This window comes from Rhodobacter sp. P2_H5 (genome assembly GCF_056403335.1).
Map to the genome: position 1 here is coordinate 221,062 of NZ_JBFUFS010000004.1, position 108,503 is coordinate 329,564.

Genomic DNA, 108,503 nt, shown 5'->3' on the forward strand with positions numbered 1-108,503 from the left:
TGCCTGCCGCCTCGTCGCCGACCACGCCGCCCTCCAGCGTGCAGGTGGCGGCCTCGGCCAGGCATTTGTCAGCGCCGACGATCACCGAATAGAAACCGCCCGCCGTGGGGGAAGACACCTTGAAGATGCGCTGGAACGAGGCCACCACGTCCTTGACCGTCACCTCGGCCCCGTTGGAGAACTTGATCCCCTTGCGCAGCTTGAAGACATAGGTCTTGCCGTCGTTGGTCGGCTCGGGCAGCGCCTCGGCCAGGTCGGGAACCTTGGTGAAGCCATCGGATCCGGCCGCCTTCTTGAAGGCGACGAGCCCGTCATAAAGCCCCTGATAGATCTGCCAGTATTGCAGCGTGTAGTTGATCATCGGGTCCACGGTGCCGGCGGCAGAGCGCGCGACCAGCCGCATCGTGCCGCCCCGGTGCGCCGTCTGGTATTCGGCCTGCGCGGGGGCCACGGCCCCGAGCATCAGGCCGGCAGCGGCCGTGGCCAGAAGTAGCTTTCTCATTTCAGTCTCCCGGTTGGTTTTTTATGGCTTGGTGGTTCAGTCGTGCATGTTCAGAAAGCCGCCGACGACGCCCATGCAGAATTCCTTCTCTTCGACATGCGGCATGTGGCTGCTGTCCTCGAAGATCACCCAGGTGGCGCCCTTGATCAGGTCCTTGTAGGGCTGGACGGTGGCCGGGGTCGCCTCGTCATGGCGGCCCGAGAGGAGCAGCGTCGGCACAGTGATCTTCGGCAATTCCGGCGTGATGTCCCAGTGCTTCAGCGTGCCCACCACGAAGAACTCGTTCGGGCCGTTCATCGTGTGATAGACGGTCGGATCGGCGGCGGTCTGGGCGAAGCTTGCGGCCACCTCCGGCGGGTTCGGCACCACGCGGCAGACATGGCGGGCATAGACCCAGTCGGTGGCGGCCTTGTATTCCGGATTGTCATAATCCCCGGTCGCCTCGTATTTGTTCAAGGCGTCCTGAATTTCCTGCGGCATCTCGGACCGCTGGCGCATCGCCTCCGAGGTCCAGAGCGCCATCGACGCGGGGGAGTTCGCAATGGTCAGCGATTTCAACCCCTTGGGCCGCCGGACGCCATATTCCGCCCCGAGCATCCCGCCCCAGCTTTGCCCCAGAACGTGGAAACCGGCACGCTGGCCCAGATGGTCGATGAGGTTTTCCAGCTCGTCGACAAACAGCTGCGGCGTCCAGAAGTCGCCGCCCTTTTCCGGCAGGTGGGTGGAGTTGCCGCAGCCGATCTGGTCGTAGTGGATGACCGCCCGGCCATCGCGGGCCAGAAGCTTGTAGCTGTCGATGTAATTATGGGCCACCCCCGGCCCGCCGTGCAGCAGAAACACCGGCGGCTTGGCCGAATTGAGATCGCCGGTGATGCGATACCAGGTCTCATAAGGACCAAAGGGCGCGCGGCCCTCCACTTGTTGCAATGTCTGGTTCACCCTACCCCCTCGGGGCCCCTCCGGGCCCGGCGTGCCGCGCAGATTCTGACGCAGACTCTGCGGTCTTATCTGAGGCGTACGGTGGCGCAGGGATCGCGATAGTCAAGAAATTTCACGCAGAGTATACGCACGCATCCGATGAACTCCGCGTGCGCTGCCGCAACTTTGGTCATGCGCCACCGTGCGCCCGCCCTAAGTGGCACCCATCACGGCAAAATTCCGCACCCCTGCCCGCTTCATCCAGACCAAATATCCTCGGGGGAGGTCCGGAGGGGGCAGAAAGCCCCCTCCGGGCGCGGGGGTCCGGGGGGCGCGCAAGCCCCCCGGCTCCCCCGGCCAGATTTCAGTCGCTCCGCGACAGCTTGCGATGAAAGGTCGCCCGCGAAATCCCCAAAGCCCGCGCCGCGGCCGAGGCATTGCCTCCCGCCCGCGCCAGGGCCCGCGCCATCACCGCCCGCTCGCCGGCTTCCAGCGTCAAGGGCGAGTTCAGGCCCAGCAGGTCCGCCGCCGGCACCGGCTTGCGGGTGAGGTCGCCTTTCAGGCCGAAATGCAGCCGGGCGGCGCGCGTGGCGCCGATCACCAGCTCGTCGCCATCGACCGCCAGAATGGCGCCCTGCGTCCGGTCCATCCCCGGCGCCAGCATCAGGCGCGCCTTGGGGAAGGCGTTGCGGAAAAGGTCGCCCTCGATCCGCCGCGCCGCTTCGGTCACCGCATGGGCGATCAGGCCGGCCACGGCCTCGCCGGTCTCCAGCCCCGCGGTCGAGACATCCAGCACCGCCAGAAGCTGGCCCTCGGCGTCATGGACGGGAGCGGAGGCGCAGGAGAGGTCGATGTTGGCCGACAGGAAATGCTGGCCCCGGTGGATCACCACCGGACGCCCCTCGGCGAGGCAGGTGCCGATGCCATTGGTCCCCGCCGCAGCCTCGGACCAGAGCGTGCCGGTCCAGAGGCCGTTTTCCTGAAAATCACGATCATCGCCAGGCTTGCCGCGGCGGTCGACCGGGATGCCCTCGTCATTGGCGAGGATCACGCAGCCGCCCAAGGCCCCCACCGAAAGGAACAGCCGGTCCAGCGTCGGGCCTGCTGCCTCAAGCAGCGGACCCAGCTTTTCGCGCAGCGCGCGGAATTCGGCGCCGGTCAGCCGCTCGCGTCCGACGCGTTGCGCGGGGTCGAGCCCATGCACCCGCGCTGACCGCGTCCAGGAGGCCACGACCGAAGAGCGCGCCGCACCACCCTGGGCCAGCGCCGCCGCCACGGCGGCCTCATGTTCCTGGTTGGGCTTCGCAGCCATCAGAGCCTCCGCGCAGCGTTTCCATCCGGCCAGATTAGCCGCATTCGCCCAAGCGTCAAAGCCAATTCAGACCAGCCGCAGAGCGCCCAGCCGCAGGCGTTGCGCAGGCCCGGTGCCCGGATCGGGCACTGTCACCACACCGGGCCGGCCGGTCAGGGCCGCTGCGTAATTGTCGCCCGCAGGTCCCGGCGCGGGCGGGCTGGCGCGGAAGGCCGCCAGAAGCGCGCGGGCGATCTGCGGCGCAGCCGAGGAGGTGCCCTGCTGCGCCACGAAACTGCCCGTCCTTGTGCCGGCCGAGACGATGCCGGTCTGCGCCGGCGACCGGTCGGTCGGGGCTGCGGCATCCACCCCGCGCCCACCGACCGTCCCCGCGGAGGAATAGCGCGCCGCCTGGCCAAGGCTCGCGACATGGCCGCCGACGTTGAGCGAGACCGCGCTGGTCGCCAGCCCGTTCAGCCCGTCAAAGCGCCGGACCATCGGGTTGGCCGCGAGATCATCCTGTTGCGCCAGCGCCCCGTCGGCGCCAAAACGGTCATAGGCGGGGTCGACGAGCCAGGATTGCCGGGCGCCGGTATGGCCCTGTTCATGGTCGACATCGCGTTGAACGCGCAGGGAAATCAGGCCGGACTGGCTCGCCTTGCGCTGGACGCTGATCCGCCATTCGCCCGCCGGTGCCCCGGCATGGGGGGCGGGGGGCAGGGCCTTGGGATCGGTCGGCGCAAGGCAGATCACCACGCGCCAGCGGCTCTGGCGGTAATGCTCCAGCGTGATCTGGCCGACGATATGGCCGCCCACCACCACATCCTGACGCGGGTCCTGCGGTGTGACCGCGACGACCTCGCCCTGCGGCGCGGTCAGGCTGAAGACGTGGCCCGCGGGCGCAGCCCCCGGCTCCAGCCACAGTTCGGCGAAGGTAGAGGTCATGTCATGCGGCGGGGCGAACCAGCGCAGGCTCGCCAAGGCCTTGTTGCCCGCGACGGGGGCGAAATGGCCATCCTCGATCCGCGCCGAAAGCCGGTCCTGGAACATGTTGCCCGAGGGCAGGACCAGCGCCGTCGCGGCCAGCGCCCGGCGCGCGGTGATCAGTTCGGCCAGCGCCGCCTCAAGCGCCGAGGCGCCGTCATGCGGCCCGCCCGACCAGCCGAGCGAGATATTGACCACCACCGGCACCTCGCCCCGGCCATGGGCGGCGGCGATCGCGCTCGCCCGGTCAAAGATGTAATGCAGGCCCGCCAGCAGGAACATGTCGGTGCCAAAGCCCGAGGTGTCCCAGAGCGCTGTCGCCGGCAGGTCCACCGCGATGATCCGGGTCTGGACGGCATCCTCGGGGTCGCAGGCGGCGGCGGAGGCCAGCACATGGGTGCCATGCGAATGCGCCCGTGCCAGGGGCAGCGGCGGCAGGCCGGGGCGGCCGAGCAGGCCCGCCGCGCGGTAGATCGCCTCTTCATCGCCGTTGTGGGCGGCGCGCAGAGCCTCGATCTTCTCGCGCGTGAACTCGCGCCCGAAGAGAACCGCGCCCGCGCCGTCCGAGGGCGCGGTCTGCGACCAGCAATAGTCGATCCGCGTGGCCCCTGCGGCGCGCAAGCCCTGATGGGCAAAGGCGATGCCGTCGTCGATCACGGCGAGGATGACCAGCGGCTTGGCGGGATCGACGCCCGGGGCCGGGCCCTGCACGGGTTGCGGCGTGGGGAAATTGGCATCGATGGTCTCCGACCGCACCGGGAAGTTCAGCCGCAGATGCCGCGCGCCGCCACCCGCCAGACCGGCCAGCTGGGTCGCCAGCCGACCGGGGTCATGCGCCGCAATCGCCGTCGGACTTTCGGGCACCAGAAGAAGCGGCAGGAAATGCGGGTCCACGCCGGACCAGAGCGTGGGCAGGCGCGGCACCATCGTGATGCCATCGGCGGCCAGAAGGCCTGCGACGGCGGCAGCGGGATGGGCGACCGGGTTTGGAAACTCGGCCAGGCAAGACAGGCTCGGCGAGGTGTCGAGCTGCAATCCGGGCAGGTCGTAGAACTTGCCCGGCCCGAACATCCAGCGTTCATAGGGGCCAAGCGGATCGACCGGGGCCATGGCTCAGACCGCCTGATGCAGGGTGAATTCGTCCTTGGCCTGCGACCAGAGCCAGGCCAGCAGCGGATCGGCGGCCACGGGCACGGCGCCGCCGCCAGCCTCGGCCCGGATCGCCACTTGGTCGGCGTAAAGGAAATCGGCATCCGGCGCCGTATCGGGTTCATAGGCCGACAGGGCCTCAAACGTGCCGCCACCGGTCATCGCGGCGACCAGAATCCGGCCCATCTGCAGGCCAAGCCGGGTGCCCGCCGCCGAATCCATCGGGAAATGCACGCCCGCCACGGTGCGGTTGACCGCGATGCGGTGCGCCTGACGGTAGCAAAGGTCGATCCGTTTGGGCGCATCGCCGTAATGGTCGGGGGTCGACATCACCAAAGCCTCGATCACCCGCGCCATGGCCATTGTCTGGGTCGCATGGGCCGAGGGGAAGGAGCCGTGGCTTGGCGTCGTGATCAGGGGGGTGATGCGCACATCCAGCTCCGCCGGGCGGCGGCAGGCCAGAAGGTGCTTCGGCAGCATGGTGATCTGGCCCGCCAGGGTCTGCACCACGTCCAGAAGCTCCAGCGTCTTGGGGTTGCGCCCCTCGGTCAGGCCGAGGAACAGCGCGAAATAGGCGGAGAAGGCATCGGTCTGCGACAGGACCTCGGCCCCGCGATCGCCGCGCTGGTCGGCGTAATAGCGCACCCAGTCGCATTGCTTGGCCAGGGTGGCGGCGGTCGGCGGCTGCAGGGTGGCAAAGGTCGCCCCGCCCCAGCTGAGGCTGACCGAGGTGACCGCATCGTCCCAGGCGTAGCCGACATGCCGGCTGACCGAGGCCTGCAGCAACCGTTCGCGGATGTCGGGCGACCAGCGCCGCATGTTGGCGGCGGCGCCGGGCGTCAGGGGTTCGATCCCCGCGGCGGGCAAGGGGTCGAGGCCCGCCGCATGCAGCAGCGCCTCGGCCGAGGTTTGCAGGCCCGACACATCGCCGGACCCGGATCCGCCAATGCCATGAATGCCGTGGATACCATGGATGCCGTGAATTCCATGAATTCCGTGAATGCCATGGATCCCGTGGATGCCATGGATGCCGTGCATAGTTCCCAAAACAGACATGACGTCTCCTGTTATCCAACGCCCGCAGCGGTCAGGGCGGTGACCATATGTTGACCGATCTTGAAATTTGCCGCCGGATGGCTGCGGCGATAGGATGAAATGGTGAAATCAGGTTGCCGGCGCAGCAGGTCGGCGGCCACCGACCGCGCCTCCTCGCCCCGGCCAAGGAAATGCAGCGCGCAGAGCCGGGCGCGCAGGGTGGAGACATGGCGGTCGTTCCGGTTCAGGGACCGGTCGGCCAGGGTCAGGGCATGTTCCCATTGCTCGGCGGCCAGATAGGCGGTCGAGGCGAGGCTGTCGAAGAAATAGCCGAACGGGTCCACCGGTGAGAGGCGCAGCGCCTTTTCGGTGCGCGCCACCGCATCCACCCCGTCGTCGCGGTAGGCCGACAGCACGCCGGACAGAAGCCAGGCCATGCTTTCGTTGGGGTTGAGGTCGAGCGCCGCGTCGAACCGCTCCGCCGCCTTGTCGAGCCGCATCAGGAGGTTGTTGTTCACCACCCCGTCGATGGTCAGCGCGAAGGTGTTGCCGGGGTCCATGTCCAGGGCCCGCGCCGTGCAGTCGAGCGCCACCCCGGTGTCGCGCAGCGCGTTGTTCGACCAGCCGTTGAAGATCGACATCACATACCACTCGGCCAGCCAGGCATGGGCCTCAGGCACACGGGGGGCGCGGCGGATCACCTCTTCGATCAGATCGCGCGAACGGGCGAAGTTCGACAGTTTCAGCTGGTGCATCATGCCGATGCCGGCAATGAGAAGCTGATGATCGCCCAGCGCCGAAAGGCTGCGGCCCTGCGCATGGGCCAGGGCATCGGTGGCGATGGTGCGGCCGATGGTGCGCACGATCTCGGCCACTGCGGGGCTGTCGGCCATCAGGAACTCGGCCAGGTCGCCGGGGAACTGCCGCGTCCACAGGATGCGGCCGGAATGGGCATCAAGGCAATCGGCGTCCAGCACGACCTTGTTGCCCGCGACGCGCAGGCTGCCCGTGACGCAGTAATCCACGTTCAACAGCCGCCGCACCCGGCCAAGGTCGATCCGCTGGCCGCTGATCTCGCGCGCCGACAGATGCGAGATGACGTTGAGCAGATGGCTGCGCGACAGGGCACGGCAGACCTCTTCGGCCAGCCAGTCGCCAAGGACGGAATGCAGCTCCTCCCCCACGACCAGACGAAACGGCAGCACCGCAATGGCCGGCAGGACCGAGGGCGCCGCCGGGGGCACGGTCTGGCCCGACAACAGCGCGTAGAACTGCTCGGGCGCCTGGCGGATGCCCTGCAGCCAGTCGTTGAAGTCATCGTCGCGGATGTCGATGCCTTCAAGGAACTCGCCGCCGCCCGGGGTGCCCTGCAATTCGACCTGGGTCAGGTCAAGCGCGATGTCGGTGTTGTTGACCTTGAGCAGGCGTTCGAAATCCGGCCCCATGGTGGATTTGATCGCCGACAGCGCCGTCCGCAGGCTTTGCCGCCCGCCGTCATGGCAGGAGGTGCCCCAGAGCAGGTTTTGCAGGTAACTCCGCGTCCGCCGCCCCGAGGGCGCCGTGGCCAGAAGCGCCAGCATGGCCCGGTGCTTGGCGCCCTTGATCTCATACCCCTGCGGCTGTGCCGATCGTGCGACACAGGCGCCAAAGAGGTTGATTTGCAAAAGCTTGGTCACGTCTGTGCCTGGTCCGGTGAAATGTTGACGCAAGGTAACGGAACATCTCCGCCTGACAAAGCCCTTTGACACTTTTTTAACAAGGCCGTCAGACCATTCCACATTACCCATGGTTGCAGGATCAGGCGTCAGGCCCGGCCCTTTCGTGTTCAAACGGCTCTTTTGTGTTCAAGCAGTACAGGATCAAGGGATTTGCTATGATCGACAAGTCCAACGCCCCCCTCTCCGCCCCCCGCAATGCCACCGCCTGCGCCGATGTGCGCGATGTGGCCGATTTTCACCTGCGCTGGCCGGAGTTCCGTCCGATTGCCAAAAGCCTCAGCTGCAACCCCAGCCTGACGCCGAGCGAATCCGATACCTTGACCTGGATGATCGAACTCCTCAACCGGATCGGCCCCCAGGATCTGGAGGACGGCAATCTCTAGGCTCTTCCCGGCCTTCTGCAGGCCTTCTGCAGGCCTTCTGCGGCTGTTTTGCCGCGTCAGGGTACAAAACCACTCTTGATCACCGCCCCGCTTCGGGCCATGTCAGTCCTTGCATCAACCCTTTGCCTCTGGCCCTCGCCGGGGTTGGCTTTTTGACAGGAGTTTCCCATGCCCGTTTACCGCTCCCGCACGACGACCCATGGCCGCAACATGGCCGGTGCCCGTGGCCTTTGGCGCGCAACCGGCATGAAGGATGGCGACTTCGGCAAGCCGATCATTGCGATCGTGAACAGCTTTACCCAGTTCGTACCCGGCCACGTCCACCTGAAGGACCTCGGCCAGCTGGTCGCGCGGGAGGTCGAGGCGGCCGGCGGTGTGGCGAAAGAGTTCAACACCATCGCCGTCGATGATGGCATCGCGATGGGCCATGACGGGATGCTCTATTCCCTGCCCTCGCGCGAGCTGATCGCCGACTCGGTCGAATACATGGTCAACGCGCACTGCGCCGATGCGATGGTCTGCATTTCCAACTGCGACAAGATCACCCCCGGCATGCTGATGGCGGCGATGCGGCTGAACATCCCTTGCGTCTTCGTCTCCGGCGGCCCGATGGAGGCCGGCAAGGTGGTGATCCGCGGCAAGGAAGTGGCGCTGGATCTGGTCGATGCGATGGTCTCCGCCGCCGACGCCGCCTATACCGACGAGGAAGTCGAGGCGATCGAGAAGGCCTCCTGCCCGACCTGCGGCTCCTGCTCGGGCATGTTCACAGCCAATTCGATGAACTGCCTGACCGAGGCTCTGGGCCTGTCCCTGCCCGGCAACGGCTCCACCTTGGCCACCCACGCCGACCGCAAGCGGCTGTTCGTCGAGGCCGGTCACCTGATCGTCGACATCACCAAACGGCATTACGAGCAGGACGATTATTCGGTCCTGCCGCGCAATATCGCGACGAAACAGGCCTTTGAAAACGCCATGGCTCTGGACGTGGCGATGGGCGGTTCGACCAACACCGTGCTGCACATCCTGGCCATCGCCCATGAGGGCGAGGTGGATTTCAAGATGGCCGATATCGACGCGCTGAGCCGCAAGGTGCCGGTGCTCTGCAAGGTCGCCCCCGCCAAGCAGGATGTCCATATGGAGGACGTCCACCGCGCCGGCGGGATCATGGCGATCCTCGGCCAGCTCGATGCGGCGGGGCTTCTGAACCGCGAGGTGCCGACGATCCATTCCCGCTCGATCGGGGCGGCAGTGGATCAATGGGACATCAGCCGGACCAATCAGGAATCGGTGCGCGATTTCTTCCGCGCCGCCCCCGGTGGCGTGCGCACCACGATGGCCTTCACGGCCACGGGCCGCTATCCCTCGCTGGATCTGGACCGCGCGCATGGCGTGATCCGTTCCCCCGCGACGCCGTTTTCCAAGGATGGCGGGCTGGCGGTGCTGACCGGCAACCTCGCCGCCGATGGCTGCATCGTGAAGACGGCGGGTGTGGATGAGAGCATCCTGGTCTTCTCGGGCCCCGCGCGGGTGTTTGAAAGCCAGAACGCCGCGGTGAATGCGATCCTCGCCAAGAAGATCAACCCCGGTGACGTGCTGGTGATCCGCTACGAAGGGCCGAAGGGCGGGCCGGGGATGCAGGAGATGCTGTACCCGACCTCGTACCTGAAGAGCATGGGCCTCGGGAAGGCTTGCGCCCTCGTCACCGATGGCCGTTTCTCGGGCGGCACCTCGGGCCTGTCGATCGGGCATGTCAGCCCCGAAGCGGCGGCCGGTGGGGTGATCGGTCTGGTCCACGAAGGCGACATGGTCGATATCGACATCCCGAACCGCTCGATCTCGCTGCGGGTGTCGGAGGTGGAGCTGGCCGCCCGCTGGCAGGCGCAGGAGAAGGCGGGCTGGCGTCCGGCCGAGGTGCGCTCGCGCAAGGTGAGCCAAGCGCTGCGAGCCTATGCGCTGTTCGCCTCCTCCGCCGACAAGGGCGCCGTGCGGGTTCTGCCCGGCGAGGAATAAGGCCTGACGCCGGGGCGCGGCTGAGTGCCTGCGCCTCCGGCGGGGATATTTGCACAAGTATGAAAGCGTCAGGCGGCGGCGGATCGGAGGATCAGGCCGCCGTCTTTTTGCAGGAAATCGACGATGGCATCGACCCCATGGTTCTGGCGCAGGCGAGCCATGACATAGGGACGCGCGCCGCGAGCGGTTTTGGTATCGGCTTCGAGGAGCGTGATGTCGACGCCGACGTAAGGTGCGAGGTCGGTCTTGTTGACCACCAGAAGATCGGAGCGCGTGACGCCGGGGCCGCGTTTCCGCGGGATATCCTGACCGGCGGCGGTGTCGATGACATAGATCGAAAGGTCGGCGAGTTCGGGGGAGAAGGTGGCGGCGAGGTTATCGCCGCCTGACTCGATCAGGATCAGGTCGAGGTCGGGGAAGTTGGCGTTGAGATCGGCCACGGCGGCGAGGTTGATCGAGGCATCCTCGCGGATGGCGGTATGCGGGCAGCCGCCGGTTTCGACCCCGCGGATGCGGGCGGCGGGCAGGACCTGGGCACGGGTCAGGTAATCGGCATCTTCGCGGGTGTAGATGTCGTTGGTGATGACGGCCATCGAGCAGCGGTGGGCCAGGGCGCGGCAAAGCTGTTCGGTCAGCGTGGTCTTGCCGGCGCCGACGGGGCCGCCGATGCCGACGCGGAGGGGGCCATTGGGACTGGTCATGAGCGGAAGATCCTTACATCCATGGTTTCGTGGCGCATCGCGGCGAGGTCGGCGCCCATTGTGGCGCTGGAAAGGGCGGTGAGGGGCGCCTTGGCATATTCGGCGGCGAGCGCGGTGATGATCGGGGAGAGGCGGGTGAGCACCCTTTGGCCATCGGCAGCGCCCAGGGGGACAAAGCGGACGGCAGCGGAGATCAGTTGCGCGGCAAGGGCTTGCAGGAAGAGGGAGAGGACCTGTTCGGTCGTCAGATCGAGGCTGCGCGAGGCATGGGCCACGGCGAGCGCATAGGGCAAGGGCGGTTGCGGCTGGCCGGTGACCGAGGCCACGACCTGGCCGAAGGCGGCGCCCTGGTCGCGCATCTCGGCATGGCGTTCGGCGGAACTGGCGAAGGCATAGGCGAGGTCGGTGAGGTCCTCCCCTGCCCTGGCGTGGGCGAGGAGGATTGCATCCATCTTGCCCGCGCCATGGGTCAGGATGCCGGTGATCCAGTCGGTGAGGGATTCGGGATCGCTGACCTGGCCCTCGGTGATCGCCTGTTCCAGTCCCTGGCTATAGGCATAGGCGCCGACCGGAAAGGCGGGGGAGAGCCATTGGACGAGGGTGAGGAGATCGGCGCTCATCTGGGTTTGGCGGCGTGGAAATGCAGTTTGCCGTCGCCGTGGTCGTGCCAGCCGAAGGTTTCCTCATGTGCATGGGCCGGGGTTTCCGGGCCATGGCTGTGCCCCCCATGATCGTGGCCCATCGTGCGACCGGTGCCATAGGCGCCGCCTTCAGGGGTGAAGGGCTCGGTGACGAAGGCGGTCCTGGCGCCGAGCTGGGCCAGCATGGCTTCGAGCACATGGTCGCGGCGGATCAGGAGGCGGGTGGCTTCGATCTGGCAGGGCGTGTGGCGGTTGCCGATGTGCCAGGCGAGGCGGGGGAGGTCGGGGCCGGTCACCTCGACCAGCGCCTCTTCGGCGGCGACGACCTGGATGGCGCGGCCATCGTCGAGCTGGAAGCCCCAGAAGTCGTCGAGATTGGTGACCGAGGGGAGATCGACCAGAAAGCCCTCGTCATGCACGGTGACCAAGCGTTTGCGGCGCATCAGGCGTTCGTCGTAGCCGAGGACCACGAGGTCGTAGGTCGTGGCGGGGGCCTTTGTCAGTAGGGTGCGGGCGGCGGGAAGGTCGGGCATCTCGGTTCCGGTCTTGTGGCGGCGCAGCGGGGGTTTCACACCCCCGCACCCCCGTGGGATATTTATGGACCAATGAAGGGCAATTTTAGACGAATTGTCGCGATTTCAATAGAGGAAGTAGCGTTGCGCGAGGGGGAGTTCTTTCGCCGGTTCGCAGGTCAGCAGCTCGCCGTCGGCGCGGACCTCGTAGGTTTCGGGGTTCACCTCGATGAAGGGGGAAGGAGGTCATTTTCTGAACTTCTCCCTTTCCATGCCATGATGTGCCTCACGGTGACAATTCGGACAGAGTGCCACCGCGTTTTCAACGGTATCCGAGCCACCGTCAGCCAAGCGGTGCCGATGGTGAACCTCGAGATAAGGGGTTTGGGTCGACAAGCGCATGAAAGGGGCGGTCTTGCCACACGCCTCGCAAGTGTTCCCAGCGCGCAGGAGGACCGTAGTCACGACATCCGGATTGCGCAAGTAGACGGTCGTGGTAACGGTTGCGGTCTTTGGTATGGGGTCCGCACCTGCGAGACGGGCGGCGCGCTCTGCGGGCGTACTGTCTAAGGATTTGACAAGAGCCGCGGTTTCTTGGGCGAGAAGCGCAGCAAGGTCATGGGCGCCGAGGTTTGCCAGGAATTGTTCGGCCACGGCGCGGACAGCAAGTTGGGGGCCATTGTTCAGGGGGGGGCCGCTCGTATCTTTTATGTGCGCAAGAACGGTTTCGGCGGCACTCCAGCCCGCGTCAGCACCAAAATCCTGGGCTATCCAATTCAAGAACAGTTGGGTTTGTTCAACCGTCAAGGTGAGAGAGAATATTTTGCCAGCCAACAAGTGCCGCAAGATATCAATCGTGATTGCCGCGTTTCCCTCATTCATTTCGGCGTTAGCGGCGACCCTTCGGATTGCGTCGCTGCGTTTAAGCGCTCCCGAGTGAACGGCCAGCGAGGCATCATAGCAAGCGCGTGCCTGCGTTTTCGTCGTCTGTGCCATGTCTGAGGCTAGTACAGGAAGTAGCGTTGCGCGAGGGGGAGTTCGCGGGCGGGTTCGCAGGTCAGAAGCTCGCCATCGGCGCGGACCTCGTAGGTTTCGGGATTCACCTCGATGAAGGGGGTGGCGGAGTTGTGGACCATTTCGCTTTTGCCGATGGTCCTTGTGTTTTCGACGGCGAGGGTTTCCTTGGCCAGCCCGAGTTGGGCGCGCAACCCGTCGGCCTGGGCGGCCTGGGAGACGAAGAGGACGGCGTTGCGTTCCACGGCGCGGCCATAGGTGCCGAACATCGGGCGCGTGTAGGTCGGCTGCGGGGTCGGGATCGAGGCATTGGTGTCGCCCATCTGGGCGCAGGCGATCATGCCGCCGACCAGCACGATTTCCGGCTTGGCGGCGAAGAAGGCGGGGAACCAGAGGACCAGATCGGCGCGCTTGCCAACCTCGATGGAGCCGATGTGGCGGCTCATGCCCTGGGCTATGGCAGGGTTGATCGTGTATTTGGCGACATAGCGCTTGGCGCGGACATTGTCGTTCTGCCCCGTCTCGTCCGAGAGGCGGCCGCGTTGTTGCTTCATCTTGTGGGCGGTTTGCCAGGTGCGGGTGATGACCTCGCCGACGCGGCCCATGGCCTGGCTGTCGGAGGACATGATGGAAAACGCGCCGATGTCGTGCAGGATATCCTCGGCGGCGATGGTTTCGCGGCGGATGCGGCTTTCGGCGAAGGCCACGTCCTCGACGATGCTCTGGTCGAGGTGGTGGCAGACCATCAGCATGTCGAGATGCTCTTCCAGCGTGTTGACCGTGTAGGGCATCGTCGGGTTGGTCGAGGAGGGGATGACGTTCTGCGAAGTCACGATCTTGATGATGTCGGGGGCATGGCCGCCGCCGGCGCCTTCGGTGTGGAAGGCGTGGATGGTGCGGCCCCTGATCGCGGCCATGGTGTTTTCGACAAAACCTGACTCGTTGAGCGTGTCGGTGTGGATCATCACCTGCACATCCATGTCATCGGCCACCGACAGGCAGCAGTCGATGGCAGCGGGAGTGGTGCCCCAATCCTCGTGCAGTTTCAAGGCGCAGGCGCCGCCCTTGACCATCTCGATCAGCCCTTCGGGACGCGAGGCATTGCCCTTGCCGGAGAGGCCGAAATTGATCGGGAAAGCGTCGAGGGATTGCAGCATGCGCCCCAGATGCCAGGGGCCGGGGGTGCAGGTGGTGGCCAAGGTGCCATGCGCCGGGCCGGTGCCGCCGCCGAGCATGGTGGTGATGCCGGAGTGCATCGCATCCTCGATCTGGCCGGGGGCGATGAAGTGGATATGGGCGTCAAAGCCGCCGGCGGTGAGGATCTTGCCCTCGCCGGCGATGACCTCGGTCGAGGGGCCGATGATGATGGTCACACCGGACTGCGTGTCGGGGTTGCCGGCCTTGCCGATGGCATGGATGCGGCCGTCACGCAGGCCGACATCGGCCTTGTAGATGCCGGAATGGTCGAGGATCAGCGCATTGGTGATCACCGTATCGACCGCCCCGCCCGAGCGCGGGATCTGGCTTTGCCCCATGCCGTCGCGGATCACCTTGCCGCCGCCGAACTTGACCTCTTCGCCATAGGTGGTGAGATCCTTTTCCACCTCGATGATGATATCGGTGTCGCCGAGGCGCACCCGGTCGCCGGTCGTCGGGCCATACATGGCGGCATAATCGGGGCGGGAAATCCGGGTGGCCATCGGCGGCTCCTGTCAGAGTGGTGATTTGGGCCCGGCCTTGGTCAGCCGGGCGGCATTGGATTTGGCCTTGCGGTGCAACGGCCGCATCCCGGCCATCGCGATCTGGTCGGGCGTTTCGCCACGCGCCATGGCCCGCGCGCTGGCGATGGCCGAATGGGTGAAAGCCTCGGCCTTCTCGGCGACCATGCGTTCACTTTCGCCGGCGCCGGTGTTCCACAGGCCCAGCATGCCCAGGGTGCGCAGCGCGATCACGGTCTGCGCGTCGGCGGCGAGGCTCCAGAAGGTCTGGGCGGTGTGCAGAAAATCGAAGGGAGAGGGTTTGCGGGCCATTTTGGATCTTTCCGGGCTGGATCGGCGGCGTGCCGAAACAGGATTGCCCGGGTACCACTCAGAGAACGCCCGTTGCCGGGGCGCGGTTCCGCCACTTGGGCCCAGTCCGGTTGCCAAGGCAAGACCGGTCATGCCGAAAGCTCCTGCGACCTTGGTCCTACCCGCTGGCGCATCTTACAGATCCCCCATCACTGCGCCGTTGAAACCGTAGACCCTGCGCAACCCGCCATAGGGGATGAGGTGCACCTCGCGGCTCTGGCCCGGCTCGAACCGCACGGCGGTGCCGGCAGGGATGTCGAGCCGCATGCCACGGGCGGCGGCGCGGTCGAAGCTGAGGCCGGGGTTGGTTTCGGCAAAGTGGTAATGGCTGCCGACCTGCACCGGGCGGTCGCCGGTGTTGGCGACCAGAAGGGTGATGGCCGCGCGGTCGGCATTGAGCGCGATATCGCCCGCGGCGGTGAAAATCTCTCCCGGGATCATGGCGTCACCCTGCAAAGGCGAGGGTGACCCCCGCAAGCAGCGCCAAGGCGCCGGAGAGCCGGAGCGCCACCCGGTTCAGCGTCAGGCCAAGGCCGAGGCCGAGCCCGTGCAAGGCGGCGGTCGCGGCCAGCATGCCAAGACCGAAGCCCGCGCCCGAACCTTCCATCCCGTGGGCGGCGCCATGGGCCAGACCCATCAGCGCGACCAGCGGGAGCGCGAAAGCCAGCCGCATCCGCAGCGTCAGGGCCACGGCCGCGCCCAGAAGCATGACCGAGGCCAGCACCATCGGCTCCACCGCCGCGGTCAAGGCGCCGAGGCCCGGAACGAAGGCCGCCCCCGCTGCCATCGCGGCCAGAAAGGCCAAAGGCAGCGCATATTTCGCCCGACCGCCGAGCGTGGCCGCCCAAAGGCCGACGCCGGTCATCGCCAGCAGGTGGTCGGCGCCGGTGAAGGGGTGCAGGGCCCCGGCCTCGAAGCCAAAGCCGTGGCCGGGGTGGGCCGCAGCCACCGAAGGCAGAAGAAGAAGGGGAAGGACGGAGAGAATGCGCTTCATTTCAGCCTCTTATCGGATCGGGTGGTGGACGGTGACAAGCTTGGTGCCATCGGGGAAGGTCGCCTCGACCTGAACCGAATGGATCATCTCGGGCACGCCTTCCATGCATTGGTCGGCGGTGATCACATGGGCGCCGGCCTGCATCAGGTCGGACACCGCGCGGCCATCGCGGGCGCCTTCCACCACGAAATCGGTGATCAGCGCCACCGCCTCGGGGTGGTTCAGCTTGACGCCCCGGTGCAACCGGCCGCGCGCCACCATGGCGGCGAGGCTGACCAGCAGTTTTTCGCGTTCACGCGGTGTCAGGTTCATATTGTTCCTCCGCTGAGCCAGACGCGGGGCAAGGGCCGCGCCGACAGGGTCTTGATGATCTGAGCCATTTCCTTGCGCAGGGCGAGGCCGTCATGGGCCAGCACCCGCACCAGACAGCGCCCGTCCCAGCCCGAGACGGCGCGGCGCACCCCCGCAACTTCGGGGATGGTGCGCAGGGCCTCTACGGCATCTTCGGCCCCTCGCGCCACGAAAGCCACCACACCCAAGGCCCGCGCGCCATCGAGGAGCACCGGGCTTTCGCGCTTGGCCAGAACGGCGGGGTCAATGAGCAGCGTCTCGGCCCAGACCGGGCGGTTGTCGCGCAGGATGATCCGGTGGTCGTGCAGGCGGGCGGCATGCAGCACCTCGCCCATCGCGGTGCGGCCGAGGACAAGGCTTTCGCAGGTCAGGCAGCTGGCATCGCCTTCAAGGTCAATCCGGGTTTCGCGCGACAGGTTGGCGGATTCGAAAAGGATCGTCTCCTGCGGCAGCCAGTCGAGCCTGCCGCCCGCGCCGACCTGCGCATGAACCCGAACCTGCGCCTCGCCCTGATTGCTGGCATAGGCACGCTCGGCGGTCTGGGTGGTGGCGGCAAGGCGCACACCGGGGGCAAGGCGCAGGTTCAGCGACAGCCTGTCGCCGCCGGTCAACCCGCCGGAAGTGTTGAGAAAAACCACCTCGGGCACCGGCCCGGCCACCCGCGGCAGCATGACCTTGGCCGAGCCTTGCTGGGCCAGATCCTCCAGCCGCACTCGGCCATCGCGCAGGCCGAAAGCCGCAAGGGCACGGCCTTTGGCGCGCTGCATCACAGGCTGGGGCGGCAGGTCGAACATCGGATTCCGGTCGGGCTTTCTTGGAGAAACTTTGCCCGGACCTTGGCAGAGCAGAGGCCGCGCGCCACGCCCCTGCCCCGGCATCAGACCAGATCAGCCCGGAAATGCGGCAGCAATGGCGACCAACCGCACAGAATGAAGGCTTCATGGCGCGAAAACGGGCAAACTGAAAACCGCGCAGCCATTGCAGCTGCGCGGTCCGGTTCGCCTGTCTCAGGCCTCGCCCATCGTGGCGCCCGGGTAGAAGGGCAAGGTCCGCACCCGGGTCCCGGTCAGCTTGGCCCAGGCATTGGCCACGGCGGGGGCGACGCAGGGCACGCCGGTTTCCCCCACGCCGCCCGGCGCTTCGGTGCTGGGCACCACGGTGACGGCGACCTCGGGCATTTCGTGCAGTTTCAGCATCCGGTAGTGGTTGAAGTTCTGCACCTGCGGCTTGCCCTTGACGAAGGTCATGCCGCCCCAGAGCGTGGCCGAGATGCCGTGCACGATGCCGCCCTGGATCTGCGCCTCGATCGAGCCGGGGTTGACCGGCACGCCGCAGTCGATGGCGCAATAGACCTTCCTGACCGAGACCTGCCCGCCGACATTGGCCACATCGGCGGCCATCGCGATGAAGCTGCCGAAACCGGACAGGAAAGCCATGCCGCGCGCCTGCCCCGCGCCGGGGGGAACGGCCCAATTCGTCAAGCTCTCCAGCGCCTTGACTACCGCCAGGGGCCTTGGGCTATCGGCCAGAAGCGTCTTGCGGAAGGCCAAGGGATCCTTGCCGGCCAGAAGCGCCAGCTCGTCGATGGCACTTTCGACGGCAAAGGTGTTGTAGCTTTCCCCGACCGAGCGCCAGTAGCCGAGCCGCACATCGCAGGGCAGAAGGGGCACGAACTCGATCCGCCGGGCGCCGATCTTGTAGGGCATCCCCACGGCGCCCGCGACAGCTCCGGTATCCTCGGGGTTGTTGCCGGCCAGCGTGCCGCGCTGGATGTTGATCGAGGGCGAGACGTTGCGGTAGATCAGGTTGCTGATCCCGCCCGCCGCCCCCAGCGCGGCCCGCACCCGGATCAGGGCCGAGGGGCGGTAATAGTCGTTCCGGAAATCCTCCTCGCGCGACCAGATCAGCTTGACCGGGACACCGGCTTGCTTGGAGAGGCCGATGGCCTCGGCCACATAATCGGTCTCGAACTTGCGGCCCAGGCCACCGCCCATCAGCGTGCTGTGAAGCGTGACCGCCGAGGCCGGCACGCCGGCGATCTTGGCAGCCAGCGCCGGGATGAACTGCTGGCCCTGGGTCGGCGCCCAGATCTCGCAGGCGCTGGCGGTGACGCTGGCGGTGCAGCACATCACCTCCATCGTCGCATGGGCCATGAAGGGCAGGGAGTAGGTGACATCAATCTGCCGGGCCGCGGCGCCGATCTTCGGCGTGCCCACCACCTCGGCCACGAAGGCGGTGGCGGTTTTCGACCTCATCAACGCCTGCGCCGCTGCGGCCAGCGCCGTGCTGTCGGCGGCATCGGGGTCGGCGGGCAGGTCCCAGGTGATCTTGGGCGCCGCGCCGCGCGCCAGCTGGATCGCGGTCCAGGTGTCATCGGCCAAAACGCCGACCGCCGTGCCGAGGTTGTAGAGCCTGGCCCCGCCCGAGCTTGCGGGCATGGACTTGACCTTGCCGCCCTGCACCGGGGCATGGATGGTCGAGGCAAACCGCATCCCCGGCACTTTCACATCCATGCCGAAGACCGCAGACCCATCGGTCTTGGACGGCACATCCAGTCGCGGCATCGCCTTGCCGATGAAACGCCCGGTGGAATTGAGCGCCGCCGTGGTGGGGGGCGTCAGGCCCGAAGCGGTGACCACGACATCGGAAAACAGCACCCGCCGCGTGCCGTTGCGCAAGGCGCCGCCCTGCCCCAGCGTCCATGTCCCGCCATATTGCCTGGCCGCCGCCGCGATCAGCGTCTCGCGCACCACGGCCGCCGCCTGGCGCAAGGGCGCATACCAGCCCCTTGTCGAGGTGCTGCCCCCGGTCAGCTGCGCGCCGAACAAGGGGTTGCCATAGGGGTTGGGCCAGAGGGTCGAGGCCGGAGCATGTTCGGCCCGGACCTGCGGCCAGTTGAGGTTCAACTCCTCGGCCACCAGCTGCGCCAGCCCGGTCAGGATGCCCTGCCCCATCTCGGAGGAGCCGAGTACCACCGTCACCAGATTGCTGGCGTCGATCCTGATATAGGCGCCCAACTGGCCCGCACCGGGTGCATTGGCCGCCTCGGCCGCCCGGTCGCCCAGCGTCAGGGCAAAGGGCACCACAAGGGCAGCCCCTCCCGCGGCCAGAACGGCGCGGCGTGACAGGCCGGTATCGCCGGCGCCCGCGCCTTCGGTCGTCTCATGACTGTCTTTCATGTCGGTCATCCCTGTTGCTAAGGTCACAGCGTTTGGGTGGCGTCCTTGATGCGGGCATAGGTGCCGCAGACGCAGAGATTGCCAAGTTCGGGGGCGATTTGCGCACCATGGTGGCCCGCCTTCATCGCGCCCGTGGTAGCCATCAGCATGCCCGACTGGCAGAAGCCGCATTGCGGCACCTGATGCTCGACCCAGGCGGCCTGCGCCTTCATGCCCTGCGGGTCGGCCGAAAGCCCCTCCACCGTCATGATCTTGCGACCGGCGGCCTCTTGCACGCTCATGTCGCAGGACTTTTCCGGCTGGCCATTGACCAGCACGGTGCAGGCGCCGCAGACCTCGATGCCGCAGCCGTATTTGGTGCCGGTCAACCCCAGATGATCGCGCAGGACCCAAAGCAAGGGCATATCCGGGTTCGCGACGGTGACCGTCTGCACCTGCCCATTCACGTTCAAGTTAAAAGTGGCCATCCCATCCTCCAATTCGCTGAATGAGGCGCGGTGCATTGCGGCCGTGCCCTGACGATGTTTCCGGTGTTTCATGCCAAAATCGCCAAGCGGCCGCTGGAGCGGGCTTTGGCCATGACCCTGTCGCTGGATCCTTGATAGCATGGGGTTTTGCGCCGCGTCGCGGCCCTTGATCGGAAAAAGTCTAAGCTGGGTGTCTAGTTAGCCAGACCGGCCCGGCGTTAGTCCAAAAGTTTAGAGGCCGGAATCGGCGGTTTATCCCGCGCTTGCGGCGGAATACCGCGCCTTCTCCGCCGGTCGCCGCGGCCAATTTCCGCGCAAAGGCAGCCCGCGCCGGATTATCCGGGCGGAGGGCGAAGATTGCCGGATCAATGCCGGATCTTAAAATGCCGATAAAATCACGAAAAGCCCGAGCCAGGGCGCCAGATGCGCGCCAAAGGCCAGACGGCGGTCTTGATTCGCACCCTGCAGGCGGGCGCGGACCACGGCCTCGATCAGGGCCGAGGTCGAAGCCGCCAGCACATAGGGCGCCAATTGTTCGGCAGGCAGCCAGACCGCCGCCGCGAGGATCAGCTTGACATCGCCGCCCCCCAGACCCGCCTTGCCGCGCAGCCGCAGGAAGCCTTGCTGCAACAGCGTGAGCCCCGCCCAGACCGCCGCAAAGACAGCGGCCAGCACCAGAAGCCGTGGCCAGAGCCCCGCCATATCCGGCGCCAGCGCGCCCCTATGCAGCAGCCCCAGCGGGATCAGCGGCAGCGAGAGCCGGTCGGGAATGCGAAAATGGCGCAGATCAATCACCACGATCGCCACCACCAGCGCGCCCAGTGCCGCCACCGGCAAGGCCGCAAGCCAGCCCTGCCCCAGCGCCGCAGCAAAGGCCGCGCCCGCGCCAAGCGCCATCGCAACCCGGTCGCGCGGCCCAAGCCAGGCCGCGATCTGGGCCGAAGATATGCGCGCCGGAACCCGCCGCGCCGAAGCCTTGGCCGGAGCCTCCAGCGGGCCCATCGCCGGCCCCGTCATGGCGCGGGCATCGCGCCGCCGCCCGGACCGGCGGCATTCGGGCCCGCAGCACTTGCGTCGGCAGCATCCGGGGCGATCTGGCGCAGTTCCAGGGTCACTTCGCCCTCTGGTCCCATGAAAAGCGCGGAATGGGCATGGACTTCCTCCAGATGCAGGCCAAGCGCCGCCTGACCGGGGCGCAGAAAGATCACCGGCCCGCCCGCATCATCGCCCAGATAGGCCCCGCCTGGAAAGGGGCTGGTGACCGTGCCCATCAAGACCGGCTGCGCCGGGCCCTTGGGCGCTTCGGCGGGGGCGGGGTCGGGCACCTCGACCGGCGCCTCCACCGCAGGCGCATCCACCACGGGCCGCGCGCGGCTCGGGGTGAAAAGCGGATGGTCGAAAAGTGGCGCGAAATCAGCCGCTTGCCGTTCCGACATCGGGTTGAGGGTGATCAAGGCCTGCTTCGGCACGGGCGGAGCCATCCGGGGGGCCGGCGGCGCCTCGGGCCAATATTGCAGCGTCACCAGGGCGGCGAGGGTCAGGGCCACCACGCTCAGGATCAGGGGGCGCAGCTTGAGGACCCTCCGGATCATGGGGAGATCTTTCCGGCATAGGCCGACAGGTCCATTTCCACCGCCAGCGTTGTGCTCCCATCGCCCGAGCCGGTCACCCGCAGGGCATCGACAAAGATCAGCGGCGTCGCCGCCTCCAGCGCGATCAGCGCCTGCAGGACCGCGGCCTCCTCGCCGCTCAGCCGCAGGGTGACGCGGAGCCGGGTCAGATTGCCCGCCGGTTCGGTGCCGCGCGCCTCGATCTGCTGGACGCCGACGCCGGGGACCAGACCCAGGATCCGCGCCTGCAGGGCCGAGGCGGCCAGCCCCGCCGTCGCCCCCGGCACCAGAAGCGCCGCGGCTTGCACGACGGGCTCCTCCGGCCTGCGGGCCAGCGCCTGATCGAGCCGGGCCTGCGCCGCATCGGCCAGCGCGCCCTGGCGGACAGCATGGGCCAGGGCGGCCAGCCCCAGCAGCAGCGCCAGAACCGGCGGCGCCAGAACGATCAGCACGGCACGGATCAGGACGGGGCGGATCAGGGGGCGGTTCTGGTTCATGGCGCCACCAGCCTGCCACGGATGGTGAAGCTGTAGCGCCCCGTCTCGGCATCGCGTGCCGCAGGTCCGGCGAAATCGACGCCGGCAAAGCCCGGATCGGCGGCGAGGGCCGGGATGATCGCCTCGGGCCTCGCGGTCTGGCCCGAGATCTCGAAACCCTCCGCCGTCACCTGCAGCGTCGCAAGATAGCTGTCCTGCGGCAGCGCAGCTGCCAGACGGGCCAGCGCCAGCCCGACGCTGGCGGTCTTGCGCGGCAGGAGGGCAAGCGCCGCCTGCGCGGGTCCGSCCCCTGCGGCCAGCCGGGCGGCGCTGCGGGTCAGGGCGGCCTCGGCCAGCGCCTGCCGCTCCGCCGCCTGCCCGGCGAGCATGAGGCCGAGGCCGCCCAGCGCCAGCCCCAGCACCGTCACCAGACCGGCGGCCAGCAGCACCCGGTCGCGCCAGCGCCGCAGCTGCATGGCATCGCGGCGAAAAACGAAGGGCCCGGCCACCACCTCGGCCAGCCGCGCCCCCCGCGCCTCCAGCACCGCCTCGGCCTCCACCACCGGGCGCAAGGGGATCAGGCCCAGCCGCAAACCCTCCGGCGCGGGGTGCAACTGCCAGAGGCAAGCCCCGGCCTCCCAGGGCGAGAAAGCCTCGATCCGTGCCGCGGTCCAGGCTTGGGTCACGCCGCCGGGCGGCGGGTCAAGGGTCTGGGACAGCACGATATCCTCGGGCAGAACGAGCCGGACCGCCTGCCCCGGCCCCGCCAGCGCCAGATCCCGAGGCGCCAGCGCCGTCACCCCGCGCAGGCGGGGCGGCATGGCGCGCTGAAGGGCCAGCGCCACGATCTCGGCGGCCTGCAGGGGCGCGGACATTCAGCCGCCCTCCAGCGTCTGGGGCCAGAACAGCGCCAGGATGTGCAGCCGGTGATCGCGCCCCGCCAGGGCCGAGACCCGGGTCCAGAGCCGCCCTTCCGGGTCGCTGGCATCAAGGCCGGGCGCCTCGACATGCAGCCAGATCTCGTAAAACCCTTTCGCAGCCCCGCCGCCCGCGCCGGAGAAATCGACCTCTGCCGCACTCGCAGGGGCGACGACGGCGCGCAGGGCCAGCGGGGCATGCGATGCGTCCAGCGTCTCGGCCCGGCCCGAAAGGGTCAGGTAGGGCGCGACCCTTGCCCAAAGCCCGGCATCGCGGTTGAACAGGGCCGCGACCTCGCCCAAGCTGCGAAAGGCCATCCGGTTGCCCGCCTTGCGCGCGGCGACCATGGCCCGCGTCAGCCGCGCCGCCTGTTCGGGCGAGGCGCCCAGGGCCGCAAGCCCCGACGCCAGCACTGGCGCGCGGGTGGCATTGGGGTTCAACAGTCCCGAGGCCGCCCGGATCCGCAGCGCCACCCGCCCCCCCGGCACCGGCAGGGACAGCGGGCTGCCATCCTCGGCCAGATCGGCGGCAGGCAGCCGCGCGCCCAGAAGGGCTAAGGCCGAGTCCAGCATCCCCTCGCGCTGCAGAACGGCCCTTTCGGCGGCGAGGCTGGCGAGATCGCTGTCCGCGACGCGGATCACCAGCCCGGCAAGGGCGGCGAGCAGCGCCAACGCCACCAGAACCACCACAAGGACGGCGCCCTCCTCTCTCATGGGAAGACCCCCGCATCGAGGCTGCAGCCGGACCCCGGCCCGGTGGCGCAATCGGCCGCGATCAGGGCGGGAAAGCTGGCCGCAAGCTCCACCGTCTGTGGGGCGTTCAGCGCCACAAGGCCAAAGGCGCGCGGCAGATCCGGGCCCTGCCAGTCGCGGCGCCATTGGCGCTTGGCATCCAGATAGCGGAACTGCCATGCGCCGGGGGCGTGCCAGATCCCCTGCCCCGCCGCAAAGGGGCCGGGCGCGCCCGAGGCGAGAACCGGGGCTTCGGCCCGGATCAGATCGCTGCCATCGCCCCCCGGCACCAGGGTCAGGCGCACAACCACCGGCCCCAGGCCGCCGCGCGACAGGGCGGCAAAGCGCAGGTCCTGCGGTTGGCCGGCAAAGACCGGCTTGCCCTGCGCATCGCGCCAGGCGAGCGCATGGCGCGCCTCGCCTGCCAGAAGGGCGCCGGCGCGGGCAAAGCCATCGACCTCTGCCGCGCTGGCGACTGCACGCGCCGCCATCCCCGCCGCGATGCGCAGGGTCGAGAGCACCACCGCCACCACCGCCACGCCCAGCGCCAGGGCCACCAGCGCCTCGATCAGGGTGAAGCCCTCTTCGTCGGGTCTGGCCCTCATTCCGCCGCCTCGGCTTCCAGCCTTGTCACGGCGATCTGCGGACCGCCGGCCCAGGTGACCGCAACCTGATGCAGGACCAGGCCCTGATCGGGCGGGCTGATCGTGGCGGCCCAGCCCAAGGCCCCCGCCTGCCCGCGCCCGACCTCGCCCGAGGCCAGAAGCCGGCGCGCGAGGTCGCGGGCGGCGGTCTCCGTGACCATCCGGTCATTGACCCGCGCGCTTTGGGTGAAGAGAGCAAGGGCCGCGACCACGGTGAGGCTGGCGATCGTCATGGCGGCCAGCACTTCGACCAGCGAAAAGCCCGCCTCCGGCGGGGGGACCAGCGAGAAACCCGCCTCCGGCGAGGGGACCAGCGAGAAACCCTTCGGTTCAGGGTTGCGGGGTGCCGGTGAGGGGGGCCAGGAGCAGGTGATCCTCGCCCCCCGGCGCCAGAACCCGCAAGAGCCCGCCGGAACTGCTGCCATCGGGGTCGAAGGTGATGACCCCTCCCCCGGCCGAAGTGACCGAGGCCTGATGGTCCGGCGCCAGCTGCAGCACCCGCGCCCCGGCCATGAAGCTGTGGCCATCCGCCCCGGCCTGCAGGCTGAGGCGGCGGTCGTGCAGCATGGCCTCGGCTCGGACGGTGCGGACAAAGCTTTGCAGGGCGGCGTGGTCGATCCGCTTTTGTCCCGGCAGGCCCCGGCCCACCACCACCCCCGCAGCCAAAGCGGTGATCGCCACGACCAGCAGCATCTCGGCCAGGGTGAAGCCCGCCTCGCGCGGGTCATGGAGAGATGTCGGCATTGTCACCCGCACCGCCCTCCTTGCCATCGGCGCCGAGGCTGCGCAGCCGGTAGCTGCTGGCATCGGCGCTGGCGCTGTAATCGTAGGGTGTTCCCCAGGGGTCGCTGGCCAGGGCCTTGTCGAGGTAGGGCCCGGCCCAGCCGGTGGCGCCGGGGGGCGCCTTGGCCAGGGCGCCCAGCCCCTCGGCGGTTTGCGGATAGCGGCCAAGGTCGAGGTGATAAAGCTCCAGCGCGGTCTGATAGGCCGCGATCTGCACATGCGCCGTCTTGACCCGCGAGGCGCCCATGTAGCCCACCACCCTCGGCCCGACCAGGGCCGCGAGCAGGGCCAGGATCACCAGGACGACCAGAAGCTCGACCAGGGTGAAACCGTGTTCCGTGGAGTCATCCGTCATGGTTTTTCCTCAAACAAACAGGTCGTTGACCGACATCAGCGCACCGATGACGGTATAGATCATCCCGCCCACCCCGACCGAGATCAGAAGGATGATCGCGGGCTCCAGCAGCACCAGGGCGCGGTCCAGCGCCAGCCGTGTCTTCTCCTCGAAGACCTCGGCAGCCTGGGTCAGGCTGCGGGCCATGTTGCCGGTTTCCTGGCCGACGCGGATCAGGCTGGCCAGCAACGGCGGCAGGGCGCCTGTCTCGCGCAGGGGTTGGGTTACGTCCTGCCCGGCCCGGAGCGCGTTTTCCATCGCCTCGAGCAGGGCGGCCAGCCCCCCCGCGCCAAGGCTGCGCCGCGTCAGGCGCAGCGCCTCGGCCAGGGGCAGGCCGGCTTCGGTCAGCATGGCCAGGGCAGCGGTCATCTCGGCCAGCCTCGCGGTGCGGATCAAGGGACCCATGACCGGCAGGCGGGCGGCAAAGGCGGTCAGGGCGCGCTGCACCGGCGGTTGGCGCAGCGCCAGCCCCAGGGCGCCCAGCGCGAGGGCGGCCCCGGCGCCGGCCGTTGCGGCATGCGCGGTCAGCCAATCTGACAGGCCGATCAGCCGCCGGATCGCGCCATCCGCCCCATCGGCGCGGGGTTCGGCGGGCAGGACGGCGCGCATCTGCGGCACCACGGCCAAGGCGATTAGCGCCATGGCACCCATCGCCACCAGCATCAGGAACCCCGGATAGACCAGCGCAGAGCCGAGCCTGCGCTGCAGCGCCTGCGCCCTTGCCCGCCCGGCATGCAGGCGCTGCAGGACAAGGGGCAGCGTCCCCGTGCCCTCGGCCAGCGCCACAAGGCGCAGATAGGCCTCGGGGAAGACGCCCTCCTGCCGGGCGAGCGCATCGGCGAGCCCCAGACCGGCGCGCAATTCGCCCCGCACCGCCAGCAGGACGGGCTGCATCCGGCCCTGCCCCGCCTCGGCGGCCAGAAGGTCGATGGCGCGGCCCAAAGGCACGCCCGCGCCGACCATCCAGGACAATTCCTGGGTGAAGAGGGTGATGTCGTCGGCGGTGGGGCTGCGGGCGAAAAGGTCAGCCATCCTGCACCACCCGCAGTACCTCGGCCAGACTGGTGGCGCCCTCCAGCACCCGGCGCAGGCCGTCGGCCATCAGGGGCACCATCCCTTCGGCCAGAGCCGCGCGGTGCAGGGCCGTGGTGCCGTCGCCCGCCAGAACCCGGGCGCGCAAGGCCTCGGTCAGGGGCATCACTTCGAAGATCGCGCGGCGGCCGTAGTAGCCGCTGCGCCCGCACTGATCGCAGCCCTGCGCCAGAAAATGCGCGGCGGGTGTTCGGGGGTCATGTCCGCACAGCCGCTGGATCTCGGGCGGGAGGGGCAGAGGCCCATGCGCCGCCACCCGGCAATGCCGGCAGAGGAGGCGCACCAGCCTCTGGCCCAGCGAAAGGCGCAGGGTGGCGGCCAGAAGGTAAGGCTCCACCCCCATCTCGGCCAGCCGCACCACGGCGCCGGCGGCCGAATTGGTGTGCAGCGTCGTCAGCACCAGATGCCCGGTCAGCGCGGCCTGCACCGTCACCCCGGCGGTCTCGGCATCGCGCACCTCGCCGACCAGCAGCACATCGGGATCGGCCCGCATGAAGGCGCGCAGCCCCGCCGCAAAGCCAAGGCCGATGCCCTGGTTGACCTGCACCTGGCTGATGCCGGGGATATGGTATTCCACCGGGTCCTCGATCGAGATGATCTTGCGCGCAGGGTCGTTGAGCGCCGCCGTGCAGGCGGCCAGCGTCGTGGTCTTGCCAGAGCCGGTGGGGCCGGTGATCAGGATCAGCCCGTGGCTTTGCGCCAGCGCCGCCGTCAGCGCGGAAGCAGCCCCCGGCTCCAGCCCAAGCCCCGCGACCGAGGGCAGGCTCTGCCGCCCGGCGAGGATGCGCAGCGCCGCACCCTCGCCATCGACCATCGGCAGGGTGGCAAGGCGCAGATCCTGCGCCCGCCCGGCGATGGTGGCGCGGATCGGGCCGTCCTGCGCCAGGCGCCGCTCGGCGATGTTGAGGCCGGCCAGGATCTTCAGCCGCGCCACCACCGCGCGCCCGGTGGCGGCGGGCAGTTCCGCCACCCCGCGCAACATGCCATCGACGCGCTGGCGCACCACCATCCCCGCCGGCCCGGGCTCGAAATGCAGATCAGTGGCCCGCGCCTCGACCGCCTGGGCCAGAAGACGGTCGAGCAGGGCGATCACCGGGGCGTCGAGGGCGGAATCCGGGCTGTCCTCCTCGGCCTCGGCACGGCCGGCGGGCTGGGCGGGGCCGGGCTGCAGAGCCTCCAGCCGCGACAGGAGGGCGGGATGCGAGGCGACGCGCAGCGCCACCGGCCCCAGGGCCGCGCGCAAGGCGGGCAGGCCCGGCTCTTCCGGGTCGGCGATGGCCACGGTCCAGACCCCGTCCGTCCCCTGCCCCAGCGGCAGCATCAGGCTGCGGCGCAGGAAGGCGCGCGACAGGCCTTCGGGCAAGGTCGGAACCTCGGGCCAATCGGCCTCTGCCATCAGGGGCAGGCCATGCGCCGCGGCCCGTGCACGGGCCAGCGCCAGAGGATCTTCCGGCGCATGGCCCCGCGCCCCGCCCGCCACGCTTCCCGCCGAAGCGGCCCCGCTCGTCAAGGCTCCTTCCGGTGTGATCCCTTCGGGGGTGGCCCCTCCTGGTGCAGCCCCTCCCGGCAGGCGCCCGCCAGTCAGGGCGCCATCCAGGTCGATCCCTCCCCGTGCAGCACCTCCCGGCGCCGCCCGCGTCACGTCGCCTTCCGGTGTCACCGCTCCCGGTGTAGCACCTCTCGGCATGCTGCCTTCGGGAACGCGCCCTTCCGCCGTGGCCCAGCCCCCTGCGGCCCCGCGCCGATCCCCCGCCCCCTCAGTCATGGCGCAGCCATCTGCGGCATCCGGGCGCGCAGGTCGGCGGCGGCGGCGGCGGCATCGCGCGGGTTGCGCACCACGCGCGGCGTGATGAAGACGATGAGCTCGGTCCGCCCGGTCTGGTCGCTGGCATGGTTGGTCAGAAAGCCGAAAAGCTTGTTGCGCCCCTTGGAATCCTGGGTCGAGATCAGCCCGCCCAGCGCCACGGTCTGGCCATCATAAACCGCCACCCGCGTCGCGATCGACCTTTGCCGCAGCGTCGGCGTCAGGGTCGCGGCCCCGGTTCCGGTATTGACCACGGCCGACAATTCCTGCCCGACCTGCAGGTTCACCAGGTTGGTCTGGCTGACCCGTGGCGTCACCTTCAGGATCACCCCGGCATCGCGGTATTCGACCGAGTTCACCACCGGCGCATTGCCCGCCGTGGTCGAGACCACCTGCTGGGTGACGATCGGCACCTGCTCGACCACCTTGATCTCGGCCTCCTCGTTCTCGAAGGCCGAGACGGAGGGGGCGGAGACCACCTTGACCTTGGTCACCTGGGCCAGATCGTCGATGATGAGCTTGGGGTTGACCCCGGTGCCCAGCACCAGGTTGAAGCCGGGGGCCGAGGGGGCGATGGTGACCCGGTTGCCGTTGCTGGCGATCAGGCGGCCGGCATGGCTTTGCAGATAGGCCTGCACCCCCATGCTGGTGGCATCGTTGAGGGTGACCTCGATCAGAAGCACGTCGATCAGCACCTGCACCGGGGCCTTGTCGATGGCCGACAGGAGTTGCAGCGCCTGCTGGCGGACCGGGGTGGCGCCGCGGATGATGATCGTGTTGTTGCCGTCATCCGGGGTGAAGCGGGTGTCGCCGCCGAGGGGGGCTGCCACCGCCGTCACCTGCGCCGCCGCGGGCGTCGGCACCGCGATGCCATCGGCCGGCGCCGCGGCCGCCGGGGTGGCGGCGGGCGGTGGTGCGGCAGCACCGCCCTCGCCCAGGGTCGCCTGCAGGATGCCCGTCAGGTCCGAGGCCTTGGCATATTGCACCTGATAGACCGTGATATCGCCCCCCGCGGCCCCTCCGGTCCGGTCCAGCTGGCGGATCCACTGCATCGCCATCTGCAGATCGCCACGGTCATGCGCCTGCACAAGGATCGCGTTCGAGCGTTGCAGCACCTGCGTCGCCCAGGCCGCGGCGCGCGGGTCGTTGCTGGCCACGGTGGCAAGGTCGGCGGCCACCTGGCTCGCCGGGGCGTTCTGCAGAAAGGCGATGCCGGCATTGGGCTTGGCGAGCAGGTCCACATCCAGCGACTGCACGATGCCGAGGATATTGGCCCGATCCGCCGCCGAGCCGCGCAACAGGATCATGTCGTCATTCTCCGAGGCGCGGATGGCACCCTCCGGGGCGGCAAAACCGTCCAGCAGCGCCAGCATCCGCTTGGCACCCAGATGGCGCAGCGGCACGGCGGTGAAGCCGTAGCCCTCGGCGCCAAGGCCGGCGGTCTGGCCCGCCCCCTCCAGCGCCTTGATGCGGAAGCCGCGCCCCTCGCTGACCAGGATCAGGCCATTGGCCTGCAGCGCGCCTTCGAAGATCATCAGAAGATCGCTCCGCGGCACCGGCCCACCGGTCGCCATGGTCACCGTGCCGGTGACCGAAGGGTCGAGCGTATAGGGCACGCCGAGGATATCCCCCAAAAGCGACTTCGCCGCGACATCGACCGAAACGCCCTGCAGATTGACGGTATAGCCCTGCCCCGCCGCCTGAACGCCCGCCGGCACCTGGCGGGCATCGCCGGTGTCGTTGAAATAGACCACCTGCGTCGGCCGGTTGCCCGCCTGCACCACCGGGCTGACCGGCCGCCCGCTATGCGCCGAAAGGTCGAGCTGCGCGAGGGCCTCGCGGTCCCCGGTCAAACCGGCGCCCGCACCGCCCGGGCCCGCAACGCAGGCCGCCAGCAGATATGAAACCGCCAGCAGCGCCCCGGCTGCACGCGGCAAGGTCATTGGTATTCCTGACAAGGCCGGCCCCTCTGGCACCTCTGTTCCGGTGCTCCCTCCCGGGCGATCAGCCGGGGGCGGCGCGTTCAAGTCAATTCGCCAGTTTGCCAATTCCGCCGCATTATACTTGGCGTCCGAGGCCAATAAACCGCCAGTATAAGCCCCTACGCAAACTGCCCATCACGAAAAAGCGGCGGCCGGGCTGGAAAGCGCGGCTTCATCCGGCTAGACAAGGAGACATCGCCCGCGTCCCTGCCCCTGACATACCTTTCGTGAGGCCCCATGCCCGTGATCACCTGCATCGAAGACCTGCGCCGCCTGCACAAGGCCCGCGTGCCGAAGATGTTCTTCGACTATTGCGAAAGCGGGTCCTACACCGAGCAGACCTTCCAGGAAAACGTGAGCGACTTCAGCAAGCTGCGCCTGCGCCAGAAGGTGGCGGTGGATATGTCCAACCGCACCATCGCCAGCACGATGCTGGGTCAGAAGGTGACGATGCCGGTGGCTCTGGCCCCGGTCGGCTTCACCGGCATGCAATCCGCCGATGGCGAGATCAAGGCCGCCCTGGCCGCCAAGGCCTTCGGCCTGCCCTATACGCTGTCGACCATGTCGATCTGCTCGATCGAGGATGTGGCGGCGGCGACCAAGGCCCCGTTCTGGTTCCAGCTTTACGTGATGAAGGACTGGGATTTCGTCGGCTCCGCGCTGGACCGGGCGAAAAAGGCCGGCTGTTCGGCGCTGGTCCTGACGCTGGATCTGCAGATCCTCGGGCAGCGGCACAAGGATATGAAGAACGGCCTCTCGGCGCCGCCGAAACCCACACTGATGAACATCCTCGACATCGCCACCAAATGGCGCTGGGCGGCGGGCATGGCGCAGACCAGGCGGCATTCCTTCGGCAATATCGTCGGCCACGCCAAGGGGGTGAAGGATCTGTCCTCGCTCGGCTCCTGGACGGCCGAGCAGTTCGACCCGCAGCTCGACTGGGGCAAGATCGCCCGCATCCGCGACATGTGGGGCGGCAAGATCATCCTGAAAGGGATCCTGGACGAGGAAGACGCCCGCCGCGCCGCCGATTTCGGGGCGGATGCGATGATCGTCTCGAACCATGGCGGGCGGCAGCTGGATGGGGCGCTGTCGTCAATCCGCCGCCTGCCCGCGATCGCCCGCGCCGTGGGAGACCAGGCCGAGATCTGGATGGATGGCGGCATCCGCTCAGGCCAGGACGTGTTGAAGGCGCTCGCCCTCGGGGCCAAGGCCACGATGATCGGGCGCAGCTATATCTATGGCCTCGGCGCCATGGGCCAGGCCGGGGTGACCAAGGCGCTGGAGGTGATCGCCAAGGAGGTCGATGTCACCATGGCGCTGTGCGGCGAGCGCGACATCAAGAACTTCGGCGCACATAACCTCTTGATCCCGAAGGATTTCGAAGGCGACTGGAAAGACTGAGGCCGCAATTCTTCTGCGAAGAATTCGGCCCCCGATTTTTCGCCGAAAAATCGTCCCCTTCTGATTTTTCGCAGAAAAATCGGGGCCTTGGTTCAGGCCCGCACGTCCACCACGACCCGCCCCTTGACGTCGCCCTTTAGGATCGCCGGCCCCAGCGCTGGCAGGTCGGACAGGCTGGCCATCTCCACCATCGCCTCCAGCTTCTCCATCGGCATGTCGGTGACGATCCGCGCCCAGGCCCGCTTGCGGCCCTCAAAGGGTTTCATCACCGAATCGATGCCCAGCAGATTGACCCCGCGCAACAGGAACGGGATGACCGAGGCCGGAAGCCCCGCCCCGCCGGCAAGCCCGACTGCGGCGACCGAGGCGCCATATTTCATCTGTCCCAAAACCCGCGCCAGCATCGGCCCGCCCACGGCGTCGATGCAACCGGCCCAGGTCTCGGCCTCCAGCGGGCGCTTGACGGTTTCGGCCAGATCGGCGCGGGGAATGATCCGCGTGGCGCCAAGGTCACGCAAATAGGCCTCCGTCTCGGGCCGCCCGGTCACACCGGCCACCTGATAGCCCAGATGCGCCAGGATCGCGACCGCCGTCGATCCGACGCCCCCCGCAGCCCCGGTCACCAGAACCTCGCCCTTGTCTGGCGTCAGCCCGTGCTCCTCCAGCGCCATCACGGCCAGCATCGAGGTCAGGCCCGCGGTCCCCACCGCCATGACCTGCCGCGCGGTCAGACCGTCAGGGATCGGCACCAGCCAATCGGCCTTGACCCGCGCCTTGGTGGCGAAGCCGCCCCACCAGATCTCGCCCACGCGCCAGCCGCCGAGCAGAACCCGGTCACCGGGCTTGTAGCGGGCATCGTCGCTGGCCTCGACCGTCCCCGCCAGATCCACCCCCGGCACATGCGGCCAGACCTTGACCAGCCCGCCACCGTTTGGCGCCATGCAAAGCCCGTCCTTGTAGTTGAGCGTCGAATATTCCACCGCAACCGTGACAGTGCCGCCCTCTGGCAAGGCGCTGTCGTCCAACTCGCGCAGATGCGCCTCCGCCAGACCCTCGGCGTTCTTTTCCATCACCAATGCGCGAAACATGCCCGTCCCCCTGCTGTGCCTAGCCCCACCATGCCATCGCCCCCCGCAGATGCAAGCCTCGGCGCCGCGGCAAACCTGCGACCTTTCAGCCGCCCCGCGCCAGACCGGCGCGGATCGCCTTCTTGTCGATCTTCCCGACCGAGGTCTTGGGGATCGCCTCGACCAGCATCACCCGTTCCGGTGCCGCCCATTTCGACAGGCGACCCGCGGCAATGGCCTGCTCCACCGCGCCCCGCACCGCCCGCGCCAGATCGCCGGCATCCGGCCTGGCCACCACCAGCAGCACCGCCCGCTCGCCCCATTGCGGATCGGGCATGCCGACCGCCGCCACTTCCGCCACCCCCGCCACGGCGGAGGCGATGCTTTCCAGCTCCAGCGAGGAGATCCACTCGCCGCCCGACTTGATCACATCCTTCAGCCGGTCGGTGATCCGCAAAGTGCCATCGGGGCTGAGGTTGCCCACATCCCCCGTATGCATCCAGCCACCGCGCCACAGGTCGTCACTCCGCCCCGCATCGCGCAGATAGCCCGCGGTCAGCCAGGGCGCCCGCGCCACGACCTCCCCGGTCGCCACCCCGTCCGCGGCCACATCGCGCATCTCGGGGTCGACCACCCGGATCTGCACCAGGGGTGCTGCCTTGCCCGTCGCCATCCGGATCGCGGTGGTATCCCCCGCGCCTTGCGTCGCCATCATGTCGGCGATCGTCAGGATCGGCCCGGTCTCCGACATGCCATAGCCGGTGTGCACATCAATCCCGCGCGCCAGCGCCTGCCGCGCCAGCCCCTCGGGCAGGGCCGAGCCGCCGACGATCAGTTTCCATCCGGCCAGCGGCACCGCCTCGGCCCCCGGCGCGTTCAAGACCATGGCCAGCACGGTCGGCACGCAATGTGACAGCGTCACGCCATGCCGCGCGATCAGGTGCAGCAATTTGCCCGGCTCATAGCGCCCCGGATAGACCTGCCGCATCCCGAGCAGGGTGGCGATCAGCGGAAAGCCCCAGCCATGCACATGAAACAAGGGCGTCAGCGGCATATAGACATCGTCGCGCTTGATCCCGCCGCGCCCCGGCACCGGGGCCAGACAGGCAATGACGCCGAGCGTATGCAGAACCAGCTGCCGGTGGCTGTAGGTCACCCCCTTGGGGTCGCCCGTCGTCCCCGTCGTATAAAACAGCGTGGCCCGCGTCGTCTCGGCCAGGTCCGGAAACGCATGCCCCGGATCGCCCGCGGCCAGCAGGGCCTCGTATTCCCCGGCGAAGCCCTCGGGCAGCGCCGTTCCCTTGTCGGCCAGAAGGATCAGCCGCACCTTTCGGGTAAAGCGCGGGATCAGGGGCAGCAGCAACGGCAGAAAATCCTCATGCACAAGGATCGCATCATCGTCGGCATGGTTGATCGTATAAAGCACCTGCTCGGGCGAAAGCCGCACATTGACCGTATGCAGGGTCGCCCCCAGCATCGGGATCGCGAAGAAGCATTCCAGATAGCGGTGGCTGTCGTAATCCATCACCGCCGCCACCGACCCCTGCCCGAGGCCGAGGGCGCTCAGGGCCGAGCCGAGCCGCCCGACCCTCTGACCCAGCTCGGCATAGGTCAGCTCGACCTGATCCTGATAGGTGATCCTCTGGCCCGGCGCCGCCGAAAGCCCCGTGGCCAGGATCTGCCCGATGACAAGCTGATAGTCCATCGCCCCCTCCCAAGGTTCCACCCAATCCCCCAAGCGGGGCGCTCAGGCCTCCTCCAGCAACCCCCGACCCTTCAGCAAGGGCTCCACCCCCGGCATCTTGCCGCGGAAGCGGGTGTAAAGCACCTCCGCCTCGTCCGACCCGCCAGCGGAAAGGATGAACTTCTCGAGCTTTGCCGCCGTCTCGGGGTCGAAGGGATCGCCGGTCTCTTCAAAGGCCGCAAAGGCGTCGGCATCCATCACTTCCGACCACATGTAGGAATAATAGCCCGAGGAATAGCCGTCGCCCGAGAAGACATGCGCGAAATGCGGCGTCGCGTGCCGCATCCTTATGGCGCGCGGCATGCCCAGACTTTCCAGCACCTCGGCCTGTTTCTGCATCGGATCGGCCGGCGCCGCCCCCTCATGGAAGGCCAGATCCACCATGGCCGAGGAGATGAACTCCACCGTCGAGAAGCCCTGATCATAGGTCCCGGCATCCAGCAAGCGTCTCAGCATGTCGGCCGGCATCGGCTCCCCGGTCTGGTAATGCCGCGCGTGTTTCTCCAGCACTTCGGGCACTTCCAACCAGTGTTCGTAAAGCTGGCTCGGCAGCTCCACGAAGTCCCGCGCCACCGAAGTGCCCGAGATGAAGCCATAGGTTACATTCGACAGCATCTGGTGCAGGGCATGGCCGAATTCGTGGAACAGGGTCCGCGCATCGTCATAGGACAGAAGGCAGGGATCGCCCTTGGCAAAGTTGCACACGTTCATCACCACCGGGCGCTGATCCCCGCCAAGCTTCCTTTGCCCGCGAATGTCCGAACACCAGGCGCCCGAACGCTTCGAGCCGCGCGCGAAATAATCGCCAATGAAAACCGCGATATGCGCGCCCTGGCGGCTGACCTCCCAGGCCCGGCAATCGGGATGGTAGAGCGGCACGTCCAAAGGCTTGAACTCCAAGCCAAACAGCCGCGAGGCACAATCAAACATCGCCCCCAGCATCGCCTCCAGGCTGAGGTAGGGCTTGAGGATCGCCTCATCCAGATCATGCTCCGCCTTGCGCCGCTTCTCCGAGTAATAGCGCCAATCCCAGGCCTCCAGGGGCCCCGCGATGCCATCGGCATGCAGCATCGCCTCCAGCACCTCGGCATCGGCCAGCGCCTTGCGCTTGGCCGGCTCCCAGACCCGCAGCAGCAGGTCGCGCACCCGGGCTGGCGTCTTGGCCATCTCCGGCTCCAGCTTGTAATCGGCAAAGCTCGCATAGCCCAACAGGTTCGCCCGCTCCTGCCGCAGCTTCAGCGTTTCCGCCGCCACCCCCCGGTTGTCCGTCGCCCCGCCATTCGCCCCGCGCAGCCCCCAGGCCTCATAAGCCTTCTGCCGCAGGTCGCGCCGGGGCGAGAATTGCAGGAAGGGCACGATGATGGACCGCGACAGCGTGACCACCGGCCCGCCCGCACCCTTCTCCTCGCCCGCAGCCTTCGCCGCCGCCAGAACAAACTCCGGCAACCCCACCAGATCGGCCTCGGCGAGCGGCATGAACCACTCCCGCTCATCCGCCAGCACATTCTGGGAAAACTTGGTGCCCAACACCGCCAGCCGCGACTTGACCTCGGTCAGCCGCGCCGCCGCCTCGCCCTCCAGCTGCGCGCCCGAGCGGACGAACATCCGCCGGTACAGTTCCAGCACCCTGAACTGCTCATGGCTCAGGCCCAGACCCTCGCGCTCCTGCCACAGCGTTTCAATGCGCGCAAACAACACCCGGTTGTTCGAGACTTCCGAGGCATAGGCCGACAGCTTCGGCGCCATCTCGCTTTGCAGGGCTTCCCGCGCATCCGTGCTGTCCGCGCCCACAAGGTTGTAAAACACCCCGCAGACCCGGCTCAGGCTTTCCTCGCTCAATTCCAAAGCCTCGATCACATTGGCGAATGTCGGCGCCTCCGCATTGTCCGCAATCGCCGCCACATGCGCCCGCGCCTCGGTCAAGGCCGCCTCAAACGCCGGCGCGAAATCCTCATCCCTGATCGCCGCGAAAGGCGGCAGTCCAAACGGCGTCTCCCAAGTGGTCAACAGCGGATTGCTCATCTGATCGCCTTTCATTGGTCCATAAATATCCCGGGGGTGCGGGGGCTGGCCCCCGCTACTTCTCTTTCATCTTCAACCGCCGCTCCAGCCGCCGCAAGCCCAGGCTAAGCCCGATCGTCATCACAAGGTAGAGCAGCGCCACCATGTTATAAGTCTCGAAATAGCGAAAGTTCCCCGCCGCCTGCACCTTGCCCAGCTGGGTGATGTCCGCCACCCCAAGGATGGAAACCAGCGAGGAATCCTTCACCATCGCCACGAAATCATTGCCCAAAGGCGGCAAGATCATCCGGAACGCCTGCGGAAAGACCACATGGCGAAAGCGCTGCCAGCCCGAAAGCCCCAGCGACATCGCGGCCTCGACCTGGCCCTTGTCCACTGCCTGCAATCCGGCCCGGAAGATCTCGGCCAGAAAGGCCGAATAGGCCAGCGTCAGGGCCATCACCGCCCGGGCGATGAAGGGAAAATCGCGCGAGCTGACCGGGGCCGCGCCGAGCGATCCCCCGACCCAGTTCCAGGCATAAACCAGCGCGGGCGACAGAACGAAGGCCACGTACAACAGCAGCACCATGATCGGCACCCCGCGCACCACCTCGATCCAGAGGCGCGAGGCCTGGCGCAACACGCGGTATTTGCTCATCCCCGCCAGCGCCAGCGCCAACCCCATCGCGCAGGCCAGCCCATAGGCGACCAGGGTCACGGTCACGGTGACCTGCACCCCCTTGACCAGCGTCGCCATGACCTGAGAATAAATCTCGCTGGCCCAGACCTCGTAAAACAGCCAAAGGCCGGTGACCCCGAGGATCACCAGCCACCAGGGAAACTCCTCACCCTCTTTCGGTGTCAGCACTTACTGCATCTTGTAGTCGAGGAACCACTTCTTGGTCAGCGCATCAAAGCTGCCATCCGCCTTCATGCTGGCAATCGCCGCATTGATCGGCGCCTCGAAGGCCGAGCCCTTGGGGAAGATAAACCCGAAATCCTCGGTGCCCAAAGGCTCCCCCACCAGCTTCAGCTTGCCGCCCGAGGCCGCGACATAGCCCTCACCCGCCGTCCGGTCGGTCAGGACGGTATCGACATCACCCGCCTTGAGGGCCTCGACGCTCGCGCCAAAGGTCTCGAACAGCTTGATGCGCGGGTTCTGCTCGTTGCCGTCCAGCACCTCGTAAACCGCCGTGTAGAAAGGCGTGGTGCCCGCCTGCGCCCCGACCAGAAGCTTGTCATTGGCCTTGAACGAGGCGGCATCGGTAAAGCGGCTCTCGTCACCGCGCACCAGCATGATGCTTTCCGACCGCATGTAAGCGTCCGAGAAATCGACCTTTTCCTTCCGCTCATCCGTGATGGTGATCCCGGTCATCCCCATGTCGAACTGGCCCTCGGCCACCGCCGGGATCATCGCATCCCAGGAGATATTGGCATATTTCACCGTCAGGTTCAGCCGCTTGGCCATCTCGGCCACCGCGTCATATTCCCAGCCGATCGCCTTGCCGTCCTTGTCGAGGAATTGCAGCGGCGGATAGGCGTTCTCCGTCACGATGGTGATCTCCTTGCCCGCCAGATCCGGCAAGGCATCGGCAAAGGCAGAGGCGCCAAGGGCGGCAAAGGCCAACCCGGCCAAAGCTGCGGCAAATTTCATGATGTGAACTCCCTGTCACGAAGTGATGCGGAACTAGAGCCTTTCTGCCCGACGGGAGCAAGAGGCGCTTAGCGCCGATACGTCAGGCGAAACGCAAGCTGGCGCGGCAGCGATCCGATGAACACGCATGCCACCGCCGCAAACATGGGTGCCGCATACATGCCCGCGACAACGCGTCCCTCTGATGTCCCGGGGCCAGGTTGATAGCAGATTGACCAGTGGAACGAGATCCCCAGAAAGAGGGCGGCGAAAAGGAACCCCAGCGCAACTCCTGTCGCAAACCTGCGGATCTGAAGGGGCGTCGAGGGTACGGCATCGGGCTGCAAACGCCTCCGCATGCCCATGACCGCAATGCCACCGAACAGAATGCCTGCCAGAAAACCCGAAACACAGGCCCAGATCAGAAGATTGGCATAGGTCACGGCATAGCTCGCCGCAAAGGACGCATCGTGAAACCGCGACAGGCAGGCCTCATCCCGCAGAAGCTTCGGGAGAAGCGCGAAAGCCGTCTGCTTCTGCGCAACCGGAAAGCTCAGTGCCAAGTCAGGCGCCAATGCAAGCAGAACGCCATTGGACAGGAGCAGTCCACCCCCCACGCTCAGCAGAACTTTCACGCGCCGGTTCAGGCCTGAATCGGCAAAAAGCGGCGCTGCGCGTGGCGCTGTCATGCTTCGCCCCCCATCCCCATTCACCCTAACCGTCTGCGTGAAACGCACGCAAGCCCTCTGCACCCCCGCACAGCTCGCGCGCATCGCCGCACCTTGCGCGCTCAGCAACCCGGGCGCATCCTGCCTGTGACATGACAGGAGGCACCCATGGCACGTCTTCCCACCTATTTCATCTCGCACGGCGGCGGGCCCTGGCCCTGGATCCCCAACATGCGCCAGATGCTGCATTCCCTGGAGGTCTCGCTGGCCCGGATGCCGGCGGAGATTGGCGAGGTGCCGAAAGCCATCTGCATGGTCTCCGGCCATTGGGAGGCGGAGAGTTTTGCCGTGATGACCTCGCCCGCGCCGGGGATGCTTTATGATTACGGCGGCTTCCCGCCCGAGACCTACAGAATCGTCTACCCCGCCCCCGGCGCGCCGGAGATCGCCTTTCACACCGCCGATCTGATCAAGGAAGCTGGCCTTCCGGTCAACCTCGATGCCAAGCGCGGTTTCGACCATGGCACCTTTGCCCCGGCCTATGTGATGTATCCCAAAGCCGAGGTGCCGATCTATCAGGTCTCGCTCCTGCAAGGCTATGATCCGGCGGCGCATTTTGCCTTGGGTCGGGCGCTGGCGCCGCTGCGCGATGAAGGGGTGCTGATCGTGGGATCAGGCCTCAGCTACCACAACCTGCGGCTTTTCGGGCCGGGCGCCAAAGTGCCCTCTGCCGCCTTCGACGCCTGGCTGGACGACACCTTGTCTGACACGCCCGCCGCCCGCACCCAGGCCCTGCTGCATTGGGAGGACGCCCCCTATGCCCGCACCTGCCACGCGCAGGAGGATCACCTCGTCCCCCTCTTCACCGCCCTTGGCGCTGCCGAGGGCGAGGTCGCGACCCGGGTCTATCACGACACCAATGTCTTTGGCGGGGTGACGGCCTCCAGCTACCGGTTCGGTTGAGGCAAGATGGGCAGATTGCCCATCCTACGCCGCCAGCGCCGCGTCCCGTGCCGTCAGGAAATTGGCCAACGCCGGACAGGGCCGCGCGTAAAAGGCCAGGCGGCGGGCGAGGCCGGGCGGGTCCGCGGCCGGATCGCTCAGATCCTCGGGCGGGCAGCCCTCGGTGAAGCCCACGATCGCATCGGCCAGGCCATGGCCGTGGTTCAGCGTGGCGAGGCCGAGGAGCAGCGTGCCCGCCATCCAGAGATCCGGCCCCTCGATCGCCCGCGCCGCCTTGTTCGCCATGGCCAGGGCATGGGTGTCGAACCAGGCCTCAAGACCGGCCAGCACCGGCATGTCCTCGGCCGTCAGGCGCTGGCCCTGCGGCAGATGCGGCAGCTGATGCACCCCGAGGTCAAGCGAGAGGCCGCGGAACCTTTCGCCCTTTTCGCGTTTGCCGCCCATCGCTTCGGGGCGATGGGCGCAGTGGATGGCCCAGGTCAGAAAGCTCAGCACATCGCCCCGGGCGCGCGGCTGATCGGCCAGATCCCACAGCCGGGGCATCGCGGCATAGGTCACGGGGAACAGATCCTCCTGATGGTGGAGCTTTCCCCAGAAAAGGTCGCGGGCCAGATCGGCATCCCAGTCGCATGACAGGGCGGCGAGCGGCCCTGCGACATCGGCCACCCCGTAGGGGCCGTAAAGCCGGGTCCAGAGCGGATCCTTCAGGTCAATCTTCATCGGCACGTCCCGCTTTGCAGCAAAAGGTTAACGCTTGCCTTTTTCGCCGGGCGTAGAGACGCGAGGAAGACAAAAGAAAGACCGGTTCAAGACGAGTGATTCAAGTTTTCTGCAACTGTTAAGCAGGCGTTCTCAATGGTTTGTGCCGCAGACCGGGCAATCGGCGCGGCGGGTGATCTCGATCACCCGCGTCTCGGCATAAAGCGCGTCGTGGATCATCAGGCGGCCGCGCAGGGTCAGCCCCGCGCCGGTGATGTGCTTGACCGCCTCCATCGCCATCATGGCGCCGATGACCCCTGGCAAGGGGGCCGCCACCCCCGCCTCGGCACAGGTCGGCACCATGCCGGGGGCCGGGCGGTCGGCGAAGACGCATTCGTAACAGGGCGTGCCATGGGCGGGGTCGAACAGCGAAAGCTGGCCCTCCCACTGGGTGATTGCGCCGGAAATCAAGGGCTTGCGCCGAAGGGCTGCCTCGCGGTTCACCAGATAGCGGGTGTCGAAATTGTCTGACCCGTCAAGGATCAAGTCGAACTCCGCCAGGATATCGGCGTTGTCCGCGGTCAGGCGGCGCTGATAGGGCAACACGGTGACAAAGGGGTTCAGCGCCGTGACGGCCTCTGCCGCCGACTGGACCTTGGCCATGCCAACCCCTTGATCCTTATGGATGATCTGACGTTGCAGGTTGCTCGCATCGACCACATCGTCATCGACGACGCCAATCGTGCCCACCCCCGCCGCCGCGAGGTACAGCAAGGCAGGCGAGCCAAGCCCCCCCGCCCCGATCACCAGCACCTTGGCCGCCTTCAAGGCCTTCTGTCCCGGCCCGCCGATCTCGCGCAGCATGATGTGGCGGGCGTAGCGGTCCAGCTCCGCTTCGGAGAATTTCCCTTTTGGTGTAACGGGTTGCGGTGCAGACTCCGCCAGAGCAACCGGCGGTTTGGCCCGCGCCTTCACCCGCCCGAGCAGCCAGAAATAACCCGCCACACAGGCGCCGAGCAGGCTGAGCGAGGTCCAGACCCGCAGATCGCCGCCCAGAAGATGGCGCAGCCCATTCCCCGCAGGCAGGACCGCCAAAGCCAGACCCGAGAGCCCCCACAAGGCCGCGATCGCCACCAGACGCGGGCGCGGCTTGGTGTCAAACAGCCAACCCAGCACCCAAAGCGCCAGGCACAGGATCAAGACCAGCGTCATCCGCGCCCCGTGGAGCCGAAACCGCCCGCGCCGCGCTCGGTTTCATCAAGCATATCGACCACTTCGTACTGCGCCTGCAGCACGGGGGCGATCACCGCCTGGGCGATCCGGTCGCCGTGGTTGATGGTAAAGGGCTCGGTTCCGAGGTTGACCAGCGCCACACCCAAAGGCCCGCGATAGTCGCTGTCGATGGTGCCGGGCGTGTTGGGCAGGGTGATGCCGAACTTGACCGCAAGGCCGGAGCGGGGACGGATCTGCATCTCGTAACCGGCTGGAATTGCGACGCGAATCCCGGTCGGCACGATGGCGCGGCGCATCGGGTCCAGGGTGAAGCCGTTGGCACGGTCCTCGGGCCGCAGGTTGGCGCGCAGATCGGCACCGGCAGCGCCAGGCGTCTCATAGCGCGGCAGGGGAAGGCTTTGGTCGGCCCAATCCTCCCACAGCAGTTTGATCACGGGCAAGTCATTCATTCTCATCATCTTTCAGCGCCTCGGCAATCCGTAGGGCCAGCCTGCGGGCCACCTCTTCCTTGGCCATCCGGGGCCAGGCCTCCTCGCCATCGGCGCGGATCAGGGTCACGGCATTCTCGGCTCCGCCCATGATCCCGGTGGCGGGCGAGACATCGTTGGCCACGATCCAGTCGCAGCCCTTGCGCAGCCGCTTGGCGCGGGCATGTTCCAGCACATCATCGGTCTCGGCCGCAAAGCCCACCACGAGGGCGGGCCTTTGCGCGCCCTTGGACACAGTCGCCAAAATGTCAGGGTTTTCAGTGAATTGCAGCGCAGGCGCCTGCCCCGAGCCATCTTTTTTCATCTTCGACGCCGCCGCATTGGCCACCCGCCAATCGGCCACAGCCGCCGCAAACACCGCCGCATCGGCGGGCAAGGAAGCCTCAACCGCCGCCAGCATTTCCGCCGCCGTTTCGACCCGCCGCACCGCGACGCCTTCAGGCGGGGGAACCGAGGCCGGTCCGGTCACAAAAGTCACCGTCGCCCCCAGATCGCGCAGGGCCGCAGCCAGCGCCGTACCCTGCGCACCCGAACTGCGATTGGCAATATAGCGCACCGGATCAATGGGTTCGTGGGTTGGCCCCGAGGTCACCACCACATGCCGCCCCGTCAGAGGCCCGGCGCCGAAAGAGGCCTTGATGGCGGCAAAGATCGCCTCCGGCTCGGCCATCCGGCCCGGCCCGAACTCGCCACAGGCCATCATCCCCTCGTCAGGGCCGACAAAACCGATGCCATCGGCGCGCAGGGTGGCGATGTTGCGCTGGGTGGCGGCGTGCTGCCACATCCGCACATTCATCGCAGGGGCCAGCAGAACCGGGGTGTCGGTGGCCAGAAGCAGGGTCGAGGCAAGGTCATCGGCCTGACCCGTCGCCATCCGCGCCATCAGATCGGCGGTGGCGGGGGCCACCACGATCAGATCGGCGCTGCGCGACAGTTCGATATGGCCCATCTCGGCCTCGGCGGTCAGATCGAAGAGGGAGGAGTGCACCTTGGCCTCGGCCAGTGCGCCGACCGACAGCGGGGTGACAAATTCCGCCCCGGCCTTGGTCAGGACCGGGGTCACCGCCGCCCCTGCCCCGCGTAACAGCCTGATCAGCAACAAGGATTTATAGGCCGCTATGCCGCCGCCGATGATCAGAAGAATGCGCCGCTCTGACAGCATGATGCCCCCTTGGATGCGCCCAAGGTAGGCGGCGCTGCGGGCGAACTCAAGCGCTACCCGTGCAACGGGCTAGAGCAGGAAGGCCGAGGGTCCGGCGCCCTGCGCCTCCAGACAGCGGCGCAGCTTGGCGAAAGCGGCGCTTTCCAGCTGGCGGATCCGCTCTTTCGACAGGTTCAGCTCGGCTCCAAGCGATTCCAGGGTGCGCGGCGCTTCGACCATCTGGCGTTCGCGCACGATCAGTCGCTCACGCGGGGAGAGGCTTTGCAGGGCCGCGGCGAGGTGGTGGCGCAGCACCACCCGGTCATGCGCCTGGGCGAACAATTCGGCCGCCTGGGCGCTGTCATCCTCCAGACTATCGATCCAGGCGCGGCCATCCTCGTCCGACGCCTGCGTCGCATTGAGCGAGGCGTCGCTGCCCGACAGTCGCCCCTCCATCGTCGCCACATCCTGCAAGGAGACCCCAAGTTCGACCGCCACGGCGGCGCGCAGGGCCTCGCCCTCAAGAGAGGAGCCCTGCCCGGCAGCCTCGCGCGACAGGCGCGCTTCGACCCGGCGCAGGTTGAAAAACAACGACTTCTGCGCCGTGGTCGAGCCGGTCCGCACCATCGACCAGTTGCGCATCACATAATCCTGCAGCTGGGCCTTGATCCAGAACATCGCATAGGTCGAGAAGCGCACGCCGCGGTCGGGATCGAACTTCTCGGCGGCTTTCATCAGGCCCATCGCCGCCTCCTGCGTCAGGTCCGGCATCGAGGCACCATAGCGGCGAAACTTGGCGGCCATCGACATCGCGAGCCGCATGTAACAGGTGATCAGGCGGTCCAGCGCCGCCTTGTCGGCCTTGTCGCGCCAGGCGCGGGCGAGCATCGTCTCCTCCTCGGCACTCAGCAAAGCGGCGGAGCGGGCGCGGGCCGAAAGCCTGCGATCGGCGGCCAGACTGGGGTCGGAAACGTGGTCGAGAGCCATGGCATCCTCCGGGGGCGCTGCGGTTGCGCAGGGGAAACGGGGCATTTGATTGCGCTGTCTGAGTCTGATACGCAGCCGGACCATGATTGGATCCCAAAAATCTTGGATTTTGCCGAAATTAAGCCTCGTCGTCGGCGGGGCGCGCTCGGGCAAGTCGCGGTTGGCCGAGCTTTTGGTGACCGGAAGCGGCCGGAAACGGCACTATATCGCCACCGCAGAGGCCTGGGATGACGAAATGCGCGCCCGGATCGGCGCGCATCAGGTGGATCGCGGGCAGGACTGGACGACGCATGAGGCGCCGCGCGATGTGGCGGCGGTTCTGGCGCGGCTGCCGGCTTCGGATGTGGTGCTTCTGGACTGCGCGACGCTGTGGCTGACCAATGTGCTTCTGGCCGAAGCGGATGTGGGCGCGGAAAGTGCGGCTTTGCTGGCGGCGCTGCAGGGTTGTGCGGCACCGGTCGTCGTGGTGTCCAACGAGGTCGGCTGGGGGATCGTGCCGGAGAACGCCCTCGCCCGCGCCTTTCGCGACCATCAGGGCCGGCTGAACCAGCAGATCGCCCAGGTCGCCGGACTGGTCCTGGGGGTGATGGCGGGCTTGCCCATGGTCCTGAAGGGGCAGTTGCCTGCGGGGTTTCATCACGATCTGTGATGGATCGCGCCACAAATCAACGCTTTCCACGGTATGCCGCCCGCCTTAGCCTCTGCGGCAAAAGGGGATGATGATGACTTATGATCTTGTGATCGGCGACCGCGGCTATTCCAGCTGGTCGCTGCGTGGCTGGCTGTTGTTCGATGCCTTCGGCATTCCGGTGAAGACCCACAGCGCCCGGCTTTACACCGATGAGCTGGCCACGATGCTGAAGGACTACTTCCCCGGCAGGACCGCCCCCACCATGCGCACGCCGGATGGGGTGGTGGTGCCCGAGACCATCGCGATTGCCGAGGAACTCGCCAGCCGGGAACCCGAGGCCGGGATCTGGCCCAAGGACCCCAGGGCCCGCGCCGTGGCCCGGGTGCTGGCGGCCGAGATGCATGCCGGCTTCTCTGCCCTGCGCACTCATTGCCCGATGAACCTGCGGGTGTCCTATCAGGACTGCGCCCCACCCGCCGAGGTTCTGGCCGATCTGGCCCGGCTGGAGGTGATCTGGGCCTGGGCACGCGAGGCCACGGGCGGCCTCTGGCTCGCCGGGGAATATTCTGCGGCAGACGCCTTTTACGCGCCGGTGGCGGCACGGATCGCCGGGTACAACCTGCCGGTATCGGCCGCCGCGATGGACTATGTGCAGGCGCATCTGGCGCATGGCTCCTTCCGGCGCTGGCGGGCGATGGGGCTGGTGGATGGCGCGGATCAGGCGTTTTATGTGCGCGACTGGCCGACGCGGGCCTGGCCCGGCCCGAAGCCCCTGGCGGCGCGGGCCGTGGAAGGGACCAGTGCGGTGAACGCCGCCTGCCCCTATTCCGGCAAGCCGGTGACCCATGTGCTGGAGTTGGACGGCCAGCGCTACGGCTTCTGCAATGCGTTTTGCCGCGACAAGACCGTGGCCGACCCCGAGGCCTGGCCTGCCTTCAGGGCGCTGTTGCGCGAATAGTGGTGGCGCAGGCCCCCGCTGGCAGAAGCGGGGGTTTCACACCCCCGCACCCCCGTGGGATATTTTCGTCTGGATGAAGGGGGGCCGGGGGGGAATTTTGGGCGGGTTTACCTTTCAGTAACCATCAGCGGCTATCCGTTAACCGAAGTAAACGGAGGTCGGGGATGGTGGCGCGGGCCTTTACGGTGGCCTTTGAAGGGATCGATGCCCGGCTGGTCGAGGTGCAATGCGCGGTGGCGCCGGGCATGCCCTATTTCGGGGTCGTGGGCCTGCCGGACAAGGCGGTGTCGGAGGCGCGCGAAAGGGTCAAGGCGGCGCTGAACGCCATGGCGATTGCGCTGCCTTCCAAGCGGATCATGGTGAACCTTTCGCCGGCGGATCTGCCGAAGGAGGGCTCGCATTTTGACCTGCCGATTGCCTTGGCGGTGATGGCAGCGATCGAGATCATCCCGAAGGAACAGATCGAAGGCTTTGTCGCCCTTGGGGAATTGTCGCTCGACGGCCGGGTCATGCCGGTTCTGGGGGCCCTGCCGGCGGCGATGGCGGCGGCCGAGGCGGGCAAGTCGCTGCTGTGCCCGCGCGCCTGCGGGGCCGAGGCGGCCTGGGTCGGGGCCGCACAGGTTCTGGCGGCGGAGGCGCTGAGCGAGGTCGTGGCGCATTTCACCGGGCGCCAGTCGCTTCCCGTGGCGGAGGCGGGCGAGGTCCTGAGCGCGCCCGCAGGGCGTGACTTGCGCGACGTGAAGGGGCAGGAGCGCGCCAAGCGGGCGCTGGAGATCGCGGCGGCGGGGCGGCATCACATGCTGATGGTGGGCTCGCCCGGCTCGGGCAAGTCGATGCTCGCGGCGCGGATGGCGGGGATCTTGCCGCAATTGTCGGCGATCGAGGCGCTGGAGACCTCGATGGTGCATTCGCTGGCGGGGCTTTTGTCGGAGGGCGGCATCAACCGGGCGCGACCCTTTCGTGAGCCGCATCACACCGCCTCGATGGCGGCGATCGTGGGCGGCGGCAAGGGGGCCAAGCCGGGCGAGGTCAGTCTGGCGCATAATGGCGTGCTGTTTCTGGACGAACTGCCCGAATTTCCCCGCCCGGTGCTGGAAACCCTGCGCCAGCCAATCGAGACTGGCGAGATCGTGGTGGCAAGGGCCAATGCCCATATCCGCTACCCCTGCCGATTCTTGCTGATCGCGGCGGCAAACCCCTGCAAATGCGGCTATATGACCGACCCGGCGCGGGCCTGTGCCCGGGTGCCGCAATGTGGCGAGGATTATCTGGGCCGGATTTCGGGGCCCTTGATGGACCGCTTCGATCTGCGGGTCGAGGTGCCGCCGGTGGCCTATGCCGACCTTGACCTGCCGGCCTCGGGCGACACTTCGGCCGCCGTGGCGACTCGGGTGGCCGCGGCGCGGCAGGTGCAGACCGCGCGGTTCCGCGACCACAGTGGAGTGCGGGTGAATGCCGAGGCCGAAGGCGCGCTTCTGGAAGAGATCGCCACCCCCGATGCCGAGAGCCGCGATCTGCTGGCCAAGGTGGCCGACCGTTTCGGCCTGACGGCGCGCGGCTATCACCGGGTGCTGCGGGTCGCGCGCACCATCGCGGACCTCGCAGGCGACCGCGATCTGCGCCGCCCGCATGTGGCCGAAGCGGTCAGCTACCGCCTGACGCTGGGCAAGACCTGAAACTAGGCCTTGGCCGTGACCTTGGCCTCGATGACCTCCCAGATCCGGGCGGAGACATTGGTGCCGTCGAACCGGTCCATCTCCTGGATGCCGGTGGGCGAAGTCACGTTGATTTCGGTCAGATAGTCGCCGATCACGTCGATGCCGACGAAAACCTGGCCCTTTTCGCGCAGGGTCGGGCCGATGGCGGCGCAAATCTCCAGATCGCGCGGGGTGAGGCCGATCTTTTCCGGCCGGCCGCCGACATGCATGTTTGAGCGTGTCTCGCCGGCCTGGGGCACGCGGTTGATGGCGCCAACCGGTTCGCCGTCAATCAGGATGATCCGCTTGTCGCCCTTGGACACGTCGGGGAGGAACTTCTGCACGATCAGCGGTTCGCGGCTCATCGAGGTGAAAAGCTCGAACAGGCTGGAGAGGTTGCGGTCGCTGGGGTCAAGCCGGAAGACGCCGGCGCCGCCATTGCCGTAGAGCGGCTTGAGGATGATGTCGCCGTGCCGCGCCTTGAAGGCACGGATCGTAGCAAGGTCTCGCGCGATGGCCGTGGGCGGGATAAGATCGGGAAACTGCAAGACAAGCAGTTTCTCGGGGCAGTTTCGGACCCAGAAAGGATCGTTTACCACAAGTGTCTTGGGGTGGATCATGTCCAGTAGATGGGTTGTCGTGATGTAGCCCATGTCGAAGGGCGGGTCCTGGCGCAGCCAGACCACGTCGTAATCGGCGAGATCGACCTCAACCTCATCGCCATAGCTCACATGATTGCCAATCTCGCGCCGCAGCGTGATCGGAAAGCCGCGCGCTGTGACGCGCCCCTCGACAAAGGCCAGTCGGTCGGGCGTGTAAAAGAACAACTCATGCCCCCGCGCCTGCGCTTCAAGCGCGATGCGGAAGGTGCTGTCTCCGTTGATGTTCACGGACCCGATCGGGTCCATCTGCAGGGCAACTTTCAGGGCCATGATCATCTCCTTGATCTGGCGCCCTTGATGACCCACCCGCGCGCCGGATGCAATTGATCAGGCGGCCAAAGCATTCTCGATGATTTCGATTCGCCCCATCGCGTCGACCAGGGCGACATCGAAGCGCATTTCAGTGTTCTGGCCCTGCGGTTCGCCGCCGACAAATTCCGACGCCGTGGCCATGATGCGTTGTTTTTGCCCCCAGGTCAGATGTTCGGCCGCAAGGGCATGGCTGCTGCTTTTCTTCACTTCGATGAAAACAACCCGGTCGCCCTCGCGGGCGATCAGGTCGATTTCACCGATGCTGCCACGCCAGCGGCGCGCGATGACCGGGCGGCCGGATCGGTCGTAAAGTTGCGAGACCTGATCTTCGGCGGCAAGACCGGCATGAAAGGAGGTCAGGCCCCGGTTTGCCGAGGATGATTCGGCCCGCTTGCGCGCCCTCATTTCCGCCCCTCCAGCGACAGGGCCAGCTGATAGACATCGCGACGCGGCAAGCCGTAAGCTTCTGCCACCTGGGTTGCAGCATCCTTGCTGGACTGGGTTTCCAAGGCCAATTTCAACGCCTGCTCCACGGTTTCGGCATCTGCCGCGACCGGTTCGGCCCGGTCCACCACCATCACAATTTCGCCCTTCAGGTCACGCCCCGCCACACTTTCAGCCACTTCGGCCAAAGTCCCGCGCGTGACCTCTTCGAACCGTTTGGTCAGCTCGCGGCACAGCGCAGCCTGGCGATGTTCCCCAAGTGTTTCCATCATATCACGAAGGCAGGCCTCAATTCTCCTGGGAGATTCGTAAAATACGAGCGATCCGGGCACCTGGGCCAGTTCGCGCAGGGCGGATTTCCGGGCGGCGGATTTCGGCGGCAGAAAGCCGGCAAAAAGGAAGCGGTCGGTCGGCAGGCCCGAGACGCTGAGCGCGCAGAGCAGCGCGGAGGGGCCGGGGGCGGCGAGGACCTTCAGGCCCTCGTCGATCGCGGCCCGGGCCAGCTGGAAGCCAGGGTCGGCGACGAGGGGGGTGCCCGCTTCCGAGGCATAGGCCACGGATTTGCCCGCCTTCAGCGCCTCGATCAGGCGGGGGCGCATCTGGTCGCCGTTGTGGTCGTGATAGGCAAGGACCTGCCGCCCGTTCAGGGGCACGCCGTGGATCTCCATCAGGTGGCGCAGGGTCCGGGTGTCTTCGGCGGCCAGCACGTCGGCGCCGGCCAGAATATCCAAGGCGCGCAGGGTGATGTCGCGGGCCGCCCCGATCGGCGTGGCGACGAAATGCAGGCCGGGAGCCACGCTGCCCGGGTTTGGCGTCCAATTGCCCATGATCGCAGTCCCGCCTTTCGCTGGTGTCTTCCAACCGGTCACCGGCCGAAGTTTACTTCATCCAAGGATCCGCTTACTCTGCATCAGGTCAAGGGGCGAGGGGAGATCGGGCAACGCGCCCGGACCGGGCCCCGGACACCGGCTTGAGGTCACAGGAGTTTTCGATGGTTGCCTTTCTGTCACGCACGCGTGCCACACTCATTCGTCTGGCGGCCGGTTTTTGCGGCCTTGCCCTTTTGTCTGCCTGCGACACCGCCCCCGTGGCCACGGGTTCGGCAGGGGCCTATGCCGGCGGGCCGGTCGCGGTCGCGCTGCTCGTCCCTTCGGGCTCGGGCGAGGCCACCGATGACCTGATCGCCCAGGGGCTGGAGAATGCCGCCCGGATGGCGATCGCCGATCTGGGCAATGTGAAGATCGACCTGCGCGTCTATCAGACCGCCGCCAACCCCGACACCGCCGCCGCCATGGCCACCAAGGCCGTGGACGAAGGCGCCAAGATCATCCTCGGGCCCTTCTACGCGCTGGAGACCAACAAGGCCGGCGCTGCCGTGGCCGGGCGCGGGGTCGATGTGCTGAGCTTCTCCAACAACCCCGCGATTGCCGGGGGCAATGTCTTCATCCTCGGGCCAACCTATGACGGGACGGCGGCGCGCCTCGCCTCTTACGCCGTCTCCAAGGGTCTGAACCGCATCATGATCGCTTCGGACCAGAACGCGGCCGGCGATGTCGGCAAGGCCGCGATCCAAAGCGCAGTCACCGCCGCGGGCGGCACGATTGCCGCCGTGGGCAGCTATGAGTTCAGCCAGAACGGCATCGTTCAAGCGGTGCCGCAACTTGCCGCCTCGGCGAAATCCTCGGGCGCCAACGCGATCTTCTTCACCGCCAACACCGCGGGCGGCCTGCCGCTTCTGACCCAGCTCTTGATGGAGAACGGCGTCAACCCGGCCAGCACGCAGTATATCGGCCTGACCCGTTGGGACATTCCGGCAGCCAACCTGACCCAGCCGGGGGTCCAGGGCGGCTGGTTCGCCCTGCCCGACCCCGCCACCTCGCAGCAGTTCCTCGCACGCTATCAGGCGGCCAAGGGCACGGCGCCGCATTCCTCGGCAGGCCTGGCCTATGACGGGATTGCCGCGATCGGGGCGTTGATCAAGCAGGGCGGTCCGGGCAGCCTGAACCCCGCCGGCCTGACCCAGGGCGCGGGCTTTGCCGGGGCGAACGGCATCTTCCGCCTGCGCAGCAATGGCACCAACCAGCGCGGCCTCGCCGTGGCGCAGATCGTGAACCAGCAGGTCACCATCATCGACCCGGCCCCGCGCGCCTTCGGCGGTGCCGGGTTCTGAGGTGCGTCTGACCGGTCAACCTCAGGCCAAGCCTGCCGAACCGCGGCCCGAGCAGCTTTTGCTGCCGGCCGAACAGGTGCTCGACCTCATCGCGCTGCGCCCGCTGGTCTTCGCGGCCTGCGCGGCGAGCGGCGAGGACCCGCGGGCGGCGCGCAGTGCCGTGGGCGCCGTTCTGGCGGGGGCCAAGGCCGCCGCTAACGACCGGCTGCAGCAAGCCTATGCGACGGACCCGCGCAATGCGCTGCCGCTGATCCACTCGCAGGCGCGGATGACCGACGGGCTGGTCCTTCTGGCCTATGAGGCGGCGCAGGCGCTGCATCCGCTGCATCTGGCCAGCGATGCCGAACGGCTGTCGGTGCTGGCGGTCGGCGGCTATGGGCGGCTGGAGATGGCGCCGCATTCCGACGTGGACCTTCTGTTCCTATACCCGTGGAAGATCACCGCCCGCGCCGAAAGCGTGATCGAGACGCTGCTTTATATCCTGTGGGACCTGAAGCTGAAGGTCGGCCATTCCAGCCGCACCATCAAGGACTGCATCCGCCTCGGGCGCGAGGATATCACGATCCGCACCGCGCTGCTGGAGCATCGCCATGTCACCGGCGACGTGGCCCTGGCGCGCGAGCTGGATGACAAGCTCTGGTCCGAGCTTTTCCGCAACACCGGGCGCGAGTTCATCGAGGCCAAACTGGTCGAACGCGCCGCCCGCCACAAGCGTCAGGGCGGCCAGCGCTATGTGCTGGAACCCAATGTCAAAGAGGCCAAGGGCGGCCTGCGCGACCTGCAGACCCTGTACTGGATCGGCAAATACCTCAACCGCGTGCCCTCGGCCGAGGGGTTGGTGGCCGCGGGCCTGCTGACGGCCGAGGAATTCGCCATCTTCCGCCGGGCCGAGAACTTCCTTTGGGCTGCGCGCTGCCACATGCATTACATCACCAACCGCGCCACCGATCAGCTGAACTTCGACCTGCAGGTCGAGGTGGCCGAGCGGATGAACTACCGCGACAGCGGCGGGCGCCGGGCGGTTGAACATTTCATGCAGGATTACTTCCGCCACGCCACCCGCGTCGGCGAGCTGACCCGCATCTTCCTGACCGAGCTGGAAGCGCGCCACGTCAAGCCCACCACCAAGCTGATCGGCTTTCTCAACCGCCGCAAGGTCGGCCCGGGCTACCGGATCGAACTGGGGCGGATCGACGTCACCGACCCCAAGCGCTTTCTCTCCGACCCGTTGAACATGCTGCGGATCTTCGAGGAATCCCTGCGGACCGGACACAAACTGCATCCCAATGTGATGCGGCTTGTCGCCTCCAACCTCGCGCTGATCGACGATGCCATGCGCGACGACCCCAAGGCCGCCAAGGTCTTCCTGTCGATGCTCTTGGACCACGGCAACCCGGAACGCGCCCTGCGGCGGATGAACGAACTTGGCGTGCTCGCCGCCTTCATCCCCGAATTTGAAAACATCGTCGCGATGATGCAGTTCAACGTCTACCACCATTACACGGTGGACGAGCATATCATCCAGTGCATCTCCTGCCTCGCGCAGATCGAGCGGGGCGAGCTGATCGAGGAACTGCCGATCGCCTCGGGCATCCTGAAATCTGGCGTCAATCGCCGGGTGCTTTATGTGGCGATCCTGCTGCATGACATCGGCAAGGGAAGGCCGGAGGATCACTCGATCATCGGGGCGCAGCTGGCGCGACGGATCTGCCCCCGGCTGGGCCTGACGGCGGAGGAGACCGAAACCGTCGAATGGCTGGTGCGCTATCACCTCCTGATGTCGGACATGGCGCAAAAGCGCGATATCGGTGACCCGCGCACGGTGCGCGACTTTGCCAAGGCGGTGCAGACCCGCAAGCGCCTGGACCTGCTGACGGTGCTGACGGTCTGCGACATTCGCGGCGTCGGCCCCGGCACCTGGAACAACTGGAAGGCCATGCTGCTGCGCCAGCTTTACGGTCAGACGACCGAGGCGCTGGAAGGCGGGCTGGAAAGCTTCAACCGCGAAAAGCAGGTCGGCGAAAGCCGCGCTGCCCTGATGGCCCGCTTAAGCGACTGGACCCCGGCCCAGATCACCCGCGAAAGCAACCGGCATTACGACCCCTATTGGCAGGGCCTGACCACTGACACGCTGGAGGTTTTCGCCCGCCAGCTTCTCGACCTCAAGAACGACGAAATCCGCATCGACCTGCGCCCGGAACCGGAACGCGATGCGACCCGCGCCTGTTTCGCACTGGTCGATCACCCCGGCATCTTTTCGCGGCTGGCCGGGGCCCTGGCGCTGGTCGGCGCCAATGTCGTCGATGCGCGGACCTATACCTCGAAGGACGGCTATGCGACCGCGGTCTTCTGGATCCAAGATTCCGAGGGCCACCCTTACGAGATCACCCGCCTGCCCCGCCTGCGCGGCATGATCGACAAGACCCTGAAGGGCGAGGTGCGGCCGCGCACGGCGCTGGCTGATCGCGACAAGATGAAGAAGCGTGAACGCCAGTTCCGCTTCCCAACCCATGTGACTTTCGACAATGAAGGGTCGGAGATCTACACGATCATCGAGGTCGACACCCGGGACCGCCCCGGCCTGCTTTACGATCTGGCCCGGACGCTCGCGGCCAACAACATCTACATCGCCTCGGCGGTCATTGCGACCTATGGGGCGCAGGTCGTCGATGTCTTTTACGTCAAGGACATGTTCGGCCTGAAGCTTTACGCCAAGCAACGCCAGGAGGGTCTGGACAAGCGGCTGCGGCAGGCCATCGCCGAGGGCGCCGAACGGGCACAGGGGTAGCGCCGGGCTGCACCCGGACAGAACCATAACGGCCCGCAGAGGCCAAACGCAAAGATCAGGCCCAGGCAAGGACGTCATGAAACCGCAATCGCTTGTCCGAAACATCCTCACCGTCGGAGGATGGACGCTCCTTTCACGTGGCACCGGCTTTGCCCGCGATGTACTGATGGCGGCCTATCTGGGCACCGGTCCGGTGGCCGAGGCCTTCCTCGTCGCCTTCTCACTGCCCAACATGTTCCGCCGCTTCTTTGCCGAGGGCGCCTTCAACATGGCCTTCGTGCCGATGTTCGCCAAGAAGCTGGAGGGGGGCGAGGATGCCACCGGCTTTGCCCGCGACGCGTGGAACGGCATGGTGGCGATCCTGTTGCTGGTCACGCTGATCGGCACTTTGGCCATGCCCTGGATGGTCTGGGCCATGGCCTCGGGCTTTGTCGGCGAACGCTTTGATCTGGCGGTGGAATTTGGCCGGATCTCGTTCAGCTATATCCTCTTCATCTCGCTGGTGGCTTTGCTGTCGGGGATCCTGACCACGCATGGCCATTTCTCCGAAGCGTCCTTCGTGCCGATCCTGATGAACCTGGTCTTCATCGCCGCGATGTTCCTCGCGCGGTGGGCGGGTTGGGACATGGGAAAGACCCTGTCCTGGACGGTACCGGTGACGGGGGTGGCGCAGCTGGCCTTCACCTGGTTCTCGGCGCATCAGATCGGCTACAGTTTCACACTCGGTCTGCCGCGCTGGACACCGGACCTGCGCCGGCTGGCCCTGATCGCGGGGCCGGCGGTGCTGTCGGGCGGCGTGGTGCAGATCAACATGCTGGTGGGCCGTCAGGTCGCCTCCTATACCGAGGGCGCCGTGGCCTGGCTGACCTATGCCGACCGGCTGTACCAGTTGCCGTTGGGCGTGGTGGGCATCGCCATCGGCACCGTGCTTTTGCCCGACCTGTCGCGCCGCCTGCGCGCGCGGGATGACGAGGGCGGGCGGGCCTCGCTCAACCGCGGGGCGGAGTTTGCCCTGGCCCTGACCCTGCCCGCCGCCGTGGCGCTGGTCGTCATCGCCGTGCCGCTGTGCGCGGTCCTTTATGAACGCGGCGCCTTCTCGGCGCAGGATACGCAAGCGACGGCGCTGGTTCTGGCGATTTATGGTGCGGGCCTGCCGGCCTTCGTGCTGCACAAGATCCTGCAGCCGCTGTTTTACGCCCGCGAGGACACCCGCAGCCCCTTTGTCTATGCCATCGCCTCGATGATCACCAATGCCGTGATGGCGATTGGCCTGATGCCCTGGCTTGGCTTTTCCGCCGCCGCCTGGGCCACCACGCTGTCGGGCTGGGTCATGGTCTGGCAGCTTTGGCGCGGGTCGCGCAAGATGGGGGAGGTCGCGCATTTCGACGCCCGCTTCCGCCAGCGCCTGCCACGGATCGTGGCGGCCTCGGCCTTCATGGGGCTGGTTCTGTGGGGGGCGGCGCAGGTGATGGACCCCTGGCTGCACCTGCACCTCTGGCGCTATCTGGCACTTCTGGCGCTGTGCGCGGTGGGGATCGTGGCCTATTTCGGCAGCGGCACGCTGATCGGCGCCTTCCGCCTGTCGGATTTCACCGCCCTGCGCCGCAGCCGCAAGGCGGTGTAAGCCTCAGCGCGCCCGGACCCGCAGCAGAAGCTTGCTCCACCCGCCGGGGCTGACCGCGAAGGACAGGGCAAAGCCGGTGGCAAAGGCAGCCAGCTCAGCAATCCAGTTCCAGCCGAGGCCCGAGGTCACCCCGGCAGAGACCAGCGCCACCACGCCGAACAGGATCCGCACCCCCAGAAGAAAGCCGATCAGCCGGAAGGCACTGATCCGCGACGTACCCAGAAGCGGCGCCTGCAGCCATTTGATATAGGTGAAGGCCCCGATCAGGCCATAGACCGGCGGATAGCCTCCGATCAGCCCGGCCTGGGTGTAGGGAATGGCGGTATAGGCCAGCGCCGCCGCCAGTGAAGCGCCAAAGAACACCACCAGCACCGCCCACCAGCGGAAGGTCTCGCCCACGAACTTGCCAAGCGCGAGCAAGAGGACGACGACGAACATCGCCTGGGTCACATCGTCGTGGACGAAGGGATAGGTGAAGGGCCGGTAGAGACCGTCCAGCGGGTATTGCTGCAGGGTGATCATCTGGCGCAGGTAGCCGGGCGAAAAGCCGAACTGTTCAATCGCCTGCGACCGCCAGCCGATGGCGGCCGGGCCGCCGACGATGCCCGCAGTACCGGCATTGACCACCAGCTCCATCGCGATCATCGGCAGGGCCAGCACCCAGACGATGGCGGGCAAAGGGTTCAGGGGCGCTTCGTTCAGATCGCTCATCTGCTTCTCTCCGGGGCTTTCATTGACGCCCATAGCGCGCAGGGATAAGGCGAAGCGTCGCATTTATCCAGATGGAGTTCCCGATGTCCGAGCCGGTCCAAACGCCTCAGACCACGCCTGCCGCCTTTCCGACCCGGATTTTCTCGGGCATCCAGCCCTCGGGCGGGCTGACGCTGGGCAATTACCTTGGCGCGCTGAAACGCTTTGTGGAAAAGCAGGACGAGGGGATCGAGACGGTCTATTGCCTCGTCGACATGCATGCGATCACCGTCTGGCAAGACCCTGTCCGCCTGCGCCACCAGACACGCGAGGCGGCGGCGGGCTTCATCGCGGCGGGCATCGACCCGTCCCGCTCGATCCTGTTCAACCAGAGCCAGGTCAGCGCCCATGCCGAACTGGGCTGGATCTTCAACTGCATCGCGCGGATGGGCTGGATGAGCCGGATGACCCAGTTCAAGGACAAGGCGGGCAAGAATTCCGAGAATGTCTCGCTTGGCCTTTTCGCCTATCCCTCGCTGATGGCCGCCGACATTCTGGCTTACAAGGCGACCCATGTCCCGGTGGGCGAGGATCAGAAGCAGCATCTGGAACTCTGCCGCGACATCGCGATCAAGTTCAACAACGACTATGGCGTGAACTTCTTCCCCGTCGTCGAGCCGGTGATCGAAGGCGCTGCGACCCGCGTCATGTCGCTGCGCGATGGTACGGCGAAAATGTCGAAATCCGACCCCTCCGACCAGAGCCGGATCAACCTGACCGATACCGCCGACACGATCGCCAAGAAGATCCGCAAGGCCAAGACCGACATGGACCCCCTGCCCGACCATCTCGACGGGCTGAAGGACCGGCCCGAGGCGAAGAACCTGGTCAACATCTATGCGGCCCTGTCCGGCCATACCCCGGCGCAGGTGATCCACGATTTTGCCGGCGCCCAGTTTGGCACCTTCAAACCGGCGCTGGCCGATCTGGCGGTGGCCAAGCTGGAGCCGATCACCACCGAGATGAACCGCCTGATGCAAGACCCGGCCGAGATCGACCGCATCTTGGGCGAAGGCGCCGTCCGTGCCGATGCCATCGCCCGCCCGATTCTGGAGCAGGTCTATGACATCGTGGGCATGATCCGCTCGCGTCCCAGATGATCCAGTGGACTGCCCGATGGCTGTTGCGCGCCTTCACGTTGCTGACAGTCGTCGGGCTTGTCTGGACGTTGCACAATATTTGGGTTGATCCCTCTTGGCAGCCGGTGATCGCAGCTACGGCGTCCGAGATTCGCGCGCGGGTCGAAACGGATCTGACCGCTGCCGCCACGTCCCAGACCGTTGCGACACGCATTTCAACGCGGCTGGAGCAGACACCCCGGGACTGGTTCATTCTAGATTCACTCCACGACCTTGCCTTGCGCCGGAACATCGCGCTGGCGCCGGATCTGGAAGCCCGCTTCGCCACACTTCGCGACTCCGACAATGGCTGGTACGCCCAAACGATATCTTGCGCCGCATGCGCCTTAGACACCTCAACTTGCAGCCTGAAACAGGCGATGGTCTGCGCCGCCCCGGTTCAGTTGTCGCCAGTCGGTGATGTCATGGGCATTGGGGCCGAGGCCAAGCACTACGTCATGGGCGACGATGTGGACCTGGTCAGCCTGTCGCTTTCGGTGGTTGGTCTGGGGGCTACGGCTGCGGTTGTGGCCACGGGAGGGGCATCCGAGACTTTGCAAATAGGCGCTGGGATTCTCAAGATCGCCAAAGGCATGGGACGCCTTCCGAAGTGGCTGATCGTGGCAGCCGAGGACGCCGCGAAAACCGGCGTTGATTGGGAACGCCTTGTGCATGTTCGTTGGCCAAGCGATCTGGGAGGCGTGATCCGTGTCGAACGCTTCGTCAAAGTGACCGACACCGCTATGGATCTGAATCGTATTCGCAAGGCCACCGACACCACCACTGCACTCCATTTTCTCAAGCAAATCGATAACCCAATAGAGGCACGCAAGTTCGCAAATGCCTCAGAAGCACTTGGCAAGGAGGTGGTCGCCGATGGCGAGATACTTGGCAAGTCACGCCTCCTGAGGGCGACTTTGCGCTGGTCGCACCGGATTCTGACATTCTTCGCGACGCTGTTCAGTGCGCTTGCATCCGTTGCCGTTGCGATAGGCCATGCAATATCCAAAGTGTTGACCCGCGGGCTTAAACGACGCTTGCGAAACGTAATACGGCGACCCTGACGAACCAAACTCCAATCCGTTTCAATGCCGCGCGAAGTTATCCACAGCCTTTCGGACACGCGTCACGGAATCGATTCAAATCCCCGCCATGGTCGGGGGCAGAAGGCAATCGCCTCTCTCCCGGGTGCCCGCGACTGTCCCCGCAGCTGGGCGCCATTTTCCCCGGGTTGCGCCCCTGGACCTTCCCCGGCCAGGGGCGCGCTTTTTTCCTCGCCGCCGCCAAACCGGCGAGGTTCCGCTTTCTTGCGACGGTCAGTGCTTCCCTTGCGGTGATATGCCTGCTTAATCTGCGCCAAACCTCGGGGAGGATGAGATGACCATCACCACACACAAGGGCGCCACCCGAACCTTCTTCGAGGGGCGCTGGCATGAGGGCGATCTGGCCGTGATGAGGGCCTCGGACCACGGGATCTGGCAGGGCTCTTCGGTGTTTGACGGGGCGCGGCGGTTTGACGGGCTGGTGCCGGACCTCGACAAGCATTGCGCGAGGGTCAACCGCTCGGCCGAGGCGCTGATGATCACGCCGACCTGCACGGCCGAGGACATGATCGCCATCATCCGCGAAGGCCTGTCCGATTTCGCACCGGGCCGCGGGGTCTATATCCGCCCGATGTACTGGGCGCTGCACGGCTCGGATCTGGGCGTGTCGCCGGAACCGGGGGCCACCGGCTTTGCCATCGCGCTGGAAGAAATCGCGATGCCGCCGGCGAGCTTTGCCACCACCCTGACTCGCACCCGCTTTCGCCGCCCGGTGCTGGAGGACAATGTCTGCAACGCCAAGGCGGGCTGCCTGTACCCCAACAACGCCCGCATGCTGGCCGAGGCCAAGGCCAAGGGCTTCGGCAATGCGCTGGTGGCCGATGCGCTTGGCAACCTCGCCGAAAGTGCGACGGCGAACATCTTCCTCGTCCGTGACGGCGTGGTCTTCACCCCCATCGCCAATGGCACCTTCCTGTCAGGCATCACCCGCGCCCGCCACATCACAAACCTGCGCGCCGATGGGGTCGAGGTGGTCGAAACCGTGCTGACCTTTGAAGACGCCCACCGCGCCGACGAGATCTTCCTGTCGGGCAATTTCGCCAAGGTGACCGCGGTGGCCGAGTTTGACGGCACTTTGTACCCTCACCGCCCGATGACCGAACGGGCGAGGGCGCTGTACATGGACTGGGCCGCCGGCACCCGGCTGTAACGGCGCGGGCCTGCCGCCGGCGGGAAGCGGGGGCCAGCCCCCGCACCCCCGGGATATTTATGGACCAATGAACGGGGGGTGCGGGGGGCCGCGCTGTGGGGAGGCTTGTCATGCTGGCCCGCCTTGGGTGATAAGGGCGGCGAAGGAGTGCTGCCATGCGCAAGTTTCTGGTCGTGCTGGATGATACGCGGGAATGCCTGAACGCGATGCGCTTTGCCGCGATGCGGGCCTCGCACACCGGCGGGGGGGTGCAGATCCTGTCGATCATCCCGCCGGAAGAGTTTCAGCACTGGATGGGGGTGGCCGATCTGATGCGCGCCGAAGCGCGCGAGCGGATCGAGGCGCATTTCGAGGTCTTCGCCAAATGGATGCGCGACCGCCAGGGGGTCAACCCGGAACTGGTGATCCGCGAGGGCGACCCGGTGGCCGAGATCCTGGCGCAGGTGCGCGAGGATGGCGAGATCGGCGTTCTGGTGCTGGGCGCGAGTTCTGAGAAGTCCGGGCCGGGCCCGCTGGTCACCCATATGACCCGCAGTTCGGGCACCCTGCCGGTGCCGATGACCATCGTGCCCGGCGACATGAGCAAGGAACGGCTGGAAGCCATCACATGATCTTGCCGCCCGAAGCACGCCTGATCGGGCCGCGGGACACGCTGGGCTTTCTGCACAGCCGGAGCGTGGAGCTGCCCGGGCCGATCACTGCGCTGGAGGCCTGGCGCCGCGTGATGGCGCGGCCCTTCCCCGGCATCGGTCTGGCCTTTTGGCTGCGCGATGCCATCTCGGCTCGCTTCGGCGTGGCGCGGATCGGAGGATTCAGCGGGACATGGGTCGGGCAGGTCCGTCCTGGCGACCATCTCGATTTCTTTCTGGTCGAAGCGGCCTCCGACCGGCTGCTGGCGCTGACGGCGCGCGACATTCATCTGGATGTGATGATCGCCATCACCGCCGAAGACCGCCGCGTCGGCATCACCGCTTCGGTGCGCCCCCACAACGCCTTTGGCCGCGCCTACATGATCCCCGTCGCTCCGGCGCATCGGCTGATCGTCTGGTGGGCGCTGCGTCAGATCCGGGGCCAGCACCCGGCGTAAGGGGCGAAGCCATGCAATCTCGGCATGTCGCACTTGCGGCATACGGCCTTTCTGCGGCGCGGCATAAGGCGCATATGGGCAGCAGGGAGGTTAGCTGCAAAGGAAATATCATGTCTGACCAAAAGCAACGCAAGTCGCCCGTCGCCGATGTCCCCGGCCTGGCCTATTTCACCGCCGAAGCCGAAAAGCCCAGCAAAGCCCCTGTGACCCAGCCGCGCCCGGCTCTTGCCGCACTGGACCAGATGTACGGCTATTTCGCCGCCTGACCGCAGTTTGGAATCGTTCCAACCTTGACTTGGCGGCCCGCGAGGCGCATATCCGACAGGAATACTCGGGAGTTCTGCCATGTTCATCCAGACCGAATCCACGCCGAACCCGGCGACGCTGAAATTCCTGCCCGGCCTTGCCGTGCTGGAGATGGGCAGCGCTGACTTCCCTTCGGAAGACAGCGCCGGCAAATCGCCGCTGGCCCGGCGGATCTTTGCGGTCAAAGGCGTCACCGGCGTCTTTTTCGGCACCGATTTCGTGACAGTCACCAAGGCGGATGGCGTCGATTGGCAGCATGTCAAGCCGGCGATCCTGGGCGCGATCATGGAGCACTACCAGTCCGGCGCGCCGGTGATCGAGGGCGAGCAGGCCGCGGCCCATGTCGCCCATGACGGCCCGGATGGCGATATCGTGAGCCAGATCAAGGAATTGCTGGACACCCGCGTACGGCCCGCCGTGGCGCAGGATGGTGGCGACATCACCTTCCACGGCTTTGACCGCGGCGTCGTCTATCTGCACATGAAGGGCGCCTGCGCCGGGTGCCCGTCTTCGACCCTGACGCTGAAGATGGGGATCGAGAACCTGCTGCGCCACTATATCCCCGAAGTGACCGAGGTGCGCCCGGTTGCCGCCTGAACCTCTCGTTCTGGCCTTTGACACATCGGCGGCGCATTGCGCCGCCGCTTTGGTATTCGGGGCCGAGGCAAGGATCGTCCAGCGGGTCGAAGCGATGGAAAAGGGTCAGGCTGAACGTCTGCTGCCCTTGGCCGAAGAGCTTCTGGCCGCTGAGGGGAAAAGCCTGGCCGATGTCACCCGGCTTGCCGTGGGTCTGGGGCCCGGCAATTTCACCGGCATCCGGATCGCGGTGTCCCTGGTGCGGGGTCTGGCGCTTGGCCTGCGGGTGCCGGCGATTGGGGTCACCGGATTTGAGGCTCTGGCCTTTGCCGGGGGCCCGGATTTCACCGGCTGGGCGCTGATCGGGGCGCCGCGCGGCCAGTTTTACGCGCAATTCTTTCCCGCCGGCGCGCCGCAGATGATTGACGCCGCCGCCGCCGACAACCTGGAAGGCGCGGTCCTGCGCCTCGGCAATCTCGACACCGCAGCCTTTGTCGCGGCGATCGCCGCCTGTGCCGCGGCCAAACCGGCGGAAGGCGCGCCGCGCCCGGCCCCCTTCTACCTGCGCGGGGCCGATGCCGCCCCGCCTTCGGACCCGCCACCGGTGATCCTGCCGTGACCCCGGCTGAGATGGCGCGGCTCCACGCCGAAAGCTTCACCCTGCCCGCCCCCTGGTCCGAGGCAGAGATCACAGCGACCCTCGCCAGCCCCTATTGCTTTGTCCTGACCCAGCCCGATGGCTTCCTTTTGGGCCAGGTCGTGGCGGGCGAGGCCGAGTTGATGACCGTGGCTGTCGCGCCGAAGGCGCAGGGTCGGGGCCAGGGCCGTGCGCTGGTCGCAGCTTTTCTGGACGAGGCGCGCCGTCGTGGCGCCGAAAGCGCCTTTCTGGAAGTGGCCGAGACCAACGCCCCCGCCCGCAAGGTCTATGCCGCGGCGGGATTTGAAGCGACCGGCCGCCGGAAGGGCTATTACCGGGGCGCGGGTCAGGTGATCGACGCGATTTTGATGGTCCGCCGGCTTTGAACCTGCCTCTGGGGCTGCACGCTTCTTGATCGTATGATCAAAAATCAATCCGGGCGCAGAGAGATTCCTGTTGACCGCCCGCGCGCGCTCCGCCCTAAATCACCCACGAATGCCCGCGACTGGCCCCTGAGTCTGACTTCGACTTGGACAGGCCACGGACAGGGCTGCACAATTTTGACAACCGGGAGATTGACATGACCCTGATGAAACGCCTGGCCGGGGCCACGGCCCTTGTGGCGCTGAGCACCGTGGCCGCGTTGGCCGAGCCTGCCATCATCTATGACGTGGGCGGCAAGAACGACAAAAGCTTCAACGAAGCGGCCTTCAACGGGGCGGAGCGTTGGGCCAAGGAATCCGGTGGCACCTACAAAGAGCTGGAAATGCAGAACGAGGCGCAGCGCGAACAAGCGCTCCGTCAGCTGGCCGAAGCCGGCGCCAACCCGATCGTGATGACCGGTTTCGCCTTTGGCGACGTGCTGAACACGGTTGCCCCCGACTATCCCAACACCAAGTTCGTCATCATCGACATGGTGGTCGAACAGCCCAACGTCGAATCGGTGGTCTTCACCGAAGAGCAAGGCTCCTACCTGGCCGGCGTCATGGCCGGCATGGCTTCGAAAACCGGGGTCGTGGGCTTCATCGGCGGCATGGACATCCCGCTGATCCGCCGCTTTGGCTGCGGCTATGCGCAGGGTGTGAAGTCGGTCAATGCCAATGACACCGTGATCCTGAACATGACCGGCACCGATGGTTCGGCCTGGAACAACCCGGTCAAGGGCGCCGAGATTGCCAAGTCGCAGCAAAGCCAGAAGGCCGACGTGATCTATGCCGCTGCGGGCGGCACGGGCGTGGGCGTGTTGCAGGCCGCCGCAGACATGGGCATCCTGTCGATCGGCGTCGACAGCAACCAGAACTACATGCACCCCGGCCAGGTCCTGACCTCGATGGTCAAGCGGGTCGACAATGCCGTGCATGACGCCTTCAAGGAAGGCGTCGACATCAAGCCGGGCCTGAAGACCATGGACCTCGCCGCCGGTGGCGTCGATGTCGCGATGGACGACAACAACGCCAAGCTGGTGACGCCGGAAATGAAGGCCGCTGTTGAAGCCGCCGCCGCCAAGATCAAATCGGGCGAGTTGAAGGTGCATGACTACATGTCGGACAATTCCTGCCCGGCTGGTCAGTTCTGATGACGGAGACGGCTCAAATCCACGGCGGTTTGGGCGGGGGGCGGCAGGCAACTGCCGCCCCTTCTTCGCCCTATGCGATTGAACTCAAGGGCATATCCAAGGCCTTTGGCCCGGTGCAGGCCAACCGCGACATCAACATTGCCGTCCCGCGCGGCACGATCCACGGCATCATCGGCGAAAACGGCGCCGGGAAATCGACGCTGATGTCGATCCTCTACGGCTTTTACAAAGCCGATGCCGGTGAGATCTTCATCAACGGCAGCCTCACCCCCATCCCCGACAGCCAGAGCGCCATCCGCGCCGGCATCGGCATGGTGTTTCAACATTTCAAGCTGGTGCAGAATTTCACCGTGCTGGAAAACGTCATTCTGGGGGCCGAGGATGGCGCCCTGCTCAAATCCTCGCTGACGCGCGCCCGCGCCGAGCTGGAGGCCTTGAGCCGCGAATATGACCTGGACGTGCATCCCGATGCTTTGATCGAAGACCTCAGCGTCGGGCATCAGCAGCGGGTGGAAATCCTGAAGGCCCTCTACCGCCAGGCCGATATCCTGATCCTCGACGAGCCGACCGGGGTTCTGACGCCCGAAGAGGCCGACCACCTGTTCCGCATCCTGCGCGGGTTGCGCGATCAGGGCAAGACGGTGATCCTGATCACCCACAAGCTGCGCGAGATCATGGAGACGACGGACAACGTTTCCGTCATGCGGCGCGGCACCATGGTGGCCACCGTCAAGACCGCCGAAACCCGGCCCGAGGCGCTGGCCGAACTGATGGTGGGCCGCAAGGTCTTGCTGGAGGTCGAGAAAAAGCCCAGCACCCCGGGCCGCGTCGTGCTGGAGGTTGAAAACCTCGTGGTGCGCACGGATGGGGTGGAGCGGCTGAAAGGCGTCAGCCTGACGATCCGCGCCGGCGAGATCCTCGGCATCGCCGGGGTTGCCGGCAACGGCCAGTCCGAACTGCTTGAAGCCCTGGGCGGGGTGGCCCCGGCCACCGGGCGCATCTCGATGAACGGCGCGGACCTGCCCTTGAAGGGCCACAAGGCCAATGGCCAGACCCGCCGCGCCGCCGGCATCGCCCATGTCCCCGAGGACCGTCAGGCGCTTGGCCTGATCATGGATTTCGCCGCCTGGGAAAATGTGGCCTTCGGCTATCACAACGCGCCGGAATACCAGAAGAACGCGCTATTCATGGATAACGCCGCGTTGAAGGCCGATACCGAGAAGAAGATGGCGACCTTCGACGTGCGCCCGCCGATCCCGACGCTTGCGGCCAAAAGCTTCTCGGGTGGCAACCAGCAAAAGATCGTCGTGGCCCGCGAGATCGAGCGCAACCCCGACCTGCTGCTGATCGGTCAACCGACCCGCGGCGTCGATATCGGCGCCATCGAGTTCATCCACAAGCAGATCGTCGGCCTGCGCGATGCCGGCAAGGCGGTGCTTCTGGTCTCGGTCGAGCTGGACGAGATCATGAGCCTGTCCGACCGCATCCTCGTGATGTTCGACGGCAAGATCATGGGCGAGCGCGATCCCGAAGCGACCGATGAGCGCGAGCTGGGCATGATGATGGCCGGGATGACCGGAAAGGACGCCTGACATGGAGAAGTTGCCGCGTTGGGCGGATGTGGTTCTGGTGCCGCTGATCTGTCTGGTCATCGCCTTCATCATGTGTGGCCTCTTGATCTGGGGCATCGGGCAGGACCCGGCTGCCGCCCTGACCATCATGGTGCAGGGCTCGCTCGGGTCGACCTATGGCTGGGGCTATACGCTGTATTACGCCACCAACTTCATCTTCACCGGTCTTGCGGTGTCGATCGCCTTTCAGGCCAGCCTGTTCAACATCGGCGGCGAAGGGCAGGCGAAGCTGGGGGCGCTCGGGGTGGCGCTGAGCCTCCTCTACATTCCCTGGCCGCATTGGTCGCTGGCCGTGCTGGGCTCGATGGTGGCGGCGATGCTGTTCGGCAGCGCCTGGGCGCTGGTGCCGGCCTGGCTGCAGGCCAAGCGCGGCAGCCATATCGTGATCACGACGATGATGTTCAACTTCGTGGCCAGCGCCTTGATGAACTACCTTCTGGTCAATGTGCTGCGCCCGGTGGGCAAGATGGACCCGGCCTCGGCCCGCTTCGACCCGGTGACCAACCTGCCGAAGCTGGGCGATATGCTCAGCGCCGTGGGGATCCCCTTTTCCAACAAGAACCCCGCCAATATCAGCCTCTTGATCGCGCTGGCCTGCGCGGTGGGGGTCTGGGCTTTGCTGTGGCACACGCGGCTTGGCTATGCGATGCGGGCATTTGGCAAATCGGAAAAGGCGGCGGTCTATGCCGGGATCAGCCCAGTGCGGATCACGCTTTACGCGCTGGCGCTGTCAGGCGGCCTGTCGGGGATGCTGGCGATCAACGCTGTTCAGGGCGAGGCTCACCGCCTGTTGCAGGACCCGGTCGAGGGCGCGGGCTTCATCGGCATCGCCGTGGCCCTGATGGGACGCAACCACCCCTTCGGCATCGTCTTGGCCTCGCTTTTGTTCGGGTTTCTGTATGAGGGCGGCTCGCAGCTGGCGCTTGGCACCTCGATCCCGCGCGATGTGATCACGGTTCTGCAGGCGCTGGTCATCCTGTTTACCGGGGCCCTGCCCTATATGGTGCAGAAACCGCTGGAGAAATTGTTCGCGAAGCGGGGGACACGCTGATGGATCTGCACAGTTTTCTGCAAATTCTGGACTCGACGATCCGGCTGGCGACGCCCCTGCTGTTCGCCTGTCTGGCGGGCCTTTATTCCGAACGCGCCGGGATTTTCGACATCGGGCTTGAGGGCAAGATGCTGGTGGCGGCCTTTGCCGCAGCCTCGGCGGCCTATGCCACGGGCAATGTCTGGGTGGGGGTCATCGCGGGCATCGCCGCCTCGCTGGTCTTTGCCGCGATCCACGGGCTGGCGAGCATCACTTTCCGCGGCAATCAGCTGATTTCCGGCGTAGCGATCAACTTCCTCGCCTCGGGGCTGACGGTGGTTCTGGGGGCGAGCTGGTTCAAACTGGGCGGCCAGACCCCGGCCCTGGCCGGCGGCGCGCGGTTCGAGGATATCGTCCTGCCCTTCGCCACGCCGATCACCACCGCGACCGGGGATTTGGGCTTTCTGAACGAGGTTTATTCGCGGGTCATCTCGGGACATTCGATCCTGGTCTATGTCTCGTTGGCACTGGTGCCCCTGACCTGGTGGGTGCTTTACCGCACCCGCTTTGGCCTGCGGCTGCGCGCGGTGGGGGAAAACCCTGCGGCGGTGGATACGGCGGGGGTTTCGGTCACCGGCCTGCGCTATGCGGCGGTGGCGATCACCGGGGTTTTGTGCGGGCTGGCCGGGGCCTATATGGCGACCGGGCTTTCTGCAGGGTTTTTGAAAGAAATGACCGCCGGGCGCGGCTATATCGCGCTCGCCGCGTTGATTTTTGCCAAGTGGCGGCCCTGGTACGCGCTTTATGCCTGCATGCTGTTCGGCCTTCTGGACGCCATTGCGATCCGCTTTCCGAACATCGACCTGGGCGTCGTGGTGATCCCGGTCCAGTTCACCCAGGCCCTGCCCTATATCCTGACTGTCATCATCCTGGCGGGCTTCATCGGCAAAGCCATCCCGCCGCGCGCCGGAGGCGAACCCTATGTCAAAGAACGCTGAGGCCGAGAGCCTTGCCCTGATCCGCGCCCGCGCGGGTGAGGCGCCGGTGGAACTGGCGCTGATCCTCGGCTCCGGCCTCGGCCATCTGGCCCATGCGGTGGAGGGGGTGGCGATCCCCTATGCCGACCTGCCGGGCTTCCCGCATGTCTCGGTTTCCGGCCATAACCCCAGCCTTCATGTGGGGATGCTGGAGGGGGTGCGGGTCGCCGTGCTTGGGGCGCGCGAGCATTATTATGAAAAGGGCAATCCCGCCGCGATGCGGGGCGCCTTGACGGTGATGAAGGCGCTTGGCGCCAAGGCGCTGATCGCCACCAATGCGGCGGGCTCGCTGCGTGCCGATATCAAGCCCGGCGATCTGATGCTCTTGTCGGACCATATCAACTTCTCCGGCCTGAACCCGCTGATCGGCGAGCCGACAGATGCCCGCTTCGTGCCGATGACCGAGGCGCATGATCCTGCCCTGCGCGCCGCACTCCGCGCCTCGGCCGAGGCGGAGGGCGTCGCCCTGCCGGAAGGCGTTTATGCCTGGTACTCTGGCCCCTCGTTCGAGACCCCGGCGGAGATAAGGGCCATCAAGATCCTTGGCGGAGATGCGGTGGGCATGTCCACCGTGCCCGAAGCGATCCTTGCTCGGTTCCTCGGGCTGCGGGTGGCGGCGATTTCGACAGTGACCAACATGGCGGCGGGTCTGTCGGACGAGAAGATCAGCCATGAACACACCAAGGCCATGGCCCCCCTCGGTGCGGCCAAGCTGGAAAAGGTGCTGCGCCACTTCCTACGGAATATGCAAGCCGCCTGAGGGCTTGGGGCGCATTTGCCTTGTCTTCGAACACGTGAGGACGTCCCGCCTCTTTGACAGAGGATAGAAGTTGACTCTTTTACTTTGCAGGCATATGCCCAAGTAAATTGATCAACAATGCAGCCGATCCTGACCGGTTGCGCAAGTCGGGACATCTGCCATGCTGCTGACCTTCCTCATCATGCTGCGCGAGGGGCTTGAGGCCGCGCTGATCATCGGGATCATGGCGAGCTATGTGGTGCAGCGTGGAAGGGCCGGGGCTTTGCCTTCGATCTGGGCCGGGGCGGCGGCGGCGGTCGGCGTGTCGATAGCCCTTGGCGCGGCGCTGACCCTTTCGGGCCTGCAGTTCCCGCAGCGCGAACAAGAGATGTTCGAGGCGGCGGTCGGTGTCGTGGCGCTGGTCCTTTTGATGTCGATGCTGTTCTGGATGCGCCAGACCGGCCGCAAACTGCGCGGCGAGATCGAGGGGCAAGTCAGCCGCACCATGGGCACGGCGGGCTTCTCGCTGGCGCTGGCCGGCACCGCTTTCCTGATCGTCGGGCGCGAGGGGCTGGAGAGTGTCATGTTCGTCGTGGCGATCATCCAGCAAGCGCCGGGCCTGTCGATGCTGTCGGGCGCGCTTCTGGGTCTGGCTGCGGCGTTTATGCTCGCCGTGCTGATCTTCCGCTTCGGCGTCCGCATCGACCTTGCCCGCTTCTTCCGCATCACCGGGGTCTTCGTGCTGCTGGTCGCCGCTGGCCTTGCCGCAGGCGTACTGCGCAGCCTGCACGAGGCCGGCATCTGGAACCTGCTGCAGGACCGCGCCTATGACCTGAGCCATGTCCTGCCCACCGATGGCCCCCTGGGCGTGCTCTTGTCGGGCGTCTTCGGCTATTCCGACGCGCCGACCTGGGGCGAGGTTCTGGCCTATTTGATCGTCCTTCTGCCCGCGCTTTACCTCTTCCTGCGGCCCCTGCCCCAGCGCAAGGCCGCCCTTCCCACCGGGGCTGCCGCCAAAACCCCGATCTGACCCTTTCCTGACTGGAGACTGCCATGAAAACCCGCTTCTGGTCGCCCTTGGGCGCGGCCCTGACCCCGCTTACCCTGCTGACGCTCGGTCTTGGCGCCGCCCATGCCGACACCAACCTTGCCCTGACCATCACCGACAAGGGCTGCGAGCCGAACCAGATCGCCGCCAGCGCCGGTCAGGTCACAGTGGAGGTGACCAACGCCAGCACCCGCGTCGTGGAATGGGAGATCCTGTCCGGCGTCATGGTGGTGGCCGAGCGCGAGAATATCCTGCCGGGCTTCAAGCAAAGCATCTCGGCCAAGCTGGCGGCGGGCGATTACGGCCTGACCTGCGGGCTTCTGTCCAACCCGCGTGGCGTGCTGACCGTGGGCGCCGATGGCTCGGCCAAGGTCGGTCCGGTCGACCCGATGCAACTGGTCGGCCCCCTGTCGGAATACAAGATCTATGTCCAGACCGAGGCGGATGCTTTGGTCAAGGCGACCGAGGCCTTTGTGGCGGCCATCAAAGCCGGCGATGTCGAAAAGGCCCGCGGGCTGTTTGCCGCGACCCGCATGCCTTACGAGCGGATCGAGCCGATTGCCGAACTCTTCAGCGATCTGGATTCCTCGATCGACGCCCGCGCCGATGATTGGGAGAAACGCGAGGCGGATCCGGGCTTTACCGGCTTCCACCGTCTGGAATACGCGCTGTTCAGCGAGAACAGCACCGCAGGCATGGAGGCCGTGGCCGACCGCCTGCTCGCCGACGTGACCACCCTGCAAGGCCGGATCAAGACCCTGACCGTGCCGCCCGCCACGATGATCGGCGGGGCTGCCGGGTTGATCGAGGAGGTCGCGGCCTCCAAGATCTCGGGCGAAGAGGATCGTTACAGCGGCACCGATCTCGCCGATTTCCAGGCCAATATGGAAGGCGCGCAGAAGATCCTGGAGCTGGTGACGCCCTTGGTGGCCGAACGCGACGCCGACCTGCTGGCGCGCACCAATGCGAACTTCAAGACTGTGGACGAGGTGCTGACCAAGTACCGCAAGGCCGACGGCAGCTTTGCCAATTACAAGGAACTGACCGACGCCGACCGCCGCGCGCTGCAGGGCCCGATCGCGGCGCTGGCCGAAGATCTGGCCCGGCTCTCCGGCATCCTTGGCATCCAGAACACCTGAGCGAGACCGGGCCATGCAAGCGACACGACGTTCTCTTTTGCTGGGCCTTGGCGCTCTTGCAGCGCCCGGCCTGATGCAGGTCAAGGCGGCGGCGGCTGATACCGCCCCCGCAGCGCCCGTAAGCGGCCCGCAGGTGGTGCCGTGGCAGGGCCAGCATCAGGCGGGCATCACGACGGTACGCCCGCCCCATGCGATCTTCATGGCATTTGACCTCTTGGTGCCCGACCGCCAGGGGCTTGCGGGTCTGCTGCAGCTTCTGACCCAAAGGGTCGCGGTCCTGACCGGCACCGGGCCGATCGACCAAAGCCCCGATCCCCTGCAACCGCCGCCCGAAAGCGGGTTGATGGGGGGCGAGCAAGTCGCGCAGTCGATGACGATCACGGTTTCGGTTGGTGCCTCGGTTTTCGCCGACCCGCGCTATGGGCTTGCGGCCCAGAGACCTGCCGAGCTGATCGTGATGGAACGCTTCCCCAATGACGCGATCCACCCCGACATGGCGCATGGCGATCTGATGGTGCAGATCTGCGCCGACAGCGCCGAAGCCACGCTTTACGCCCTCCGCGACATCGTGCGCCAGACCGGGCCGATGCTGGCGCCACGCTGGCAGATGACCGGCTTCCTTCCCCCCAAGGCCCTGACGCCAGAGGAGGCGACGGGGCGGAATGTCTTGGGTTTCAAGGATGGCACCGCCAATCCCTCTGCCGAGGACAAGGCCCTGATGGACAAGCTGGTCTGGGTCCAGCCCTCGGACAAGGAGCCGGGCTGGACGGTGGGCGGCAGCTATCAGGTGGTGCGCCTCGTACGCAACTTTGTTGAACGCTGGGACCGCACCCAACTGGCCGGTCAAGAGGCGATCATGGGGCGGCACCGGCTGTCCGGCGCGCCTTTGGGCATGGCGAACGAACATGACACGCCGGATTTCTCGCTGCCCGGCGTGCCTGAGAACTCCCATATCCGGCTGGCCAACCCCCGCACACCGGGGAGCGAGCGCAACCTGATCCTGCGGCGCGGTTACAATTACGCCTTGGGGCTGGATCGTTCGGGCCGGATGGACATGGGGCTGATCTTTGCCAGCTATCAGGCGAGCCTTGATGCCGGCTTTCGCGCCGTGCAGGCCCGCCTCGATGGCGAGCCTTTGGAGGAATACATCAAGCCCTTCGGCGGCGGCTATTTCTTCGCCCTGCCCGGGGTTGCGGACGCGGGCGGCTTTCTCGGCCAAGGGATGCTGACCTGAGGCATATATCGGCCAGAGGGGGCAAAAAGCCCCCTCTGGCATCTTCAGCCGTGAGTGCGCGGCAGGTCGAAGTACAGGGCCTCCCCCGGGGTAAGCCATGTCAGATCGGGCAGCGCCTCGCCCGAAGCTTGCAGGGCGTCGCCAGGGCGCAGACGTTCGCCGTCCACCTCGGCCAGACCTTCGATGATATGGACAAAGCCGTGCCGACCGGTCGCTTGCGCATCTTCCGCCTGCGGCAGGGAGGTCACTTCCCCCTCCGCCGGTGTCACGCGGTAGACCTGCGCACCTGACCGCAGGGCAAAAGCCCCGTCGGCGCCATCGCCGCCCGCGACATGGACCATGCCGGGGCCGGTGGGCAGCGGCCTTTGCTGATAGGTAGGCTGGCCGCCCTGTTCGTCCGGGATCAGCCAGATTTGCAGGAAATGCGCGGTTTCCTCATCCGAGGCATTCCATTCCGAATGGGTGATGCCCGAACCGGCCGACATCAGCTGCACCTCCCCCGCCGTGATGGTGGAGATATTGCCGATGCTGTCTTCGTGCCGCAAAGCGCCTTTCAGGACATAGGTCAGGATGTCCATGCTGGCATGTTCATGCGCCGAAAAGCCCGAGCCGGGGATCACCCGGTCGTCGTTGATCACGCGCAGCGGACCGACGCCCATCCGCATCGGGTCCTTGAACCCGCCGAACGAAAAGGTGTGGTGGCTGTCGAGCCAGCCCATCGTCGTGCGACCGCGCACCGTGTTTTCATGAATGAGAAGCATCTGTCGTCCCTTTCCTGCCGTGCCCCACCATGTCGCGGGGTTCTAAGCGTTTGACCGGCCCCCTGTTGCGGGGGCCGGCGGGTGTCCGGATCAATCCAGCTTGGGCAGGATCTCTTCGATCTGGCTGCGGAAGTTGGCGTATTGCGCCGGCAGTTTCAGCGCCTGGCCGAGGTGGGCGGTATCCTCGTCGCGGTCAAAGCCCGGTTCGTTGGTGGCAACCTCGAACAGCACGCCACCCGGGGTGCGGAAGTAGATCGCCCAGAAGTAATCGCGGTCGATCACCGGCGTTACGTCATAACCGGTGTCGATCAGGGCCTTGCGGACCTCCAGCTGGGCCGCGCGGTTCTCAACAGCAAAGGCGATGTGGTGGACCGAACCTGCGCCTTGCCGAGCGGCATTGGCGCCAGGCAGCACTTCCAGATCAATCACATCGGCCCCGTTGCCGCCGGCGATGGCATAGCGGGTGACGTCGCCCTGGGTGTCGACCTTCTGATAGCCCATGTACTGCAGAAGCTCGCCGGTCGCCCCGCCATCGCGCAGCGTCATCGTGGCGCTGTGAAAGCCATGGACGCCTTCATCGCCGGGCACCGGGCCGCCGAGATAGGCCTTGCGGGCATCGTCAGCCACCTCGCTCAAGGCAAAGCCGTCGCCATCCGGGCCGAGGAAGCGCAGGCGCTTCTCGCCAAAGGCTTCCGCCTCTTTCAGGCCGGCGACGCTGGCATTGGCCAGACGGTCCTTCCAGTACCCCAAGGAGCCTTTCGGCACCGAAAACACCGTCTCGGCCACTTCACCGGCACCCCGGCGGCCTTGCGGCATATGGCCGAAGGGGAAGTAGGTCATCACCGAACCGGGAGTGCCGACCTCGTCGCCATAGTAGAGGTGATAGACGTCGGGCTGGTCGAAGTTCACCGTCTTCTTCACCCGGCGCAGGCCGAGCGTGTCGGTGAAGAACGTGTTGTTCTTCCGGGCATCATCCGCCATCGAGGTGACGTGGTGAAGGCCTTTGATCTGGGTCAGCATGGCAGAGTTCCTTTCACGGGGTGCCGGGTCGATGCCGCGGCGTTGATCTGATGCAAGGAAGATGGGGCATTTGATTGACATTAAGAATGCGCATAATTTCGCATTTACTATTGCGGTATTGATAATAGTTGGTGACCCGCAGAGGATTGCCCGGCGCAAGGCCGCCGTGAGGCGCGCGGGTCAGCGTCACCATCGGGCCGCCAAGCGGAACAACCTTGCCGCTGCGGTGCAGAACCGTTTGACTTGACGGGCAAAGCCGCGCAACCCTGAAGGAAATCGGCCAAGCCCCAAAGGCCGACCTGAAGAAACGAAACCCGAACAGTCTCCGCAAGGCGCGATGCAGTTTTACCTCCCCATCGCCGAAGTCTCGGTGAACGTCTTTGTCCTTTTGGGGCTTGGCGGGGTCGTGGGCTTTTTGTCGGGCATGTTCGGGGTCGGTGGCGGCTTTCTGATCACCCCGCTTCTGATGCTGATCGGGATTCCGCCGGGCGTCGCGGTGGCGACCGGGGCCAATCAGGTGGTGGCCTCCTCCATCTCGGGCGTGCTGGCGCAGTTCAAGCGCCGGGCGGTCGACATGCGGATGGGCGGCGTGCTGACCGTGGGGGGCCTGATGGGCTCGACCTTCGGCGGCTATGTTTTCAACCTGATGAGCAAACTGGGCCAGATCGACCTGCTGGTGCAGCTGTCCTACGTCCTGTTTCTGGGGGTGATCGGCGCGATGATGCTGATTGAAAGCGTCAATGCGCTGCGCAAGTCCGACAAGGGGCAGATTCGGCGGTCCAACGTGCATTCCTGGGTCCACCGGATGCCGTTCAAGATCAAGTTCCGCGCCTCGGGCCTTTATATCTCGGTCCTGCCGCCTCTGATGGTGGGCGGCATGGTCGGTTTTCTGAGCGCGATCATGGGGGTCGGCGGCGGCTTTGTCATGGTGCCGGCGATGATCTACCTTCTGGGGATGCCGACGCGGGTGGTCGTGGGCACCTCGTTGTTCCAGATCACCTTTGTCACCGCCTATACGACGCTGGTCCATGCGGTCACCCACCACACGGTCGACATGATGCTGGCCCTGCTTCTGATCATCGGCGGGGTGATCGGGGCGCAGTTCGGCACGAGGGTCGGCGTGCGGCTGAAGGCCGAGCAGCTGCGCATCCTTCTGTCGCTTCTGGTGCTGCTGGTCGCGGTCAAGATCGCCTATGATCTGCTGGCCACCCCGTCCGAGCTGTTCTCCATCTCGCCGGTCGTGTCATGATCCGCCTGGTCCTTGCCCTTTTGCTGCTGGCCCTGCCCTTGCGCGCCGAGGAGATCGTCTCGGGCGTCAGCCAGTCGGGCGTGTCGATCACCACCAGTTTCGACGGGGCCGCGATCCTGATCTATGGCGCGGCGATCCGCGAGACGCCGCCGCCGGACTGGCCCCTGTTGCAGGTGATCATCACGGTCGAGGGGCCTGACCAGCCCCTGGTCATCCGCAAGAAGGAACATGTCGCGGGCATCTGGCTGAACCGGGGCGCGGTGCAGATCGCCTCTGCCCCGAGCTTTTACGCCGTCGCCACCACCGGCCCCCTGGACGAGATCCTGACGCCCGAGGACGATGCCAAATACAAGATCTCGATCCTGCAGACGATCGAGGCCAAGCGGGGAGAAATCTCGCCCGATCAGGCCGATTACATCGAGGCCCTGCAGCGCATCCGCAAGGCGGCGGGGTCATACAAGCTGTCGCAGGATACCGTTCTGTTGCTGCGCCAGGCGCTGTTTCGCACCGATGTCGCAATGCCGGCCAATCTGGTCGAGGGCACCTACAAGGTGCGGATCTTCCTGACCCGGGGCGGCAAGGTCGTCGACATGCAGGACAACCAGATCGACGTGCGCAAGGCCGGGATCGAGCGCGCGCTGTTCAACCTCGCGATGGAGCAGCCGCTGTTGTACGGCATCCTGTCGCTGGTGATGGCGATGGTCGCGGGCTGGGGCGCGTCGGAGCTGTTCAGGCGGCTGCGGGCCTGACCTCGGCCGCGCGGGCCAGCACTTGCGGAAAGGCCCGGCGCAGCGTCAGCCCGCGGCCGGCGTTCATCACCATCAGCGCGGCCCAAAGCCCCTGGTTGCCGAAGGCCGGCACCAGAACGGCCAGCGCCACGAGGTAAAGGCAAGCGACCTGCAGGGCCGCGTTGCGCATGGCCTGGGTCATCAGCGCACCGATGAAGATGCCGTCATAGATCCAGCAGGCGGTCCCGATCAGGGGCGCCGCGACCAGCCAGGGCAGCAGCATCAGCGCCTCGGCCCGCACATCGGCGGCGGTGGTCATCAGGTGGATCGCAAGATAGCCGCCCAGCGCGAAGAGCAGCGCCAGCGCCCCTGCCCCGCCATAGCCCCATTGCATCGACATCCGCGCCGCCCGGCGCAGGGCCCCCGGGTCGCGCGCGCCCATCGCCTGGCCGACCAGGCTTTCGGCGGCAAAGGCAAAGCCGTCCAGCGCGAAGGCCATGATCGACAGGAATTGCAGCAGGATCTGGTTGGCCGCCAGCGTGGTGTCGCCGAACCGTGCGCCGAGAAAGACAAAGGCAGTGAAGGAGGTCTGCAGGATCACCGTCCGGATCAGGATGTCGCGCCCGGCCGAGAAGGTCCGCCGCAGCGCCTCGCGGTCGGTCAGGCGGCCCAGGGCGGCGCGCATCGGCGCCAGAGCCGCGCGCACCAGCCAAAGGCCCAGCGCAAGGCCCGTCACCTCGGCAATCGTGCTCGCCGTAGCCACCCCCGCCACACCCCAGCCGAGGCCCATGACGAACCACAAATCCAGCGCCATGTTCAGCGCATTCTGCCACAATTGCAGCACCAGAACCGCCCGCGTGCGCTCGGTGCCGACCAGATAGCCGGTCAGGGCGTAAAGCCCGATGCTGGCGGGTGCGGCCCAGATCCGGATCTTGAGGAAGGTGAGGGCTAGGCCCTCGACCTCGGGCGAGGCGGGGGCGACCTTGAAGGCCAGCGCAAACAGCAAGGGGTGCAGAAGGATCAGCCCCAGCCCCGCCCCGACGCCGACCAGAAGCGCGCGGATCAGTGTGGCCGAAAGCTCCACCCCGTCGCCCGCGCCCTTGGCCTGGGCGGCCAGGCCAGAGGTGCTCATCCGCAGGAACCCGAAGGCCCAGTAGAGCAGCGACAGGATCGTGGCGCCCAGACCCACAGCGCCGATCGGCGCGGCAAGGCCCAGATGCCCGATCACCGCCGTATCCACCGCGCCGAGCAACGGCACGGTGGCATTGGACAGCACGATCGGCACCGCGATGGTCAGGATGCGGCGGTGGGTCAGGGGAAGCATGGCAGGATCACGGGCTTTCCGGCATCAGGAAATGCGCCGTGGCCTGGGCGAAAGGCCGGGCGCGGTTGTCTTGCCAGGCCTCGACCTGGACGGTGGCATAACGCCGGCCCGAGCGGCTGACCTTGGCGCGGGCATAGGCATCGCGCGGCAGGCCGGTGCGCAGGAAATCCACCGTGAAGGTGATGGTCTTGGGCAATGGGGGGAAGGTCTCGGAATTGGGGTCGATGCGGCCGGATTCCATATCCTCCCACAGGCCGGTCCAGGCCAGTTCGATGATCGCCGTCACCTCCAGAAAGGCGGCCGTGGCGCCGCCATGCAGGGCCGGCAGCATCGGATTGCCGATCAGCGAAGGGTGAAAGGGCAGGACCGCGGTCAACTCGTCGCCGCGCCGGTCAAAGCGGGCGCCGAGAAAACCGATATAGGGCACGCCGGCGACAAGGCGAGCAAGGGCGGCCTCGCGCCGGGACTTGATCACCTCAACCGGTTCGGGCGGGCGGCGGATCATGCGGGCTCTCCCGTTTTCGGGCGTTCCAGGGTGAAGGTGCCGGTGCCCATGGCCACCGGGCGCGCCTCGTCGGCATCGGTGGCGATGACGCGGACAAAGGCTACGCTGCGGGTGACATGGTGGCATTCGGCCCTTGCGGTCACGGTCTGGCCCGGGGTGGCCGGGCGCATGTAGTCGATCCGCAGATCCAGCGTGGCGGTGCTGGCCGGCGCCGCCGGATGGCACATGACCGAGGCGCCCGAGGCCGTGTCCATCAGGGCCGAGATCGCCCCGCCATGCAGAACCCCGGTGCTCGGGTCGCCGATCAACCGCTCGTCATAGGGCATCCGAATCTCGGCCTTGCCGGCGCCAAGGCCGATCAGCTGCATGCCAAGCTTTTGCGCATAGGGCAGGCTCTCCAGAAAAAGTCTCGCTTGGGCAAGTAGGTCCGTCATCTTTGCCTTTCCGGGCGGCGCCTGCCGCCAACGCGCGGGCGGCAGGGTTTGCGCTCTGTCATCTTCACCTATGGCCCCCCGGATGCAAGGGGGCCGGAGGCCCGCGCCACGGGGTGCGGGCGCTCTTGTTGCACAAGCGCGCACTTGCCCCTAGGGTGGCCCCGAGGTGACCTCTCTGGGGACAGCATTGGCAGAAACCCGGCTTACTTTCAAAGAGATGTGCGCGAAGTTTGCCGTGACGCCGCGTACTTTGCGCTACTACGAATACATCGAACTGCTGGCGCCGGAAAAACAGGGCCGCGCGCGGTTCTACGGCGCGCGCGAGGTGGCGCGGATGGTCCTGATCCTGCGCGGCAAACGGTTCGGATTCTCGCTGGAGGAGCTGCGCCAGTGGCTTCTGATCTATGACCAGAAGGGCACCGCCGCCCAGCAAGAGGCGTGGATCGCCCTCGCCGACCGCCAACTGACCGTGCTGGAGCGTCAGCGCGAAGAGCTGGAGGCCACGATCGCCGAACTGCGCATCCTGCGGAACCGCAAGATCGAATAGGCCGCAGCGCGCCCGAGTGTTGCAACACCGTCACCCCGAAGTGACGCCGCTTTACCGGGCCTTTATTTGAGCGCCGGCGGCCGAAGGATTACCATCAGACCGAAGCGCCTTCACGCTTCCCCGCGCGCCGCTCTCCTCCCGCGCCGGGAGTCTTTTGAGAAAGCAGGATCTGTCATGTTCCGTCTCGTATCCGCGGCGGTCCTTGTGGCCGTCATGTCCGCCGTCACGATTTCAGATGCCAGCGTGGCGCAGGCGGGCACTTCCATTGTCGTCTCGGTCGGGCCGAACGGCCCGGTTCCGGCGCCGGGTTACATCTGGCGCTTTCATCAGGGCTATGGCTGGGGTTGGTATCACCCGCGCTATGGCTGGTACGTCCAGCCGGTGGGCCCTGTGCCCGGCCCGGGCTTCATCTGGCGCTATCACAGCGGTCATGGCTGGGGTTGGTACCACCCGAGTTACGGCTGGTACGTCCAGCCTGTTGGTCCCGTGCCCGCCCCCGGCTTCGTCTGGCGCTATCACGGCGGCACCGGCTGGGGCTGGTATCACCCGCGTTACGGCTGGTACGTCCAGCCGGTCGGCCATATTCCGGCCCGAGGCTATGTCTGGACCTTCCGCGCCGGCTATGGCTGGGGCTGGTTCCATCCGCGCTACGGCTGGTACGCCGGGCACTACTACTGACACGGCGGGTGCGGCGGCAGGCCCCGGGTCCTCCCCCGGGGCCCCGCCCCGCCCCCGCGCAGGCCCCAATTGTCGAAATGACGTTACGTCACGTTGACGTTAACGTCACCCTCTCTACCAAAGCTGCCGAAGGACGCCCATTTTGGGGATAACAACCCCGATAAAGCTTTCGAAAGCGAGCCATGAACGAGTTTTTGACCATCCGCGAGATGTGCGCCAGCTTTGCGGTCACCCCGCGCACCCTGCGTTTCTACGAACAGAAAGAGCTGCTGTTTCCGCAAAGGGACGGCACGCGCCGGCTTTACACCAAGCGCGACCGCGCCCGGCTGACCCTGATCCTGCGCGGCAAGCGCTTTGGCTTCTCGCTGGAGGATATCCGCCAGCTTCTGGACATGTACGACCGCGACGGCTCGAACGAGCAGCAGTTGCGCCGCACCTATGATCTGGCGCAGGATCGTCTGGCCCAGATGCAGGCCCAGCGCGCCGAACTGGACGAGGCGATCGCCGAGTTGCAGGGTGAACTGACGCAGGCCGCGGCCCTGATCGCGGGCCTGCGCCAGGCTGCCGAATAGGGCCAGCGAAGGGGAGAGAGCGATGACATACAAGGCGCCGCTGCGGGACTACGACTTTCTGCTGCATCAGGTCTTGCAGGTGCAGGGGATGGATATCCCCGGCTATGCCGCTCTTGACCCTTCCTTCACGGCGGCGGTTCTGGAGGAGGCGGGCAAGCTCGCCTCCGAGGTCTTGGCGCCCCTGAACACGGTGGGCGACCGCGAGGGCTGTCACCTTGAGAACGGCATCGTCCGCACCCCTGCCGGCTTTCGCGCCGCCTTCGACGCGCTGCGCCAGGGCGGCTGGACCGCGCTTGACGCCGAGGCCGACTATGGCGGCCAGGGCCTGCCCTATCTCATGCACACCGTGGTGAACGAGCCTTTCGTCTCGGCCAACATGGCGCTGAACATGTATATGGGCCTGACCCATGGCGCCTATTCCGCCCTCCGCGCCCATGGCTCGGAGGCACAGAAGGCCATGTACCTGCCCAAGCTCGCCTCCTGCGAATGGACCGGCACGATGAACCTGACCGAGCCGCAATGCGGCACCGATCTGGGCCTGATCCGGACGAAGGCCGAGCCTGCGGGCGACGGCTCCTTTAAGATCACCGGCACCAAGATCTTCATCTCGGCCGGCGATCACGATCTGGCCGAGAACATCATCCACCTCGTGTTGGCCAAGGCGCCCGGGGGCGGCCCCGGCACCCGTGGGATCAGCATGTTCGTGGTGCCCAAGGTCCTGCCCGATGGCAGCCGCAACGCCGTCTCCCCCGGCAAGGTCGAGGAGAAGATGGGCATCCACGGCAATGCGACCTGCGTGATGAACTTCGACGGCGCCACCGGCTGGCTGGTCGGCGAGGAACACAAGGGCATGCGCGCCATGTTCACCATGATGAACGAGGCCCGGCTCGGCGTCGGCATGCAGGGCTATGCCGTGGCCGAAGCCGCCTATCAGGCTGCCGTGGCCTATGCCAAAGACCGCCGCCAGGGCCATGCGATGGCGGGCACCACCCCGCCCGCCGATGCGCCGGCGGACCCGATCCTGATGCATCCCGACATCCGCCGCAGCCTGATGGACCAGCGCGCCTTCATCGAAGGCGCCCGCGCCCTGACCTTCTGGGGCGCCAGCCTGATCGACCAAGCCCACCGCAAGGGCGACACGGCGGCCGAGGGGCTGATCTCGCTCCTGATCCCGGTGATCAAGGGCTTCCAGACCGACAAGGGCTTCGAGGCGGCGGTGGCGGCCCAGCAGGTCTGGGGCGGCCACGGCTATATCGAGGACAACCCGATGAGCCAGTTCGTCCGCGATGCCAGGATCGCGATGATCTACGAAGGCGCCAATGGCGTGCAGGCGCTGGATCTGGTCGGGCGCAAGATGGCGGCGGATGGCGGCAAGCCGGCCATCGCCTTCTTCGCCCTGGTCAAGGCCGAATGCCAGGCCCATGACGGCGACCCGCGGATGGAACCCTTTTCCAAACCGCTGAAGACCGCCTCCAAGCAGATGCAGGCGGCGGGGATGTATTTCCTCTCGGCCGGGGTGAAGAACCCCAATGACGCGCTGGCCGGCTCCACCGACTTTCTGCATCTGATGGGCCATGTCTGCCTGGGCCTGATGTGGCTCAGGATGGCGCGCGCCGCCCTGACCGGGCTGGACGCGGGCGAGGATGCCTTTCTGCGCGCCAAACTGGTGACCGCCCGCCACTTCATGACCCGCCTCCTGCCGGCCTGCGCCCTGCACTTAGCCCGGATCGAGGCGGGCGGCGAAACCGTCATGGGCCTGTCCCCCGAGGATTTCTGATGAGGCCCCCGCCCCGCCCGCCCGCGATCGGCAATTTCCCTCCCGGCCGGGGCCCGCTAGGCTCCGCATCAAAGGAGTGACCCATGCCCAAACGCTTCCGCCTGACCCGCCGCTTCCCGGTCGCCATGACCGAGGACGGCTACCGCCGCCTGAAACGCTTTGCCAGCGAAGCTGGCCTCGACGAGGGCGAGGCGCTGTCCTTCCTGTTCGAGAATTTCGACAGCGTGACCAATACCGAAACCCTGACCCACCGCCTGCGCCTCTTCAACACCGAGCTCGAGGACCGCAAGCGATGATCCCCACCCCGCAGCTCCCGCCGCCGGAACGCCTGCGGCGGGCGGATATCTGGATCTGGATGAAACCCGGGGCGCGAAAACCCCGCTCCGTTCCACCCTGCCCCGAGGCTCCGTTTTGGCTATCCGTCATGTCGAGGCAGGGCTTCACCCAGAACGGTCATCGGCTTCCCAGCCTGTACCGTGCCGGAAAATTGCCAAAACGGGGTTAATGTCAGGTTAACTTCATTCAGACAGAAATATCCTCCGGGGGTCCGGGGGTGGAAAACCCCCGGCGCCGGCCAGGGGTGCGACACAAGACAAAAGGGAGCGACGATGAAGCTGTACGGATTTGGCGAAAGCGGCAATGCCTACAAGGTGGCGCTGATGCTGACCCTGACGAAAACCCCCTGGGAGTTGGAGTTCATCCCCTTCTTCACCGGCGGCACCCGCACCCCGGCCTTTCGCGCCGTCAACCCGATGGGCGAGGCGCCGGTGCTGGTGGATGGCGATCAGGCCCTGACGCAGTCCGGCGTCATGCTGGATTATCTGGCCGAGAAGACCGGCCAGTTCGGGCCGCGCGACGCGGCGGAACGGCGTGAGATCCTGCGCTGGATCCTGTGGGACAATCACAAGCTCTCCACCCAGATCGGCACCACACGGTTCCTGATGAATTTCCTTCCGGTCGAAAAGCGCTCCGATGCGGTGATTGGCTTCCTGCAGGGCCGCCTCAAAGCCGCCTATCAGGTGCTGGAGGATCATCTGTCCAGCCACAGCTGGATCGTGGGCGACCGTCCCACCACCGCGGACCTGTCCTGTTGCAGCTACCTCTACTACCCCGAACCCTTCGGCTTCTCCCGCGCCGATTGGCCCCATATCGCAGCCTGGCTCGACCGGATCAGCGCCCTGCCCGGCTGGCAGCACCCCTATGACCTGATGCCCCGCGCCTTCCCCGCCGCATGACCCCGTGAGGACCCCATGACCGACGCCTTCATTTATGACGCGATCCGCAGCCCGCGCGGCAAGGGCCGGGCAGATGGCAGCCTGCACGAAGTCACCGCCGTCGCCCTCTCGGCGCAGATGCTCGACACGCTGGCCGCCCGCAGCGGCCTTTCCGGTGCCGTGGTGGAGGATGTCATCTGGGGCAATGTCACCCAGATCGGCGAGCAGGGCGGCTGTCTCGCCCGTTCGGCCGTTCTGGCCTCGGGCCTGGACGAGGCGATCCCGGGCCTGTCGATCAACCGCTTCTGCGCCTCGGGGCTGGAGGCGGTGAACCTTGCCGCCAATCAGGTCAGGGCCGGGGCCGGCCATGGCTATATCGCCGGCGGGGTCGAGATGATGGGCCGCGTCGCCATGGGGTCGGACGGGGCGGCGATTGCCGTCGACCCGAGCCTGGCGATGAAGACCTATTTCGTCCCGCAAGGCATCTCGGCCGATCTGATCGCCACCGAATATGGCTTCACCCGCGATCAGGCCGACGCTTTCGCCGTCGAAAGCCAGCGCCGCGCCGCGCAGGCCTGGGCTGAGGGGCGCTTTGCCCGCTCGGTCGTGCCGGTGCGCGACCGCAACGGCCTGATGATCCTCGACCGCGACGAATACATGCGCCCGGCCACCGACATGCAGACCCTCGGCGCCCTCAAGCCCGCCTTTCAGGAGATGGGCGAGGTCATGCCCGGCTTTGACAAGGTCGCCCTGATGAAATACCCGCATCTGGAGCGGATCCATCACATCCACCACGCCGGCAATTCCAGCGGTATTGTCGATGGCGCCGCCGCCGTGCTGATCGGCGATGCCGAGTTCGGCCGGATGCATGGCCTGCGCCCCCGCGCCCGGATCCGCGCCACCGCCAAGATCGGCACCGATCCGACCATCATGCTGACCGGCCCGGTGCCGGTCACCCAGCGCATCCTCGAAACCGCGGGCCTCGCCTTCAGCGACATCGACCTGTTCGAGGTGAACGAGGCCTTCTCCGCGGTGGTCCTGCGCTTCCTTCAGGCCTTCGACGCCGACCCCGCCCGGGTCAACGTCAACGGCGGCGCCATCGCAATGGGTCATCCCCTGGGGGCGACGGGGGCGATGATCCTCGGCACCCTCCTGGACGAGATGGAGCGGCAAGACAAGGCGCTGGGTCTGGCCACCCTTTGCGTGGCCAGCGGCATGGGGGCGGCCACGATCATCGAAAGGATCTGACCATGGATCGGGCGGCGGCGACCGGCAGGCAAATCAGGCTCCGCGACGGGGCGGTGCAGCGGTGGTCGTTAAACCGCGATTCAACTTTGTCGCCTAACCTGCGGCTTGAAACAGCCAAGGCAGGTGCGCGGGATGCCACGACAGAAGATTCAGGATTTTTTACAATGGCGCGTCGAGGCGACCATGGCGGGGCGGTTCGACCTGCTGGCGCCCTTCTACCGCTATCCGCTTCATATCGCCTACGATTCGGGGACGGTCGAAATTCTGGACCATACCCAGATGTGCGGCTTCCTCGCCGATATCCGGGCGGACTGGCTGAAACGCGAGGTGGCGCGCATCTCGGTCGAGGTGACGAGGCTGGTGCATGGCAAGAATGCCCGCTTCCGGGTCTGGGCCATCGCCCGGGAATTCGACCCCTCGGACACCCTGTGCGGGCAAAGCAGCTATGTGCAATACTGCCAGAACACCGCTTTCGGCATCTGCACCGAGATGTTCGAAGCGATCCGCTACGAAGCCGCGAAAGACCCGGAGATCGCGGGTTTCGGGGGCTAGGCGCCGCAAGGCCCGGGTTGCGCAAGGCCTGGGTTGCGCAAGGACCGTGCCCTGGCCTACGCTGCCCCTTGGATGCCGTCGCTCTGCGCGGTCGCGTTCTTTTCCCGACCGCCGCAGAGCCACGCGGTTTTTGCCGGAGGGAGCGACCATGCCGAAACTTGATCTGACCAAGGCGCCGGTGAAAACCGGCTCGATCTACCCCGAGCCCTATGCGTCGATGATGGCGGGGCGGTCCTCGGTCCGTCTGGGCGAGGCCGGGGGGCTCACCCAGTTCGGCGTCAATCTGGTGCGGCTGGATCCGGGGGCCCTGTCCAGCCTGCGCCACTGGCACATGAACGAAGACGAATTCGTCATGGTGACCGAGGGCGAGTGCATTCTGGTCCAGGACGCGGGCGAGACGGTGATGCGGCCGGGTGACTGCGCGGCCTTCCCGGCAGGGTCGACCGATGGGCATCAGTTCGTCAACCGCTCCGACAAGCTGGCGGTGTTCCTCGTCGTCGGCACCAAGGCCAGGGCCGAAGTTGCGACCTATTCCGACATCGACCTGAAAATCCACATCGCAGAGGGCAAGGCGCGCTTCACCTACAAGGACGACAGCGACTGGGTGGGCCCGCGCTGATGCCGAAACTGCCACCGCAACCCATCCAGCACGCCATCGGCTACAGCCACCCGGTTCTTGGCGGGGGCTTGGGCGATTACGCCTATCAGCTTCTGTCCGATCCCGGCGGCCTGACCCAGTTCGGCGCCTTCATCGAGATCCTGCCCCCCGGCGCGCGCTCTTCCTTCCGCCATTGGCATGAGGCCGAGGACGAGATGGTCGTGGTGCTGTCGGGTGAGGTCATTCTGGTCGAGGGCACCGAAGAGGTGCTGCGCCCGGGCGATGTGGCGGCCTGGCCCGCGGGTCTGGCGATTGGCCATTGCCTGCACAACCGCTCCGAGGCCGAGGCGCGCTATCTGGTGATCGGCACGCGCCGGGCGCGCGATGTCATCCATTACCCCGACCACGATCTTGTCACCGTGAAAGACGGCACCGCGCGCCGCTATCTGCACGGCGACGGGCGGGAGCGCAGCTGAAATGGATTCTTCCGCAATCCTGCAATCCTATCTGGATGACGTGGCTGCAGCCCTGCTCGCCGACGAATGGGGCGCCTACCGTCGCAGGATCTGCCTGCCCTGCGCCGTGATCAGCCATGACGAAACCAAGCTGGTGACGACCGAAGAGGGGCTGCGGCTGGGCTACGAGATTTTCCGCGACATCTTCCGTTCGCAGCATGTCACCGACTACATCCGCCTGGCCGATCAGGCCTTTCGGCTCGATGTCGACCTGATCTCGGGCAGCTATGTCTCGCATGTGATAGCGGGCGGGCACCGGGTGATCGCGCCCTACCGCTCGGTCCTGACCCTGCGGTTGGAGGAGGGCGTCTGGCGGGCGGCCTCGGTCACCAACGGGCTTGCCAACAGCCGCTGGCCGCTGGTGCGGCGCACCCTTTTACCCCCTGCCCAAGGATCCGGAACATGAGCGATTTTCTCTATGCGGTCGATGCGGACGGCGTGGCCACGATCACCTGGGATCTGCCAGGCCGGTCGATGAACGTGATGTCGCTGGAAGGCTTCGCCGAACTGGAGGCGCTGATCGACCGCGCCCTGGGCGATGCGGCGGTCAAAGGGGTGATCCTGACCTCGGGCAAGAAGGATTTCGCCGGCGGCATGGATCTGAACGTCCTGGCGCGGATGCGCGAAGGCGGGGCCGAGGCGATCTTTGCCGGGGTGATGAACACCCACCGAATCCTGCGCAAGATCGAACGCGCCGGGATGGACCCCAAGACGCTGAAAGGCGGCAAACCCATCGTCGCGGCCCTGCCCGGCACCGGGCTTGGCATCGGCTTTGAACTGCCGCTCGCCTGCCACCGGATCATCGCCGCCGACAATCCCAAAGCCAAGATCGGCTTGCCCGAAAGCCTGATCGGCATCTTCCCCGGCGCGGGTGGGACGACCCGGCTGATCCGCAAGATGGGCATCTTGATGGCGGCGCCCTTCCTGATGGAGGGCAAGCTTCTTGACCCGAAAGCCGCCAGGATGGAGGGGCTGATTGACGAGGTGGTGGCACCCGAGGCCCTGCTCGCCCGCGCCAAGGAATGGATCTTGGCCGCCAAGGAGGCCGATCTGGTCAAGCCCTGGGATCAGAAGGGCTACAAGATGCCCGGCGGCACCCCCTATCACCCTTCGGGCTTCATGACCTTTGTCGGCGCCAATGCGATGATCATGGGGCGCACCCAGGGCGTCTATCCCGCCGCCAAGGCCCTGCTGCAAGCGGCCTATGAGGGCGCGCTGGTGCCCTTCGATCTGGCCCTCAAGGTCGAGGCGCGGGCCTTCACCGGGGTGCTTCTGAACCCCTCCTCCTCGGCGATGATCCGCAGCCTGTTCCTCAACAAGGAGGCGCTGGAAAAGGGCGCCAACCGCCCCGCTCTGCCCGACCAATCGGTGCAAAAGCTGGGGGTGATCGGCGCGGGCATGATGGGCGCGGGCATCGCCTATGTCGCGGCCAATGCCGGGATCACGGTGGTGCTGGTCGATGCAACGCAAGAGGCCGCCGAGCGCGGCAAGTCCCATGCCGCAGACCTCTTGGAAAAGGGCGTCCAGCGCCGCAAGGTCACGGTCGAGAAGAAGGCCGAGGTTCTGTCGCGCATCACTGCCACCGCCGATTACGCCGCCCTCGCCGGCTGTGACCTGGTGGTCGAAGCGGTGTTCGAAGACCCCAAGGTCAAGGCCGAGGTCACCGCCAAGGTCGAGGCTGTCGTGGGGTCGGACTGCATCTTTGCCACCAACACCTCCACCCTGCCGATCACCGGTCTGGCCCGCGCCAGCCAAAGGCCGGATCAGTTCATCGGCATCCACTTCTTCTCGCCCGTCGACAAGATGGCGCTGGTCGAGATCATCAAGGGCAAGGCCACGGGCGAACGCGCCGTGGCCAAGGCGCTGGATTTCGTCCGCGCCCTGCGCAAGACGCCGATCGTGGTGAACGACGCCCGCTTCTTCTACGCCAACCGCTGCATCATTCCCTACATCAACGAAGGCATTCGGATGGTCGCCGAAGGGGTGGAACCCGCGCTGATCGAAAACGCCGCGCGGCTGGTCGGCATGCCGGTGGGTCCCCTGCAACTGGTCGACGAAACCTCGATCGACCTGGGCGTCAAGATCGCCAAGGCGACCAAGGCCGCGATGGGCGAGGCTTACCCCGATGGCGCGGTGGACGAGGTGCTGTTCGCGCTCGCCGATGAAGGCCGTCTGGGGCGCAAGGCCAAGGCCGGCTTTTACGCCTATGACGCGGGGGCCAAACGCGAAGGGCTCTGGCCCGGCCTCGCCCAGCATTGGCCGGTGGCCGCCCTGCAACCCGACCTCATCACCATCCAGCACCGGCTCTTGATGATCCAGACGCTGGAGGCGGTGCGCGCGCTGGAGGAAGGTGTCCTGACCGATATCCGTGAAGGCGATGTGGGCGCGATCCTCGGCTGGGGCTTTGCGCCGTGGTCGGGCGGGCCGTTCAGCTGGCTCGACATGATCGGCGCGGCCAAGGCGGTGGAGATCTGCGAAGGCCTGGCGGAAAACCTCGGCCCGCGGTTCGCGGTGCCCGCGCTGCTGACCGAGGTCGCGGCCTCGGGTCAGGGCTTTTACGACCGGTTCGCCACGCGCAGCAAGGCGGCCTGATCGCCGCCGCGCAGGGCCTGCCCGGCCTCTTCGGCGATCATCGCCGTGACCAGATGCCGGGCCGCGGCCAAAGGCAGGACCGCGCGCTCCGCCGGACCGTAGAGCAGGCGGATCAGGTCCGCCGAGCCTGTGTTGGCCCCTTCGACACCGATCACGAGGCCCTGCCCAACCTCCAGCAGACCGGGCTGGCACAGGCGCATGCCCAGGATGATCTCGGGGTGCAACGGCACCTGGGGCGCGATGCCGCGCCAGCCTTCCAGGGCGGCGGCGGGAACCAGAACCTCGGTCTCGCCGGTGAAGGGCATGGCATAGGCCGTCTCGATCAGGACCGGCTGGCCGGGCGGCAGCAGAACCTCCTCCAGATTGCCGAGCACGCCTTCGGGAAAGCGCACGGCCCAGAGCGCGTCACGGGGTTCGGGCGTGATGGTCAGGATCGGGCAAAGCCCCGCCTCGCGCGTCACCACCAGATCGCCGGGCGAAAGCGCGCCCATCTCGACCCAGCCGGTGGCGGTCAGCACGGCGGTGGAGGTGTAGAGCCCGCAGGCCAGACCCGCGCGGCCCTTCAAGGCAATGCCCAATGTCAGATCGTGACGGCCCATGATCGGCTAACCCTTTTGTTGGCCATCAGGAAAGCCCGCCCCTGCGGCGAAGCTTCGCAGGGATTGTGGCGGGCTTGCGGCGTTTCGCTAAAAGGCCCGGCGTCTCAGGGGTCGAAACGGTAGCCGAACCGGGCGATGTCCTCGGCGCAGAGGCTGGCGATCAGGGCTGCGCTGCCCTCGTCAAAATAGGGCCGCCAATCGCGCCCGCGCCCGGATTCGTTGGCCCGGGGCAAGGGGGTGAGGCGAAAGCCCAGATGCGCCTCGAAAGGGGCGAGGTCCTGGTCCAGATGCTCCAGCCGAGCGAAAAGACTGGCGCGTTCCTGCCCGAACCGGTCGCGCAGATAGGCGCCATAGGGCCAGAGCGCCAGGGCGGTGCGGGTCTGCGGATGGTTTAGAAAATCGGCAAAGCCATGGCTCTTGGCCAGACCCACCGCCGGATGGGCAAAATGCTGGTCGCGCAGCCAGTGGTAATAGCTGACCGCCCGGTCCCAGGGATTGCGGACGAGCGTCACGGTGAAGAACTCCGCAATCTCGGCATCGCTGGCCAGCCCCACGATGTCGGACAGCGCGGAGTGCTTCCACAAGCGCCCGCGCGCCTTGACCCCGGCAATCCGGCCCCGCCGCGCCCGCGCCTTGGGCGTGTCGCCGATCAGGATATCCTCCTTCATCGCCCGTGCCTCCAGCGCCAGCGCCAAAGCCGTGCCGCCGGTCTTGGGGATATGGACAAAGATGAAACGGCGCCCTCGCGACAGGATCATGGCCGGTCTCTTCCAGAGCGGGCAGAAGCCTCCGGCGGGGATATTTGGGCCAAAATGAAAGGCGAGGCCCGCGTTTTCATTTTGGCCCAAATATCCCCCGCGGAGCGTTCAAGGCCGAGGCGGGGGGTGCGGGGGGGCATGGTTCAGACCGGGTTGGGCAGGGGCTGCCCGTCGAGATGGGCAAAGAGGTTGTCGAGCGCCATCATCCCCATCGCCTCGCGCACCTCAAGCGCTGCGGTGCCGAGGTGGGGAAGCAGGGTGACATTCTCCATGGCCATCAGGTCCGGCGAGACCCGCGGTTCGAATTCGTAGACATCAAGGCCCGCGCCCGCGATCTGGCCGCCGCGCAGAGCCGCCACCAACGCCGCCTCGTCCACCACGTCGCCGCGGGCGATGTTGATGAAGATTGCCTGCGGGCGCATCTGCGCGAAGGCCGCGGCGCCGACCAGGTGGTGGGTGCTGGGACCACCGGGGACGGCCACCACGACGATATCGGCCTGCAGGACCTCGGCCAGCGGTGCTTGTCTTGCGGGCAGGTCGGCGAGGGTCAGGGGCGAGCGGTTGTGGAAGACCACCTCCATGCCAAAGCCGAAGTGGCAACGCCGCGCGATGGCCTGGCCGATGCGCCCCATGCCGATGATGCCGACGCGGCGACCCGTCACATGCATCCCCAGCATCTGGGTCGGGTGCCAGCCCTGCCATTGCCCGGCGCGGACCAGCCTTTCGCCCTCGCCCGCGCGGCGGGCCGTCATCAGGATCAGCGTCAGGGCGATGTCGGCGGTCGCATCGGTCACCGCCCCCGGCGTGTTGGTCACGGCCAGACCCGCGGCCCGGGCGGCCACCGCGTCGATATGGTTGAAGCCCACGCCGAAATTGGCCAGGATCCGGGCGCGCGGGGCCGGCACATCGGCAAAGACCTCGGCCTTGAAGAGGTCGCCCAGCGTCGGCAGCACCGCGTCGTAATCGCGCAGGGCGGCGCGCAGCTCTTGCGGGGACAGGGGTGTCACCTCGCCGCGCAGGGTGACGTCGAACCGGCGCCGCGCGCGGTCCACGACGGTATCGGGCAGGCCACGGGTGATCAGGAGTTTCTGCATCAGAAGAGTTTCCCCCCGAGCGGCACGTCCTGCCCCGGACCGATCAGCACCACCGCGCCCGCGGCATCGGGCAGGCCGAGGACCAGCACTTCGGACAGCACCTTGCCGATCTGGCGCGGCGGGAAATTGACCACGGCCAGCACCTGCCGCCCGATCAGCGCCTCGGGCGTGTAGTGCACGGTGATCTGGGCGGACGAGCGCTTCTCACCAATCTCGCCACCGAAATCGACCCAGAGCTTGTAGGCGGGCTTCCTCGCCTCAGGATAGGGTTCGGCGCGGGTGATGCGGCCGACGCGGATATCGACCTTCTCGAAATCCTCGTAGGTGATGGTCATTTGCCAAGCTCCCGCCCGCGTTCGGCGGCGGCATGGACGGCGCGCTGCATCAGGGGCGGCAGTCCGGTCTCGGGGTCCATCAGATGGGCCAGGGCCGCAGCCGTGGTTCCCCCCGGCGAGGTCACGTTGATGCGCAGCTGGCTGGCCGTTTCGGGCGAGCGGTAGGCAAGCTCCCCAGCCCCGCAGACCGTGGCGCGGGCGAGCTTCATGGCAACGTCCGGCGACAGGCCCTCGGCCACGCCGGCGGCGGCCAGCGCCTCGATCAGGTGAAAGACATAGGCCGGACCCGAGCCGGAAACCCCGGTCACCGCATCGATCTGATGCTCGCCGTCCAGTTCCACCACCTCGCCCACCGCCTGCATCAGGGCGCGCGCCAGTGGCAGCCCGCCAAGCCCCGGCTCGTTGGCGCAGATGCCGGTGATGCCGCGCCCGACCATGGCTGGCGTGTTGGGCATGGTGCGCACAATGGGGGTATGCACGCCCAGGGCCGCCTCGAAGGTCGCAATAGAGGTGCCCGCGGCGATCGAGACGAACAGCGTCTTGCCATTGCCGAGCGCCTGCAGCGCGGGCAAGGCCGCGCCCATCATCTGCGGCTTGACCGCCAGCAGCGCCACGGCGGGCGCCGGCGGCACGCCTTCATTCAGATGCACGCCCGAGGTTTTCAGCCATTCCGTCGGGTTGGGTTCGATCACCCAGACCGCTTCGGGCGGCACGCCGGCGCCCAGCCAGCCGGTCAGAAGGGCCGTGCCCATCTTGCCGCATCCCAAAAGAACCAATCCCTGCCGGGCCACCGCTTCAAGCATCTTCGCCTCCGAACTTTCGGGGGCAGGTTAGGCGCGACCGTAAGCCTCGGCAATGGCGACTTTCAACGCGTCCTGCGGCGTGTGGTCGGACCAGCTGACCAGCTGGAAGGCGGGGTAGAAGCGTTCGCAGGCCATGACGGCCGAGGCGATCAGGTGGTCGATCTGCTCCGGGTCCGGGATCTGCCCGCCCGAGAGCGGCAGGCCATAGCGCCAGACCATCAGCTTCTGGTCGGTCCAATAGGTGAAAGCCCCGGTCCAGACCATGTCGTTGCAGCGGTTCAGGATGTCATAGATCGCGGGCAGACGGGCCTCGGGGGGCTCCATCTCGAAGGTGCAGATCAGGCGCAGGGTCTCGTCCTGCGGCGACCAGGCGAGGGTGAGCGAATAGGTCCGCCACTGCCCTTCGACCGCCATGGCGATCTGGTTGTCGGTCACGCGGTCAAATTCCCAAGCGTGGTGCTCGGCGAGGGTCTCGACCACGTCGATCGGGTGCAGATCGTCCGACGTCATGAAATCTTCCGCTAGTGACATGCCTGGCCTCATAATAACGCCACCGGAGGACCTGGACCCACAAGCGGCTGGGTGTCTGGCAACAAACTGCGATACCCTGTGCAGTTCTTACTAGATATTGTGGAGCCCTGGGGGAAGTCTGTAAAGCGATTTGTCGGGAAATCTTCTGTGGACAAGTTGTTTTGCCCGATTTTGGACGCGGCGGGACACTTCCCCTTGGGTTCAACCGGAACGGCCCCCCTTGGGGAAGGATGCCGGGCGGATTTTTCCTCCGCCCGGCAGTGGCTCATCCCAAGGCGGTGAGCAGGTCACCCAGCACGATGGCGGCGGCGATCAGGCCGAAGAGGGCCAGTTTCACGGTGCGGCTGCGCATCTCAAAATCCTTTCAGCATGTAGGCGGCCGCAAGAATGAGGCCGATGGTGACGAAGATGATGATCCAGTTCATCAGGATCGGCTCTTTCGGCGGCGCTTCGGGTCCGCCTTTGGCGGGAGAGTCCTGGTGTTCGTTGGATGTCGTCATGGGGGTTCCTCAACTGTGCAAGCGAAGCCGCGCGCCCAGGAGGCCGCGGCGGTTCAGGTTCTGCGTTGCAAGAAGAGGTATGGCGGCGCCCGCGCTTGCCAGCCGGTCGGCATGTGGACAGGGGTCCAGAGGCGCGGCAGCGGCACCAAAGTGGAAGAACCGCCCTGCGGTGCCTCGGGGAGGGCTATGGGTGTGGGCACCAGCGCCGCCGATGGATGCGGCGCCGCGGGAACCCGCTCGGCCTTGGCCGCGACCAGCCTTGGGCCCGCGACCTGCAGAAGCATCGGCTGCACGTCGAAGTGCGGGGCCCCGACCCGCTCCACCGGGAGGGTCAGGGCATGGCTCATCGCCCCGATCATCAGAAGGCTGAGGCCGAGGCCAAATGCCTGCAGCAAGCGGCGCAGAATCGCGGGGCTCTTGGGCATCAGGGGACGGGGCGCTCCTTCGGGTCCTGCGCTACATAGGCATCGGCTGGGGCGAATGCCACCCCGCCAGCCGCCGGGGCACGATCCGGGGCGCGCGCCCTGCCCTGTCGATTTGTTGAACAGACCGGCGCGGGGGCAGCATTGCCTTGTCTCCCGGTCATGATAATTCGAAAGCGGAAACGGATTGGAGGCCCGCCATGTTCACCGCAAGCTGGAATGGAACGGAACTTGCCCGCAGCCTTGATGTGATCGAGGTCGAGGGCCGGCTGTACTTCCCGCGAGAGGCGGTGGCGCATCAGCACCTCTCGCCCGCCCCGGACCGCAGCATCTGCGCATGGAAGGGCGGCGAGGCGGATTATTTCGATGTCGTGGCGGAGGGCCAGGTCAACCGGGCCGCCGCCTGGCGCTATCAGCAGGTTGGCCCGCAAGCCCGGGCGATCGTGGGCCGCATCGCCTTCTGGAAGGACGTCGCCGTGGGCTGGACCGGCGACGGCCCCGCACCCCAACCCGCGCGGATCGAGGCGAGGACCCCGAATGTCGCCAAGGCTCTGGGGGCGACCCATGTGGTCTGGCAGCCCGCGCTGGCCGAGGTCTTGCGTCTGGCCAAGGGTGAGGTCTTTGCCGGCTACCTCATCCCCTCGCTGCGGGTGATCGTCGATGTCATGGCCACCCCGCCCGAACCCGAACGCGCCGCCCGCGTCAACGAGGCCGCGATGCGGGGCGCCGCCGTCACCGCCTGGAACGCCGTGCATCCAGATGCGCCCTACGGCTATATCGCTGTCTGGGGCTCGGCAACGCCGGGAGAGGCCGAGATTGCGGCCCTACGTAGTCGCGCTGTGGTTCTGGCGCTGTCGTAAGACAGTCAACTGACCACCATCAAGATCCGCCATCAATACAGGCCGTAGTGCAACCGCGGGCGGAGCCTATTCAGACCAATCCTCTTTTGGTACCCTGTGGGCATGGATGGCTGGCCAGCATATACGACGCGTCAACGGGCCCGTGCGGTCAACGTTTCGGCGTTTTTGGGATGGCTGGCGGTGGCCGGGCCCTATTGCTTGGCTTATGGGCTTGAATCCTGGATTTACGCTGCAATCTTCGGGCTTCCGATTGCCTTCCTCGCCTGTTGGATCATCGGCGCCCCCATCTTGAAGTGCAGGATGCGACATTCCCTTTCGTGGACAAGCGCGGCGATCTGGGGCGGGGGCATTTCCCTGCTCATCGCGGGAGTCGGCGTCGCACTTACCAGATACGAGGGTTGGCGCGAGTCCCGGGATCCAAATTTCTGGTCGCAGGTCGGCGCCATAAACAACCCTAGTGAGATAGACGGGATACTGACGCCCTATGGATGGCTCATGACGGCTGAAACCGTGGCTGTGTTCGCAATAGTGGGTAGCGTGATTGCCCTGATGGTGCGTGCCTGCATCGGCCCCGGCGAAGTGACCGGCGCGGGTGGCTGAGACCAAACTTCCCCTTGCCCTGAACCCCCTCCTCCTGTAGTGGGACGCATCCAGCGGTTCCGGGTCTCCCAGAATCGCTGGTTTGTCATTGACCCACCAGATCAACGGTTACCCTCGGGGCCGTCTGGTGAACGGAAAAGGAAAAGGCGCATGGACGCCCAAGAACTGCGTGCGAAGACCCCCGACCAGCTGCGTGATCAGCTTGTCGCGCTGAAGAAAGAAGCGTTCAACCTGCGCTTCCAGGCAGCAACCAACCAACTTGAGAACACCTCGCGCATCGGCAAAGTCCGCAAGGATGTCGCCCGTGTCCGTACCGTGCTGGCCCAAAAAGCCGCCGAAGCCGCGAAGTAAGGAGAGACCGATGCCCAAACGTATCCTGCAAGGTGTCGTGACCTCGGACAAGAACGAGCAGACGATCACCGTTCTTGTCGAACGCCGCTTCAAGCACCCCGTTCTGCAAAAGACGATCCGCAAATCCAAGAAGTACCGTGCTCACGATGCCTTGAACCAGTTCAAGGAAGGCGACACGGTCCGCATCGAGGAATGCGCCCCGATTTCGAAGTCGAAACGCTGGACGGTTGTCACTGACGCGACTGCGTGAGTGCCCTTCGTCTTGAACTGAAACGAAACCCTGGGGGTATTCTGCCCCCAAAGGTCGGAGAAAACTAAATGATCCAGATGCAGACCAATCTGGATGTTGCTGATAACTCAGGCGCTCGCCGGGTTCAGTGCATCAAGGTTCTGGGCGGTTCGCACCGCCGCTATGCATCCGTGGGCGACATCATCGTGGTGTCGGTCAAGGAGGCAATTCCGAAAGGCCGCGTGAAGAAGGGTGACGTCCGCAAGGCCGTCGTAGTCCGCACCGCCAAGGAAGTTCGTCGCGAAGACGGCACCACCATCCGTTTTGACCGCAATGCCGCCGTCATCCTGAACAACCAGGGTGAACCGGTCGGTACGCGTATCTTCGGGCCGGTTGTCCGTGAACTGCGCGCCAAGAACTTCATGAAGATCATCTCGCTGGCTCCGGAGGTGCTCTGATGGCCGCTAAGCTCAAAAAGGGTGACAAGGTTGTCATCTTGACCGGCAAGGACAAGGGCAAGCAGGGCGAAATCACCGCCGTGTCCCCCAAGGACAATGCCGCGATCGTCGACGGTCTGAACACCTCGATCCGTCACACCAAGCAAAGCCAGACTTCGCAAGGTGGCCGCATCGCCAAGGCGATGCCGATCGATCTGTCGAACCTCGCCATCGTTGATGCCAATGGCAAGGCGACCCGCGTCGGCTTCCGCATGGAAGGCGACAAGAAGGTCCGCTACGCCAAAACCACCGGGGAGGCGATCTGATGCTCGACCAAGCCACCTATACCCCGCGTCTGAAGGCTGAATACGCCACGACGATCCGCGCCGCTCTGAAAGCCGAATATGGCTACAAGAACGACATGCAGATCCCCCGTCTGGACAAGATCGTCCTGAACATGGGCGTCGGCGAAGCGGTCAAGGACACCAAGAAGGTCAAGCAGGCCGCTGAAGAGCTGAGCCTGATCGCCGGTCAGAAGGCAGTGATCACCCACGCCAAGAACTCGATCGCCGGGTTCCGCGTCCGTGAGCAGATGCCGCTGGGCTGCAAGGTCACCCTCCGCGGCGACCGGATGTATGAATTCCTCGACCGCCTGATCACCATCGCCCTGCCCCGCGTCCGCGACTTCCGCGGCGTGAAAGGCACGTCGTTTGATGGCAATGGCAACTATGCGATGGGCTTGAAAGAGCAGATCGTGTTCCCGGAAATCAACTTCGACAAGGTCGATGAGATTCTGGGCATGGACATCATCATCTGCACCAATGCCAAGACCGATGCAGAAGCGAAGTCGCTGCTCAAGCACTTCAAAATGCCCTTCACGTCCTGATCGCGAGGAATCCAACAATGGCCAAAAAATCCATGGTGAACCGCGAAGTGAAGCGCGCCAAGCTCGTGCAGCAGCACGCAGCCAAACGCGCCGCACTGAAGACGGTTATCTACGACCAAACCAAACCGATCGAAGAGCGTTTCAAGGCGACCGCCAAACTGGCTGCCCTGCCGCGCAACTCCTCGGCCACCCGTATCCACAACCGCTGCCAGCTGACCGGCCGCCCGCACGCCTATTACCGCAAACTCAAGCTCAGCCGTATCATGCTGCGTGATCTCGCCTCCTTCGGCCAGATCCCCGGCATGGTTAAGTCGAGCTGGTAAGGGGAGCGCAGAAAAATGATGATGAACGATCCCATCGGCGATATGCTGACCCGTATCCGCAACAGCCAGATGCGCGGCAAATCCACCGTCAAGACCCCGGCTTCCAAGCTGCGGGCCTGGGTGTTGGACGTGCTCGTCGCGGAAGGCTACATCCGCGGCTATGAATCCGCCAAGACCGAAAACGGTCAAGGCGAACTGACCATCAGCCTCAAGTACTTTGAAGGCACCCCGGTCATCCGTGAGTTGAAGCGCGTGTCCAAGCCGGGCCGCCGCGTCTACAACTCGATCAAGGACGTGACGCCCGTGCGTAACGGTCTTGGTATCGCAATCCTGTCCACCCCCAAGGGTGTGATGACGGATGCAAATGCACGCGCTGCCAATGTTGGCGGCGAAGTGCTTTGCACCGTATTCTAAGGGAGGGGTAGTATGTCTCGTATTGGCAAAAAACCCGTCGCCTTGGTCAAGGGCGTGTCGGCCTCGATCTCGGGCCAAACCATTGAAGTCAAGGGGCCGAAAGGCACCCGCAGCTTCACCGCTGGCGACGACGTGACGCTGACCATCGAAAACGATGCTGTCAAAGTCACGCCGCGCGGTCTCTCCAAGCGGGCTCGCTCGCAGTGGGGCATGAGCCGCTCGATGATCCAGAACCTGGTCACCGGCGTCACCACCGGCTTCCGCAAGGAGATGGAAATCCAGGGCGTGGGTTACCGCGCCGCGATGAAGGGCAAAGACCTTCAACTGTCGCTGGGCTTCAGCCACGAAGTGATCTTCGAGGTGCCCGAGGGTGTGACCGTCGCTTCGCCGAAGCAAACCGAAATCTCTGTGGAAGGCATTGACCAACAGCTTGTTGGCCAAGTCGCCGCGAACATCCGCGCTTGGAAGAAGCCCGAGCCCTACAAGGGCAAAGGCATTCGTTACAAGGGCGAGTTCGTCTTCCGCAAGGAAGGCAAGAAGAAGTAAGGGGCAAGAGAAATGGCAAACAACAAAAGAGAGCTGTTCCTCAAGCGCCGTCTGCGCGTTCGGAACCGCATCAAGTCGGTGGCTGCTGGGCGTCTTCGCCTGTCTGTTCACCGCTCCAGCAAGAACATCTCGGTCCAGTTGATCGACGATGTGAAGGGCATCACCGTCGCTTCGGCTTCTTCTCTCGAGAAGGATCTGGGCGTCGTGGGCAAAAACAACGTCGAGGCGGCCGCCAAGATTGGCGCGACCATCGCCGAGCGTGCTCTCAAGGCCGGTGTCGAAGTGGTTTACTTCGATCGCGGCGGTTTCCTCTTTCACGGTAAGATCAAGGCTTTGGCCGACGCTGCCCGTGAAGGCGGCTTGAAGTTCTGAGGAGATAGACAATGGCAGAACGTGAAAACCGCCGGGACAATCGTGGTGGCAATGATCGCCGCGACAATCGGCCCGAGGAAACCCCGGAGTTCGCAGACCGTCTGGTCGCGATCAACCGCGTGTCCAAAACCGTGAAAGGCGGCAAGCGCTTCGGCTTTGCAGCTTTGGTGGTTGTGGGCGATCAGCGCGGTCGTGTCGGCTTCGGCAAGGGCAAGGCAAAGGAAGTTCCGGAAGCGATCCGCAAAGCGACCGAGCAGGCCAAGCGCTCGCTCATCCGCGTGCCGCTGAAGGACAGCCGCACCCTGCACCACGACATGGAAGGCCGTCATGGCGCCGGTAAAGTCGTAATGCGCACCGCCGTGGCGGGTACCGGCATCATCGCCGGCGGCCCGATGCGCGCTGTGTTCGAAATGCTGGGTCTGCAGGACGTGGTCGCCAAATCGATCGGCACCTCGAACCCCTACAACATGATCCGCGCCACCATCGACGGTCTGAAGTCGGAAACCTCGCCCCGCCAAGTTGCCGCACGTCGCGGCAAGAAAGTGGCCGAGATTCTGGGCAAGCCCGCCGCTGAAGTTGTGGAGGCTTGATCATGGCTGATACCAAAAAGACCATCGTCGTGCAGCAATACGCTTCCGCTGCCCGTCGCCCGGCTGTGCAGACCGCGACCCTCAAGGGTCTGGGCCTGAACAAGATCCGCCGCACCCGTGAGCTGGAAGACACCCCGTCCATTCGTGGCATGGTGGCTGCTGTCGCTCACATGGTGAAAATCATCGAAGAGCGCGGCTAAAGAGCGCCGGGGGCAACCCCGACCTCTCTTGCCTCAAACGCCCCGCCGCAAGGTGGGGCGTTTCGTCATTTTACGGTCGCTTAGCTTATACTTCCCCGAGGCAAGCCCGTGTTACCCTGTGGCACTCTCCTGGTTTCAGGAGTTTCAAGGGAGGAAGCAATGTCTGCAAAATACGCCGGTGGCTGCGCCCATGTGCATGTCACCTCCGACGCCGAACCGATCGACAACCACGAATGCCATTGCAACGTCTGCAAGGCCGTGACCGGCCAGCAGCATACCCATGTGGCCTTCTTCAACTATGGCGACGTGAAGGTTGACCACCCAGAAAAGATGAAGCGCGTGCCCTTCAACGCCAGCAACCCCAACGGCCCGCTGGAAATCTGCCTTTGCACCGAATGCGGCGCCGCGCTGATGCTGGACGACAAGCAGCACCGCATCCGCGTCGCCGTGCCCAACGTCATGGGCTATGACGACGCCAGCTTCCCCAGGGCCACCTACCACGCCTTCTGGGACGCGACGAAAGGCTACGAAAAGCCCCACGACGGCCGCCCAGTGTTCGAGGGCCTGCGGCCGGAGTTCGTATGGCCGATGGGCGCCTGAACGCCGGATCATGATTCTGCGCCCCGCCGCAAGGCGGGGCGTTCTGCAGGACGGCCCTGCGCGGCCAAGGCTTGATCTTCGGCCCCGAAGCGGGAAGGTTGTCCCGCGTCAAAGCCAGAGAGGGCCCTGCATGCTGGTCACCATCGCAATCCTGTTGTCCTGCCAGCTGGCGGGCGAGGTCGTCGCCCGTGCGCTCACCCTGCCCGTCCCGGGGCCGGTGATCGGGTTGATCCTTCTGTTCAGCGCCTGCACCCTGCGCCCCGCCCTGGCCGAGCGGGTCGGCCCGGTGGCGCGCGGCTTTCTGGGCTACCTGTCGCTGCTCTTCGTGCCTGCCGGGGTCGGCGTGGTGGCCAACCTGGGCATCCTCGCGCAGAACGGGGTGGCAATTGCAGTGGTGGTCATGGCCAGCACGGTGATCGCGATGCTGGTCAGCGTCGCCACCTTCCTTGTGCTGCACCGCCTGACGGGAGCGCAGAATGACTGACGTCGCCCAGATCTGGAGCTATCTGTCCACCGAGCCCCTGCTCTGGCTGACCTGCACCATCGTGGTCTATCTTTGCACCGATGCGCTGTCGCAAAAGCTGCGGCGGCATCCGATGGCCAACCCGGTGCTCTTCGCCGTGACGGTGATCGCGGCGATCCTCTGGGTCAGCGGCACACCCTATCAAACCTACTTTGACGGCGCGAAGTTCATCCACTTCCTGCTCGGGCCCGCGACGGTGGCCCTTGCCGTGCCGATCCACGCCAACCTTGCCACAATCCGCAAAACGGCCATCCCGATCCTCGGTGCGCTGGTGGCGGGCTCGCTTGCGGCGGCGGTCTCGGCGGTGGCGCTGGCCTCGGCGCTGGGGCTGCCCCGGCAGATCATCGTCTCGATCGCCCCGAAATCCACCACCGCCCCGGTCGCCATCGGCATTTCCGAACAGCTTGGCGGGTTGCCCACCCTGACGGCGGTTCTGGTGATCCTGACCGGGATTTTCGGCGCCATGGTGGTCACCCCGCTGATGAACGCGCTGAAGATCCGCGACTGGCGGGCGCGCGGCTTTGCGGTCGGCGTCGCCTCGCACGGCATCGGCACCGCCCGCGCCATTCAGGTCAACGAGACCGCCGGCGCCTTCGCCGCGATCGGCATGGCGCTGAACGCCGTGCTGACGAGCATCCTGGTGCCGATCGTGGTGGCGCTTCTGCTGTGAGCTTCAGGGACGAAGGGACGGTCCTATCCCTCTGACCGATAAGCCGAATCCTGCCGGCCCTGCCCGCGATATGGCGTTATTCGGCCACCAGCCTTGCTGCACCTTCCCCCCGCCCCCTAAGATTGCCGCCCTTGGGGTGCGGATGCCTCCCATTTTGACGAACCCAAAAGGAGCGCAGAATGCCAGAAGCACCGAAGATCGGACTCATCGGATTTGGCCGGGCGGGCAAGGCGGTTGCGACCGTACTGCTGGAATCCAAGGACGCCGATCTGCAATGGGTTCTGCGCAAATCGCGCAAGCTGGAACACCACTCGGTCCCGGAATTCCTGGGGGTCGAATCCGAAGAGGCCGGCTTCATCCTCTGCGCCGACGAATTCAGTGCCGCCGAACTGCTGGACATGTTTCCCGTCGATGTGATCGTCGATTTCTCCGGCACCGAGGCGCTGCGCTATTACGGCGAGGAGGCCAAGCGACGCAAACTGACGGTGATTTCAGCGGTGGCGGAATATGGCGAGGAGGATCTGGCCTATCTCAAGACCCTGTCTCACAGCATCCGGGTCCTGCATTCGGATAATGTGACACTGGGCATCAACTTCCTGCTGATCGCGGCCAAGGTGCTGAAGCGGATCGCGCCGGACAGCGACATCCAGATCATCGAGGAGCATTTCCGCTCCAAGACCGAGGTTTCCGGCCCGGCCCGGATGCTGGCCGATGGGCTGGACGTGCCGCAGGAGGAGATCAAGTCGATCCGGGCCGGCGGCATCATCGGGGTGCATGAGGTCCTGTTCGGCTTTCCTTTTCAGACCGTGCGTCTGAAGCACGATTCCATCGCGCGTGAGGCCTTTGGCACCGGCATCCTCTTCGCGCTGCAAAACCTGCCGGCGGTTCCGAGCGGCCTGTTTTCGATGGAGGATCTTCTGACGCCGCATTTCGACCTACGCCGTGCGGAGGCTGCGGGCGACACCGCCTCGCTGTGGCGGTTCTGGCCCGGGATCTGAACCCTCCGGCCTAGCGCAGCAAGGCAAGCAGGTCGGGCGAGGGCGTGCCGGTGACCGCCAGCCCCTGTGCCCGCTGGAAACCTGCAATCGCGGCGCGGGTCTTGGCCCCGAAGACCCCATCGGTCGAGCCGGTGTCATAGCCCAGCCGCGTCAGCCGCTCCTGCAGGCGGATGCGGTTGGCCTGGGTCAGGCCATTGGCATCGGGCGGAAAGCCCTGCACGAGCGGCCCCTTGCCCGAGATCCGGTCGGACAGATAGCCGACGCCCACCATGTAGAGCGTCGAGGAATTGTATTTCCCCAGCACCCGCCCGTTGTGGAACAGCAGGAACCCCGGGCCGGAGGTGGTGACCAGTCGCGCCGAGCCATGGTCGGGCACCTGGCCGCCCCGCCCGGTCAGAAGCCCCAGCTTGCGCCAGTCGGCGACCGTATGGACCTTGCCGCCCTGCCCTGCCGCGGCCTTGGAGACCTGGACCTCCATCCCCCAGGGCTGGCCCTTCTGCCACCCCGCTGCCTTCAGATAGCGCGCGGCAGAGGCCAAGGCGTCGGCGGGGTCATCGCTCCAGACATCGCGGCGGCCGTCGCCGTCGTAATCGACCGCATAGGACAGATAGGTCGTGGGGATGAACTGGGTGTGGCCCATGGCCCCAGCCCAGCCGCCGGTCATTTGGTCGGCGCTGATGTCACCATGGGCGAGGATCTGCAGCGCGGCCATCAGCTGGCCCTCAAAGAACTCTGCCCGCCGCCCCTCATAAGCCAGGGTCGAGAGGGCCGAGATCACCGGAACGGCGCCGCGTTTGGTGCCGTAAAAGCTTTCCACCCCCCAGATCGCCGCCACCACCCGCGCCTCGACGCCGTAGCGCGCCTCAAGCTTCGACAGCACGCCGGACTTCTGCCGCAGGGCCTTGGTGCCCATCTTGATCCGCTCGGGCGAGGCGGTGATGGCGAGGTAATCCTCCATCCCATAGATCGATTCCGCCTGGGCGCGGTCGCGCGCGATCACATCGGGCAGAAAGCCCGCATGGCGGAAGGCGGCATCCAGCGTCCGCTTCGAGATGCCGCGCTGCAGGGCGCGGGCGCGAAACTTCGCGACCCAGGCGTTGTAGCCCGCATCCGGCACCGCGGCATAGTCCTGCGCGAAGGCCGGGGCGGCCAGAAGGGCGGCGAGGCCAAAAATCGTCGCACGGCGCGTCAGGTCCATCACATCACTCATCCCGGTTCCAAGGCTTTGGGTCAGCCTATCTGCACCATCCCCGCAACCCAAGCGCAAACCTCGGGCCTTGCCATTCTTCGCCCAAAGCGCGATAGGCAGGGCCCTGTTGTGGTCGGCAAAGCCACCGCCAACCCCTTGCTTTATTGGATGCGTGAACGCCCATGGCCGTGACCTCCCTGCCCGATCTTGTGGCCGCAGGCCTGACCTCCGCCGCCGAGGCCGAGGGGCTTGGCCCCGTGGTGGACCAGTTCCGCCTGCGCATCACGCCCGAGATGGCCCAGGCCGAGCCCGGCGTGGCGCGCCAGTTCGTGCCCAGCCTGAACGAGCTTTTGATCCGCGCCGAGGAGCTCGCCGACCCGATCGGCGACCGGGTGCATGAACCGGCCCCCGGTGTCACCCACCGTTACCCGGACCGGGTGATCCTGCATGCAACACAAACCTGCGAAGTCTACTGCCGCTTCTGCTTTCGCCGCGAGACGGTGGGATCGGAAGGCCACCTGCCCGAGGAAGATCTGCAAAAGGCGCTCGACTATATCGCCGCCACCCCGGCGATCTGGGAGGTGATCCTGACCGGCGGCGACCCGATGGTCCTGTCGCCGCGCCGCCTGAAAAGCCTGATCGACCGGCTTTCAGCCATCCCCCATGTCGAGGTGGTACGCTTTCACACAAGGGTGCCGGTGGTGGCGCCCGACCGCATCTCGCCCGAACTGATCGCGGCCCTGCAGACCCGTCCGGCGGTCTATGTGGTCGTCCACACCAACCACCCGGCAGAGCTGACGCCCGCCGCCTGCGCCGCTCTGGCCCGGCTCTCCGGCGCGGGCATTCCGCTTTTGTCGCAGACCGTGCTGCTGAAGGGCGTGAATGACCGGGTTGAGGTGCTGGAGGCGCTGTTCCGCGGCCTGATCCGCAACCGGGTGAAGCCCTACTACCTGCACCACGCCGACCTCGCCAAGGGCACCAGCCATTTCCGAACCACCATCGCCGAGGGTCAGGCCCTGATGGCGGCCCTGCGCGGACAGATCTCGGGGATTTGCCTGCCGACCTATGTGCTGGATATTCCCGGCGGTCATGGCAAGGTGCCGATCGGCCCCTCTTATCTTGCAGAGGGCGACGGCGCGCTGGAGGTGACCGACCCCAACGGTGGGCGCCATCTTTACAGTGACCAGATCGGCAGCCTCTCGCCCAATTGAAGGCCGCAGGGCTGGAGAACCGGCCCGAAGGCCCTATATTAGGGCCATGAAAATGCTTCGTGCCGCATGTTTGGCCCCGCTCGCCCTTTGTTTTGGCCTTTCCGCTCAGGCGGCCGAGGTGCCCCTGTCGGAGCTCTCGACCTATATCAACAGCCTGACTACGGCTGAGGCGCGGTTCGTGCAGACCAATGCCGATGGATCGACCGCCAAGGGCCGCATCGTGATCATGCGGCCGGGCCGGGCGCGCTTTGAATACGACCCGCCGAACAAGAGCCTGGTGCTGGCCGCGGCCGGTTCGGTGGCGATTTTCGACGCGAAATCCAACCAGCCGCCCGAGCAATACCCCTTGGAGCGCACGCCCCTGAACCTGATCCTCGCCCCCAAGGTCAATCTTTCGGCGGCGAAAATGGTGGTCGGGCATAGCGAGGTCAACGGCAAGACCCATATCGTGGCGCAGGACCCCAAACACCCCGATTACGGCACGATCGAGCTGATCTTCACCGAAAACCCGGTGGCCCTGACGCAGTGGATCATCACCGACGACATCGGCAACAAGACCTCGGTCGCGCTGGACTCGCTGCAGGTCGGCGGCACCTATCCGGGCAGCCTGTTCTCGATCACCGCCCAGACCAACAAGAACGAACGCTAACCGCGGCCAAAGGCTCAGACCTGCCTAACGCAGGCAGGTCTGCAGTTGATCGTGGTACATGGCGGCGCGCAGGCCGACGCGCTGCGCCACGCTGACCAGCCAGGACTTGGCCTTGTAGCTCTGGTTGGCAAAGCCGTTGCGCCCCTCGTGATAGGCGAGGTACTGGCTTTCGGCATCGGTCTTGGACAGGCCCAGCTTGCGCGTCGTCCCGTCGATATACCAACCCATGAAATCGGTCGCATCGCGGATGTTGTCGCGGCGCGCGCCCATGCGGTGCTCTTCCTTGCGGTAGTCGTCCCAGGTGCTGTCCAGCGCCTGCGCGTAGCCATAGGCCGAGCTTTGCCGCCCGAGGGGAATCACCCCCAGCGCATATTGGTGCGGCGTGCGGGCATTGCCGATGAACTTCGATTCCTGATGCAGAATCGCCATCTGCACCGAGATCGGAACCCCCCATTTCCTTTGGGTGACTTTCATGGCCGCAAGATATTGCGGACGTTGGTGAATGACAGAACAGGCGTCATCCAAATGGCGCGGCGCCGAAAAGTTGCCGCCCCCACAGGAGGCGAGAAACAGCAACAGGATCGACGCACGGAGAGTTCTGCTCATCTGCCCCTCATGCGTTCGTATTATTTTTTTCAACGATACGGGAAAATCGTCGCAACTCCAATGGGCAAGCTTCACCAACCATCAGGAAATACGCGCGGTTTCCCCCCTGTGCCGGGCAGGAAACCGCCGACTGTAGGGGCAAAGGCCACAGTTTGTTTCCCTCTGTATCGGGCAGATCTGTGGACAGCGCCGCCCCGCAGGATTAGTAAAATCGGATTGGGGGTACGACATGATGCTGAGAACGGCCGCGAAATATCACATCGGGCAGGTGTTGCGTCATCGCAAGCACCCGTTCCGTGGCGTGGTGTTCGACGTGGACGCGATGTTTTCCAACACCGAGGAATGGTACGAAAACATCCCCGAAGAGGCGCGTCCTTCGAAAAACCAGCCCTTCTACCACCTTCTGGCAGAGAATGACCAAAGCTACTATGTGGCCTATGTCTCTGAACAGAACCTGGTCCCGGATGAAACCGGCCAGCCGGTGAGCCATCCGGATCTGCCCGACCTGTTCGGCGATTTCACCGATGGGCGCTATCCGCTGCAGTTTCAACTGAACTGACCGCAGCCCGAAGCCGCGCTTACCGATAGGTAACTTCTTCCCGTTATCCTGCCTGCAGGTATCAGGAAGGAACGTGCGATGAATCTCACAACGGAACATATGGGCGAGATCATCGTGATCCGCGTGATGGATGACCGGATCGACGCCGCAAGTGCCATCAAGTTCAAGGAACTCATGCGCGAAATCGTCTCGACCCCAAGCTCGCGAGTGGTCTTGGACATGTCCAACGTGGGTTTTCTGGACAGTTCGGGCCTCGGGGCGGTGGTGGCCGTGATGAAGGCGCTTGGCCCGATCCGCCGGCTGGAACTCTCTGGCCTGACCGCCACCGTCGAAAAGGTGTTCCGCCTGACCCGGATGGATTCGGTCTTCATCATCCACAAATCCCTGCCTGAAGGGTTGCGGCATGCAGGCTGAGACCGCCCCAGGCGGGATCTTGTGCTTCATTCCGCCTGACCGCGCCCATCTGGTTCTGCCCGCCACGGTTCTGGGCGTGCGCCAGGCCCTGCGCGACCTGATGACCTGCGCTCTGGTCCAGGATTGCAGCCGCGAAGACATGGGCACGGCCGAACTGGTGGTGGCAGAGGCGCTGAACAATGTCGTCGAACACGCCTATGCCCGCTATCCCGGCACGATCGAGGTCGATATCCGGCGCCGGCGCGATCAGCTGCTTGTCCACATATCGGACCGCGGCCTGCCTATGCCGGGGGCCGAACCGCCCCTGGCCAAGGCGCCCGAACTCGGCGCCTTTGATGACCTGCCGGAGGGCGGCTTTGGCTGGTTCCTGATTCGCAACCTGGTGGAGGATCTGGCCTACCACCGCGAGGGCGACCGCAACCTTTTGAGCTTTCGCGTCAAGCTGGACAATGCGGCCTGAAACCGCAGACTGTTTCCAATCTTTTTGATCTGACACTGAAACGCCCAGATCTCCACCCATTTTCGCCGGACCCGCGCGGCAGGCTGGGGCTGTAGCTGCATAAAGCTTCCCTCGGCGTTACGGACCATTGCCCCCACCCAGTTCGCAGCGCCGAGGCACCTCCCCCCTTTCGCTTCGGCCCAATGCGCCCTAGGCTCGCCCAAAAGAGGTGAGCCATGCGCGACTTTCAGTTCCCAGGACGTTCCGCCGTTTATGCCGCTAATGGCATCTGCGCGACGTCACATCCCCTTGCAGCGCAGGCCGCGGTCGAGGTGTTGAAATCCGGCGGCAATGCCGTGGATGCCGCCATTGCGGGGGCCGTTCTTCTGGGAATCTGCGAGCCGCAGATGACCGGGATCGGCGGCGACTGCTTTGTGCTTCTGAAGCCTGCCGGTGAAGAGCGGGTGCTGACCCTCAACGGTTCGGGCCGCGCGCCGACTGCCGCCACCGCCGCCGCCCTGCGGGATCAGGGCCACAAGGTGGTTCCCGTCCGCGGGGTCGAGGCCGTGACCCTGCCGGGTGCGATGGATGCCTTCTGCACCCTTTCCGCCGATTGGGGGCGCAAGGGTCTGGCCGACAGTCTGGCCCCCGCGATCCGCTATGCCGAGGAAGGCGTGCCGGTCGCCCCGCGCGTCGCCTTCGACTGGGCCGATGACGGCCCCTTCCTGCAAGGCCGCGCCCGCGATTTCTACCTGCCGGGCGGCACCCCGCTCAAGACCGGCGCGATCTTCAAATCGCCGCAACAGGCCGAGGTGCTGCGCCGGATGGCCGCGCAGGGCCGCGCCGGGTTCTACGAGGGCGAGGTCGCCGAAGACATGATCGCCTCGCTGCGCGCGATGGGCGGGCTGCACACGCTGGAAGACCTCGCCGCGACCAAGGCCACCTGGGGCGAGCCCGTCTCGGGCACCTATGGCGACGTCACCCTGCTGGAACACCCGCCGAATGGCCAGGGTGCGACGGCGATCCTTCTGCTCAACATCCTGAAACACTTCGACATTGCGTCGATGGACCCCTTCGGCGCCCCCCGCGCCCATATCGAGGCCGAGGCTTCGAAGCTGGCCTATGACGCGCGCAACCGCTTCATCGCCGAACACAGCCCGCGCCTCGACTACATGCTGGCGCCCGAGACGGCGGCCCGGCTCGCCGCGCTGATCGACCCCAGACGCGCCGCCCCGACGCCGCATCCGATGGCCGAGGCCGTGCACCGCGACACGATCTATATCACCGTGGTCGACCGCGACCGGATGGCCGTGTCGCTGATCTATTCGATCTACTTCGGCTTTGGCGCCGGCCTCGCCTCGGACAAGTTCGGCATCCTCTACCAGAACCGCGGCGCGGGCTTTACCCTGGCCGAGGGGCACCCGAACGAACTCGCCGGGGGCAAGCGCCCGATGCACACGATCATCCCCGCAATGCTGAAGCGCAACGACCGGGTGATCATGCCCTTTGGCGTGATGGGCGGCGCCTATCAGCCCGCCGGCCACGCGCGCTTTGTTTCCAACATGATCGACTTCGGCATGGATGGTCAGGCCGCCGTCGACGGCCCGCGCAGCTTCTCCTGGGTCGATGGCATGCAGGTCGAGCGCGGCTATTC

Annotated in this window: 124 protein-coding genes (2 of these 124 only partly in view); 64 read left to right on the top strand and 60 right to left on the bottom strand. The window is 66.2% G+C overall.

The features are described from left to right. The 6 genes from AC1DVR_RS07045 to AC1DVR_RS07070 all read right to left on the bottom strand — a co-directional run. Positions 1–502, bottom strand: partial view of an ABC transporter substrate-binding protein gene (locus AC1DVR_RS07045; RefSeq protein WP_477999830.1) — the start only. 1,157 nt of this gene lie to the left of the window's left edge; only the first 502 of its 1,659 coding nucleotides appear in the window; its start codon is at positions 500–502; its stop codon lies beyond the left edge, outside the window. 36 nt (positions 503–538) lie between these two features. Beyond that, positions 539–1,441: a proline iminopeptidase-family hydrolase gene (locus AC1DVR_RS07050; protein ID WP_477999831.1), complete on the bottom strand. Its 903-nt coding sequence runs from the start codon at positions 1,439–1,441 to the stop codon at positions 539–541. Between the two features lie 343 nt (positions 1,442–1,784). Beyond that, positions 1,785–2,732, bottom strand: a complete 948-nt coding sequence (locus AC1DVR_RS07055; RefSeq protein ID WP_477999832.1) for a GAF domain-containing protein — start codon at positions 2,730–2,732, stop codon at positions 1,785–1,787. A gap of 66 nt (positions 2,733–2,798) precedes the next feature. Then, positions 2,799–4,805: a hypothetical protein gene (locus tag AC1DVR_RS07060; protein WP_477999833.1), complete on the bottom strand. Its 2,007-nt coding sequence runs from the start codon at positions 4,803–4,805 to the stop codon at positions 2,799–2,801. 3 nt (positions 4,806–4,808) lie between these two features. Then, on the bottom strand, positions 4,809–5,900 hold the full coding sequence (locus tag AC1DVR_RS07065) for a phosphatase PAP2 family protein (RefSeq protein WP_477999834.1): 1,092 nt from the start codon (positions 5,898–5,900) through the stop codon (positions 4,809–4,811). Between the two features lie 11 nt (positions 5,901–5,911). Continuing rightward, positions 5,912–7,555, bottom strand: coding sequence for a hypothetical protein (locus AC1DVR_RS07070; RefSeq protein WP_477999835.1), 1,644 nt, complete (start codon positions 7,553–7,555; stop codon positions 5,912–5,914). 197 nt (positions 7,556–7,752) lie between these two features. Here AC1DVR_RS07070 and AC1DVR_RS07075 point away from each other — a divergent pair, with 197 nt between their 5' ends. Together AC1DVR_RS07075 and ilvD are read left to right on the top strand one after the other, a co-directional pair. Then, positions 7,753–7,980, top strand: a complete 228-nt coding sequence (locus AC1DVR_RS07075) for a hypothetical protein (RefSeq protein WP_477999836.1) — start codon at positions 7,753–7,755, stop codon at positions 7,978–7,980. Positions 7,981–8,148: 168 nt separating this feature from the next. Further along, positions 8,149–9,990 carry a dihydroxy-acid dehydratase gene (gene ilvD / locus AC1DVR_RS07080; RefSeq protein WP_477999837.1) on the top strand — a complete coding sequence of 614 codons (1,842 nt, stop codon included), beginning with the start codon at positions 8,149–8,151 and terminating at the stop codon, positions 9,988–9,990. Positions 9,991–10,058: 68 nt separating this feature from the next. On the opposite strand, the gene ureG is transcribed toward ilvD, so the two are convergent. The 4 genes from ureG to AC1DVR_RS07100 all read right to left on the bottom strand — a co-directional run bounded on the left by ureG (position 10,059) and on the right by AC1DVR_RS07100 (position 12,498). Continuing rightward, positions 10,059–10,691, bottom strand: a complete 633-nt coding sequence (ureG, locus tag AC1DVR_RS07085; protein WP_477999838.1) for an urease accessory protein UreG — start codon at positions 10,689–10,691, stop codon at positions 10,059–10,061. After that, positions 10,688–11,311, bottom strand: coding sequence for an urease accessory protein UreF (locus tag AC1DVR_RS07090; RefSeq protein ID WP_477999839.1), 624 nt, complete (start codon positions 11,309–11,311; stop codon positions 10,688–10,690). The genes ureG and AC1DVR_RS07090 overlap by 4 nt, the downstream gene beginning before the upstream one ends. Then, the gene (locus tag AC1DVR_RS07095) at positions 11,308–11,865 is read right to left on the bottom strand and encodes an urease accessory protein UreE (RefSeq protein ID WP_478000000.1); all 558 of its coding nucleotides are present in this window, start codon (positions 11,863–11,865) and stop codon (positions 11,308–11,310) included. Before AC1DVR_RS07095 ends, AC1DVR_RS07090 begins: the two co-directional genes overlap by 4 nt. Positions 11,866–12,090: 225 nt before the next feature. Next, positions 12,091–12,498, bottom strand: coding sequence for an HNH endonuclease (locus AC1DVR_RS07100; protein WP_478000001.1), 408 nt, complete (start codon positions 12,496–12,498; stop codon positions 12,091–12,093). On the opposite strand from AC1DVR_RS07100, the gene AC1DVR_RS07105 reads away from it, so the two are divergent. Continuing rightward, a complete protein-coding gene (locus AC1DVR_RS07105; RefSeq protein ID WP_478000010.1) occupies positions 12,439–12,846 on the top strand; it encodes a hypothetical protein in 408 nt (135 codons plus the stop codon). The genes AC1DVR_RS07100 and AC1DVR_RS07105 overlap by 60 nt on opposite strands. A 2-nt stretch (positions 12,847–12,848) precedes the next feature. Here AC1DVR_RS07105 and ureC read toward each other — a convergent pair whose 3' ends face one another. The 20 genes from ureC to AC1DVR_RS07205 form a co-directional block, all read right to left on the bottom strand. Continuing rightward, positions 12,849–14,558, bottom strand: coding sequence for an urease subunit alpha (gene ureC, locus AC1DVR_RS07110; protein ID WP_477999840.1), 1,710 nt, complete (start codon positions 14,556–14,558; stop codon positions 12,849–12,851). 12 nt (positions 14,559–14,570) lie between these two features. Continuing rightward, positions 14,571–14,888: an antifreeze protein gene (locus AC1DVR_RS07115; RefSeq protein ID WP_477999841.1), complete on the bottom strand. Its 318-nt coding sequence runs from the start codon at positions 14,886–14,888 to the stop codon at positions 14,571–14,573. Between the two features lie 174 nt (positions 14,889–15,062). Then, the gene (locus tag AC1DVR_RS07120; protein WP_477999842.1) at positions 15,063–15,368 is read right to left on the bottom strand and encodes an urease subunit beta; all 306 of its coding nucleotides are present in this window, start codon (positions 15,366–15,368) and stop codon (positions 15,063–15,065) included. 4 nt (positions 15,369–15,372) lie between these two features. Continuing rightward, complete coding sequence (locus tag AC1DVR_RS07125) at positions 15,373–15,921, bottom strand: HupE/UreJ family protein (protein WP_477999843.1); 549 nt, start codon at positions 15,919–15,921, stop codon at positions 15,373–15,375. A 9-nt stretch (positions 15,922–15,930) separates the two neighbouring features. Continuing rightward, a complete protein-coding gene (locus AC1DVR_RS07130) occupies positions 15,931–16,233 on the bottom strand; it encodes an urease subunit gamma (RefSeq protein WP_477999844.1) in 303 nt (100 codons plus the stop codon). Beyond that, positions 16,230–17,066 (bottom strand): urease accessory protein UreD, encoded by an 837-nt coding sequence (locus AC1DVR_RS07135; protein WP_477999845.1) that lies wholly within the window; start codon positions 17,064–17,066, stop codon positions 16,230–16,232. Before AC1DVR_RS07135 ends, AC1DVR_RS07130 begins: the two co-directional genes overlap by 4 nt. A 213-nt stretch (positions 17,067–17,279) precedes the next feature. After that, positions 17,280–19,451 carry a xanthine dehydrogenase family protein molybdopterin-binding subunit gene (locus AC1DVR_RS07140; protein WP_477999846.1) on the bottom strand — a complete coding sequence of 724 codons (2,172 nt, stop codon included), beginning with the start codon at positions 19,449–19,451 and terminating at the stop codon, positions 17,280–17,282. A gap of 23 nt (positions 19,452–19,474) precedes the next feature. Beyond that, positions 19,475–19,918 (bottom strand): (2Fe-2S)-binding protein, encoded by a 444-nt coding sequence (locus AC1DVR_RS07145; RefSeq protein ID WP_477999847.1) that lies wholly within the window; start codon positions 19,916–19,918, stop codon positions 19,475–19,477. Between the two features lie 378 nt (positions 19,919–20,296). Next, entirely contained in the window at positions 20,297–20,920 is a 624-nt protein-coding gene (locus tag AC1DVR_RS07150) for a prepilin peptidase (protein ID WP_477999848.1), read from the bottom strand. Positions 20,921–20,931: 11 nt separating this feature from the next. Next, the gene (locus AC1DVR_RS07155) at positions 20,932–21,510 is read right to left on the bottom strand and encodes a hypothetical protein (protein WP_477999849.1); all 579 of its coding nucleotides are present in this window, start codon (positions 21,508–21,510) and stop codon (positions 20,932–20,934) included. Continuing rightward, positions 21,507–22,025: a GspMb/PilO family protein gene (locus tag AC1DVR_RS07160; protein WP_477999850.1), complete on the bottom strand. Its 519-nt coding sequence runs from the start codon at positions 22,023–22,025 to the stop codon at positions 21,507–21,509. Before AC1DVR_RS07160 ends, AC1DVR_RS07155 begins: the two co-directional genes overlap by 4 nt. After that, a complete protein-coding gene (locus tag AC1DVR_RS07165) occupies positions 22,022–22,879 on the bottom strand; it encodes a PilN domain-containing protein (protein WP_477999851.1) in 858 nt (285 codons plus the stop codon). The genes AC1DVR_RS07160 and AC1DVR_RS07165 overlap by 4 nt, the downstream gene beginning before the upstream one ends. Then, positions 22,880–23,635, bottom strand: coding sequence for a hypothetical protein (locus AC1DVR_RS07170; RefSeq protein WP_477999852.1), 756 nt, complete (start codon positions 23,633–23,635; stop codon positions 22,880–22,882). Beyond that, complete coding sequence (locus tag AC1DVR_RS07175) at positions 23,632–24,258, bottom strand: prepilin-type N-terminal cleavage/methylation domain-containing protein (RefSeq protein ID WP_477999853.1); 627 nt, start codon at positions 24,256–24,258, stop codon at positions 23,632–23,634. Before AC1DVR_RS07175 ends, AC1DVR_RS07170 begins: the two co-directional genes overlap by 4 nt. Continuing rightward, a complete protein-coding gene (locus tag AC1DVR_RS07180) occupies positions 24,255–24,722 on the bottom strand; it encodes a type IV pilus modification PilV family protein (protein ID WP_477999854.1) in 468 nt (155 codons plus the stop codon). The genes AC1DVR_RS07175 and AC1DVR_RS07180 overlap by 4 nt, the downstream gene beginning before the upstream one ends. Beyond that, on the bottom strand, positions 24,628–25,041 hold the full coding sequence (locus AC1DVR_RS07185) for a pilus assembly FimT family protein (protein ID WP_477999855.1): 414 nt from the start codon (positions 25,039–25,041) through the stop codon (positions 24,628–24,630). Before AC1DVR_RS07185 ends, AC1DVR_RS07180 begins: the two co-directional genes overlap by 95 nt. After that, positions 25,022–25,435 carry a type II secretion system major pseudopilin GspG gene (gene gspG, locus AC1DVR_RS07190; RefSeq protein WP_477999856.1) on the bottom strand — a complete coding sequence of 138 codons (414 nt, stop codon included), beginning with the start codon at positions 25,433–25,435 and terminating at the stop codon, positions 25,022–25,024. Before gspG ends, AC1DVR_RS07185 begins: the two co-directional genes overlap by 20 nt. A gap of 9 nt (positions 25,436–25,444) precedes the next feature. Next, positions 25,445–26,506, bottom strand: a complete 1,062-nt coding sequence (locus AC1DVR_RS07195) for a type II secretion system F family protein (protein ID WP_477999857.1) — start codon at positions 26,504–26,506, stop codon at positions 25,445–25,447. After that, entirely contained in the window at positions 26,499–28,076 is a 1,578-nt protein-coding gene (locus AC1DVR_RS07200) for a GspE/PulE family protein (protein ID WP_477999858.1), read from the bottom strand. The genes AC1DVR_RS07195 and AC1DVR_RS07200 overlap by 8 nt, the downstream gene beginning before the upstream one ends. A 251-nt stretch (positions 28,077–28,327) precedes the next feature. Beyond that, the gene (locus AC1DVR_RS07205; RefSeq protein ID WP_477999859.1) at positions 28,328–30,313 is read right to left on the bottom strand and encodes a secretin N-terminal domain-containing protein; all 1,986 of its coding nucleotides are present in this window, start codon (positions 30,311–30,313) and stop codon (positions 28,328–28,330) included. Between the two features lie 276 nt (positions 30,314–30,589). Between AC1DVR_RS07205 and AC1DVR_RS07210 the strand changes: the two genes are divergently transcribed. Beyond that, on the top strand, positions 30,590–31,756 hold the full coding sequence (locus tag AC1DVR_RS07210) for an alpha-hydroxy acid oxidase (protein ID WP_477999860.1): 1,167 nt from the start codon (positions 30,590–30,592) through the stop codon (positions 31,754–31,756). Positions 31,757–31,848: 92 nt separating this feature from the next. On the opposite strand, the gene AC1DVR_RS07215 is transcribed toward AC1DVR_RS07210, so the two are convergent. The 6 genes from AC1DVR_RS07215 to AC1DVR_RS07240 form a co-directional block, all read right to left on the bottom strand. Then, positions 31,849–32,844: an MDR family oxidoreductase gene (locus AC1DVR_RS07215; protein WP_477999861.1), complete on the bottom strand. Its 996-nt coding sequence runs from the start codon at positions 32,842–32,844 to the stop codon at positions 31,849–31,851. A gap of 85 nt (positions 32,845–32,929) precedes the next feature. Next, on the bottom strand, positions 32,930–34,528 hold the full coding sequence (locus AC1DVR_RS07220) for a long-chain-fatty-acid--CoA ligase (protein WP_477999862.1): 1,599 nt from the start codon (positions 34,526–34,528) through the stop codon (positions 32,930–32,932). 42 nt (positions 34,529–34,570) lie between these two features. Continuing rightward, positions 34,571–36,589: a M3 family metallopeptidase gene (locus tag AC1DVR_RS07225; protein ID WP_477999863.1), complete on the bottom strand. Its 2,019-nt coding sequence runs from the start codon at positions 36,587–36,589 to the stop codon at positions 34,571–34,573. A gap of 55 nt (positions 36,590–36,644) precedes the next feature. Continuing rightward, positions 36,645–37,436, bottom strand: a complete 792-nt coding sequence (locus AC1DVR_RS07230) for an amino acid ABC transporter permease (RefSeq protein ID WP_477999864.1) — start codon at positions 37,434–37,436, stop codon at positions 36,645–36,647. Then, on the bottom strand, positions 37,437–38,222 hold the full coding sequence (locus tag AC1DVR_RS07235) for a transporter substrate-binding domain-containing protein (protein ID WP_477999865.1): 786 nt from the start codon (positions 38,220–38,222) through the stop codon (positions 37,437–37,439). A 68-nt stretch (positions 38,223–38,290) separates the two neighbouring features. Next, entirely contained in the window at positions 38,291–38,890 is a 600-nt protein-coding gene (locus AC1DVR_RS07240) for a hypothetical protein (RefSeq protein ID WP_477999866.1), read from the bottom strand. A 147-nt stretch (positions 38,891–39,037) separates the two neighbouring features. Here AC1DVR_RS07240 and AC1DVR_RS07245 point away from each other — a divergent pair, with 147 nt between their 5' ends. Further along, positions 39,038–39,832: a DODA-type extradiol aromatic ring-opening family dioxygenase gene (locus AC1DVR_RS07245; RefSeq protein ID WP_477999867.1), complete on the top strand. Its 795-nt coding sequence runs from the start codon at positions 39,038–39,040 to the stop codon at positions 39,830–39,832. Positions 39,833–39,856: 24 nt separating this feature from the next. On the opposite strand, the gene AC1DVR_RS07250 is transcribed toward AC1DVR_RS07245, so the two are convergent. From AC1DVR_RS07250 to AC1DVR_RS07270, 5 genes are all read right to left on the bottom strand, one after another. Beyond that, positions 39,857–40,552, bottom strand: coding sequence for a hypothetical protein (locus AC1DVR_RS07250; RefSeq protein WP_477999868.1), 696 nt, complete (start codon positions 40,550–40,552; stop codon positions 39,857–39,859). Positions 40,553–40,684: 132 nt separating this feature from the next. After that, a complete protein-coding gene (locus AC1DVR_RS07255) occupies positions 40,685–41,743 on the bottom strand; it encodes a HesA/MoeB/ThiF family protein (RefSeq protein ID WP_477999869.1) in 1,059 nt (352 codons plus the stop codon). Beyond that, a complete protein-coding gene (dut, locus tag AC1DVR_RS07260) occupies positions 41,740–42,213 on the bottom strand; it encodes a dUTP diphosphatase (RefSeq protein WP_477999870.1) in 474 nt (157 codons plus the stop codon). The genes AC1DVR_RS07255 and dut overlap by 4 nt, the downstream gene beginning before the upstream one ends. After that, positions 42,206–43,414, bottom strand: a complete 1,209-nt coding sequence (gene coaBC / locus AC1DVR_RS07265) for a bifunctional phosphopantothenoylcysteine decarboxylase/phosphopantothenate--cysteine ligase CoaBC (RefSeq protein ID WP_477999871.1) — start codon at positions 43,412–43,414, stop codon at positions 42,206–42,208. The genes dut and coaBC overlap by 8 nt, the downstream gene beginning before the upstream one ends. Before the next feature lie 69 nt (positions 43,415–43,483). Next, entirely contained in the window at positions 43,484–44,380 is an 897-nt protein-coding gene (locus AC1DVR_RS07270) for an RNA polymerase factor sigma-32 (protein WP_477999872.1), read from the bottom strand. Between the two features lie 82 nt (positions 44,381–44,462). Between AC1DVR_RS07270 and cobU the strand changes: the two genes are divergently transcribed. The 3 genes from cobU (at position 44,463) to AC1DVR_RS07285 (ending at position 47,645) form a co-directional block, all read left to right on the top strand. After that, positions 44,463–45,029 carry a bifunctional adenosylcobinamide kinase/adenosylcobinamide-phosphate guanylyltransferase gene (gene cobU / locus AC1DVR_RS07275; RefSeq protein WP_477999873.1) on the top strand — a complete coding sequence of 189 codons (567 nt, stop codon included), beginning with the start codon at positions 44,463–44,465 and terminating at the stop codon, positions 45,027–45,029. 73 nt (positions 45,030–45,102) lie between these two features. Next, the gene (locus AC1DVR_RS07280) at positions 45,103–45,969 is read left to right on the top strand and encodes a glutathione S-transferase (protein WP_477999874.1); all 867 of its coding nucleotides are present in this window, start codon (positions 45,103–45,105) and stop codon (positions 45,967–45,969) included. Positions 45,970–46,133: 164 nt separating this feature from the next. Further along, entirely contained in the window at positions 46,134–47,645 is a 1,512-nt protein-coding gene (locus tag AC1DVR_RS07285) for a YifB family Mg chelatase-like AAA ATPase (RefSeq protein WP_477999875.1), read from the top strand. 2 nt (positions 47,646–47,647) lie between these two features. Here AC1DVR_RS07285 and gshB read toward each other — a convergent pair whose 3' ends face one another. The 3 genes from gshB to rsmI are packed head-to-tail and all read right to left on the bottom strand — an operon-like array spanning position 47,648 to position 49,911. Continuing rightward, a complete protein-coding gene (gene gshB, locus AC1DVR_RS07290; protein ID WP_477999876.1) occupies positions 47,648–48,598 on the bottom strand; it encodes a glutathione synthase in 951 nt (316 codons plus the stop codon). Between the two features lie 57 nt (positions 48,599–48,655). After that, positions 48,656–49,045: a YraN family protein gene (locus tag AC1DVR_RS07295; RefSeq protein ID WP_477999877.1), complete on the bottom strand. Its 390-nt coding sequence runs from the start codon at positions 49,043–49,045 to the stop codon at positions 48,656–48,658. Further along, complete coding sequence (gene rsmI, locus AC1DVR_RS07300; protein ID WP_477999878.1) at positions 49,042–49,911, bottom strand: 16S rRNA (cytidine(1402)-2'-O)-methyltransferase; 870 nt, start codon at positions 49,909–49,911, stop codon at positions 49,042–49,044. Before rsmI ends, AC1DVR_RS07295 begins: the two co-directional genes overlap by 4 nt. Before the next feature lie 164 nt (positions 49,912–50,075). Between rsmI and AC1DVR_RS07305 the strand changes: the two genes are divergently transcribed. From AC1DVR_RS07305 to murJ, 3 genes are all read left to right on the top strand, one after another. Continuing rightward, entirely contained in the window at positions 50,076–51,254 is a 1,179-nt protein-coding gene (locus AC1DVR_RS07305) for a penicillin-binding protein activator (protein ID WP_477999879.1), read from the top strand. 7 nt (positions 51,255–51,261) lie between these two features. Next, a complete protein-coding gene (locus AC1DVR_RS07310) occupies positions 51,262–54,042 on the top strand; it encodes a [protein-PII] uridylyltransferase (RefSeq protein ID WP_478000002.1) in 2,781 nt (926 codons plus the stop codon). 76 nt (positions 54,043–54,118) lie between these two features. Beyond that, positions 54,119–55,666: a murein biosynthesis integral membrane protein MurJ gene (gene murJ / locus AC1DVR_RS07315; protein WP_477999880.1), complete on the top strand. Its 1,548-nt coding sequence runs from the start codon at positions 54,119–54,121 to the stop codon at positions 55,664–55,666. Between the two features lie 3 nt (positions 55,667–55,669). On the opposite strand, the gene AC1DVR_RS07320 is transcribed toward murJ, so the two are convergent. After that, positions 55,670–56,377 carry a rhomboid family intramembrane serine protease gene (locus tag AC1DVR_RS07320; protein ID WP_477999881.1) on the bottom strand — a complete coding sequence of 236 codons (708 nt, stop codon included), beginning with the start codon at positions 56,375–56,377 and terminating at the stop codon, positions 55,670–55,672. An 83-nt stretch (positions 56,378–56,460) separates the two neighbouring features. On the opposite strand from AC1DVR_RS07320, the gene trpS reads away from it, so the two are divergent. The 17 genes from trpS (at position 56,461) to AC1DVR_RS07405 (ending at position 71,827) form a co-directional block, all read left to right on the top strand. Continuing rightward, entirely contained in the window at positions 56,461–57,516 is a 1,056-nt protein-coding gene (trpS, locus tag AC1DVR_RS07325) for a tryptophan--tRNA ligase (protein WP_477999882.1), read from the top strand. Then, positions 57,513–58,598: a hypothetical protein gene (locus AC1DVR_RS07330; RefSeq protein ID WP_477999883.1), complete on the top strand. Its 1,086-nt coding sequence runs from the start codon at positions 57,513–57,515 to the stop codon at positions 58,596–58,598. Before trpS ends, AC1DVR_RS07330 begins: the two co-directional genes overlap by 4 nt. A 313-nt stretch (positions 58,599–58,911) precedes the next feature. Next, a complete protein-coding gene (locus AC1DVR_RS07335) occupies positions 58,912–59,787 on the top strand; it encodes a branched-chain amino acid aminotransferase (RefSeq protein WP_477999884.1) in 876 nt (291 codons plus the stop codon). Positions 59,788–59,942: 155 nt separating this feature from the next. Continuing rightward, a complete protein-coding gene (locus AC1DVR_RS07340; RefSeq protein ID WP_477999885.1) occupies positions 59,943–60,398 on the top strand; it encodes a universal stress protein in 456 nt (151 codons plus the stop codon). Further along, a complete protein-coding gene (locus AC1DVR_RS07345; protein ID WP_477999886.1) occupies positions 60,395–60,874 on the top strand; it encodes a DUF2867 domain-containing protein in 480 nt (159 codons plus the stop codon). Before AC1DVR_RS07340 ends, AC1DVR_RS07345 begins: the two co-directional genes overlap by 4 nt. 110 nt (positions 60,875–60,984) lie before the next feature. Then, the gene (locus AC1DVR_RS07350) at positions 60,985–61,140 is read left to right on the top strand and encodes a hypothetical protein (protein ID WP_477999887.1); all 156 of its coding nucleotides are present in this window, start codon (positions 60,985–60,987) and stop codon (positions 61,138–61,140) included. A 79-nt stretch (positions 61,141–61,219) separates the two neighbouring features. Next, positions 61,220–61,777 carry a NifU family protein gene (locus AC1DVR_RS07355; protein WP_477999888.1) on the top strand — a complete coding sequence of 186 codons (558 nt, stop codon included), beginning with the start codon at positions 61,220–61,222 and terminating at the stop codon, positions 61,775–61,777. Next, a complete protein-coding gene (gene tsaB / locus AC1DVR_RS07360; protein WP_477999889.1) occupies positions 61,767–62,375 on the top strand; it encodes a tRNA (adenosine(37)-N6)-threonylcarbamoyltransferase complex dimerization subunit type 1 TsaB in 609 nt (202 codons plus the stop codon). The genes AC1DVR_RS07355 and tsaB overlap by 11 nt, the downstream gene beginning before the upstream one ends. Beyond that, on the top strand, positions 62,372–62,779 hold the full coding sequence (gene rimI, locus AC1DVR_RS07365; RefSeq protein ID WP_477999890.1) for a ribosomal protein S18-alanine N-acetyltransferase: 408 nt from the start codon (positions 62,372–62,374) through the stop codon (positions 62,777–62,779). Before tsaB ends, rimI begins: the two co-directional genes overlap by 4 nt. A gap of 194 nt (positions 62,780–62,973) precedes the next feature. After that, a complete protein-coding gene (locus AC1DVR_RS07370) occupies positions 62,974–63,969 on the top strand; it encodes a BMP family lipoprotein (RefSeq protein WP_477999891.1) in 996 nt (331 codons plus the stop codon). Next, complete coding sequence (locus AC1DVR_RS07375) at positions 63,969–65,561, top strand: ABC transporter ATP-binding protein (protein WP_477999892.1); 1,593 nt, start codon at positions 63,969–63,971, stop codon at positions 65,559–65,561. The genes AC1DVR_RS07370 and AC1DVR_RS07375 overlap by 1 nt, the downstream gene beginning before the upstream one ends. A 1-nt stretch (position 65,562) precedes the next feature. After that, positions 65,563–66,651 carry an ABC transporter permease gene (locus AC1DVR_RS07380; RefSeq protein ID WP_477999893.1) on the top strand — a complete coding sequence of 363 codons (1,089 nt, stop codon included), beginning with the start codon at positions 65,563–65,565 and terminating at the stop codon, positions 66,649–66,651. Continuing rightward, entirely contained in the window at positions 66,651–67,628 is a 978-nt protein-coding gene (locus tag AC1DVR_RS07385; protein WP_477999894.1) for an ABC transporter permease, read from the top strand. Before AC1DVR_RS07380 ends, AC1DVR_RS07385 begins: the two co-directional genes overlap by 1 nt. Continuing rightward, positions 67,612–68,427 (top strand): purine-nucleoside phosphorylase, encoded by an 816-nt coding sequence (locus tag AC1DVR_RS07390; RefSeq protein WP_477999895.1) that lies wholly within the window; start codon positions 67,612–67,614, stop codon positions 68,425–68,427. Before AC1DVR_RS07385 ends, AC1DVR_RS07390 begins: the two co-directional genes overlap by 17 nt. A gap of 160 nt (positions 68,428–68,587) precedes the next feature. Beyond that, the gene (efeU, locus tag AC1DVR_RS07395) at positions 68,588–69,436 is read left to right on the top strand and encodes an iron uptake transporter permease EfeU (protein WP_477999896.1); all 849 of its coding nucleotides are present in this window, start codon (positions 68,588–68,590) and stop codon (positions 69,434–69,436) included. Between the two features lie 23 nt (positions 69,437–69,459). Beyond that, entirely contained in the window at positions 69,460–70,593 is a 1,134-nt protein-coding gene (gene efeO, locus AC1DVR_RS07400) for an iron uptake system protein EfeO (protein WP_477999897.1), read from the top strand. A 13-nt stretch (positions 70,594–70,606) separates the two neighbouring features. Continuing rightward, the gene (locus AC1DVR_RS07405) at positions 70,607–71,827 is read left to right on the top strand and encodes a Dyp-type peroxidase (RefSeq protein ID WP_477999898.1); all 1,221 of its coding nucleotides are present in this window, start codon (positions 70,607–70,609) and stop codon (positions 71,825–71,827) included. A 44-nt stretch (positions 71,828–71,871) separates the two neighbouring features. On the opposite strand, the gene AC1DVR_RS07410 is transcribed toward AC1DVR_RS07405, so the two are convergent. Next, the gene (locus AC1DVR_RS07410; protein WP_477999899.1) at positions 71,872–72,588 is read right to left on the bottom strand and encodes a pirin family protein; all 717 of its coding nucleotides are present in this window, start codon (positions 72,586–72,588) and stop codon (positions 71,872–71,874) included. 90 nt (positions 72,589–72,678) lie between these two features. Then, on the bottom strand, positions 72,679–73,608 hold the full coding sequence (locus AC1DVR_RS07415; RefSeq protein WP_477999900.1) for a ring-cleaving dioxygenase: 930 nt from the start codon (positions 73,606–73,608) through the stop codon (positions 72,679–72,681). Between the two features lie 337 nt (positions 73,609–73,945). Here AC1DVR_RS07415 and AC1DVR_RS07420 point away from each other — a divergent pair, with 337 nt between their 5' ends. Together AC1DVR_RS07420 and AC1DVR_RS07425 are read left to right on the top strand one after the other, a co-directional pair. Continuing rightward, on the top strand, positions 73,946–74,857 hold the full coding sequence (locus tag AC1DVR_RS07420) for a sulfite exporter TauE/SafE family protein (RefSeq protein WP_477999901.1): 912 nt from the start codon (positions 73,946–73,948) through the stop codon (positions 74,855–74,857). Then, positions 74,854–75,606, top strand: a complete 753-nt coding sequence (locus AC1DVR_RS07425; protein ID WP_477999902.1) for a TIGR02186 family protein — start codon at positions 74,854–74,856, stop codon at positions 75,604–75,606. The genes AC1DVR_RS07420 and AC1DVR_RS07425 overlap by 4 nt, the downstream gene beginning before the upstream one ends. Here the strand turns inward: AC1DVR_RS07425 and AC1DVR_RS07430 are convergent. From AC1DVR_RS07430 to AC1DVR_RS07440, 3 genes are read right to left on the bottom strand one after another with little or no spacing between them, the layout of a single operon-like run. Further along, on the bottom strand, positions 75,587–76,909 hold the full coding sequence (locus tag AC1DVR_RS07430; protein ID WP_477999903.1) for an MATE family efflux transporter: 1,323 nt from the start codon (positions 76,907–76,909) through the stop codon (positions 75,587–75,589). The genes AC1DVR_RS07425 and AC1DVR_RS07430 overlap by 20 nt on opposite strands. 7 nt (positions 76,910–76,916) lie before the next feature. Next, positions 76,917–77,414, bottom strand: a complete 498-nt coding sequence (locus AC1DVR_RS07435; protein ID WP_477999904.1) for a PaaI family thioesterase — start codon at positions 77,412–77,414, stop codon at positions 76,917–76,919. Beyond that, entirely contained in the window at positions 77,411–77,848 is a 438-nt protein-coding gene (locus tag AC1DVR_RS07440) for a PaaI family thioesterase (RefSeq protein ID WP_477999905.1), read from the bottom strand. Before AC1DVR_RS07440 ends, AC1DVR_RS07435 begins: the two co-directional genes overlap by 4 nt. Before the next feature lie 187 nt (positions 77,849–78,035). Between AC1DVR_RS07440 and AC1DVR_RS07445 the strand changes: the two genes are divergently transcribed. From AC1DVR_RS07445 to AC1DVR_RS07500, 12 genes are all read left to right on the top strand, one after another. Then, on the top strand, positions 78,036–78,395 hold the full coding sequence (locus tag AC1DVR_RS07445) for a MerR family transcriptional regulator (RefSeq protein WP_477999906.1): 360 nt from the start codon (positions 78,036–78,038) through the stop codon (positions 78,393–78,395). 174 nt (positions 78,396–78,569) lie between these two features. Continuing rightward, on the top strand, positions 78,570–79,073 hold the full coding sequence (locus tag AC1DVR_RS07450; RefSeq protein WP_477999907.1) for a hypothetical protein: 504 nt from the start codon (positions 78,570–78,572) through the stop codon (positions 79,071–79,073). 182 nt (positions 79,074–79,255) lie between these two features. After that, positions 79,256–79,645 (top strand): MerR family transcriptional regulator, encoded by a 390-nt coding sequence (locus AC1DVR_RS07455; protein WP_477999908.1) that lies wholly within the window; start codon positions 79,256–79,258, stop codon positions 79,643–79,645. 22 nt (positions 79,646–79,667) lie between these two features. Next, the gene (locus AC1DVR_RS07460) at positions 79,668–81,422 is read left to right on the top strand and encodes an acyl-CoA dehydrogenase C-terminal domain-containing protein (protein WP_477999909.1); all 1,755 of its coding nucleotides are present in this window, start codon (positions 79,668–79,670) and stop codon (positions 81,420–81,422) included. Positions 81,423–81,505: 83 nt separating this feature from the next. Beyond that, the gene (locus AC1DVR_RS07465; RefSeq protein WP_477999910.1) at positions 81,506–81,718 is read left to right on the top strand and encodes a hypothetical protein; all 213 of its coding nucleotides are present in this window, start codon (positions 81,506–81,508) and stop codon (positions 81,716–81,718) included. 312 nt (positions 81,719–82,030) lie between these two features. Continuing rightward, entirely contained in the window at positions 82,031–82,657 is a 627-nt protein-coding gene (locus tag AC1DVR_RS07470) for a glutathione S-transferase family protein (RefSeq protein ID WP_477999911.1), read from the top strand. A 15-nt stretch (positions 82,658–82,672) separates the two neighbouring features. Further along, on the top strand, positions 82,673–83,884 hold the full coding sequence (locus AC1DVR_RS07475; protein ID WP_477999912.1) for an acetyl-CoA C-acetyltransferase: 1,212 nt from the start codon (positions 82,673–82,675) through the stop codon (positions 83,882–83,884). 132 nt (positions 83,885–84,016) lie between these two features. Beyond that, on the top strand, positions 84,017–84,436 hold the full coding sequence (locus AC1DVR_RS07480; RefSeq protein ID WP_477999913.1) for a hypothetical protein: 420 nt from the start codon (positions 84,017–84,019) through the stop codon (positions 84,434–84,436). 148 nt (positions 84,437–84,584) lie between these two features. Then, a complete protein-coding gene (locus tag AC1DVR_RS07485) occupies positions 84,585–85,055 on the top strand; it encodes a cupin domain-containing protein (protein ID WP_477999914.1) in 471 nt (156 codons plus the stop codon). Continuing rightward, positions 85,055–85,510 carry a cupin domain-containing protein gene (locus tag AC1DVR_RS07490; RefSeq protein ID WP_477999915.1) on the top strand — a complete coding sequence of 152 codons (456 nt, stop codon included), beginning with the start codon at positions 85,055–85,057 and terminating at the stop codon, positions 85,508–85,510. Before AC1DVR_RS07485 ends, AC1DVR_RS07490 begins: the two co-directional genes overlap by 1 nt. A gap of 1 nt (position 85,511) precedes the next feature. Beyond that, on the top strand, positions 85,512–85,955 hold the full coding sequence (locus AC1DVR_RS07495; protein ID WP_477999916.1) for a hypothetical protein: 444 nt from the start codon (positions 85,512–85,514) through the stop codon (positions 85,953–85,955). Then, positions 85,952–88,141: an FAD-dependent oxidoreductase gene (locus tag AC1DVR_RS07500; protein WP_477999917.1), complete on the top strand. Its 2,190-nt coding sequence runs from the start codon at positions 85,952–85,954 to the stop codon at positions 88,139–88,141. Before AC1DVR_RS07495 ends, AC1DVR_RS07500 begins: the two co-directional genes overlap by 4 nt. Here AC1DVR_RS07500 and AC1DVR_RS07505 read toward each other — a convergent pair. From AC1DVR_RS07505 to AC1DVR_RS07540, 8 genes are all read right to left on the bottom strand, one after another. Next, a complete protein-coding gene (locus tag AC1DVR_RS07505; RefSeq protein ID WP_477999918.1) occupies positions 88,105–88,740 on the bottom strand; it encodes a Hint domain-containing protein in 636 nt (211 codons plus the stop codon). The genes AC1DVR_RS07500 and AC1DVR_RS07505 overlap by 37 nt on opposite strands. Before the next feature lie 104 nt (positions 88,741–88,844). Then, the gene (locus AC1DVR_RS07510) at positions 88,845–89,498 is read right to left on the bottom strand and encodes a sulfotransferase family 2 domain-containing protein (RefSeq protein WP_477999919.1); all 654 of its coding nucleotides are present in this window, start codon (positions 89,496–89,498) and stop codon (positions 88,845–88,847) included. 143 nt (positions 89,499–89,641) lie between these two features. Next, positions 89,642–90,592: a 2-hydroxyacid dehydrogenase gene (locus tag AC1DVR_RS07515; protein ID WP_477999920.1), complete on the bottom strand. Its 951-nt coding sequence runs from the start codon at positions 90,590–90,592 to the stop codon at positions 89,642–89,644. Beyond that, positions 90,592–90,927 (bottom strand): tRNA-binding protein, encoded by a 336-nt coding sequence (locus AC1DVR_RS07520; protein ID WP_477999921.1) that lies wholly within the window; start codon positions 90,925–90,927, stop codon positions 90,592–90,594. Before AC1DVR_RS07520 ends, AC1DVR_RS07515 begins: the two co-directional genes overlap by 1 nt. Next, the gene (proC, locus tag AC1DVR_RS07525; protein ID WP_477999922.1) at positions 90,924–91,730 is read right to left on the bottom strand and encodes a pyrroline-5-carboxylate reductase; all 807 of its coding nucleotides are present in this window, start codon (positions 91,728–91,730) and stop codon (positions 90,924–90,926) included. The genes AC1DVR_RS07520 and proC overlap by 4 nt, the downstream gene beginning before the upstream one ends. A gap of 27 nt (positions 91,731–91,757) precedes the next feature. Further along, positions 91,758–92,261 (bottom strand): type III secretion system chaperone family protein, encoded by a 504-nt coding sequence (locus tag AC1DVR_RS07530; protein WP_477999923.1) that lies wholly within the window; start codon positions 92,259–92,261, stop codon positions 91,758–91,760. Positions 92,262–92,614: 353 nt separating this feature from the next. Next, positions 92,615–92,761 (bottom strand): hypothetical protein, encoded by a 147-nt coding sequence (locus AC1DVR_RS07535; RefSeq protein WP_477999924.1) that lies wholly within the window; start codon positions 92,759–92,761, stop codon positions 92,615–92,617. A gap of 53 nt (positions 92,762–92,814) precedes the next feature. Further along, entirely contained in the window at positions 92,815–93,186 is a 372-nt protein-coding gene (locus AC1DVR_RS07540) for a hypothetical protein (RefSeq protein ID WP_477999925.1), read from the bottom strand. Between the two features lie 197 nt (positions 93,187–93,383). On the opposite strand from AC1DVR_RS07540, the gene AC1DVR_RS07545 reads away from it, so the two are divergent. The 16 genes from AC1DVR_RS07545 (at position 93,384) to AC1DVR_RS07620 (ending at position 101,782) form a co-directional block, all read left to right on the top strand. Continuing rightward, positions 93,384–94,043 carry a DUF427 domain-containing protein gene (locus AC1DVR_RS07545; RefSeq protein WP_477999926.1) on the top strand — a complete coding sequence of 220 codons (660 nt, stop codon included), beginning with the start codon at positions 93,384–93,386 and terminating at the stop codon, positions 94,041–94,043. 750 nt (positions 94,044–94,793) lie between these two features. Next, the gene (gene rpmC, locus AC1DVR_RS07550) at positions 94,794–94,994 is read left to right on the top strand and encodes a 50S ribosomal protein L29 (protein WP_477999927.1); all 201 of its coding nucleotides are present in this window, start codon (positions 94,794–94,796) and stop codon (positions 94,992–94,994) included. Positions 94,995–95,004: 10 nt separating this feature from the next. After that, on the top strand, positions 95,005–95,244 hold the full coding sequence (gene rpsQ / locus AC1DVR_RS07555) for a 30S ribosomal protein S17 (RefSeq protein ID WP_477999928.1): 240 nt from the start codon (positions 95,005–95,007) through the stop codon (positions 95,242–95,244). A gap of 68 nt (positions 95,245–95,312) precedes the next feature. Beyond that, the gene (rplN, locus tag AC1DVR_RS07560) at positions 95,313–95,681 is read left to right on the top strand and encodes a 50S ribosomal protein L14 (protein ID WP_091302592.1); all 369 of its coding nucleotides are present in this window, start codon (positions 95,313–95,315) and stop codon (positions 95,679–95,681) included. Next, positions 95,681–95,986 carry a 50S ribosomal protein L24 gene (rplX, locus tag AC1DVR_RS07565; protein WP_477999929.1) on the top strand — a complete coding sequence of 102 codons (306 nt, stop codon included), beginning with the start codon at positions 95,681–95,683 and terminating at the stop codon, positions 95,984–95,986. Before rplN ends, rplX begins: the two co-directional genes overlap by 1 nt. Next, positions 95,986–96,546: a 50S ribosomal protein L5 gene (gene rplE, locus AC1DVR_RS07570; protein ID WP_477999930.1), complete on the top strand. Its 561-nt coding sequence runs from the start codon at positions 95,986–95,988 to the stop codon at positions 96,544–96,546. Before rplX ends, rplE begins: the two co-directional genes overlap by 1 nt. Positions 96,547–96,563: 17 nt before the next feature. Next, positions 96,564–96,869: a 30S ribosomal protein S14 gene (gene rpsN, locus AC1DVR_RS07575; protein ID WP_477999931.1), complete on the top strand. Its 306-nt coding sequence runs from the start codon at positions 96,564–96,566 to the stop codon at positions 96,867–96,869. Between the two features lie 15 nt (positions 96,870–96,884). After that, positions 96,885–97,283: a 30S ribosomal protein S8 gene (gene rpsH / locus AC1DVR_RS07580; RefSeq protein WP_477999932.1), complete on the top strand. Its 399-nt coding sequence runs from the start codon at positions 96,885–96,887 to the stop codon at positions 97,281–97,283. Between the two features lie 12 nt (positions 97,284–97,295). Then, entirely contained in the window at positions 97,296–97,829 is a 534-nt protein-coding gene (gene rplF, locus AC1DVR_RS07585) for a 50S ribosomal protein L6 (protein WP_477999933.1), read from the top strand. Between the two features lie 12 nt (positions 97,830–97,841). Then, a complete protein-coding gene (rplR, locus tag AC1DVR_RS07590; RefSeq protein ID WP_477999934.1) occupies positions 97,842–98,201 on the top strand; it encodes a 50S ribosomal protein L18 in 360 nt (119 codons plus the stop codon). A gap of 11 nt (positions 98,202–98,212) precedes the next feature. Further along, positions 98,213–98,791 (top strand): 30S ribosomal protein S5, encoded by a 579-nt coding sequence (rpsE, locus tag AC1DVR_RS07595; protein WP_477999935.1) that lies wholly within the window; start codon positions 98,213–98,215, stop codon positions 98,789–98,791. A 2-nt stretch (positions 98,792–98,793) separates the two neighbouring features. Then, a complete protein-coding gene (gene rpmD / locus AC1DVR_RS07600) occupies positions 98,794–98,991 on the top strand; it encodes a 50S ribosomal protein L30 (RefSeq protein WP_477999936.1) in 198 nt (65 codons plus the stop codon). A gap of 159 nt (positions 98,992–99,150) precedes the next feature. After that, positions 99,151–99,591, top strand: coding sequence for a GFA family protein (locus AC1DVR_RS07605; RefSeq protein WP_477999937.1), 441 nt, complete (start codon positions 99,151–99,153; stop codon positions 99,589–99,591). A 130-nt stretch (positions 99,592–99,721) separates the two neighbouring features. Beyond that, positions 99,722–100,075 (top strand): CidA/LrgA family protein, encoded by a 354-nt coding sequence (locus tag AC1DVR_RS07610; RefSeq protein WP_477999938.1) that lies wholly within the window; start codon positions 99,722–99,724, stop codon positions 100,073–100,075. Continuing rightward, positions 100,068–100,784, top strand: coding sequence for an LrgB family protein (locus tag AC1DVR_RS07615; protein WP_477999939.1), 717 nt, complete (start codon positions 100,068–100,070; stop codon positions 100,782–100,784). The genes AC1DVR_RS07610 and AC1DVR_RS07615 overlap by 8 nt, the downstream gene beginning before the upstream one ends. Before the next feature lie 179 nt (positions 100,785–100,963). Next, positions 100,964–101,782 carry a dihydrodipicolinate reductase C-terminal domain-containing protein gene (locus AC1DVR_RS07620; protein WP_477999940.1) on the top strand — a complete coding sequence of 273 codons (819 nt, stop codon included), beginning with the start codon at positions 100,964–100,966 and terminating at the stop codon, positions 101,780–101,782. Positions 101,783–101,792: 10 nt separating this feature from the next. On the opposite strand, the gene AC1DVR_RS07625 is transcribed toward AC1DVR_RS07620, so the two are convergent. Then, a complete protein-coding gene (locus AC1DVR_RS07625; RefSeq protein WP_478000003.1) occupies positions 101,793–102,980 on the bottom strand; it encodes a lytic murein transglycosylase in 1,188 nt (395 codons plus the stop codon). 173 nt (positions 102,981–103,153) lie between these two features. Here AC1DVR_RS07625 and AC1DVR_RS07630 point away from each other — a divergent pair, with 173 nt between their 5' ends. Both AC1DVR_RS07630 and AC1DVR_RS07635 read left to right on the top strand, forming a co-directional pair. Further along, a complete protein-coding gene (locus AC1DVR_RS07630; protein ID WP_477999941.1) occupies positions 103,154–104,182 on the top strand; it encodes a lysine-2,3-aminomutase-like protein in 1,029 nt (342 codons plus the stop codon). A 46-nt stretch (positions 104,183–104,228) separates the two neighbouring features. Further along, positions 104,229–104,831 (top strand): LolA family protein, encoded by a 603-nt coding sequence (locus AC1DVR_RS07635; RefSeq protein WP_477999942.1) that lies wholly within the window; start codon positions 104,229–104,231, stop codon positions 104,829–104,831. Positions 104,832–104,855: 24 nt separating this feature from the next. Here AC1DVR_RS07635 and AC1DVR_RS07640 read toward each other — a convergent pair whose 3' ends face one another. Then, positions 104,856–105,437: a transglycosylase SLT domain-containing protein gene (locus AC1DVR_RS07640; protein ID WP_477999943.1), complete on the bottom strand. Its 582-nt coding sequence runs from the start codon at positions 105,435–105,437 to the stop codon at positions 104,856–104,858. Between the two features lie 232 nt (positions 105,438–105,669). Between AC1DVR_RS07640 and hspQ the strand changes: the two genes are divergently transcribed. The 4 genes from hspQ to AC1DVR_RS07660 all read left to right on the top strand — a co-directional run. Then, positions 105,670–105,996 (top strand): heat shock protein HspQ, encoded by a 327-nt coding sequence (gene hspQ, locus AC1DVR_RS07645; RefSeq protein WP_478000004.1) that lies wholly within the window; start codon positions 105,670–105,672, stop codon positions 105,994–105,996. A 78-nt stretch (positions 105,997–106,074) separates the two neighbouring features. After that, the gene (locus AC1DVR_RS07650; protein ID WP_477999944.1) at positions 106,075–106,410 is read left to right on the top strand and encodes an STAS domain-containing protein; all 336 of its coding nucleotides are present in this window, start codon (positions 106,075–106,077) and stop codon (positions 106,408–106,410) included. Beyond that, positions 106,400–106,870 carry an ATP-binding protein gene (locus AC1DVR_RS07655; RefSeq protein ID WP_477999945.1) on the top strand — a complete coding sequence of 157 codons (471 nt, stop codon included), beginning with the start codon at positions 106,400–106,402 and terminating at the stop codon, positions 106,868–106,870. The genes AC1DVR_RS07650 and AC1DVR_RS07655 overlap by 11 nt, the downstream gene beginning before the upstream one ends. 215 nt (positions 106,871–107,085) lie before the next feature. Next, positions 107,086–108,503, top strand: partial view of a gamma-glutamyltransferase family protein gene (locus AC1DVR_RS07660; protein ID WP_477999946.1) — the 5' portion only. It continues 154 nt past the right edge of the window; only the first 1,418 of its 1,572 coding nucleotides appear in the window; it begins with the start codon at positions 107,086–107,088; its stop codon lies off the right edge, out of view.

Coding starts and splice junctions, on each gene's coding strand:
- AC1DVR_RS07220 (WP_477999862.1), bottom strand. CDS start 34,528: ATGGACTATCAGCTTGTCATCGGGCAGATCCTGGCCACGGGGCTTTCG.
- AC1DVR_RS07640 (WP_477999943.1), bottom strand. CDS start 105,437: ATGAGCAGAACTCTCCGTGCGTCGATCCTGTTGCTGTTTCTCGCCTCC.
- AC1DVR_RS07285 (WP_477999875.1), top strand. CDS start 46,134: ATGGTGGCGCGGGCCTTTACGGTGGCCTTTGAAGGGATCGATGCCCGG.
- AC1DVR_RS07125 (WP_477999843.1), bottom strand. CDS start 15,921: ATGAAGCGCATTCTCTCCGTCCTTCCCCTTCTTCTTCTGCCTTCGGTG.
- cobU (WP_477999873.1), top strand. CDS start 44,463: ATGATTGGATCCCAAAAATCTTGGATTTTGCCGAAATTAAGCCTCGTC.
- AC1DVR_RS07095 (WP_478000000.1), bottom strand. CDS start 11,865: ATGCCCGACCTTCCCGCCGCCCGCACCCTACTGACAAAGGCCCCCGCC.
- AC1DVR_RS07650 (WP_477999944.1), top strand. CDS start 106,075: ATGAATCTCACAACGGAACATATGGGCGAGATCATCGTGATCCGCGTG.
- AC1DVR_RS07515 (WP_477999920.1), bottom strand. CDS start 90,592: ATGCAGAAACTCCTGATCACCCGTGGCCTGCCCGATACCGTCGTGGAC.
- AC1DVR_RS07345 (WP_477999886.1), top strand. CDS start 60,395: ATGATCTTGCCGCCCGAAGCACGCCTGATCGGGCCGCGGGACACGCTG.
- AC1DVR_RS07470 (WP_477999911.1), top strand. CDS start 82,031: ATGAAGCTGTACGGATTTGGCGAAAGCGGCAATGCCTACAAGGTGGCG.
- efeO (WP_477999897.1), top strand. CDS start 69,460: ATGAAAACCCGCTTCTGGTCGCCCTTGGGCGCGGCCCTGACCCCGCTT.
- AC1DVR_RS07245 (WP_477999867.1), top strand. CDS start 39,038: ATGGCACGTCTTCCCACCTATTTCATCTCGCACGGCGGCGGGCCCTGG.
- AC1DVR_RS07390 (WP_477999895.1), top strand. CDS start 67,612: ATGTCAAAGAACGCTGAGGCCGAGAGCCTTGCCCTGATCCGCGCCCGC.
- AC1DVR_RS07475 (WP_477999912.1), top strand. CDS start 82,673: ATGACCGACGCCTTCATTTATGACGCGATCCGCAGCCCGCGCGGCAAG.
- AC1DVR_RS07340 (WP_477999885.1), top strand. CDS start 59,943: ATGCGCAAGTTTCTGGTCGTGCTGGATGATACGCGGGAATGCCTGAAC.
- AC1DVR_RS07460 (WP_477999909.1), top strand. CDS start 79,668: ATGACATACAAGGCGCCGCTGCGGGACTACGACTTTCTGCTGCATCAG.
- AC1DVR_RS07170 (WP_477999852.1), bottom strand. CDS start 23,635: ATGAGAGAGGAGGGCGCCGTCCTTGTGGTGGTTCTGGTGGCGTTGGCG.
- AC1DVR_RS07490 (WP_477999915.1), top strand. CDS start 85,055: ATGCCGAAACTGCCACCGCAACCCATCCAGCACGCCATCGGCTACAGC.
- AC1DVR_RS07630 (WP_477999941.1), top strand. CDS start 103,154: ATGGCCGTGACCTCCCTGCCCGATCTTGTGGCCGCAGGCCTGACCTCC.
- AC1DVR_RS07090 (WP_477999839.1), bottom strand. CDS start 11,311: ATGAGCGCCGATCTCCTCACCCTCGTCCAATGGCTCTCCCCCGCCTTT.
- AC1DVR_RS07330 (WP_477999883.1), top strand. CDS start 57,513: ATGATCCAGTGGACTGCCCGATGGCTGTTGCGCGCCTTCACGTTGCTG.
- AC1DVR_RS07455 (WP_477999908.1), top strand. CDS start 79,256: ATGAACGAGTTTTTGACCATCCGCGAGATGTGCGCCAGCTTTGCGGTC.
- AC1DVR_RS07160 (WP_477999850.1), bottom strand. CDS start 22,025: ATGAACCAGAACCGCCCCCTGATCCGCCCCGTCCTGATCCGTGCCGTG.
- rplE (WP_477999930.1), top strand. CDS start 95,986: ATGCTCGACCAAGCCACCTATACCCCGCGTCTGAAGGCTGAATACGCC.
- AC1DVR_RS07320 (WP_477999881.1), bottom strand. CDS start 56,377: ATGAGCGATCTGAACGAAGCGCCCCTGAACCCTTTGCCCGCCATCGTC.
- trpS (WP_477999882.1), top strand. CDS start 56,461: ATGTCCGAGCCGGTCCAAACGCCTCAGACCACGCCTGCCGCCTTTCCG.
- AC1DVR_RS07135 (WP_477999845.1), bottom strand. CDS start 17,066: ATGTTCGACCTGCCGCCCCAGCCTGTGATGCAGCGCGCCAAAGGCCGT.
- AC1DVR_RS07465 (WP_477999910.1), top strand. CDS start 81,506: ATGCCCAAACGCTTCCGCCTGACCCGCCGCTTCCCGGTCGCCATGACC.
- AC1DVR_RS07055 (WP_477999832.1), bottom strand. CDS start 2,732: ATGGCTGCGAAGCCCAACCAGGAACATGAGGCCGCCGTGGCGGCGGCG.
- AC1DVR_RS07225 (WP_477999863.1), bottom strand. CDS start 36,589: ATGAGCAATCCGCTGTTGACCACTTGGGAGACGCCGTTTGGACTGCCG.
- ureG (WP_477999838.1), bottom strand. CDS start 10,691: ATGACCAGTCCCAATGGCCCCCTCCGCGTCGGCATCGGCGGCCCCGTC.
- AC1DVR_RS07435 (WP_477999904.1), bottom strand. CDS start 77,414: ATGATCCGCCGCCCGCCCGAACCGGTTGAGGTGATCAAGTCCCGGCGC.
- AC1DVR_RS07440 (WP_477999905.1), bottom strand. CDS start 77,848: ATGACGGACCTACTTGCCCAAGCGAGACTTTTTCTGGAGAGCCTGCCC.
- AC1DVR_RS07620 (WP_477999940.1), top strand. CDS start 100,964: ATGCCAGAAGCACCGAAGATCGGACTCATCGGATTTGGCCGGGCGGGC.
- rpmD (WP_477999936.1), top strand. CDS start 98,794: ATGGCTGATACCAAAAAGACCATCGTCGTGCAGCAATACGCTTCCGCT.
- AC1DVR_RS07270 (WP_477999872.1), bottom strand. CDS start 44,380: ATGGCTCTCGACCACGTTTCCGACCCCAGTCTGGCCGCCGATCGCAGG.
- AC1DVR_RS07295 (WP_477999877.1), bottom strand. CDS start 49,045: ATGAGGGCGCGCAAGCGGGCCGAATCATCCTCGGCAAACCGGGGCCTG.
- AC1DVR_RS07210 (WP_477999860.1), top strand. CDS start 30,590: ATGCCCGTGATCACCTGCATCGAAGACCTGCGCCGCCTGCACAAGGCC.
- AC1DVR_RS07430 (WP_477999903.1), bottom strand. CDS start 76,909: ATGCTTCCCCTGACCCACCGCCGCATCCTGACCATCGCGGTGCCGATC.
- murJ (WP_477999880.1), top strand. CDS start 54,119: ATGAAACCGCAATCGCTTGTCCGAAACATCCTCACCGTCGGAGGATGG.
- AC1DVR_RS07500 (WP_477999917.1), top strand. CDS start 85,952: ATGAGCGATTTTCTCTATGCGGTCGATGCGGACGGCGTGGCCACGATC.
- AC1DVR_RS07625 (WP_478000003.1), bottom strand. CDS start 102,980: ATGGACCTGACGCGCCGTGCGACGATTTTTGGCCTCGCCGCCCTTCTG.
- AC1DVR_RS07205 (WP_477999859.1), bottom strand. CDS start 30,313: ATGACCTTGCCGCGTGCAGCCGGGGCGCTGCTGGCGGTTTCATATCTG.
- AC1DVR_RS07520 (WP_477999921.1), bottom strand. CDS start 90,927: ATGACCATCACCTACGAGGATTTCGAGAAGGTCGATATCCGCGTCGGC.
- rplR (WP_477999934.1), top strand. CDS start 97,842: ATGGCAAACAACAAAAGAGAGCTGTTCCTCAAGCGCCGTCTGCGCGTT.
- rplF (WP_477999933.1), top strand. CDS start 97,296: ATGTCTCGTATTGGCAAAAAACCCGTCGCCTTGGTCAAGGGCGTGTCG.
- ilvD (WP_477999837.1), top strand. CDS start 8,149: ATGCCCGTTTACCGCTCCCGCACGACGACCCATGGCCGCAACATGGCC.
- gshB (WP_477999876.1), bottom strand. CDS start 48,598: ATGGCCCTGAAAGTTGCCCTGCAGATGGACCCGATCGGGTCCGTGAAC.
- AC1DVR_RS07420 (WP_477999901.1), top strand. CDS start 73,946: ATGCAGTTTTACCTCCCCATCGCCGAAGTCTCGGTGAACGTCTTTGTC.
- AC1DVR_RS07075 (WP_477999836.1), top strand. CDS start 7,753: ATGATCGACAAGTCCAACGCCCCCCTCTCCGCCCCCCGCAATGCCACC.
- AC1DVR_RS07335 (WP_477999884.1), top strand. CDS start 58,912: ATGACCATCACCACACACAAGGGCGCCACCCGAACCTTCTTCGAGGGG.
- AC1DVR_RS07370 (WP_477999891.1), top strand. CDS start 62,974: ATGACCCTGATGAAACGCCTGGCCGGGGCCACGGCCCTTGTGGCGCTG.
- rpsN (WP_477999931.1), top strand. CDS start 96,564: ATGGCCAAAAAATCCATGGTGAACCGCGAAGTGAAGCGCGCCAAGCTC.
- AC1DVR_RS07655 (WP_477999945.1), top strand. CDS start 106,400: ATGCAGGCTGAGACCGCCCCAGGCGGGATCTTGTGCTTCATTCCGCCT.
- AC1DVR_RS07605 (WP_477999937.1), top strand. CDS start 99,151: ATGTCTGCAAAATACGCCGGTGGCTGCGCCCATGTGCATGTCACCTCC.
- AC1DVR_RS07065 (WP_477999834.1), bottom strand. CDS start 5,900: ATGTCTGTTTTGGGAACTATGCACGGCATCCATGGCATCCACGGGATC.
- AC1DVR_RS07425 (WP_477999902.1), top strand. CDS start 74,854: ATGATCCGCCTGGTCCTTGCCCTTTTGCTGCTGGCCCTGCCCTTGCGC.
- AC1DVR_RS07450 (WP_477999907.1), top strand. CDS start 78,570: ATGTTCCGTCTCGTATCCGCGGCGGTCCTTGTGGCCGTCATGTCCGCC.
- proC (WP_477999922.1), bottom strand. CDS start 91,730: ATGCTTGAAGCGGTGGCCCGGCAGGGATTGGTTCTTTTGGGATGCGGC.
- AC1DVR_RS07240 (WP_477999866.1), bottom strand. CDS start 38,890: ATGACAGCGCCACGCGCAGCGCCGCTTTTTGCCGATTCAGGCCTGAAC.
- AC1DVR_RS07615 (WP_477999939.1), top strand. CDS start 100,068: ATGACTGACGTCGCCCAGATCTGGAGCTATCTGTCCACCGAGCCCCTG.
- AC1DVR_RS07510 (WP_477999919.1), bottom strand. CDS start 89,498: ATGATCCTGTCGCGAGGGCGCCGTTTCATCTTTGTCCATATCCCCAAG.
- AC1DVR_RS07415 (WP_477999900.1), bottom strand. CDS start 73,608: ATGCTGACCCAGATCAAAGGCCTTCACCACGTCACCTCGATGGCGGAT.
- efeU (WP_477999896.1), top strand. CDS start 68,588: ATGCTGCTGACCTTCCTCATCATGCTGCGCGAGGGGCTTGAGGCCGCG.
- AC1DVR_RS07505 (WP_477999918.1), bottom strand. CDS start 88,740: ATGGGCCGTCACGATCTGACATTGGGCATTGCCTTGAAGGGCCGCGCG.
- AC1DVR_RS07540 (WP_477999925.1), bottom strand. CDS start 93,186: ATGCCCAAGAGCCCCGCGATTCTGCGCCGCTTGCTGCAGGCATTTGGC.
- rpsH (WP_477999932.1), top strand. CDS start 96,885: ATGATGATGAACGATCCCATCGGCGATATGCTGACCCGTATCCGCAAC.
- AC1DVR_RS07150 (WP_477999848.1), bottom strand. CDS start 20,920: ATGGGCCCGCTGGAGGCTCCGGCCAAGGCTTCGGCGCGGCGGGTTCCG.
- AC1DVR_RS07185 (WP_477999855.1), bottom strand. CDS start 25,041: ATGCCGACATCTCTCCATGACCCGCGCGAGGCGGGCTTCACCCTGGCC.
- gspG (WP_477999856.1), bottom strand. CDS start 25,435: ATGACGGATGACTCCACGGAACACGGTTTCACCCTGGTCGAGCTTCTG.
- AC1DVR_RS07060 (WP_477999833.1), bottom strand. CDS start 4,805: ATGGCCCCGGTCGATCCGCTTGGCCCCTATGAACGCTGGATGTTCGGG.
- AC1DVR_RS07215 (WP_477999861.1), bottom strand. CDS start 32,844: ATGTTTCGCGCATTGGTGATGGAAAAGAACGCCGAGGGTCTGGCGGAG.
- AC1DVR_RS07120 (WP_477999842.1), bottom strand. CDS start 15,368: ATGATCCCGGGAGAGATTTTCACCGCCGCGGGCGATATCGCGCTCAAT.
- dut (WP_477999870.1), bottom strand. CDS start 42,213: ATGAATGACTTGCCCGTGATCAAACTGCTGTGGGAGGATTGGGCCGAC.
- AC1DVR_RS07180 (WP_477999854.1), bottom strand. CDS start 24,722: ATGGCAGCAGTTCCGGCGGGCTCTTGCGGGTTCTGGCGCCGGGGGGCG.
- AC1DVR_RS07145 (WP_477999847.1), bottom strand. CDS start 19,918: ATGGCCACTTTTAACTTGAACGTGAATGGGCAGGTGCAGACGGTCACC.
- AC1DVR_RS07280 (WP_477999874.1), top strand. CDS start 45,103: ATGACTTATGATCTTGTGATCGGCGACCGCGGCTATTCCAGCTGGTCG.
- rpsE (WP_477999935.1), top strand. CDS start 98,213: ATGGCAGAACGTGAAAACCGCCGGGACAATCGTGGTGGCAATGATCGC.
- rpmC (WP_477999927.1), top strand. CDS start 94,794: ATGGACGCCCAAGAACTGCGTGCGAAGACCCCCGACCAGCTGCGTGAT.
- rplX (WP_477999929.1), top strand. CDS start 95,681: ATGGCCGCTAAGCTCAAAAAGGGTGACAAGGTTGTCATCTTGACCGGC.
- AC1DVR_RS07545 (WP_477999926.1), top strand. CDS start 93,384: ATGTTCACCGCAAGCTGGAATGGAACGGAACTTGCCCGCAGCCTTGAT.
- AC1DVR_RS07130 (WP_477999844.1), bottom strand. CDS start 16,233: ATGAACCTGACACCGCGTGAACGCGAAAAACTGCTGGTCAGCCTCGCC.
- AC1DVR_RS07485 (WP_477999914.1), top strand. CDS start 84,585: ATGCCGAAACTTGATCTGACCAAGGCGCCGGTGAAAACCGGCTCGATC.
- AC1DVR_RS07530 (WP_477999923.1), bottom strand. CDS start 92,261: ATGTCACTAGCGGAAGATTTCATGACGTCGGACGATCTGCACCCGATC.
- AC1DVR_RS07305 (WP_477999879.1), top strand. CDS start 50,076: ATGGTTGCCTTTCTGTCACGCACGCGTGCCACACTCATTCGTCTGGCG.
- AC1DVR_RS07255 (WP_477999869.1), bottom strand. CDS start 41,743: ATGACGCTGGTCTTGATCCTGTGCCTGGCGCTTTGGGTGCTGGGTTGG.
- AC1DVR_RS07405 (WP_477999898.1), top strand. CDS start 70,607: ATGCAAGCGACACGACGTTCTCTTTTGCTGGGCCTTGGCGCTCTTGCA.
- AC1DVR_RS07535 (WP_477999924.1), bottom strand. CDS start 92,761: ATGACGACATCCAACGAACACCAGGACTCTCCCGCCAAAGGCGGACCC.
- AC1DVR_RS07350 (WP_477999887.1), top strand. CDS start 60,985: ATGTCTGACCAAAAGCAACGCAAGTCGCCCGTCGCCGATGTCCCCGGC.
- rsmI (WP_477999878.1), bottom strand. CDS start 49,911: ATGGGCAATTGGACGCCAAACCCGGGCAGCGTGGCTCCCGGCCTGCAT.
- AC1DVR_RS07250 (WP_477999868.1), bottom strand. CDS start 40,552: ATGAAGATTGACCTGAAGGATCCGCTCTGGACCCGGCTTTACGGCCCC.
- coaBC (WP_477999871.1), bottom strand. CDS start 43,414: ATGCTGTCAGAGCGGCGCATTCTTCTGATCATCGGCGGCGGCATAGCG.
- AC1DVR_RS07635 (WP_477999942.1), top strand. CDS start 104,229: ATGAAAATGCTTCGTGCCGCATGTTTGGCCCCGCTCGCCCTTTGTTTT.
- AC1DVR_RS07175 (WP_477999853.1), bottom strand. CDS start 24,258: ATGAGGGCCAGACCCGACGAAGAGGGCTTCACCCTGATCGAGGCGCTG.
- AC1DVR_RS07235 (WP_477999865.1), bottom strand. CDS start 38,222: ATGAAATTTGCCGCAGCTTTGGCCGGGTTGGCCTTTGCCGCCCTTGGC.
- AC1DVR_RS07385 (WP_477999894.1), top strand. CDS start 66,651: ATGGATCTGCACAGTTTTCTGCAAATTCTGGACTCGACGATCCGGCTG.
- AC1DVR_RS07375 (WP_477999892.1), top strand. CDS start 63,969: ATGACGGAGACGGCTCAAATCCACGGCGGTTTGGGCGGGGGGCGGCAG.
- AC1DVR_RS07155 (WP_477999849.1), bottom strand. CDS start 21,510: ATGATCCGGAGGGTCCTCAAGCTGCGCCCCCTGATCCTGAGCGTGGTG.
- AC1DVR_RS07115 (WP_477999841.1), bottom strand. CDS start 14,888: ATGGCCCGCAAACCCTCTCCCTTCGATTTTCTGCACACCGCCCAGACC.
- ureC (WP_477999840.1), bottom strand. CDS start 14,558: ATGGCCACCCGGATTTCCCGCCCCGATTATGCCGCCATGTATGGCCCG.
- rpsQ (WP_477999928.1), top strand. CDS start 95,005: ATGCCCAAACGTATCCTGCAAGGTGTCGTGACCTCGGACAAGAACGAG.
- AC1DVR_RS07410 (WP_477999899.1), bottom strand. CDS start 72,588: ATGCTTCTCATTCATGAAAACACGGTGCGCGGTCGCACGACGATGGGC.
- AC1DVR_RS07495 (WP_477999916.1), top strand. CDS start 85,512: ATGGATTCTTCCGCAATCCTGCAATCCTATCTGGATGACGTGGCTGCA.
- AC1DVR_RS07480 (WP_477999913.1), top strand. CDS start 84,017: ATGCCACGACAGAAGATTCAGGATTTTTTACAATGGCGCGTCGAGGCG.
- AC1DVR_RS07380 (WP_477999893.1), top strand. CDS start 65,563: ATGGAGAAGTTGCCGCGTTGGGCGGATGTGGTTCTGGTGCCGCTGATC.
- AC1DVR_RS07610 (WP_477999938.1), top strand. CDS start 99,722: ATGCTGGTCACCATCGCAATCCTGTTGTCCTGCCAGCTGGCGGGCGAG.
- rplN (WP_091302592.1), top strand. CDS start 95,313: ATGATCCAGATGCAGACCAATCTGGATGTTGCTGATAACTCAGGCGCT.
- AC1DVR_RS07195 (WP_477999857.1), bottom strand. CDS start 26,506: ATGGCTGACCTTTTCGCCCGCAGCCCCACCGCCGACGACATCACCCTC.
- AC1DVR_RS07140 (WP_477999846.1), bottom strand. CDS start 19,451: ATGAAAGACAGTCATGAGACGACCGAAGGCGCGGGCGCCGGCGATACC.
- AC1DVR_RS07355 (WP_477999888.1), top strand. CDS start 61,220: ATGTTCATCCAGACCGAATCCACGCCGAACCCGGCGACGCTGAAATTC.
- hspQ (WP_478000004.1), top strand. CDS start 105,670: ATGCTGAGAACGGCCGCGAAATATCACATCGGGCAGGTGTTGCGTCAT.